This window comes from Flavobacterium sp. WC2430, from assembly GCF_040822075.1.
GTDB lineage: Bacteria > Bacteroidota > Bacteroidia > Flavobacteriales > Flavobacteriaceae > Flavobacterium.
Map to the genome: position 1 here is coordinate 1,095,758 of NZ_CP162007.1, position 115,343 is coordinate 1,211,100.

At 34.3% G+C, this 115,343-nt stretch carries 98 protein-coding genes and 2 tRNA genes (2 of these 100 running past the window's edge); 53 read left to right on the plus strand and 47 right to left on the minus strand.

The features are described 5' to 3' along the window. A protein-coding gene (locus tag AB3G36_RS04735) for an amidophosphoribosyltransferase (RefSeq protein ID WP_367756527.1) crosses the window boundary here: on the plus strand, positions 1-1,032 show its 3' portion. The gene continues 867 nt to the left of window position 1, outside the view; the window shows 1,032 of its 1,899 coding nt (coding positions 868-1,899); its start codon lies beyond the left edge, outside the window; it ends in the stop codon at positions 1,030-1,032. A gap of 380 nt (positions 1,033-1,412) precedes the next feature. Here the strand turns inward: AB3G36_RS04735 and AB3G36_RS04740 are convergent, their stop codons facing one another. Continuing rightward, positions 1,413-2,021, minus strand: a complete 609-nt coding sequence (locus tag AB3G36_RS04740; protein ID WP_367756529.1) for a superoxide dismutase — start codon at positions 2,019-2,021, stop codon at positions 1,413-1,415. A 189-nt stretch (positions 2,022-2,210) separates the two neighbouring features. Next, complete coding sequence (locus AB3G36_RS04745) at positions 2,211-2,894, minus strand: ComF family protein (protein WP_367756531.1); 684 nt, start codon at positions 2,892-2,894, stop codon at positions 2,211-2,213. Positions 2,895-2,991: 97 nt separating this feature from the next. On the opposite strand from AB3G36_RS04745, the gene AB3G36_RS04750 reads away from it, so the two are divergent. From AB3G36_RS04750 to AB3G36_RS04770, 5 genes are all read left to right on the plus strand, one after another. Beyond that, positions 2,992-4,533, plus strand: a complete 1,542-nt coding sequence (locus tag AB3G36_RS04750) for a glycine--tRNA ligase (RefSeq protein ID WP_367756533.1) — start codon at positions 2,992-2,994, stop codon at positions 4,531-4,533. Between the two features lie 363 nt (positions 4,534-4,896). Then, positions 4,897-5,712 carry a LytR/AlgR family response regulator transcription factor gene (locus AB3G36_RS04755; protein WP_367756535.1) on the plus strand — a complete coding sequence of 272 codons (816 nt, stop codon included), beginning with the start codon at positions 4,897-4,899 and terminating at the stop codon, positions 5,710-5,712. A 178-nt stretch (positions 5,713-5,890) separates the two neighbouring features. After that, positions 5,891-6,148 (plus strand): 3-oxoacyl-ACP reductase, encoded by a 258-nt coding sequence (locus AB3G36_RS04760; protein ID WP_367756537.1) that lies wholly within the window; start codon positions 5,891-5,893, stop codon positions 6,146-6,148. 107 nt (positions 6,149-6,255) lie between these two features. Further along, the gene (locus AB3G36_RS04765) at positions 6,256-8,301 is read left to right on the plus strand and encodes an ATP-binding protein (protein WP_367756539.1); all 2,046 of its coding nucleotides are present in this window, start codon (positions 6,256-6,258) and stop codon (positions 8,299-8,301) included. Positions 8,302-8,303: 2 nt separating this feature from the next. Continuing rightward, the gene (locus AB3G36_RS04770; RefSeq protein ID WP_367756541.1) at positions 8,304-8,996 is read left to right on the plus strand and encodes a response regulator; all 693 of its coding nucleotides are present in this window, start codon (positions 8,304-8,306) and stop codon (positions 8,994-8,996) included. 52 nt (positions 8,997-9,048) lie between these two features. On the opposite strand, the gene thiL is transcribed toward AB3G36_RS04770, so the two are convergent. After that, the gene (thiL, locus tag AB3G36_RS04775) at positions 9,049-10,095 is read right to left on the minus strand and encodes a thiamine-phosphate kinase (protein WP_367756543.1); all 1,047 of its coding nucleotides are present in this window, start codon (positions 10,093-10,095) and stop codon (positions 9,049-9,051) included. Between the two features lie 132 nt (positions 10,096-10,227). On the opposite strand from thiL, the gene AB3G36_RS04780 reads away from it, so the two are divergent. Further along, positions 10,228-11,160 (plus strand): 1-phosphofructokinase family hexose kinase, encoded by a 933-nt coding sequence (locus AB3G36_RS04780; protein WP_367756545.1) that lies wholly within the window; start codon positions 10,228-10,230, stop codon positions 11,158-11,160. 78 nt (positions 11,161-11,238) lie between these two features. Here the strand turns inward: AB3G36_RS04780 and lepA are convergent, their stop codons facing one another. Next, the gene (gene lepA / locus AB3G36_RS04785; protein ID WP_367756547.1) at positions 11,239-13,035 is read right to left on the minus strand and encodes a translation elongation factor 4; all 1,797 of its coding nucleotides are present in this window, start codon (positions 13,033-13,035) and stop codon (positions 11,239-11,241) included. A 268-nt stretch (positions 13,036-13,303) separates the two neighbouring features. Here lepA and dusB point away from each other — a divergent pair, with 268 nt between their 5' ends. Next, complete coding sequence (gene dusB, locus AB3G36_RS04790; RefSeq protein ID WP_367756549.1) at positions 13,304-14,296, plus strand: tRNA dihydrouridine synthase DusB; 993 nt, start codon at positions 13,304-13,306, stop codon at positions 14,294-14,296. Between the two features lie 94 nt (positions 14,297-14,390). Here dusB and AB3G36_RS04795 read toward each other — a convergent pair whose 3' ends face one another. After that, positions 14,391-15,590 carry an ABC transporter permease gene (locus AB3G36_RS04795; protein WP_367756551.1) on the minus strand — a complete coding sequence of 400 codons (1,200 nt, stop codon included), beginning with the start codon at positions 15,588-15,590 and terminating at the stop codon, positions 14,391-14,393. 3 nt (positions 15,591-15,593) lie between these two features. Further along, positions 15,594-15,986, minus strand: coding sequence for a 30S ribosome-binding factor RbfA (gene rbfA, locus AB3G36_RS04800; RefSeq protein WP_367756553.1), 393 nt, complete (start codon positions 15,984-15,986; stop codon positions 15,594-15,596). A gap of 708 nt (positions 15,987-16,694) precedes the next feature. Here rbfA and AB3G36_RS04805 point away from each other — a divergent pair. The 6 genes from AB3G36_RS04805 to AB3G36_RS04830 all read left to right on the plus strand — a co-directional run bounded on the left by AB3G36_RS04805 (position 16,695) and on the right by AB3G36_RS04830 (position 28,048). Further along, positions 16,695-18,269: a T9SS type A sorting domain-containing protein gene (locus tag AB3G36_RS04805; RefSeq protein ID WP_367756555.1), complete on the plus strand. Its 1,575-nt coding sequence runs from the start codon at positions 16,695-16,697 to the stop codon at positions 18,267-18,269. A gap of 71 nt (positions 18,270-18,340) precedes the next feature. Beyond that, positions 18,341-18,880 carry a hypothetical protein gene (locus AB3G36_RS04810; protein ID WP_367756557.1) on the plus strand — a complete coding sequence of 180 codons (540 nt, stop codon included), beginning with the start codon at positions 18,341-18,343 and terminating at the stop codon, positions 18,878-18,880. 371 nt (positions 18,881-19,251) lie between these two features. Beyond that, positions 19,252-22,413, plus strand: coding sequence for a UvrD-helicase domain-containing protein (locus tag AB3G36_RS04815; protein WP_367756559.1), 3,162 nt, complete (start codon positions 19,252-19,254; stop codon positions 22,411-22,413). 48 nt (positions 22,414-22,461) lie between these two features. Beyond that, positions 22,462-23,655, plus strand: coding sequence for a glycine C-acetyltransferase (kbl, locus tag AB3G36_RS04820; protein WP_367756561.1), 1,194 nt, complete (start codon positions 22,462-22,464; stop codon positions 23,653-23,655). Between the two features lie 133 nt (positions 23,656-23,788). After that, positions 23,789-25,222, plus strand: coding sequence for an OmpA family protein (locus AB3G36_RS04825; RefSeq protein ID WP_367756563.1), 1,434 nt, complete (start codon positions 23,789-23,791; stop codon positions 25,220-25,222). A gap of 63 nt (positions 25,223-25,285) precedes the next feature. Next, the gene (locus AB3G36_RS04830; RefSeq protein WP_367756565.1) at positions 25,286-28,048 is read left to right on the plus strand and encodes a PD-(D/E)XK nuclease family protein; all 2,763 of its coding nucleotides are present in this window, start codon (positions 25,286-25,288) and stop codon (positions 28,046-28,048) included. 33 nt (positions 28,049-28,081) lie between these two features. Here the strand turns inward: AB3G36_RS04830 and AB3G36_RS04835 are convergent, their stop codons facing one another. The 5 genes from AB3G36_RS04835 to aceB form a co-directional block, all read right to left on the minus strand. Further along, on the minus strand, positions 28,082-28,864 hold the full coding sequence (locus tag AB3G36_RS04835; protein ID WP_367756567.1) for an alpha/beta fold hydrolase: 783 nt from the start codon (positions 28,862-28,864) through the stop codon (positions 28,082-28,084). Between the two features lie 254 nt (positions 28,865-29,118). Beyond that, on the minus strand, positions 29,119-29,919 hold the full coding sequence (locus AB3G36_RS04840) for a TIGR00266 family protein (protein WP_367756569.1): 801 nt from the start codon (positions 29,917-29,919) through the stop codon (positions 29,119-29,121). Between the two features lie 389 nt (positions 29,920-30,308). Further along, complete coding sequence (locus AB3G36_RS04845) at positions 30,309-31,601, minus strand: aminopeptidase P family protein (RefSeq protein WP_367756571.1); 1,293 nt, start codon at positions 31,599-31,601, stop codon at positions 30,309-30,311. A 159-nt stretch (positions 31,602-31,760) separates the two neighbouring features. Next, the gene (gene aceA / locus AB3G36_RS04850; protein WP_367757888.1) at positions 31,761-33,047 is read right to left on the minus strand and encodes an isocitrate lyase; all 1,287 of its coding nucleotides are present in this window, start codon (positions 33,045-33,047) and stop codon (positions 31,761-31,763) included. A gap of 29 nt (positions 33,048-33,076) precedes the next feature. Further along, positions 33,077-34,678 (minus strand): malate synthase A, encoded by a 1,602-nt coding sequence (gene aceB, locus AB3G36_RS04855; RefSeq protein ID WP_367756573.1) that lies wholly within the window; start codon positions 34,676-34,678, stop codon positions 33,077-33,079. Between the two features lie 118 nt (positions 34,679-34,796). On the opposite strand from aceB, the gene AB3G36_RS04860 reads away from it, so the two are divergent. After that, positions 34,797-36,278: a helix-turn-helix domain-containing protein gene (locus AB3G36_RS04860; protein ID WP_367756575.1), complete on the plus strand. Its 1,482-nt coding sequence runs from the start codon at positions 34,797-34,799 to the stop codon at positions 36,276-36,278. 63 nt (positions 36,279-36,341) lie between these two features. Here AB3G36_RS04860 and AB3G36_RS04865 read toward each other — a convergent pair whose 3' ends face one another. Next, positions 36,342-37,703, minus strand: a complete 1,362-nt coding sequence (locus AB3G36_RS04865) for a hydroxymethylglutaryl-CoA synthase family protein (protein WP_367756577.1) — start codon at positions 37,701-37,703, stop codon at positions 36,342-36,344. A 370-nt stretch (positions 37,704-38,073) separates the two neighbouring features. Between AB3G36_RS04865 and AB3G36_RS04870 the strand changes: the two genes are divergently transcribed. The 4 genes from AB3G36_RS04870 to AB3G36_RS04885 all read left to right on the plus strand — a co-directional run bounded on the left by AB3G36_RS04870 (position 38,074) and on the right by AB3G36_RS04885 (position 42,644). Next, positions 38,074-38,739: a succinate dehydrogenase cytochrome b subunit gene (locus AB3G36_RS04870; RefSeq protein ID WP_367756579.1), complete on the plus strand. Its 666-nt coding sequence runs from the start codon at positions 38,074-38,076 to the stop codon at positions 38,737-38,739. Between the two features lie 12 nt (positions 38,740-38,751). Then, positions 38,752-40,752: a fumarate reductase/succinate dehydrogenase flavoprotein subunit gene (locus AB3G36_RS04875; RefSeq protein WP_367756581.1), complete on the plus strand. Its 2,001-nt coding sequence runs from the start codon at positions 38,752-38,754 to the stop codon at positions 40,750-40,752. Positions 40,753-40,844: 92 nt separating this feature from the next. Further along, the gene (locus tag AB3G36_RS04880) at positions 40,845-41,591 is read left to right on the plus strand and encodes a succinate dehydrogenase/fumarate reductase iron-sulfur subunit (protein ID WP_367756583.1); all 747 of its coding nucleotides are present in this window, start codon (positions 40,845-40,847) and stop codon (positions 41,589-41,591) included. Positions 41,592-41,876: 285 nt separating this feature from the next. Then, entirely contained in the window at positions 41,877-42,644 is a 768-nt protein-coding gene (locus tag AB3G36_RS04885) for an amidohydrolase (RefSeq protein ID WP_367756585.1), read from the plus strand. Here the strand turns inward: AB3G36_RS04885 and AB3G36_RS04890 are convergent. Then, a complete protein-coding gene (locus AB3G36_RS04890; protein ID WP_367756587.1) occupies positions 42,641-44,305 on the minus strand; it encodes an Ig-like domain-containing protein in 1,665 nt (554 codons plus the stop codon). The two genes, AB3G36_RS04885 and AB3G36_RS04890, sit on opposite strands and share 4 nt — an antisense overlap. Positions 44,306-44,537: 232 nt before the next feature. Here AB3G36_RS04890 and mce point away from each other — a divergent pair, with 232 nt between their 5' ends. Together mce and AB3G36_RS04900 are read left to right on the plus strand one after the other, a co-directional pair. Further along, positions 44,538-44,939: a methylmalonyl-CoA epimerase gene (mce, locus tag AB3G36_RS04895; protein WP_367756589.1), complete on the plus strand. Its 402-nt coding sequence runs from the start codon at positions 44,538-44,540 to the stop codon at positions 44,937-44,939. 125 nt (positions 44,940-45,064) lie between these two features. Next, positions 45,065-45,138, plus strand: a tRNA-Ile gene (locus tag AB3G36_RS04900). Positions 45,139-45,635: 497 nt separating this feature from the next. Here AB3G36_RS04900 and AB3G36_RS04905 read toward each other — a convergent pair. The 16 genes from AB3G36_RS04905 to aspS form a co-directional block, all read right to left on the minus strand. Then, positions 45,636-47,006: an NADH-quinone oxidoreductase subunit N gene (locus AB3G36_RS04905; protein ID WP_367756591.1), complete on the minus strand. Its 1,371-nt coding sequence runs from the start codon at positions 47,004-47,006 to the stop codon at positions 45,636-45,638. A 13-nt stretch (positions 47,007-47,019) separates the two neighbouring features. After that, complete coding sequence (locus AB3G36_RS04910) at positions 47,020-48,462, minus strand: NuoM family protein (protein WP_367756593.1); 1,443 nt, start codon at positions 48,460-48,462, stop codon at positions 47,020-47,022. A gap of 9 nt (positions 48,463-48,471) precedes the next feature. Continuing rightward, positions 48,472-50,355, minus strand: a complete 1,884-nt coding sequence (gene nuoL / locus AB3G36_RS04915) for an NADH-quinone oxidoreductase subunit L (RefSeq protein WP_367756595.1) — start codon at positions 50,353-50,355, stop codon at positions 48,472-48,474. A gap of 6 nt (positions 50,356-50,361) precedes the next feature. Next, positions 50,362-50,682 carry an NADH-quinone oxidoreductase subunit NuoK gene (nuoK, locus tag AB3G36_RS04920; RefSeq protein WP_007137055.1) on the minus strand — a complete coding sequence of 107 codons (321 nt, stop codon included), beginning with the start codon at positions 50,680-50,682 and terminating at the stop codon, positions 50,362-50,364. 1 nt (position 50,683) lies between these two features. Beyond that, positions 50,684-51,196 carry an NADH-quinone oxidoreductase subunit J gene (locus AB3G36_RS04925; RefSeq protein WP_367756597.1) on the minus strand — a complete coding sequence of 171 codons (513 nt, stop codon included), beginning with the start codon at positions 51,194-51,196 and terminating at the stop codon, positions 50,684-50,686. Further along, positions 51,196-51,741 (minus strand): NADH-quinone oxidoreductase subunit I, encoded by a 546-nt coding sequence (locus tag AB3G36_RS04930; protein WP_367756599.1) that lies wholly within the window; start codon positions 51,739-51,741, stop codon positions 51,196-51,198. The genes AB3G36_RS04925 and AB3G36_RS04930 overlap by 1 nt, the downstream gene beginning before the upstream one ends. A gap of 136 nt (positions 51,742-51,877) precedes the next feature. Next, positions 51,878-52,930: an NADH-quinone oxidoreductase subunit NuoH gene (nuoH, locus tag AB3G36_RS04935; protein ID WP_367757890.1), complete on the minus strand. Its 1,053-nt coding sequence runs from the start codon at positions 52,928-52,930 to the stop codon at positions 51,878-51,880. Between the two features lie 6 nt (positions 52,931-52,936). Beyond that, the gene (locus AB3G36_RS04940) at positions 52,937-53,986 is read right to left on the minus strand and encodes a 2Fe-2S iron-sulfur cluster-binding protein (RefSeq protein ID WP_367756601.1); all 1,050 of its coding nucleotides are present in this window, start codon (positions 53,984-53,986) and stop codon (positions 52,937-52,939) included. 86 nt (positions 53,987-54,072) lie between these two features. After that, positions 54,073-55,440 (minus strand): NADH-quinone oxidoreductase subunit NuoF, encoded by a 1,368-nt coding sequence (gene nuoF, locus AB3G36_RS04945; protein WP_367756603.1) that lies wholly within the window; start codon positions 55,438-55,440, stop codon positions 54,073-54,075. 1 nt (position 55,441) lies between these two features. After that, entirely contained in the window at positions 55,442-55,972 is a 531-nt protein-coding gene (gene nuoE / locus AB3G36_RS04950) for an NADH-quinone oxidoreductase subunit NuoE (protein WP_367756605.1), read from the minus strand. 3 nt (positions 55,973-55,975) lie between these two features. After that, complete coding sequence (locus AB3G36_RS04955; protein ID WP_367756607.1) at positions 55,976-57,214, minus strand: NADH-quinone oxidoreductase subunit D; 1,239 nt, start codon at positions 57,212-57,214, stop codon at positions 55,976-55,978. A 32-nt stretch (positions 57,215-57,246) separates the two neighbouring features. Further along, a complete protein-coding gene (locus tag AB3G36_RS04960; protein WP_367756609.1) occupies positions 57,247-57,768 on the minus strand; it encodes an NADH-quinone oxidoreductase subunit C in 522 nt (173 codons plus the stop codon). Between the two features lie 4 nt (positions 57,769-57,772). Next, complete coding sequence (locus AB3G36_RS04965) at positions 57,773-58,321, minus strand: NADH-quinone oxidoreductase subunit B (protein WP_367756611.1); 549 nt, start codon at positions 58,319-58,321, stop codon at positions 57,773-57,775. Between the two features lie 64 nt (positions 58,322-58,385). Continuing rightward, on the minus strand, positions 58,386-58,751 hold the full coding sequence (locus AB3G36_RS04970) for an NADH-quinone oxidoreductase subunit A (RefSeq protein WP_367756613.1): 366 nt from the start codon (positions 58,749-58,751) through the stop codon (positions 58,386-58,388). A gap of 219 nt (positions 58,752-58,970) precedes the next feature. Beyond that, on the minus strand, positions 58,971-59,165 hold the full coding sequence (locus AB3G36_RS04975) for a cold-shock protein (RefSeq protein ID WP_007137066.1): 195 nt from the start codon (positions 59,163-59,165) through the stop codon (positions 58,971-58,973). A gap of 131 nt (positions 59,166-59,296) precedes the next feature. Continuing rightward, positions 59,297-61,042, minus strand: a complete 1,746-nt coding sequence (gene aspS, locus AB3G36_RS04980) for an aspartate--tRNA ligase (protein ID WP_367756618.1) — start codon at positions 61,040-61,042, stop codon at positions 59,297-59,299. A 229-nt stretch (positions 61,043-61,271) separates the two neighbouring features. On the opposite strand from aspS, the gene AB3G36_RS04985 reads away from it, so the two are divergent. Then, positions 61,272-61,619 (plus strand): toxin-antitoxin system YwqK family antitoxin, encoded by a 348-nt coding sequence (locus AB3G36_RS04985; RefSeq protein ID WP_367756620.1) that lies wholly within the window; start codon positions 61,272-61,274, stop codon positions 61,617-61,619. 285 nt (positions 61,620-61,904) lie between these two features. Here the strand turns inward: AB3G36_RS04985 and AB3G36_RS04990 are convergent, their stop codons facing one another. Genes AB3G36_RS04990 through AB3G36_RS05010 form a run of 5 tightly spaced genes read right to left on the minus strand, consistent with a single transcriptional unit; the run spans position 61,905 to position 68,697 of the window. Further along, positions 61,905-65,078 (minus strand): efflux RND transporter permease subunit, encoded by a 3,174-nt coding sequence (locus AB3G36_RS04990; protein WP_367756622.1) that lies wholly within the window; start codon positions 65,076-65,078, stop codon positions 61,905-61,907. Positions 65,079-65,134: 56 nt separating this feature from the next. Beyond that, on the minus strand, positions 65,135-66,196 hold the full coding sequence (locus AB3G36_RS04995) for an efflux RND transporter periplasmic adaptor subunit (protein ID WP_367756624.1): 1,062 nt from the start codon (positions 66,194-66,196) through the stop codon (positions 65,135-65,137). 5 nt (positions 66,197-66,201) lie between these two features. After that, entirely contained in the window at positions 66,202-67,545 is a 1,344-nt protein-coding gene (locus tag AB3G36_RS05000) for a TolC family protein (protein WP_367756626.1), read from the minus strand. Then, positions 67,545-68,141: a TetR/AcrR family transcriptional regulator gene (locus AB3G36_RS05005; RefSeq protein WP_367756628.1), complete on the minus strand. Its 597-nt coding sequence runs from the start codon at positions 68,139-68,141 to the stop codon at positions 67,545-67,547. Before AB3G36_RS05005 ends, AB3G36_RS05000 begins: the two co-directional genes overlap by 1 nt. Positions 68,142-68,154: 13 nt before the next feature. Beyond that, on the minus strand, positions 68,155-68,697 hold the full coding sequence (locus tag AB3G36_RS05010; protein ID WP_367756630.1) for a YceI family protein: 543 nt from the start codon (positions 68,695-68,697) through the stop codon (positions 68,155-68,157). A 158-nt stretch (positions 68,698-68,855) separates the two neighbouring features. Between AB3G36_RS05010 and AB3G36_RS05015 the strand changes: the two genes are divergently transcribed. Beyond that, positions 68,856-69,830 (plus strand): polyprenyl synthetase family protein, encoded by a 975-nt coding sequence (locus AB3G36_RS05015; RefSeq protein WP_367756632.1) that lies wholly within the window; start codon positions 68,856-68,858, stop codon positions 69,828-69,830. 56 nt (positions 69,831-69,886) lie between these two features. After that, positions 69,887-70,240 carry a hypothetical protein gene (locus AB3G36_RS05020; protein ID WP_367756634.1) on the plus strand — a complete coding sequence of 118 codons (354 nt, stop codon included), beginning with the start codon at positions 69,887-69,889 and terminating at the stop codon, positions 70,238-70,240. A 6-nt stretch (positions 70,241-70,246) separates the two neighbouring features. Here AB3G36_RS05020 and AB3G36_RS05025 read toward each other — a convergent pair whose 3' ends face one another. Beyond that, positions 70,247-70,792, minus strand: a complete 546-nt coding sequence (locus AB3G36_RS05025) for a hypothetical protein (RefSeq protein WP_367756636.1) — start codon at positions 70,790-70,792, stop codon at positions 70,247-70,249. A 118-nt stretch (positions 70,793-70,910) separates the two neighbouring features. Here AB3G36_RS05025 and AB3G36_RS05030 point away from each other — a divergent pair, with 118 nt between their 5' ends. Further along, positions 70,911-73,685: a 2-oxoglutarate dehydrogenase E1 component gene (locus AB3G36_RS05030; RefSeq protein WP_367756638.1), complete on the plus strand. Its 2,775-nt coding sequence runs from the start codon at positions 70,911-70,913 to the stop codon at positions 73,683-73,685. A gap of 182 nt (positions 73,686-73,867) precedes the next feature. Further along, entirely contained in the window at positions 73,868-75,088 is a 1,221-nt protein-coding gene (odhB, locus tag AB3G36_RS05035; protein WP_367756640.1) for a 2-oxoglutarate dehydrogenase complex dihydrolipoyllysine-residue succinyltransferase, read from the plus strand. A 59-nt stretch (positions 75,089-75,147) separates the two neighbouring features. On the opposite strand, the gene AB3G36_RS05040 is transcribed toward odhB, so the two are convergent. Then, positions 75,148-75,585 (minus strand): retropepsin-like aspartic protease, encoded by a 438-nt coding sequence (locus AB3G36_RS05040; protein ID WP_367756642.1) that lies wholly within the window; start codon positions 75,583-75,585, stop codon positions 75,148-75,150. 94 nt (positions 75,586-75,679) lie between these two features. Here AB3G36_RS05040 and AB3G36_RS05045 point away from each other — a divergent pair, with 94 nt between their 5' ends. The 5 genes from AB3G36_RS05045 (at position 75,680) to AB3G36_RS05065 (ending at position 80,485) form a co-directional block, all read left to right on the plus strand. After that, positions 75,680-76,447, plus strand: coding sequence for a TatD family hydrolase (locus tag AB3G36_RS05045; protein ID WP_367756644.1), 768 nt, complete (start codon positions 75,680-75,682; stop codon positions 76,445-76,447). Between the two features lie 60 nt (positions 76,448-76,507). Continuing rightward, on the plus strand, positions 76,508-77,635 hold the full coding sequence (locus tag AB3G36_RS05050; protein WP_367756646.1) for a 1-acyl-sn-glycerol-3-phosphate acyltransferase: 1,128 nt from the start codon (positions 76,508-76,510) through the stop codon (positions 77,633-77,635). After that, complete coding sequence (locus AB3G36_RS05055) at positions 77,635-78,663, plus strand: asparaginase (protein ID WP_367756648.1); 1,029 nt, start codon at positions 77,635-77,637, stop codon at positions 78,661-78,663. Before AB3G36_RS05050 ends, AB3G36_RS05055 begins: the two co-directional genes overlap by 1 nt. Positions 78,664-78,723: 60 nt before the next feature. Next, positions 78,724-78,810: transfer RNA gene (locus AB3G36_RS05060), tRNA-Ser, on the plus strand. Between the two features lie 967 nt (positions 78,811-79,777). Next, positions 79,778-80,485, plus strand: coding sequence for a porin family protein (locus AB3G36_RS05065; protein WP_367756650.1), 708 nt, complete (start codon positions 79,778-79,780; stop codon positions 80,483-80,485). On the opposite strand, the gene AB3G36_RS05070 is transcribed toward AB3G36_RS05065, so the two are convergent. Beyond that, entirely contained in the window at positions 80,480-81,085 is a 606-nt protein-coding gene (locus tag AB3G36_RS05070; protein ID WP_367756652.1) for a hypothetical protein, read from the minus strand. The two genes, AB3G36_RS05065 and AB3G36_RS05070, sit on opposite strands and share 6 nt — an antisense overlap. A gap of 206 nt (positions 81,086-81,291) precedes the next feature. Here AB3G36_RS05070 and AB3G36_RS05075 point away from each other — a divergent pair, with 206 nt between their 5' ends. The 10 genes from AB3G36_RS05075 (at position 81,292) to AB3G36_RS05120 (ending at position 95,385) form a co-directional block, all read left to right on the plus strand. After that, complete coding sequence (locus AB3G36_RS05075) at positions 81,292-83,736, plus strand: bifunctional UDP-N-acetylmuramoyl-tripeptide:D-alanyl-D-alanine ligase/alanine racemase (protein ID WP_367756654.1); 2,445 nt, start codon at positions 81,292-81,294, stop codon at positions 83,734-83,736. A gap of 90 nt (positions 83,737-83,826) precedes the next feature. Continuing rightward, entirely contained in the window at positions 83,827-84,249 is a 423-nt protein-coding gene (gene mscL, locus AB3G36_RS05080; RefSeq protein WP_367756656.1) for a large conductance mechanosensitive channel protein MscL, read from the plus strand. A gap of 221 nt (positions 84,250-84,470) precedes the next feature. Next, complete coding sequence (locus AB3G36_RS05085) at positions 84,471-85,460, plus strand: aspartate-semialdehyde dehydrogenase (RefSeq protein ID WP_367756658.1); 990 nt, start codon at positions 84,471-84,473, stop codon at positions 85,458-85,460. A 101-nt stretch (positions 85,461-85,561) separates the two neighbouring features. Then, positions 85,562-85,912: a hypothetical protein gene (locus AB3G36_RS05090; protein WP_367756660.1), complete on the plus strand. Its 351-nt coding sequence runs from the start codon at positions 85,562-85,564 to the stop codon at positions 85,910-85,912. 220 nt (positions 85,913-86,132) lie between these two features. Beyond that, complete coding sequence (locus AB3G36_RS05095) at positions 86,133-88,340, plus strand: TonB-dependent receptor (protein ID WP_367756662.1); 2,208 nt, start codon at positions 86,133-86,135, stop codon at positions 88,338-88,340. A gap of 198 nt (positions 88,341-88,538) precedes the next feature. Further along, the gene (locus AB3G36_RS05100; protein ID WP_367757892.1) at positions 88,539-90,008 is read left to right on the plus strand and encodes a deoxyribodipyrimidine photo-lyase/cryptochrome family protein; all 1,470 of its coding nucleotides are present in this window, start codon (positions 88,539-88,541) and stop codon (positions 90,006-90,008) included. A gap of 36 nt (positions 90,009-90,044) precedes the next feature. After that, positions 90,045-90,182 carry a DUF2256 domain-containing protein gene (locus tag AB3G36_RS05105; RefSeq protein WP_367756664.1) on the plus strand — a complete coding sequence of 46 codons (138 nt, stop codon included), beginning with the start codon at positions 90,045-90,047 and terminating at the stop codon, positions 90,180-90,182. Between the two features lies 1 nt (position 90,183). Further along, positions 90,184-91,719 (plus strand): cryptochrome/photolyase family protein, encoded by a 1,536-nt coding sequence (locus AB3G36_RS05110; RefSeq protein WP_367756666.1) that lies wholly within the window; start codon positions 90,184-90,186, stop codon positions 91,717-91,719. Further along, positions 91,719-93,008 carry a DASH family cryptochrome gene (locus tag AB3G36_RS05115; protein ID WP_367756668.1) on the plus strand — a complete coding sequence of 430 codons (1,290 nt, stop codon included), beginning with the start codon at positions 91,719-91,721 and terminating at the stop codon, positions 93,006-93,008. The genes AB3G36_RS05110 and AB3G36_RS05115 overlap by 1 nt, the downstream gene beginning before the upstream one ends. A gap of 292 nt (positions 93,009-93,300) precedes the next feature. Continuing rightward, positions 93,301-95,385 carry a prolyl oligopeptidase family protein gene (locus tag AB3G36_RS05120; RefSeq protein WP_367757894.1) on the plus strand — a complete coding sequence of 695 codons (2,085 nt, stop codon included), beginning with the start codon at positions 93,301-93,303 and terminating at the stop codon, positions 95,383-95,385. 25 nt (positions 95,386-95,410) lie between these two features. Here AB3G36_RS05120 and AB3G36_RS05125 read toward each other — a convergent pair whose 3' ends face one another. Further along, entirely contained in the window at positions 95,411-95,602 is a 192-nt protein-coding gene (locus AB3G36_RS05125; RefSeq protein WP_367756670.1) for a hypothetical protein, read from the minus strand. 348 nt (positions 95,603-95,950) lie between these two features. Between AB3G36_RS05125 and AB3G36_RS05130 the strand changes: the two genes are divergently transcribed. Then, positions 95,951-97,417, plus strand: coding sequence for a glycoside hydrolase family 130 protein (locus tag AB3G36_RS05130; protein WP_367756672.1), 1,467 nt, complete (start codon positions 95,951-95,953; stop codon positions 97,415-97,417). A gap of 73 nt (positions 97,418-97,490) precedes the next feature. Here AB3G36_RS05130 and AB3G36_RS05135 read toward each other — a convergent pair whose 3' ends face one another. Both AB3G36_RS05135 and AB3G36_RS05140 read right to left on the minus strand, forming a co-directional pair. Beyond that, on the minus strand, positions 97,491-99,092 hold the full coding sequence (locus AB3G36_RS05135) for a murein L,D-transpeptidase (protein WP_367756674.1): 1,602 nt from the start codon (positions 99,090-99,092) through the stop codon (positions 97,491-97,493). Positions 99,093-99,177: 85 nt separating this feature from the next. Continuing rightward, positions 99,178-100,788 (minus strand): murein L,D-transpeptidase, encoded by a 1,611-nt coding sequence (locus tag AB3G36_RS05140; protein ID WP_367756676.1) that lies wholly within the window; start codon positions 100,786-100,788, stop codon positions 99,178-99,180. A 193-nt stretch (positions 100,789-100,981) separates the two neighbouring features. Between AB3G36_RS05140 and AB3G36_RS05145 the strand changes: the two genes are divergently transcribed. Then, a complete protein-coding gene (locus AB3G36_RS05145) occupies positions 100,982-101,296 on the plus strand; it encodes an HPF/RaiA family ribosome-associated protein (protein ID WP_367756678.1) in 315 nt (104 codons plus the stop codon). Between the two features lie 99 nt (positions 101,297-101,395). Here the strand turns inward: AB3G36_RS05145 and AB3G36_RS05150 are convergent, their stop codons facing one another. After that, on the minus strand, positions 101,396-102,967 hold the full coding sequence (locus tag AB3G36_RS05150) for a murein L,D-transpeptidase (RefSeq protein WP_367756679.1): 1,572 nt from the start codon (positions 102,965-102,967) through the stop codon (positions 101,396-101,398). A 197-nt stretch (positions 102,968-103,164) separates the two neighbouring features. Here AB3G36_RS05150 and AB3G36_RS05155 point away from each other — a divergent pair, with 197 nt between their 5' ends. The 8 genes from AB3G36_RS05155 (at position 103,165) to AB3G36_RS05190 (ending at position 109,375) form a co-directional block, all read left to right on the plus strand. Next, positions 103,165-103,683, plus strand: coding sequence for a nuclear transport factor 2 family protein (locus tag AB3G36_RS05155; protein ID WP_367756681.1), 519 nt, complete (start codon positions 103,165-103,167; stop codon positions 103,681-103,683). A 215-nt stretch (positions 103,684-103,898) separates the two neighbouring features. Further along, positions 103,899-105,263 carry an ammonium transporter gene (locus tag AB3G36_RS05160; RefSeq protein WP_367756683.1) on the plus strand — a complete coding sequence of 455 codons (1,365 nt, stop codon included), beginning with the start codon at positions 103,899-103,901 and terminating at the stop codon, positions 105,261-105,263. A gap of 271 nt (positions 105,264-105,534) precedes the next feature. Further along, entirely contained in the window at positions 105,535-106,212 is a 678-nt protein-coding gene (gene trmB, locus AB3G36_RS05165) for a tRNA (guanosine(46)-N7)-methyltransferase TrmB (RefSeq protein ID WP_367756686.1), read from the plus strand. 55 nt (positions 106,213-106,267) lie between these two features. Beyond that, positions 106,268-106,906, plus strand: a complete 639-nt coding sequence (locus tag AB3G36_RS05170; protein ID WP_367756687.1) for a LysE family transporter — start codon at positions 106,268-106,270, stop codon at positions 106,904-106,906. A gap of 42 nt (positions 106,907-106,948) precedes the next feature. Further along, positions 106,949-107,275 carry an MGMT family protein gene (locus AB3G36_RS05175; RefSeq protein ID WP_367756689.1) on the plus strand — a complete coding sequence of 109 codons (327 nt, stop codon included), beginning with the start codon at positions 106,949-106,951 and terminating at the stop codon, positions 107,273-107,275. 194 nt (positions 107,276-107,469) lie between these two features. Continuing rightward, on the plus strand, positions 107,470-108,597 hold the full coding sequence (locus AB3G36_RS05180; protein ID WP_367756691.1) for a P-loop NTPase: 1,128 nt from the start codon (positions 107,470-107,472) through the stop codon (positions 108,595-108,597). Between the two features lie 53 nt (positions 108,598-108,650). Then, positions 108,651-108,890, plus strand: coding sequence for a NifU family protein (locus tag AB3G36_RS05185; protein WP_007137123.1), 240 nt, complete (start codon positions 108,651-108,653; stop codon positions 108,888-108,890). 167 nt (positions 108,891-109,057) lie between these two features. Next, positions 109,058-109,375: a ferredoxin gene (locus AB3G36_RS05190; RefSeq protein WP_367756694.1), complete on the plus strand. Its 318-nt coding sequence runs from the start codon at positions 109,058-109,060 to the stop codon at positions 109,373-109,375. A gap of 29 nt (positions 109,376-109,404) precedes the next feature. Here the strand turns inward: AB3G36_RS05190 and AB3G36_RS05195 are convergent, their stop codons facing one another. The 6 genes from AB3G36_RS05195 to AB3G36_RS05220 all read right to left on the minus strand — a co-directional run bounded on the left by AB3G36_RS05195 (position 109,405) and on the right by AB3G36_RS05220 (position 114,458). Continuing rightward, positions 109,405-110,139, minus strand: coding sequence for an SGNH/GDSL hydrolase family protein (locus AB3G36_RS05195; protein ID WP_367756696.1), 735 nt, complete (start codon positions 110,137-110,139; stop codon positions 109,405-109,407). Positions 110,140-110,209: 70 nt separating this feature from the next. Next, positions 110,210-110,992, minus strand: coding sequence for a DUF3050 domain-containing protein (locus AB3G36_RS05200; protein ID WP_367756698.1), 783 nt, complete (start codon positions 110,990-110,992; stop codon positions 110,210-110,212). Positions 110,993-111,083: 91 nt separating this feature from the next. Beyond that, positions 111,084-112,262 (minus strand): acyl-CoA dehydrogenase family protein, encoded by a 1,179-nt coding sequence (locus AB3G36_RS05205; RefSeq protein WP_367756700.1) that lies wholly within the window; start codon positions 112,260-112,262, stop codon positions 111,084-111,086. Between the two features lie 277 nt (positions 112,263-112,539). Next, complete coding sequence (locus AB3G36_RS05210; RefSeq protein ID WP_367757896.1) at positions 112,540-113,202, minus strand: tRNA1(Val) (adenine(37)-N6)-methyltransferase; 663 nt, start codon at positions 113,200-113,202, stop codon at positions 112,540-112,542. Between the two features lie 159 nt (positions 113,203-113,361). Next, the gene (rimM, locus tag AB3G36_RS05215) at positions 113,362-113,886 is read right to left on the minus strand and encodes a ribosome maturation factor RimM (RefSeq protein WP_367756702.1); all 525 of its coding nucleotides are present in this window, start codon (positions 113,884-113,886) and stop codon (positions 113,362-113,364) included. Positions 113,887-113,900: 14 nt separating this feature from the next. Beyond that, positions 113,901-114,458, minus strand: coding sequence for a 30S ribosomal protein S16 (locus AB3G36_RS05220; RefSeq protein ID WP_367756704.1), 558 nt, complete (start codon positions 114,456-114,458; stop codon positions 113,901-113,903). 199 nt (positions 114,459-114,657) lie between these two features. Here AB3G36_RS05220 and AB3G36_RS05225 point away from each other — a divergent pair, with 199 nt between their 5' ends. After that, positions 114,658-115,137 carry a DUF6252 family protein gene (locus AB3G36_RS05225; protein WP_367756706.1) on the plus strand — a complete coding sequence of 160 codons (480 nt, stop codon included), beginning with the start codon at positions 114,658-114,660 and terminating at the stop codon, positions 115,135-115,137. A 155-nt stretch (positions 115,138-115,292) separates the two neighbouring features. Next, a protein-coding gene (locus AB3G36_RS05230) for an RNA recognition motif domain-containing protein (protein WP_367756708.1) crosses the window boundary here: on the plus strand, positions 115,293-115,343 show its start. Its footprint extends 309 nt past the window's final position; only the first 51 of its 360 coding nucleotides appear in the window; its start codon is at positions 115,293-115,295; its stop codon lies beyond the right edge, outside the window.

Consider the following 115,343-nt stretch of genomic DNA (forward strand, 5'->3'; position numbering starts at 1 on the left):
CAAGAAATTGAGCCTGGAAATGCATTAATAATCAAGAAAAACGGTACTGTTACAATGGAAGAAATTCTAGTTCCAACAGTAAAAAAAGCATGCTCATTTGAAAGAATTTATTTTTCTAGAGGAAGTGATGCCGAAATATATCAAGAAAGAAAAAACTTAGGGAGATTGATATTGCCTGCTGTTCTTGAAGCTATTGATGAAGATACTGACAACACAGTTTTCTCCTATATTCCAAATACGGCCGAGACTTCGTTCTATGGTTTAGTGGAAGCGGCTCAGGATTTCTTGAATCAACGTAAGAATAATTTTATTTTAGAAAATAGAAATATACTAACTAAAGAGACTTTACAAGAGCTTCTTAAAGTAAAAATCCGCACAGAAAAAGTAGCTATTAAGGATGCAAAACTTAGAACTTTTATCACTGAAGATAGTAGTCGTGATGATTTAGTGGCACATGTATATGATGTTACTTATGGTGTTATTAAGCCAACTGATAATTTAGTTATTATTGATGACAGTATTGTAAGGGGAACTACATTGAAAATGAGTATCATAAAAATGATGGATCGTTTAAATCCAAAGAGGATTGTTGTAGTTTCATCGGCACCTCAGATTCGTTTTCCTGATTGTTATGGAATTGACATGGCTAAATTAGAAGGATTAGTTGCCTTTAAAGCAACTTTGGAGTTATTGAAAGAAAGAAACTTATATCATATTGTTGATGAAGTATATGCTAAATGTAAAGCGCAAGAAAACTTTGTAGACACTGAGGTTGTGAATTATGTAACTGAGATTTATGCACCTTTTCAGCCACAAGAAGTTTCAGATAAAATTTCAGAGATGTTAAGCTCTCCTGAAATCAAAGCTGAAGTTAAAATTATTTTTCAAACAGTTGAAGATTTACATATAGCATGTCCTAAAAATTTAGGGGATTGGTATTTTACAGGGGATTATCCAACTCCTGGAGGGAATAGAGTAGTAAATAGGGCATTTATGAATTTTTACGAAGGAAAAGATGCAAGAGCATATTAAGAATTGTTAAAACAGGTAATTTATCGGTTTTATGAGTTGTTTGTCTTAAATATTTGGATTGATGAAGCAACTAGTATAAATTTGAATCACCATAACATTAGTAGGTTAAGTTTATGGTAGATTTGGGGCAAAAAAGGTGGAAGGAATTCCACCTTTTTTATTGGATTAAAGTTTCTGAAAAAGAAAAATAGAAAAAAGAAGAAAGAGAATCGGACATATAATAAAGACGAGTAAGCTAATTAGTTTGTTCGTCTTTTTTATTGGAATAAAGTTCTTCAAAAACGAGAAAAAAGTGGGTTTAGAGCAAAAAAAATAGACAAACAACTTTCTAGTCATTTGTCTATTCTCGATATTTTTTATTTTATGTTCTTGTGAAAAAACTATTTTTCAGAAGCATATCTTCTTGAAACTTCAGTCCAATTGATAACATTGAAGAAAGCTTCAATATAATCAGGTCTTCTGTTTTGGTAATGCAAATAATAAGCATGTTCCCAGACATCCATTCCTAAAATTGGTGTTCCTCCACAACCAATTCCAGGCATTAAAGGATTGTCTTGATTAGGAGTTCCGCAAACATCAAGTTTTCCACCTTTATGAACACATAACCAAGCCCATCCTGAACCAAATTGTGTTGCGCCTACTTTGCTGAATTTAGCTTTAAATTCCTCAAAAGATCCAAAAGCAGCTTCAATTGCAGCAAGTAAATCTCCTGTTGGAAGTCCACCGCCATTTGGTGACATTACAGTCCAGAACAAGTTATGATTATAAAATCCTCCACCGTTATTACGTACAGCAGCGTTTTTCATATCAAGATTAATTAGAATGTTATCGATTGTTTTGCCTTCCATATCTGTACCTGCTATAGCAGCATTTAGGTTGGTAGTATAAGCGTTATGATGCTTTGAATGGTGGATTTCCATAGTACGTGCATCAATATTAGGTTCTAATGCATCGTATGCATAAGGTAACTGAGGTAATTCAAAAGCCATGATATATTTGTTTAATGATTTATAAAATTTATTCAAATTTAAACATTTAACTTTGGAATTGGAAATTCTATTTAGTTATAATTTCATTAAAAAAATCTATTACCAAGAAGATATGTGTTTTTTTTGTGTTTATTTTTCCTAAGAAAACGGATATTATTTAAATACATTAGTTGGGTATTTGATTCGATTTTAAGATTGTGCCATTGCTATGCAAATAATACTGATTTTTGCACCAGGAATTTTCAGTAATGCACGTGAACATGCTTCAAGTGTTGCTCCAGTTGTTATAACATCATCTATTAGTATAAAATGCTTGTTATGATATTTTTCTATAGTTGATAGATCAAATACAGATTCAATTCCTTCTGTTCGACCTAAAAGATTTTTCTTGGATTGCGTTTTGGAATAGACTTTTCGAATTAAAATGGAGTCATTATACGCTATATTTATTTCGTTAGATAGTGCTAGCCCAAAAGTGGTGACTTGATTATAGCCTCTTTCACGAAGCTTTTTTTTATGTAACGGAACTGGAATAATTATATCTGCAGTTTGTAGGATAGTTATCTTTTTTAAATCATCGGCATACCAATTCCCTAATACAGTACCTATTTCTTCTTGTCCCTTATATTTTAATTTATGAATTACTTCTTGTACGATTCCTTTTTTATGAAAATAGAGATGAGCTGACGCATATTCAATCGGAATTCTACCATAGAATTTTTTAAAAGCTTCGTTTTCGGGGTTCAAATGATGGTTTGTTAAAGGGATATGATGTCTACAAAGGGTACAAATTGTATTTTCATTGGCAACTAATAAAGAATCACAACCAGCACACGCCTTAGGAAAGAATAGGTTTATAATGTTTTTGAACATACAAATAGTAATTTATTTATAAAAATATGAAAATCAATGCTTCAATCTTCATCAATTTTCTTTTTTTTAAGTTGACTTTTTATATTTTTGCATTACTATGGCAAAACAAGAAGATATATTTAAGAATGTAATTTCGCATGCAAAAGAATACGGATTTATTTTTCCGTCTAGCGAAATATACGATGGTTTAAGTGCAGTTTATGATTATGCACAAAACGGAGTGGAATTAAAAAAGAACATACGTGAATATTGGTGGAAATCAATGGTTCAGATGAATGATAATATTGTGGGATTAGATGCGTCAATATTAATGCATCCAACGACATGGAAAGCATCAGGACACGTGGACGCTTTTAATGACCCATTAATTGATAATAAAGATTCAAAAAGAAGATATAGAGCTGATGTTTTAATTGAAGATTATGCTGAAAAGCTGAATGTAAAAGCAATTAAAGAAATCGAAAAAGCAAAAGTACGTTTTGGTGATGCATTCAATGAAGAAGAATTTGTAAGTACAAATCCGAGAGTTGTTGAATACAAAACTAAAGAGAGAGAAATTCTGGAACGATTGGGACGCTCTTTAGGAAATGAAGACTTAGAGGATGTAAAAGCTTTAATCGAAGAATTAGAAATTGCATGTCCAGAATCAGGTTCTCGCAATTGGACCGAAGTGCGTCAGTTTAATTTGATGTTTGGTACTAAATTAGGCGCATCAGCAGATACTGCTATGGACTTGTATTTACGTCCAGAAACGGCTCAAGGTATTTTTGTGAATTTCTTGAATGTTCAAAAATCAGGTAGAATGAAAGTTCCTTTTGGAATTGCACAAACTGGAAAGGCATTTAGAAATGAAATTGTTGCTAGACAATTTATTTTCCGCATGCGTGAATTTGAACAAATGGAAATGCAATTCTTTGTGCGCCCTGGAGACGAAATGCAGCATTATGAGTTTTGGAAAGATGCGCGTTTAAAATGGCATTTGTCTTTAGGTTTAGGAAAAGAAAATTATCGTTTTCATGATCATGAAAAATTAGCTCATTATGCAAATGCAGCGGCTGATATCGAATTTAATTTCCCTTTTGGTTTCAAAGAATTAGAAGGAATTCATTCGCGTACCGACTTTGATTTAAAAGCACACGAAAAATTCTCTGGTAGAAAATTACAGTATTTTGATGCTGAATTAAATAAAAACTATGTCCCTTATGTGGTGGAAACCTCGGTGGGATTGGATAGAATGTTTTTGGCTGTTTTTGCAACCTCATTAAAAGAAGAGGTTTTAGAAGATGGGTCAACTAGAACAGTCTTAAAATTACCATCTGTTTTAGCGCCAACAAAAGCAGCGGTTTTGCCATTAGTTAAAAAAGATGGTTTGCCAGAAATTGCGCATAAAATCATTGATGATTTGAAATGGGATTTCCAAGTAGCTTATGATGAAAAAGATGCAGTAGGTCGTCGTTATAGAAGACAAGATGCATTAGGTACGCCATTTTGTATTACAGTAGACCATCAGACCATCGAAGACCAAACGGTAACGATTCGTCATAGAGATACAATGAAACAAGATCGTGTTAAAATATCGGATCTGAAAGAAATCATTGAAAATGAAGTTGCAATGAAAAACTGGTTAATGAAGATCTAATAACACTTATTATAGTGCATAAAAAAAGCTTTCCAATAGGAAAGCTTTTTTTATGCACTATAAATAAAAAGCGAAAAAAAAGACATTGTTCGTTTTCTTTCAGTCCCACTGAATATGCGCTTAATCGGATTTATTTGCAGTTCATCAAAATGTATTAACATTTATTTAAAATATGTTAACATTAGAGAGTTAAAATGCTGTAAACATGTATTTTTAAAATGTTAAATAACAATTTCTGAAGTAAAAATCGGTGATTTTATTTAAAATAGTTTCCCAAAACTACTATAATAAAGCTATTGTTTTTGATGTATTCTCTAGTTTAGAGTGTGTATTAATATACCTATAATTTAGGAAAAGCTATAGATGAACTATTCGTACATTATTATTGACGACAATCAAGAAAGTGTTTTGAAAACAAAAGCCATGGCTGATAGTTTTTCGGAGCTTGCTTTTGTAGCTACGGCCCATAACTATGAAGATGGTTTGAATCTTATATTAGAAAATACGCCAGACTTAGTTTTTCTAGAAATTGACCCAACTAATAAAAAAAGTAATTTATCCTTATCGCTTATTAATGAGTTGCATAGGTATTTAAAAGTGGTTCCCAAAATTATTGTTACCACTTCTAAAAAAGACTTAGCTTATGAAGCGATACAATATGAGGTAACGGATTACCTTTTAAAACCTTTAGCACGTATTGATTTTGTAAAATTTATTTTAAAATTAAACAAATCAAATACTGAAGCTGAAGTTCAAATTTTGAAGCCAACAGTTTCTACTGAAGAGCGACCAACCGTTTTTGTCCAGCATGAATCGACTAGTAAGGAAGAACCTCTCGTATTGTGTATTAAGTCTTATGGTGATTACAGGTATATTGATGCTAGAGATATTTGTTATTTACAAGCGGATAATAACTCTACTGATATACACTTAAATAACGGAGAGATGGTCACCGCTTTCAAAACATTAAAACATTTTGAAGGCGTATTAACCTATCCTTTTACAAGAATCCATAACAGTTATATTGTTAACAGTCACTTCATTTCAAGAATCCATACGGGTAATTCATTGTGTTATATTAAAAACACGACTACAAAACTTCCGTTTTCTAAAACATATAAGGTGAATATAGACCTTATTATCTCTGAAATTTCTAACGGGAATTACCTTGAAATTTAAAAAATAGTCATTCACCCTAATTTGACTATCATTCACTATCAGACGATAGCATTCTACCATTGAGACTCTTTTTTGTAAGAAAAAATGGGATGTCCTGTGTATTTTTACATCGTGATACTGCTGATATGCAGGTCATTAAACAAGTAAAATAAATTTAAAAACATAAAATCCCCAAATTATGAAAAAATCAATCTTAACAATCGCTTTATTCTCTTTAGTAATGGTATTAACATCATTTACTACACCAGAAACAAATAATGTAGATATTATTGGCGGAGCAGCAGCAGGAGGAAATGTGAAAGTGGACATCATTGGTGGTGCAGCAGCAGGAGGAAATGTGAAAGTGGACATCATTGGTGGTGCAGCAGCAGGAGGAAATGTGAAAGTGGACATCATTGGTGGTGCAGCAGCAGGAGGAAATGTAAAAGTAGACTAAAAATCAAAATAAGTTTAAATTATATTGTAGGCTATCAATTATTTGATAGCCTTTTTTTATGTCAATAGTTTTATTTTACTATTTTTGGTAAAACTCATTAGCGGCAATTGAAAATTAAATACTACATACTTTCTTTCATTTTGTTTGTTTTTTTGGGTTGTTCCAAAAAGAAAACAGAAAATATCATTGTAACTTCATCAGAAGATAGTCTTTCTACTTATTTTTCCTTAGCCAACGATTTTAGTTTGGCCAAAGAGAAAAGACTATTGTATACTCAAAAAGCATATAACATCGTTGTCAATCAGGAGGAAGATTCTCTTAATAGATTGAATTTGTTTAGAGTAGCCAATCGTTATTATAACATAAATAAATGGGGTGAGTTTAATAAAACGGTTCATTTTGTATTAAAGAAATCGGAAAATGCTAAGGATACTTTAAATATAATAAAGGCCTATACTTATTTGGGTGATTATTATGAGTCACAAGCTATTCTCGATAGTTCATTTCAGTTTTATTATAAAGCGGAAAAAATGTATGAGAAACAAGGAGATAACTTTAATCTGGGTAGAATATTAATTAACAAAGCCACTCTGCAATATAAGGCAGGTGATTTTTTAGGTTCCGAAAAATCCGTTTTCAATGTATTGCGTGTAATTAAAGGTGAAAAGAAAATAAATAATGTTTTATATGATGCTTACAACCTTTTAGGGATAAATTACGGAGAGCTAGGTGAATATGAAAATGCTCTTACCTATCATAATAAAGCTTTAGCAATTAGCGATGATGAAATTATACCCGTAGTTTTTCAGTCAAAAGCGACTACTTATAATAATATTGGATTTCTGTATCTCAATTCTGGAAAATACTTACTTGCTAAAGAATATTTTCAAAAAGGATTAAAACAACCCAATCTAAAGTTACAGAAGCCATACGTATACACTATGTTATTAGATAATTTAGCCTATTCTAAATTTAAAATGGGAGAAAATGATGGGCTTCCAGATTTATTTTATCAGTCATTAAAGATAAGAGACAGTCTTCAATTAACAGCTGGGATATTTATCAATAAAATTCACTTAGCTGAATTTTTTGCTTCTAAAAATGATAAAATAAAAGCGTTGCAATATTCCAAAGAAGCTTTGTCACTTGCTCAAAGTACTAATATCTCAAGAGATATTTTAGTCGCTCTTAAGCAAATAGCTTTGATTGAACCTGAAAAGGCTTCACTTTATACTAAAGAATATATCCATGTCAACGAAAATTTACAAAAAGCAGAACGCAGTATGGGAGATAAATTTTCTCGTATTGAATATGAAACAGACAAGATAAAGGATGAAAACAGTAGCTTAGCAGATCAAAACAGGAATTTAGTATATGTTTTTAGTTTCTTTACTATTTTAGGATTGTTTTTATACATCATCAAAGCGCAAAAAACCAAGAATAGAGAATTGTTGTACAAACAACAGCAACAAAAAGCAAATGAGGATATTTATAACTTAATGATCTCGCAGCAAAATACGATTGAGACCAACAGGGTAAAAGAGAAAAAACGCGTGGCTCAAGAATTACATGATGGGGTTTTAGGGAGAATGTTTGGGGTGCGAATGAATTTAGATGGACTAAATAGGTTTAATGATGATACGGCTATTGAACAAAGAATTAGTTATTTATCGGAATTAAAAAATATTGAACAGGATATTCGTGAAATTTCTCACGACTTAAATAGAGAAAAATCGGAATTAATTAATAACTTCGTAGCAATTGTTGATAATTTATTTGAAAAACAACGTAATACTTTTAAGCCCAGATTGATTTCTAATATTGATAGAAACATTAAATGGGAATTATTAGTAAATGCTGTAAAAATCAATTTATATAGAATCATTCAGGAATCACTTCAAAATATTAATAAATATGCCAACGCTGAAAATATTAATATTGAGCTGAGAAAACAAGGCGATAATTTAGTATTAACGGTAACAGATGATGGCATTGGATTTAATGCCAGAGTTAAAAAAAAGGGAATTGGAATGCAAAATATGTTATCTCGAACTAAAGAATGTAATGGGATATTTAATGTAAAATCCAAAAAAGGAGAAGGCGCAATTATTACTGTTATAGTTCCATTAGAACAAATACAAATACCATCATAGAAATGACAATCGAATCTACTTTAATGCTAAAAGTAAAAAAAAACATATTAATAGTTGACGATCATCCGTTCATTATACAGGGATATAAAAATGCTATAACTAGGTATGATGCTGATAATTATGAGTTTTTTATAACAGAGGCAAAAGATTGTGAGTCAGCTTATCATGTTATTACTAATCCTGAATCGGCTATTTTTGATATCGCTTTTTTAGATATCAGTATGCCTTCGTATGAAGAACAAAATCTTTATTCGGGTGAGGATTTGGCAAAATTGATTTTAGAGAACATGCCAAATTGTAAAATAATTTTGTTGACTATGTTTACTGAGTTTTTAAAAATTAAAACAATCATAAGTAATATAAATCCAAATGGGTTAGTAATTAAAAATGATTTAACCTTTGATGAACTTTTATTTGCTTTTGATAAAGTGATCAAAAATGAATTTTATTACAGTAAATCTGTTTTAGAGATGTTAGAATCGCATGAAAATGACATCGAAATAGATTTGTTTGATAAGCAAATTCTTTTTCATTTGTCAAAGGGAACTAAAGCAAAAGACATTCCTCAATACATTCCAATTTCGTTAAACGCAATTGAAGCGCGAAAATTAAATCTCAAGGAATTATTAAAAGTAACTGATGGAAGTGATATCGAATTGGTTCGGGAAGCTAGAAAAATCGGTTTGTTATTTTAATATTGGAAATTACATAAAAAAAAGCGACACCTAATGATGTCGCTTTTTTTATTTATTCTTTTATAGCATCCCAACCTCTTGCCTTTAGAGGAATTCGAGTATTTGCTCTTGTCACTAAATGGATTCCTTCACTTTCTTGAACCATGTGTCCAATAATAGAGAAATTTGGATTTGCTTTTATTTTATCAAAATCTTCCATCGCAATAGTGAAAAGCAATTCATAATCCTCACCACCATTTATAGCAACAGTGGTGCTGTCAATATTGAATTCTTCACAAACACTGATGAACTGTGGATCAAGAGGAAGTTTATCTTCATATAAATTACAACCCACTTTAGATTGTTTACATAAATGCATAATTTCTGATGATAACCCATCAGAGATATCAATCATTGAAGTAGGTTTTATTTCTAAAGCATGTAATAAAGTTCTAATGTCTTTACGGGCTTCCGGTTTTAATTGACGCTCAATTATATAAGTATAAGAATCTAGATCTGGTTGTGAATTAGGATTTACTTGAAAAACTTGTTTCTCTCTCTCTAAAACTTGTAGTCCCATGTACGCAGCTCCAATATCACCAGACACAACTAGTAAATCGCTTTGTTTTGCTCCATTTCTATAAACAATTTCATCTTCATTGGCTTCGCCAATAGCAGTTATGCTTATAATTAATCCTTTTTGAGAAGAGGTTGTGTCGCCGCCTATTACATCTACTTTGTATTCATTGGCTGCATGAGTAATCCCTTCAAATAATTCTTCTAATGCTTCTAGTGGAAAACGATTTGAAACGGCAACAGAAACCGTGATTTGAGTTGCTTTTGCATTCATTGCACAGATATCTGATATATTTACTACAACTGCTTTGTACCCTAAGTGTTTCAAAGGCATGTAAGCCAAATCAAAATGTACGCCTTCTATTAATAAATCGGTAGAAACCACAACTTTTTTATCCTTGAAATCAAGAACAGCGGCATCATCACCAATTCCTTTTAGAGTGGAAGGTTGGATTATTTCGAAGTTTTTTGTCAAATGGTCTATCAATCCAAATTCTCCTAATTGAGCTATACTAGTACGTTGCGGGTTTTTATCTTCAATCATTATCTTTATTTTAAAGAAGCAAAGGTACAAAGTTGTAACCCTTTAATGAGATAAAGTAGAAGAGATTTTAGAATTGACTTTATGAATATAATTTTTTTTCGCATCTTTAAGAATAATTAAAAAAAGTTTACAATGAAATCATTTGATATAATTACACTAACAGTAAACCCCGCTTTGGATAAAAGTGCTCATTTTTCGGGATTAGTTCCTGAACAAAAAATAAGATGTGAAGCACCCCTTTATGATGCAGGTGGAGGGGGAATAAACGTTTCTAAAGCGATATCTCGTTTAGAAGGAAGCTCTTTAGCGGTAATGGCTTCTGGCGGTCCGTCAGGCGAAATTATTAAAGAAATTCTAAATAAAGAGTCAATTTCGTTTCGAGCTATTGAAACTAAAAATTGGACAAGAGAAAGTTTTGTTGCTGTTGATGATAATACCAATTCGCAATACCGTTTTAATTTTCCTGGAACTGCAGTTACGGAAACTGAAAAAAATGAAATTATCCAAGTTGTAGAAGGACTTGAATTTAAATTTCTCGTTTTAAGTGGAAGTTTAAGGGAGGGGTTACCTATTGACTTTTACCAAAAAATGGCTGAAATCGCAAAAAAATCAAATTCAAAACTCATTGTTGATACTGCTGGCGAAGCTTTAGAAAAAGTATTAGAAACTGGCGCTTATTTAATTAAACCGAATGTAGGAGAATTAGCAAAATTGATAGGAGTGGAGCGTCTCGAAATGGAGGAAGTAAACGAAGCTGCCAAAAAAATCATTGCCAAAGGTGGTGCGGAAATTGTGGTAGTTTCTCTTGGTCCTCAGGGTGCAGTTTTAGTCACTAAAGATGTGTATGAATATGTTCCCGCTCCTAATGTTGCTAAGAAAAGTACTGTTGGTGCTGGAGACAGTATGGTAGGAGGAATGGTTTGGGCATTGTCTCAAAATAAAAGCTTGAAAGAAGTAATTCGTTGGGGAGTAGCTTGCGGTTCAGCAGCAACAATGAACGAAGGAACACAGCTGTTTAAATTAGAAGATGCGAAACGATTGTTCGTATGGTTGCAGGATAAATAATGCTCTATAAAAAACCCTGATAATTTTTACATCATCAGGGTTCATTTATAATTTAAAATTCAGAATTTAAAATAATTTTTAATCATTCAATTTCAATACAGCCATAAACGCTTCTTGCGGAATCTCAACATTTCCTACCAATCTCATACGTTTTTTACCTTTCTTTTGTTTTTCAAGTAACTTACGTTTACGAGAAATATCTCCACCATAACATTTGGCAGTTACATCTTTACGCAAAGCTTTAATGGTTTCACGCGAAATTACTTTTACTCCAATAGCCGCTTGAACAGGAATGTCAAACTGTTGACGCGGAATCAATTCTTTCAATTTTTCACACATCTTTTTACCAATAGAATAAGCATTATCAACGTGCATCAAGGAAGATAAAGCATCCACAATTGTAGCATTCAATAAAATATCTACTTTAACCAAGTTGGAAGTTCGCATCCCAATAGGCGTGTAGTCAAATGATGCGTATCCTTTAGAAACTGTTTTCAATCGGTCATAAAAATCAAATACAATCTCTGCTAATGGCATATCAAATGTCAACTCTACTCTTTCTGTAGTCAAATACGTTTGATTGGTAATCAATCCGCGTTTTTCAATACACAAACTCATTACGTTACCTACATAATCCGCTTTAGTAATGATTGTAGCTTTGATAAAAGGCTCTTCAACATGGTCCAAGCGAGAAGGCTCAGGCAAGTCGGAAGGATTGTTTACAATAAGTACAGTTGTTGGATCTTTCTTAGTAAACGCATGGTACGAAACATTGGGAACAGTAGTGATTACTGTCATGTTAAACTCACGTTCTAGACGTTCCTGGATAATTTCCATGTGCAACATTCCTAAGAATCCACAACGGAAACCAAAACCTAATGCTGCTGAACTTTCCGGTAAAAATACGAGTGAAGCATCATTCAACTGAAGTTTCTCCATTGAGTTTCTCAACTCCTCATAATCCTCAGTGTCTACAGGATAAATTCCAGCAAAAACCATTGGTTTTACATCCTCAAAACCTGTAATTATATTTGTTGTTGGATTTTTCGCATCCGTCAATGTATCTCCTACTTTTACTTCTTTGGCTTCTTTAATTCCAGAAATTAAATACCCAACATCACCAGCTGAAATCACTTGTTTTGGAACCTGGTTTAATTTTAAAGTACCAATTTCATCTGCAAAATATTCATTGCCAGTAGCCATGAATTTAATTTTTTGACCTTTCTTTATTTGTCCATTTTTCACACGGAAAATAACTTCAATACCTCTAAAAGGATTGTAATGAGAGTCGAAAATCAATGCCTGTAATGGTTCGTCAACATTTCCTGATGGAGGTGGAATTTTCTCGATAATGGCAGCCAAAATATTTTCGACACCAAAACCTGTTTTTCCCGAAGCATGAATAATATCTTCCAATTTACATCCAAGTAAATCAATAATATCGTCACTTACCTCTTCTGGGTTCGCACTCGGTAAATCCACTTTATTTAAAACTGGAATAATTTCCAAGTCATTCTCTAAAGCCAAATACAAATTTGAAATCGTTTGTGCTTGAATACTTTGTGCAGCATCAACAATCAAAAGCGCACCTTCACAAGCAGCGATTGATCTCGAAACTTCATAAGAAAAATCGACGTGTCCCGGAGTATCAATCAAGTTCAAGATGTATTCTTGTCCTTTGTAGGTATACTCCATTTGTATGGCGTGACTTTTTATGGTAATCCCGCGTTCGCGTTCCAAGTCCATGTTGTCAAGCAATTGTGCTTTTTCTTGACGAGCGGTTACTGTTTGTGTAGCACCAAGTAAACGGTCAGCAAGTGTACTTTTCCCGTGATCAATATGTGCAATAATGCAAAAATTCCTTATATGTTTCATCTTCTATTTATGTCAATTTTTTAGGGCGTGACCACAAGGGTCGGGTTATTCGTTTCAATCTTTTCCTTTAAAAAAAAGGAAAAGGATTTTCACTGCTACCCCTCACGCAAAAGCGTCGAACAACGACAATTAATCTGCAAATATACGCTAAAATCAATAGCTTCAAAGCCTAGAATTAGTAAACTAATAGGTTAAGTTAGAAGTCTTTTCGATAACTACTTTCTGCGATTCATCTAAATGTTGTAATTTTGCACAAAATTAAACGAAGATGATTAAGATTGGCAACATAGAATTACCAGATTTCCCTTTACTTCTCGCTCCTATGGAGGACGTGAGTGACCCACCTTATCGTAGGTTGTGTAAAATGCATGGTGCCGATTTGATGTACTCTGAGTTTATTTCTTCTGAAGGTTTAATTCGTGACGCAATCAAAAGCCGAATGAAATTAGACATCTTCGACTACGAACGCCCCGTTGGAATCCAGATTTTTGGAGGTGATGAGGAAGCGATGGCTTTGTCTTCTAAAATTGTTTCAACTGTAAATCCAGATCTAATTGATATCAATTATGGTTGTCCAGTTAAGAAAGTGGTTTGTAAAGGTGCAGGTGCCGGAGTCTTAAAAGATGTGGATTTGATGATACGCTTGACGAAAGCCGTTATTGACAGTACTCATTTACCAGTAACGGTAAAAACGCGTTTGGGTTGGGATGACAATTCGATTAATATAGATGAGGTGGCAGAGCGTTTGCAAGATATTGGTGTTGCTGCTTTGAGTATTCACGCTAGAACTCGTGCCCAAATGTATAAAGGCCATTCGGACTGGTCGCACATCGCCCGAGTAAAAAACAACCCTAGAATCACCATGCCTATTTTTGGTAACGGAGATATCGACAGTCCAGAAAAAGCATTGCAATATAAAAATGAATACGGTATCGACGGAATCATGATTGGTCGTGCCGCGATTGGGTATCCTTGGATTTTCAACGAAATCAAACATTACTTCAAAACAGGGGAGCATTTAGCTAAACCTACAGTTGCTGATAGAGTAGAAGCCGTGCGCAATCACTTAACCTGGGCAATGGAATGGAAAGGAGAGCGATTGGGAATTGTTGAAACCCGTCCTCATTATACTAATTACTTTAAAGGAATTCACTCTTTTAAACCCTTCAAACAACAATTAGTTACACAAGATAATCCTGCCGAATTGTTTGCTATTTTAAATAACATAGAGCAAGCATATGCTGGTTATGAAGTGGTGTAGAAATTTTTGATAAAATAGTTAAACACGAATTCCACTAATTTACACAAATTGATTTGTATAAATTAGTGGAATTTTTCTATTTACATCTGAAATCTTAATCCAATAACTTTTTACTTACTCGGCTACTAGCAATCAATGAAGCAATAAAGCCAAGCGTAACTATTGTCCCCATCACAATTAACACATTTTCAAGAGAGAAAATGACAGGATAAGCCAGTGTAGGAGTAATCATAACGAGTTGGAAGTGTTGTTGCAGTAAAACGATAATTATTCCTAAAACTAATCCGATTATTCCGCCAAAAACGCTCAATAAAGTACCTTGAAGTAAAAATATTTTTCTCAAATCTTTTATTTCAGTTCCTAAATTAAAAAGGGTTTTCAAATTTCCTTTTTTGTCTAGAATCATCATAATCAATGCACCAATGAGGTTGAAAAGAGCTACCACTATTACTAAAGTAAATATTAAATATACTGCGATATTCTCAGTGTTCAACATTTTATATAAGGATTCATTGAGTTGTGCTCGATTCTTTACAGTTATTTTATTGTTGAAAATAGATTGTAGTTTGTCTATAATCGCATTTTCATCGGCTCCAGTTTTTTCTTTAATTTCTATGCCAGAAATCTGATTGTTTTTGTATTCCAATAATTCTTGGGCTAGACCTAAATCAGAAAAAACATATTTAGAATCTAGATCTTCGCTGATAGCGTAAATGCCAATAGGGAAAACTTCACTTTTGTTAAAAGCTTGTTCCGCATTTTCAATTGTTCCTTTTCCAGGTTTTGGAACTAGAACTTCTAGGGTTTTGTTATAATCAAGCAAGCCCATCGAAAATTTTTGAGCAATGCCATAACCTACCACTACTTGATTTGTATTAGGCTCAATCCATTGCCCATTGTAAAGTGTTTTTTTGATGTCGTTGACTTTACTAAAGTTTTGGTCGACGCCTTTCAAATAGGTTACTTCTTGCTTGTCATCAAAAACAAACAAAACGCGCTCTTCTATTATTTTAGAATAAGAAACAACGCCTTCTATTTTTTTGATTTGGTTTTCTTGTTCTGGAGTAACAAAAAATGATTTCCCTAAAGTGCTACTTATTTTTAAATCGGGATCAATATCATTGGTAAACGAAAGGCTAAAAACTTTCAGCCCACTAAAAACGGACAAAACCACAAACAAAGCCATTGCGCCAACAATAATTCCCATGCTGGCAATTCGATTGATGATATTGATAGCATTATTTTTACTATTGCTAAGAATGTAGCGTTTGGCTATGTAAAGGGGAAAATTCAAATTTTATTGGAATCTGCGTTTGTCCAAAAGATCTCTATTTTCTATAGGATTATCTCTATTGGCTAACGCATTGTCAATTTTTTCAATGTAGTCTAAAGAGTCGTCAATAAAGAAAACCAAATTGGGAACTTTTCTTAATTGCAAACGCACTCGTTGCGATAAATCATGTTTTATGTTTTTAGCATTGGACTTAACCGCCTCTAAGATTTCTTTGGCTTTGTCCTGAGGGAAAACGCTTAAATGCACTGTAGCTACTGATAAATCTGTAGTTACCGTAACCTTGGATACCGAAATGATTAAATTAGCTACTCCGTTTTTTCTCACTTCACCTTGGAGAATATCAACCAAATCTTTTTGGATAACCCCACCTATTTTTTTCTGTCTATTTGTTTCCATGCTGCAAAAATACTACTTTTAAGTTTTATCCCGAAGTTTCGGGACAAATTTTAAAAGTAACCTAAAAATAGTTGTGTTTGTAGGAGCTATTTCCTGCTGTTCTTTGCAATCTTTTATAAAGCTGAAAGCATTCAAAAGGCTTCCAGCTTTATAAAAGGATTTCCACTTCTATCAGGGCCTAGGGGATTTGGGAAGAAAATAAATTTAGGTTTTTGAATGAAAATTTACGAGTTTCAAAAGCACTATTAATCGTTAAACTTGAATAATTCGATTGTATTTATTTTCAAGGCTTTTGACATTATTCACAAGGTAGAAAGAGTTGCATTTGCTCTGCCAGCTTCTAATCTAGACCTATTACTTTTCTCAAAATTGCGTTTGCCAACTTGTATTTGTTTTGATTTTTCCAAATTTTAATTATCATTTACGACAAGTCAAAATTTGTTTTGTATCTGCTCATCGTAAATTTATTTGCCCAAATGAGGAAAACCGTAAAGTAATCGATTTTTTCTATGGTAGATTTGTGAGAGGATTAGAGTTATTAGATACCTTTGAGAAACGTTACCTGAAAAAAGACTTGAAAACCTTTGATTTATTCAAGAAATGTAAGGAACGGTTAGTATTCTAACATTCGATAACGGTAAATTGTAGCGGGGAAAATTAGCCGAACAGATGCCCAAAAAGATAGTAGGCAGTCCAAAAATCAATGAAATGAAAAAAATTATCTTTTTATGTTTTAGTGTAATATTCACTAATTTTACTTGGTCACAAATAACAGTAAACGCACCATCGAGTGTCGAAGTAGGTTTGAATAATCAATTTAGTTTTACTTTTATGCCTAAATCATCCGATTATCCTGCTGGTAGTAGCTCATATAAATTAACCTCTTGGTTTATTAATGACGGAAGTTCTAATATGAATAATTCTGGATATGGCTCGTATAGTAATAACTCACAATCTTTAAACACTTACAGTATTGGCCAATCACAAAGTATAAATTTCCCAATTCGATGGGAAGATAATTCAAATTCTTTGACCTCCAACATTTCTATTGTTGCAAATGTTAGTTATTATGCAGTTGATGCTTTAGGCAATACTTATCCTACTGGAAGTAGAATTCATCCTTTGACCTACACCGTAAATATTAATCGAATTTTTGCACCAACAATTTCTTCTCCGACGATTTTGGGTTGCTGTTCAAACAATGTTTCTATACAAGCTTCAAATTATGGAACTGCCAATAAATTTGTTTGGTTAATTTCAGGGGCTACTATAATTTCAGGTCAAGGTTCTCCGACAATTACAGTTAGCCCAGATCCATTACAAGCTCTTGTTACAGTAGATTGTGTTGTTTCGAGAAGTAATGGAAGTATTATGTATCAAAAATCAAAATCCAATACAATCCCAAAAACAAATAGAACAGCCTCATTTACTCCAAATTATAGTACCACTCCACCCTATGATTATATATGCAAAGGAAGTGGTGGGTTGCAAATGATTATTCCTACTCAATGCGGAATTTCAAGCATTAATTGGGTGGCTCCAAATTGTACTATCTCTGGTCAAAATACATTAACACCAACTATAACCCCTACTAGTGCGATTGCAACAGGGAGTTCAATAAATATTTATGCCGAAGTTTCTTTTATTGGTGGTTGTATAGCAACAACTCCTTCAATTTTATTTAAAATTTTAGACAGCACAACTGCTCCAACTCCTCAGGGTTATTTTACTGTAACATCTTCAAATGGTGGTTCAATATGTACTGCGGAAATATTCGATTTGTCATTTGTAAGCACAAATGGCTTTAACAATGGAATAACTACTGTTTCTCCTGAATTTCTTTGGGGCCCAGGGGATGAATTGCATTATAGAAATGGCAGACCTACAACGGTTACTGTATCTAATAAAAATCTGTGTACTGGTTTGTCAAGCAGTAAAACGTTTACTGTTTATCCTCCTGCTCCTTGTACTCCTAGTGCCAAATTATCCTCAAAAGGCAAGTCAGTAACAAGTGTTAAAGTTGAATCTACTGAGATTTTGGCTGCTACCTTACTTATAACCCCGAACCCAACAAACGGCAATATCAATGCTATGCTGCCTGATAACTATTCGGGTAATTATCAAATATTTGATATAAATGGGATTTTAGTGCAAGAAGCAAAATTTGACAATCAAACTGAATTACAAATTGAACTTTCACAAAAATTAAAATCAGGTATTTACGTTCTCAAAGTGATTACAGATACTAACATTTTTACAGGGAAAATCATTTTAAACAAATAAAATAACTTCAATTGCATTGTCTACAGGCAATGCAATTGTTTTTTTTTACAATAACTTAAATCAACAAAAAAATGAAAATCAATAAAATTTTATTCATCGCAACTTTATTAGTTGCAGTTGCTTCAAATGCTCAAATAAACAAAGGAAACTGGATGATGGGGGGTACTGCAGGATTGTCAAGCTCTAAATCAACAATTGGTGGAAGTACTACTGAATCTTCAACTTCTTTAGGAATTGCACCAAATATTGGATATTTTTTCATTGATAAACTAGCTATCGGCGCGGCTGGCCAATTCAGTTATATTTTTCCGAAAGGAGGTGACCACTCCATAAGTTCAAATAATATATCCCCATTTATTAGATATTACTTTTTAGGAAAAGAAAAGCAAATAAATATTTTTTCGGAAGTACGTTATGAAATTGTAAGATTACATCGTAGCAATTTTAAATCAGATACATTTTTAATTAAAGCGGGGACTGTTTTCTTTGTGAATAGTAGTGTTGGTATTGAAGTTGCATTAAATTATTCAACTCAAAAACTTAATCCAAACATTGAAAATCGATCCATATATTTAAATGTTGGTTTTCAAATACATTTAGAGAAAGAATGAAATAATTAAAAACGTAAAACATAAATTTTTATTATTTGGAATAAGCTATGCAATAAAAAGATAAAATTATCATCCTAATAAATAACCACAAAAGCATTTGGCAACAGCTACGTGTTATTTATGCGCGCAGCACCAACAATAAAAACTGGGTTAAACGAAACCGATTACAAATCAGTAAAAATGATTAAAAGTTTAAGTTTTTTTGTTTTTTAAATTTGGTCTGACATTTCAATATTATAAAAAACCTTTGGCTAAGGCTAAGTCCAAAGGTTTTTTTGTTGAATTTATTGGCTTACATGATTAAGATTATAAAACAATAGAAAGTTATAAATCTTTGTATTACATTTAATGATGATTAAACAAAAATCAATATGCAAAGACCTTCATTCTCCATATACGACGCATCGGCAGGTTCCGGAAAAACCTACGCACTTGTCAAAGAATATTTAAAAATAATTCTTGTTGCCAAAAAAAATGATGCCTATCGCAACATTCTCGCCATTACGTTTACCAACAAAGCGGTACACGAAATGAAAAGCCGAATCGTAGGCAGTCTTTCTGAATTTGCCAAAGAAGAACCAAGCAATAAAGCGCAAGATTTAATGCAGGATTTGGCAATTGATACGGAATTATCTATCATTGAAATCAAAACCAAATCACAGCAAATCATCAAGCATATTATTCACAATTATGCCGCTTTTGATATTTCTACGATTGATAAATTTACGCACAAAGTGATTCGCGCTTTTGCACATGATTTGAATTTACCTATGACGTTTGAAGTTACTTTGGATACCGAAAATCTGCTTGTAGAAGCTGTTGATGCCATCATCGCCCAAGCCGGAGAAGATGAAACATTAACTAAATTGCTCATCGATTTCACGATGGAAAAAACCGATGATGACAAATCTTGGGATATTTCTCGTGAAATTCTCGAAACCGGTCGGTTGGTTTTAAACGAAAATAATAGAAACGAAATCACGCATTTTCAAGATAAATCCATCACTGAATTTGTCGAAATAAAAAACAAACTGTCTGAAGCGTGCAAAGATTTAGAAAAGCAAACTATTGTTTTTGCTGAAGAAGCATTGACCTTAATTGATAAAAACGGGATTGACACCAAATCCTTTTCTAGAGGCACTTTTCCAAATCACATTAATAGTATTCAGCAAGGGAAATTCAATCCTAAGAATAAAATGTTTCATGAGTTTGATGATATTGCAATCAATAAAACGGCAAAAGATCGTGCTTTAATAGAAAATCTAATTCCAGAGTTAATCCAGATTCTAGCAACGATTTATACAAATTTCGAAAAAAGAGATTTTTACAAAGCCTTTCTTAAAAATATCACGCCACTTTCTTTATTGAACACGGTGAGTAATGAATTAGCCAAGATTCAGGAAGAACAAAATGTACTTTCCATCTCGGAATTTAATGCAATTATCCATCGGGAAATTCAAAACCAACCTGCTCCTTTTATATATGAACGATTGGGAGAACGCTACCGTCATTTTTTCATTGATGAATTTCAGGATACTTCCGAAATGCAATGGCAGAACCTGATTCCACTGATTGATAATGCACTTTCAGGTCAGGATGATTTTGGTGTAAAAGGAACTTTGATGATTGTGGGAGATCCAAAACAATCCATTTACAGATGGCGTGGCGGAAAAGCGGAACAATTTATTGAATTGAGTAAAGACCAAAATCCGTTCAATAATCCCGATAAAAGACTCGAACATTTAGATAAAAATTATCGGTCTTATTCGCAGATAATCAAATTCAACAATGATTTTTTCAAATTGTTATCCAATGAATTCGAGCATTTGGATTATAAAGATTTGTATGAAAATCATAGCCATCAAAAAACGAATGATAAAACTGGTGGCTATGTAAATATTTCTTTTATTCCAAAAGTAGAAACTTCGGAAGATGATGAAGAAACTTTGGATAAAACGGATTTGTATGTTTTGGCAACCTTAAATACGATTCAAAAAACGTTAAAACAAGGCTTTCAATACAAAGACATTGTGATTCTGACTCGAAAACGAAGTCAAGGAATTGCGATTGCGAATTATTTGACAGAGCAAAACATTCCGCTTTTGTCATCAGAAACCTTGATGATTCAAAACGCAACTGAAGTACGCTTGATCATTCACCTATTAAAATACTTAAAAAATAACGCTGACTTAGAGGCAAAAGCGTATTTTCTGCATTACATCGCAGAGCACGTTCAAGATAAATTAGCGGTTCATGATTTCATCGCCCAAGGTATGGAACAAAAAAACGAAGTGGATTTTGAGAATTGGCTCACGAGTTTTGATATCTCGCTTTCGTTTCAAAACATTCGAAAAAAATCATTGTATGAGGCTGTAGAAATTGTGATTTCAAAATTTTTGTCGCCAGAGCTCGCCAAAGGCGGTGGAGCGTATGTGCAGTATTTTCTTGATATCGTTTTAGAACGTGATGTTCGTAATCAAGCAGGAATTGCTGATTTCTTGAATTTCTGGGATAAGAACGCTGAGAAGTTTAGTATTCCGTCACCAGAAGGGAATAACGCGGTACGTATTATGACCATTCATAAATCAAAAGGACTGGAATTTCCAGTAGTGATTATGCCTTTTGCAGAGGAAGATTACAGTAGGAAACCAAAAGATAAATTATGGTTAGAAGCTGCCGAGATGGATTTTGGTTTACCTAAAGTTTTAATTGACAATAGTGCGGCTGTAGAGGGTTTTGGTGAAGAGGCAAAAATGGTTTACGACCAAAAGAAGCAAGAAGAATTACTGGATAATATTAATGTTCTGTACGTGGCTTTAACGCGTGCAGAGGAGCAGTTGTATATTATTTCGAATATGAATTTATCGAGTAAAGGCGAGGTGAAGACGAATAATATGTCGACTTTCTTTATCAATTATTTAGATAGCAAAGATTGTTTTGAACCAGAGAAATTCGAATATGAATTTGGAAGTCCGTTAAAACTGTCATCCGCTTCAAAACATGTAGATGCTTCTAAAAAGATTGAAGTCGTAGCAGAAACCTTAAATCCTAAGAATATAAAAATTGCCCAACGAGAAGCATTAATGTGGGGGACGCATCAACAAGAGTCCATTGAGTATGGAAATGTCGTACACGAAATTTTATCATTTGTGAAAACTAAAGGAGATGTCGTTTTGGCTGTCGAGAAAGCGATTGAAAACGGATTGATCAATTTTGGACAAAAAGAGTTGGTCTACCAAACCATCCAGGATATTGTTAATCATAAGGAATTGGAATTCTTTTTTGCTGAAGGGAATATCATTTTGAATGAACAAACTATTATTCAAAAAGAAGGAAGTACGATAAAACCGGACCGTATGGTAGTGAATAATAACAATGAAGTCTATTTATTAGATTATAAAACGGGGGGGCATAATGCAAAATATCAAAAGCAATTAGAAAATTATCAATATGCAATTGAGTTAATGGGTTATAAAGTCGTAAAAAAATCATTGATTTACATCGGAAAAGAAATCGATGTAGTAAATTTGTAGCTTAAAAATGAATTATTCGCAAAATCCAAACTTATAAAAAGATAAAAAATGTACGGAAAGATAAAAGAACATCTTCAAAACGAATTACAAACAATAGAAGATAACGGGATATTTAAAAAAGAAAGAATCATTACTTCTCCACAAGGAGCAGAAATTACGATTTCTACAGGTGAAACAGTTTTAAATTTTTGTGCCAATAATTATTTAGGCTTGTCATCTCATCCAGAAGTGATACAAGCTGCGAAAGATGCTATGGATACACATGGTTTCGGAATGTCATCTGTACGTTTTATTTGTGGGACACAAGATATTCACAAAACATTAGAAAGAAAAATCTCGGAATTTTACGGTACAGAAGATACGATTTTGTATGCGGCTGCTTTTGATGCTAATGGTGGAGTTTTTGAACCTTTATTAGGAGAAGGAGATGCAATAATCTCAGATAGTTTGAATCATGCTTCTATTATTGATGGAGTTCGTTTGTGTAAAGCATCGCGCTACCGTTATGAAAACAGTAACATGGAAGACCTAGAACAACAATTAATCAAAGCAAATGAAGCGGGAAGTCGTTTTAAGATAATTGTAACTGATGGAGTTTTCTCAATGGATGGAGTTGTAGCGCCATTAGATAAAATTTGTGACCTCGCTGATAAATATGATGCAATGGTAATGGTTGACGAATGTCATGCAGCAGGATTTATTGGAGCAACTGGTAAAGGTACGCTTGAAGCAAAAGGAGTAATGGGAAGGGTAGATATTATAACAGGAACTCTTGGAAAAGCTTTAGGTGGAGCCATGGGAGGTTATACTACAGCTAAAAAAGAAATAATCGAATTGTTGCGTCAACGTTCAAGACCGTATTTATTCTCTAATTCATTAGCTCCAGCAATTGTAGGGGCGTCAATTAAAGTTTTTGAGCTTTTAGAAAAAGACACTACTTTAAGAGATCAATTAGAATGGAATACGAATTACTTTAAAGCCGGAATGAAAAAAGCCGGATTTGACATTGTAGAAGGTGATTCGGCTATTGTACCAGTTATGTTATATGATGCTAAGTTGTCACAGGCAATGGCGGACGAATTATTGAAAAAAGGAATTTATGTAATTGGATTTTTTTTCCCTGTAGTTCCTAAGGATAAAGCAAGAATTCGTGTTCAGCTATCTGCAGCACATACAAAGGAACATTTAGATAAGGCGATTTCAGCTTTCATTGAGGTTGGACGTTTATTAGATGTTGTATAATTATTATTGAAAGTTATGAAATTGCCACTTTTTGTGATTTTAAAGGGTTTTTTTTAACATTTAGTTTTGTAATTAATAAATATCGCATTACTTTTGTTTGTAATTAACTAAATTGTAATTAAATAAATTAAGTATGAAACATCTTAACAAAATTTTAGTTGCTGCAATGATGGTGATGGGGTTAAGCTCTCACGCACAAGACAGTAACAACCCGTGGGCTATCTCTTTTGGAGTTAATGCCGTAGACACTAGAACAAGTGCTGGTGGTGGAAATGGATGGTTGGATCAACATTTTTCTCAGCCATTTGCTGTTAAAGATAATTGGAATGTTCTTCCTTCTGTATCTTACATTGGTATATCTAAATACCTAGGAGATAATTTCTCTTTTGGTGTTCAAGGATCTGTGAATAAAATTGAAAAATATGTAAAATTTGACCCTACTGCAACAGGTCATGATTCTCGTGGAATGGTTGTTTCTAATCCTGGAGATTTAATGTATTATGGTATTGACGCAACGGTTAAATATAGCTTCATGAGCTTAATTAACTCTAAAGTTATCGATCCTTCGTTACACGTTGGTGGAGGTTATACTTTCTTTGGAGATAGTAGTTATGGTACTGTAAATCCAGGTGCTGGATTAACTTTATGGTTTACTGAAAACATAGGTTTGTCATTTGAAACAAGCTATAAAAAATCATTTGGTGATAGAGAAGATGCTTCAGGTACTCCTGATGCTCCATCTCACTTCCAACATACCGCGGGTCTTACTTTCAAATTTGGAGGAAAAGATACTGATGGAGATGGAATTTACGATAAAGATGATGCTTGTCCAGAAGTTGCTGGTTTAAAACAATTCAATGGTTGTCCTGATACTGATGGAGACGGAATTATTGACGGAAATGATGCTTGTCCAGATGTATTTGGTTTAGCTGCATTAAACGGATGTCCTGACACTGACGGAGATGGTATCGCTGATAAAGATGATGCTTGTCCAGATGTATTTGGTTTAGCTGCTTTAAAAGGATGTCCAGATGCTGATGGTGATGGAATTACTGATAAAGATGATAAATGTCCTACTGTTGCAGGTCCAAAAGAAAACGCAGGTTGTCCTTGGCCAGATACTGATGGAGATGGAGTATTAGACAAAGATGATAAATGTCCTACTGTAAAAGGAACTGTTGCTAACAAAGGTTGTCCTGAAGTTTCTGCAGAAGTTATGAAACAATTAAACGAATATGGTAAAACAATTTTGTTTGATTCTGGAAAATCTACTTTCAAGAAACAATCTTATACAGTTTTACAATCTATTACTGATATCTTAAAAGAATACCCAAACTCAAACTTTATGATTGAAGGGCATACTGATAGTGATGGTAGTAATGCATTAAACCAAACTTTATCTGAAAACAGAGCTGCAGCGGTTAAAAATTACTTAATCGAAAACGGTATTGCTACTGATAGATTAAAATCTACTGGTTTTGGTGAAACTAAACCAATTGATACTAACAAAACTGCTAAAGGAAAAGCTAACAACAGAAGAGTTGAAGTTTCTTTAATCAAAGAATAATTTTTTCTAAAATAATTATAGAAAACGCCTCGATTTATCGGGGCGTTTTTTTATTTTTATGAAATGATAAATACTTCTTTTTTAGATAAAATTGCACATGTTTTAATTCAAGATTATTCCGATAAATTATCGAATACAATAGTAGTCTTACCTAATAAAAGAGCCAAGATATTCTTAATCGAAGCCTTAAAAAAACAAGTAAGCTCTAATGTACTTTCTCCAGAGATTATTAGTATTGAGGATTTTATTCAAGATATTGCGGCTATTCGTACGGTAGATCCTATTGAATTATTGTTTGAATTCTATGAAGTTTATTTGTCAGTTACCGAAAATTCAAGCCAACAGTCCTTTGAGTTATTTGCAAATTGGGCCAAAATGCTTTTGCAAGACTTCAATGAAATTGACCGTTATTTATTAGATCCTACTCATGTTTTGTCTTACCTAAAAGACATTGAGGATATCAAAAAATGGGGAATAGAGGTAGAGAACAAAACCCAACTACTAGAGAACTACATTGACTTCTGGAAATTACTGCCCAATTACTACCAATCATTATATGCTCATTTGCTAAAAAAAGGGATAGGCTATCAAGGTTTAATTTACCGTCAAGCAGTAGAAAATCTTATTCATTTTTCGAAAACAATCACCGATAAGCATTACGTTTTTGCAGGCTTTAATGCCTTAAATGCTTCTGAAGAAAAAATTATTCAACACCTTATTGCTGCTGATCAAGCCAAAATATATTGGGACGCAGATCAAACCTTTCTAAATGATCCGTATCACGATGCAGGGCTATTTTTAAGACGATTTAAAGCGAACTGGAAACATTATAAATTTAATCCTTTTGAATGGATTGTAAATGATTTTTCGCAAACCAAAAACATTCACGTTATTGGTACTCCCAAAACCATTGGTCAAGCCAAAATTACTGGGAGTATAATTGAAAAAATTATCAACGAGAACCCTTCAGCTTCACTTGATAAAGTAGCAGTTATTCTTGGTGAAGAAAATGTGTTAGTTCCCCTTTTGTATTCACTACCCTCAACCGTTGGTGCTTTGAATATTACCATGGGGTATTCGAGTAAAAACAATCCAGCTCAAATTTTGATTGCAAAGCTTTTCAAGATGCACACCAATGCCCTGTCTCGTAATGCTAAAAATTATGTGTTGTATTACAAAGATGTCTTGGATATTTTGACACATCCATTAGTGGAACCCTATGCCAAAACATCAGGATTGGTTACTATCATCAATCAAAATAACTATACATTTATTACCCATCAAAAGGTGATGGAATTAAATCCTGAACCTACGGATTTGTTTCTACTATTATTTAAAAAATGGGAGCAAGGGTCAATTGCAGTTTTAGATACTATTTCCAGTTTATTACTGACCATTAAGAACAACTTGAGTAATGATAATGAAGAAGAAAAAATTACAAAAGCCTTTGTTTTTGCTATTTTTAAGGTCATCAATAAATTGATCAATTATTATTCTCAACACGAACATATTGACAAGATAGACACTTTACATGCTATTTACAAACAAGTAATTGATTTGGCGGAGGTTTCATTTGAAGGAGAACCACTCAATGGTTTACAAATCATGGGTGTCCTTGAAAGTCGGGTTTTGGATTTTGATACCGTAATTGTTACTTCTATGAATGAAGGGAAATTTCCAGCGGGAAAATCACAAAATTCTTTTATTCCGTATGATGTGAAACGTGAATTAGGATTGCCTACTTTCAAAGAAAAAGATGCGATCTATACCTATCACTTTTATCATTTACTGCAACGTGCAAAAAACATCTATTTGCTGTATAACACCGAAAGTGAAGGACTGGATGCAGGTGAAAAAAGCCGTTTTATTACACAGCTAGAAGTGGAGAAGCAACGCAATCATAATCTTACGCACGAAATATACAATGCTGTGCTACCTGAAACGGCTTATACGCCAATGAAGATTCAAAAATCGGAAGCAGTGATGACGCGATTAAAGGAAATTGCCACTGTTGGTTTTTCACCTTCGGCATTGACAAGCTATATCAGGAATCCGATTCAGTTTTATTTTCAGAAGATTTTGCGCATTCGCGAAGTCGAAGAAGTTGAAGAAAATATTGCGTTGAATACGTTAGGAACTATTATTCACGAAACCTTAAAAGTGTTGTATGAGCCTTTTATTGGTAAATTCATAGCCGAACATGATATTCAAAATTGCTTTAAGCAAATAGATGCTGAAGTACTCAAACAATTCAAGGCCATATACAAAGAAGGAGATATTAAAAAAGGGCGAAATCTACTCGCTTTTGAAGTAGCTAAACGAAATGTTTCTAATTTCTTAAAAGTAGAGTTAGAAAGTATCAAAGCAGGTGATGCGATCAAAATCATTGCCTTAGAACAAACTTTTGAACGGACGTTAACGCACCCAAGCTTGCCTTTTTCTGTATTGATAAAAGGGAATGTCGATAGAATCGAAGAGCGTAACGGCACTATCCGAATTATCGATTATAAAACGGGTAAAGTAGAGAAGTCGAGTGTGACTTTGAAAACGTGGAAAGGACTAACTGAAGAAATTAAAAACGATAAGATCATTCAGGTTTTGGCCTATGCTTTCATGTATGAAAAACTAGCGGATTCAAAACCTATTGAAGCTGGGATAATTTCGTTTAAGAATTTAAAATCAGGATTTTTACCTTTTAATTTTAAAGAGGAAAAAGACAGTGAATATGTGATAAACGATATTATTATGGCTAATTATTTAGAACAAATTGTGTTGCTTTTAAAGGAAATTTTGGATGTAGATGTTGCCTTTGAAGAGAAAGTTTAGTTTTTTGAACCACAAAGGGCACAACGTTTTTGGTTAAATTTTCTTAAAAAATTGTAATAAAACGCCTGTCAGTTCTTCTTGGTTTTCAATATGTGACATGTGTCCGTCAGGAAAAGTAATTAATTCTACATTGGTATTTTCAACTTGAACTTTGGTTTCTTCGTAGTCTAAAACAGGATCTTTTTCGCCTAAAATCAACATTTTTGGATAAGGAGTAAGATGCAGTAAAACTTCGCGGTCAGCTCTTATTTTCATTCCTTCCAGTGATGCCACAATAGCTTGTAAAGGTGTTTTTAAAGCTTCTTTTTTTACATTTTCAATTTCATCCAGCAATCTTTCACGATTGTTTTCACTAAATAAATTGGCAATAGCCAAACGAACAAAATTGATATAACTTTGTTTTACCGCTTTGATGGCACGGTCTCGATTTAATTTTCGTTCCTCACTATCTGCTTTTGCAGTAGAATTTAATAGAACTAGGCCTTTAACGGTGTCAGGATATAATTCGGCGAAAGCCAAAGCAACATAACCACCCATAGAATGTCCAACAAATATTGCTTTTCGGATGCGTAATTCAGCCAAGACCGCATGAACAGCATCAGCATTATCTTCCATACTATGCACATAACCCAAACATTCTGTTTCGCCATGACCTAATAAGTCAATAGTAATCACCCGATTTTTTTTTGAAAAAACAGGAATGTAATTGTTCCACATTTTTTGATTTTCTAAGAAACCATGTAGGAAAACTATTGCGGTTCCTTTTCCAGTATCCGAGTAGGCAATACTTGTATTTTTGAATTGTATGTGATTCACTTTTTACTTTCGTTTTTGAGCAGCTACAAAATTAGTAATTTAATTATGTTTAAATCCTATAAGTTTTCAGGATAGTAGGGGGAAGATGGTTTTTTAAACGATATAAAGTATAGAAGTTCATGTAAGTTTTTAGTTTCTAATTCTAACAACTGTCGTTATTTTGTCATTTCGACGGAGGAGAAATCACATAATAGGAGAAACTAGTGAGATGCCTCCTACGTCTGTATGACATGTTTGAGGAATAGTGTTAGTTTTTAAAATCGATTATCACCATCTAATAGATTTCCTAAACCGCCTAGTAAGCTTCCTTCGTCACGGCTGTTTCCACCTGCTTTGGGTGCGGAGGCTATGATTCTATCGGCCAGTCGGCTGAAGGGTAATGATTGTACGTAAACAGTTCCAGGACCACGTAGTGTGGCATAAAATAATCCTTCACCTCCAAAAACGGAATTCTTGATGCCGCCAATGAACTCGATATCGTAATCTACGTCTTTGGTGAATCCTACAATACAACCGGTGTCAACTTTAAGTACTTCGCCTGCTTTTAATTCTTTTTTGGCTAGCGTTCCTCCTGAATGTACAAATGCCATTCCGTCTCCTTCTATTTTTTGCATGATGAAACCTTCCCCACCAAAAAGGCCGCGACCTAATTTTTTAGAAAATTCGATGCCAATGGAAACGCCTTTTGCAGCGCATAAAAACGAACTTTTTTGGCAGATGAATTTTCCTTGAAATTCTGTTAGATCAATTGGGAGGATTTTACCTGGATATGGTGATGCAAAAGAGACTTTTCCTTTTCCGTGATGCTGATTGATAAAGGCTGTCATGAACATGCTTTCGCCTGTTAAGACTCTTTTTCCTGCACTTAAGAGCTTGTCAAAAATCCCTGATTGTTGTTTTGATCCGTCGCCAAAAATGGTTTGCATCTGGATGTTATTGTCCATCATCATGAAACTGCCGGCCTCGGCAATTACAATTTCTTGTGGATCCAGTTCGATTTCTACATACTGCATTTCTTCGCCGAAAATCTGGTAATCTATTTCGTGTGCTGTCATAATTTTGATTGTATTGATTTTTAAAAGATGATTTATGTGTTTGAACCATTAAGGAATTAAGGTTCATTGTATTTTATTCTTTTTATAAGACGTAAATGGAGTGATAAAGTTACATTTTTTGGTGATTTTAGAATTCTTGTTTTGGAAAATTTAACGTTGTTTTAATGCGCAAGGGATGGCAGCGGATAGCCCACAGTCCCGTTTTTTAGGGACGAGGACTAGAAGCGTACAGCCCGACCCTGCCGGAGTTTACGGAGGCGGGATGCGCCCAAGAAAAAATGTTTAATCGTTTATTTGTTTAATGGTTGTTTGTTTATTTGGGTTTTGAATATAAAAAAACGGCTCACATTGCTGTGAACCGTCTTTTTTTTTCTCTTGATTCTATTTTCTTACGAATGCATCAAACTTTCTATTTCGTCTGCCTCGATAGGAATGTTGCGCATTAAATTGAACGGCTCTCCTTTTTCTTGAATGACAACATCGTCCTCAAGACGGATTCCAAAACCTTCGGCTGGGATATAAATTCCAGGCTCTACCGTGAAAACCATATTGGCTTGCATAGGTTCAGTTAAGATTCCGTAATCATGCGTGTCTAGTCCCATGTGGTGGGAAGTTCCGTGCATGAAATATTTTTTATAGGCAGGCCATTCTGGGTTTTCATTTTGCACATCGGCTTTATCGATTAAACCCAAACCTAATAATTCTGAAGTCATTAATTTACCCACTTCAACATGGTATTGTTTCCACATTGTTCCTGGAACAAGCATTTTTGTCGCTTCGTTTTTAACGTTTAATACGGCATTATAAACTGCTTTTTGTCGGTCAGAGAATTTCCCTGATACGGGAATCGTACGTGTCATATCACTAGAATAATTAGCATATTCGGCTCCTACGTCTAGTAATATTAAATCACCCGCTTTACATTGTTGGTTGTTTTCGATATAATGTAACACATTTGCATTATTCCCTGAACCAATGATTGGCGTGTACGCAAAACCTTTGGAACGATTGTAGAGGAATTCATGAATAAATTCGGCTTCAATTTCGTATTCCATTACATTTGGTTTCACAAAAGAAAGGATGCGTCTAAATCCTTTTTCGGTGATGTCACATGCTTTTTGAATAAGGTCTAGTTCTTCACTTTCTTTCACTGAACGGATGCGTTGCAGGATAGGATTGCTTTTAGCAACAGCATGTGCAGGATACTTTTCTTTCCACCATTTTACAAAACGGGCCTCACGAGTTTCAGTTTCTACTGTCGCTCTATAGTGTTCGTTTGTATTGATATAAATCGTATCAGAATGTGTCATTAATTCGAATAAAACTTTCTCGAATTCTTGCAACCAGTACACATTTTTGATTCCAGAAACAGATAACGCGCGTTCTTTGGTAAGTTTCTCCCCTTCCCAAACGGCGATATGTTCGTTCGTCTCTTTTAAGAATAATATTTCTCTTTGATGCTCATAAGGAGCATCTGGAAAAAGTAATAAGATGCTTTCTTCTTGGTCAACGCCACTTAAATAAAAAATATCACGGTGTTGCGCAAATGGCATGGTGCTATCGGCACTTATAGGATAGATGTCATTTGAGTTGAAAACAGCAACACTTTTAGGCTTCATTTGAGCCATGAATTTGGCGCGATTTTTTATAAATAAGTCACGGTCAATTTGATGGTATTTCATAACGATCTTGTTTTTTACTTTTATTTATTCAAAAATACTAAGTTTAAATTGTTTCTAGTTATGAATTCGATAATTTTAAGTAAAAAACAACAAAAAACGCATTGGCTTAAAAAGAGTCTTTTAAACCAATGCGTTTTGCAATTGAATTAGTAAGTTGTTTTATTTAAACTGTGCCGTTTCTGTTGAGTCTTTCATCGCTGTTGTTGAAGATCTTCCAGTGGTAACGGTATTTTGTACGGCATCAAAATAGGATGTCCCTACAAAGCCTTGGTGCTTAACCGCTTTGAAGCCGTGTTTTTGTAACGCAAATTCACGTTCTTGCAATTCAGAATATCCTGCCATTCCTCTTTCTTTATAGGCTTTTGACAATTCAAACATGCTTGTGTTTAAAGCATGAAATCCTGCCAAAGTGATGAATTGAAATTTGTATCCCATTGCGGCAAGGTCTTCTCTAAAGGTTTCCATCTCTGCAACCGATAGTTTTGCAGCCCAGTTGAATGAAGGCGAACAGTTGTATGCTAACATTTTGCCTGGGAATTCTTTGTGAATGGCATCGGCAAATTGTTTTGCATAAGCTAAATCTGGGTTGCTCGTTTCCATCCAAATCAAATCAGCATATGGCGCATAACTTAACCCTCTATCAATTCCTTGTTGTACACCACAGTTTACATGGAAAAAACCTTCGGATGTTTTTTCACCTGTAATAAATTTAGCGTCTCTTGGGTCAATGTCGCTTGTTAATAGATTTGCCGCATCCGCATCAGTACGTGCTACAATTAATGTTGGTGTTCCCATAACATCCGTTGCTAAACGTGCAGCAATCAATTTGTTAATGGCCTCTTGGGTTGGAACTAATACTTTTCCGCCTAGATGACCGCATTTTTTAGCAGAACTTAGTTGATCTTCAAAGTGAACTCCTGCAGCTCCCGATTCAATCATGGATTTCATTAATTCGAATGCATTTAGGTTTCCACCAAAACCTGCTTCGGCATCAGCTACAATCGGTACTAAATAATCTTTTTTATTTTCTTCTCCGTTTACAACCTGTATTTGATCGGCACGTAATAATGCATTGTTGATTCTTTTTACTACTAACGGAACGCTATTAGCGGGATATAAAGATTGGTCAGGGTACATTTCACCGGCAACATTAGCATCAGCAGCCACTTGCCATCCGCTCAAATAAATAGCTTCTAATCCAGCTTCTACTTCTTGAATGGCTTGATTTCCAGTTAAGGCACCTAATCCAGCTACAAAATCTTGAGCGTTTAGTTTTTTCCATAATTTCTCAGCACCCATTCTAGCAATACTGTGTTCTATTTTATAAGAACCTTGCAAGTTGATTACTTCTTCAGCTGTGTATGGGCGCTCAATACCTTTCCACCTTGGGTTAGTGATCCAATCCGTAACTAATGCTTGAATTCTTTCTTCTCTAGTTTTCATAATTTCTTTTTTTTTGGTATTTTTTGGTTTGTTTATAAGTATTTGTAGCCCGGAATAGTTAGGAAGTCAATAAAATTGGGATTTACAACGAGCACATCTAACAATTGTTCGGCTAGTTTATATTCTCCATTTTCGTGGCTGTCTTCTCCGACTAGTTTTTTAATTTTTTCATATTCTTCCATAGCTAAACGATGGTAATAATTGTTGGTCAGTTTTTTGTTATTGTCCAAAGTGACTCCGTTTTGTAGCCACTGCCATAGTTGTGATCTTGAAATCTCGGCTGTTGCTGCATCTTCCATCAAATGATGAATAGCGGCGGCACCTTGACCATGGAGCCAAGAAGCGATGTACAGAATAGAAACATTGATGTTTTTTCGAATGCCTTCTTCTGTAACGGTTCCTTTTGGCACTTCTAATAAATCACTCTCTGTAATGTGTAAATCGGTTCTTTTTACGTGAATCTGATTTTTTGTTGGCATTTCTCTGTCGAATACTTCCATGGCAAGCGGAATCAAATCTGGATGTGCTACCCATGTGCCATCATGCCCGTTTTTAACTTCTCTTTCTTTGTCGGCAATTACTTTATTGAAAGCAGTTGTGTTTGCTTCTGGATTGTTTTTTATCGGAATCTGCGCGGCCATTCCGCCTATTGCATGAATGTTTCTTTTGTGACAACGCTGAATTACCAGTTGCGAATACGCGCTCATAAACGGTGAGGTCATAGTTACTTGGTCTCTATTTGGAACAATATAAGCGGGGTTATTTCTTAGTTTTTTGATGTATGAAAAGATGTAATCCCAACGTCCGCAATTCAATCCTACGATATGTTCTTTTAATTCGAATATGATTTCGTCAAGCTGAAAACTCGCTGTTATCGTTTCTACCAAGACCGTCACTTTGATCGTTCCTCTTTGCATACCTAGATAATCCTCGGTAAAATCAATTACTTCATTCCACCAGCGTGCTTCAAGATAATGTTCCAGTTTTGGAATGTAATAATAAGGTGCTGAACCGTCTTTTAGCAATTGTTTGAAATTGTGAAAAGCATATAATCCAAAGTCAACGAGTGAGCCCGATGTTTCTTGATCTTCAATCAAAATGTGTTTTTCTTGCAAATGCAAACCTCTTGGGCGGACCAGTAAAACGGCAGTCGTATCATTCAGTTGGTATTTTTTATTTTTTGAAACATCTTCAAGAACGATGGTTTTGTTTACAGCATCTATTAGATTTTGTTGTCCTTGCATTAGATTGCTCCAAGTAGGCGAGGTGCTGTCTTCAAAATCGGCCATAAATGTTTTTGCACCGCTATTCAAAGCGTTAATAACCATTTTTCTATCGACTGGACCAGTAATTTCGACTCTACGGTCTAATAAATCGTCTGGAGTGGGTGCGGCTAGCCATTCATTTTCACGAATGTTTTTTGTTTCCAATGGAAAAGTTGGCAAGGCGCCTGCATCAAATAATAGTTGTTGTTTTTTGCGATCTTCTAATAATGCAATTCTTCGATTGTTGAATTGATGATGCAAATTAGTTAGATACTCCATCGCATCTTCAGTTAATACATCTGGGAATTGTTGATTGGCATTAGCCTTAATTCGCAATGTTTTTTCAATTGTGTGGGTTGATTGTTTCATGGTTAATATGTTTTACATGACAATGTTACGAAAAGTTTTTTACAAAACAAGCGAACGTACGCTAAAAATGCAAAAAACTTTTTTTTGCTGTTTTTATTTTTTAGCGTATATTTGAAATATGAACATGGAAAAGGATTACATCAAGTTAATTTTTGGGTTGAAACTCAAGCAAGCACGCACGAATAAGAATTTGTCTCTATTTGGTTTAGCCAAAATCACCGAGCTCTCTAAATCGTATTTGAATGAAATAGAGAAGGGAAAAAAATATCCCAAGACCGATAAGATTATTCTACTAGCCGAAAAGCTAGAGGTTTCTTACGATCATATGGTGTCTTTGAAATTGGATAATAATTTGGCTCCTATTGGTGAGATTTTGAAATCGGGAATTTTAAAAGAGATACCACTTGACATCTTCGGAATCCAAGAAAATGATTTGATTGATATTATTGCAAATGCTCCAGCCAAAGTCAATGCGTTTATAAGTACGATTATTGAGATTGCGCAACACTACAATTTAAGTAGGGAAAGTTTTTTCTTGGCCGCCTTGAGATCTTATCAAGAAGCGCACAATAATTATTTTGAAGATTTAGAACAAAAGGTTTTGGATTTTTCCAAAGCGTTTCACATTGATATGAACAATAAAATTTCGTTAGATGAATTAACGGCAATTTTGAAAGAAGAATACGGCTATACGATTCAGGAACTTGTTTTTTCGGAGCAAGAAGAGTTAGGGGATTTGCGTTCGATTTATGTCCCTAAAAGTAAAACTTTATTGCTGTCACTAGAAATTGATGAACAGCAAAAAGCGTTTATTTTGGCAAAAGAAATTGCCTATAATTATTTAGAAATTCAAGATCGTTTGTATACGTTTAGTTGGATAAAGTTTGATAATTTTGATCAGGTTTTGAATAATTTTTATGCCTCTTATTTTGCAGGCGCATTGTTGATTCCAAGAAAAAAACTTATAGGGGAGCTCAATATTTTTCTGTCTAAGAGCAATCCAACATCACAAGAAATGATTGATTTGATGGGGCAATTTAATGTGTCGCCAGAATCTTTTTATCAAAGGTTAACAAACATTCTACCGAAGGATTTTCAGTTAAAAAACTTATTTTTCCTGCGTCTTTCTCATAAAATAGGAGCGGATACCTATCAGATAAAAAAAGAATTGCATATTACCAATCAGCAAGAGCCTCATGCTAATGAAATGAATGAGCATTATTGCCGAAGATGGATTTCTGTAAAAACAATTGAAGCGGCTATTGCCGAAAAAAAGAGTCATTATTTTGGCGCTCAAATATCCCGTTATGACAATAGTAGTAATGAGTATTTGGTTTTTTCATCAGCTACCGATGATCCGTTTAAGAAAGATTGTTTGAGAAGTATATCGGTTGGGATTTTAATAAGTCCTGCGATGAAAAAGAAATTCAAGTTTATCGATAATGAAAGTATTAAAAGGCAAATTGTTGGTGTTACTTGTGAAACTTGTGCGGTTAAAAACTGCGAAGAACGCGCGTCACCCCCCATTCAATTAGAGCAAAAAAAGCGGAATGAAAATACCGACTTAATTGTTCAGCAGTATATGGCTAAATTTAGTTAGTCAAAATATTTTAATAAAAAAACCTCGATTGTAAACTAGTTGCAATCGAGGTTTTCCGTTGTACTAATCTACCCATTTGTAATAACGAGCACCAAGAAGATTTGGAATTTCTTTTTCTATTCGGTCTAAAACCCATTCATTTTTTGGTTCTTGAATACTAGCGCTTTGTTCTTTTTTGTGCAGTTTTTCATACGTGTCAAAGTCTATTTCGTGACTCTGTGCTAACGTTTCAAAAAGCTTGCAATTTGTAATAGCGGCTTTCCATTCTGGTTGAATTGTTCCTTCAAAAACTTTCGATTTTGAGCCACTTCCATACGCAAGAAAACCAAATTTAGAATTCGTTATTTCTTTATTGGTATCGTGAAAATAAGCTAAAGTAGAAAGTAATCCCATAAAAATAGATCCTGTGTATAAGTTTCCTATTAATGACGAAGCCCGTTCAGCAGGTAGTAGTTTTTGGTTTACAAAATTCTTATATTCCTCGGATTTACTGGTTTCTTTTAGTTTGTTTTGGTACTCTTGAGCGTCTTCGTTTCCAGTGATCGTTTTGTTTTTAGCGTCTAAGGTGTAAATTTCAGATAACATGCGGCGTCCTTGAAAAGCATACGGCAAATGCATGATAATACTTTCCCATGAATTGTAAATGGTCTCCTCCGTTTGTTTTAATTTTTTGAAAGAAAAATAAGCGTCACGAGTCCGATCCATATAACATTGATTCGAATATTGTCCATCAAAAACAGGTTGTTCTTTGTGAATTTCTATTTCGGATTCTAGGTTATCAAACCAAGGTTCATTGGAGTTATTTCTGGTAATAGCTTCTTTAGAAATGGTTCTGTAGGGTTTAAAAAAGTCAAAAACGCCTTTGGTACTTGTTGCCCAGTTATTCTCAAAAGAAATAATTCTTGGATTCGACGCGATCAAAATCGCAACTGCTCCGGCACCCTGTGTGTATTCTCCAGTAGAATTCAAATCGTATTTAGCCAAATCAGTAGTGACAACAATGGCTTTCTTTGTTGGATTTAATTTTACAAAATCAATGCAGTTGTGCATCGCGTCTACGCCACCAATACAGGCAAAAGTAAAGTCAACTACATCACATTGAGATAAAGTATTTTCTCCAAATTTTTGTTCCATCAATGCTATCAAGAAAGAACTGATGGGTTTTGAGCTATCAATACTGCTTTCGGTACCTATATATATACGGGCAATTTCATTCAAGTTGATGTTGTTGTCTTGAATTAATTTAGTTAAGGCATTAGCTCCAAAAACTACAGTATCTTGATGAACATCTGCTAAAGTCATTTTCAATAATCCGAGGCCTTTTTCTAGTTTTTCGGGTTCAATATTTCGGGCTTTCGCCAAAGTGGTAATGGGTAAATGTATTTTGGCAACATCAAAAGATATGCTATCAATTCCTACTTTCATTTTGATTTTTTTTAACTTGTAAAGTTAAAATCACGCAGGCAGAATGCAATTTTTTAAACGCACAAAATCCCTCTTTTTTGTGTTTTTATTAATTTAAAAGGAAATGGCAGTTATAATTATAAGATTAGTAATTCTTGCTCTTTTTGTGATGCTAATAGTATACATTTTACAAAAACATATTTATGAGTTTTTTGTCATTTGTTTAACTAACTTGCCGTTGTATAAAGGGTTAGCGCCTATTTTTTAGGAATTCAATAGTTTTTTGGCTAAAACACTTTAAAATCATTATAAATAACAACGAAAAGGTTGTAGTTCAAGTCTATTTGCTTTATTTTTGTCCTATTTTTCAAAACAAACTTATTCAAAACTTATGGCACAATCTGCATTATTGAAGTCGTCAATAGCTAAAAAAGTGGCTATGGCGCTTTCAGGACTTTTTCTGATGTTGTTTCTAGCACAGCACTTCTTTATCAATATGACTTCGGTGTTTAGTCCCGACGTATTCAATTCTATATCTCATTTCATGGGGAATAATCCTCTTGTTCAATTTGTAATTCAACCCATCTTAATTGTAGGTGTTGTTTTTCATTTTATTATGGGATTTGTTTTAGATTTTAAAAACAGAAGCGCAAGACCAATCGCTTATGCAAAAAACAACGGAGCTGCAAATTCTACTTGGGCATCAAGAAATATGATTATTTCTGGTTCAGTAATTTTAGCGTTTTTGGGATTGCATTTTTATGATTTCTGGGTTCCAGAAATGGTTTATAAATATGTAGCTTTTAATCCACTAGATGACACTAGATATTTTCATGAATTAGCGGAGAAGTTTGAAAGCCCAGTTCGTACAGCATTATACTGTATTTCATTTGTACTCTTGTCTTTACACTTACAACATGGTTTCAGTTCTTCTTTTCAGTCGATAGGACAAAACAACAAATACACAAAAGGAATGAAAAATTTCGGATTAGGTTTCGCAATTGTTATTCCTTTAGGATTTGTATTTGTAGCATTATTTCATCATTTCAATCATTAATATTAAATTATAATGGCATTAGACTCAAAAATTCCAAATGGTCCAATTTCGGATAAATGGACAGATTATAAAGATCATATTAATTTAGTGAACCCTGCTAACAAGCGTAACTTAGACGTAATCGTTGTTGGAACAGGATTAGCTGGAGGTTCAGCTGCTGCAACATTAGCAGAATTAGGATATAACGTAAAAGCTTTTTGTTTTCAAGATTCACCTCGTCGTGCGCACTCTATTGCAGCACAAGGAGGAATCAACGCGGCAAAAAACTATAAAGGAGACGGAGATTCTGTTTTTAGATTGTTTTATGACACTGTAAAAGGAGGAGATTACCGCGCTCGTGAGGCAAACGTGCACCGTTTGGCTGAAGTTTCTACTAATATTATTGACCAGTGTGTAGCTCAAGGAGTTCCATTGGCACGTGAATATGGTGGATTGCTTGACAACCGTTCTTTTGGTGGAGCCTTAGTTTCTCGTACATTTTATGCACAAGGACAAACAGGACAACAATTATTATTAGGTGCTTATTCAGCAATGAACCGTCAAATCGGTCGTGGAAAAATAAAAATGCACAACCGTCACGAAATGCTAGATATAGTAATCGTAAACGGTAAAGCAAGAGGAATTATCGCTCGTAACTTGATTACAGGTGAAATCGAAAGACATTCTGCTCACGCAGTTGTCATTGCTTCTGGAGGATACGGAAACGTATTTTTCTTGTCAACAAATGCAATGGGATCTAATGCTACTGCGGCTTGGAAAATCCATAAAAAAGGAGCGTACTTCGCAAATCCTTGTTACACACAAATTCACCCAACATGTATTCCAGTTTCTGGAGACCACCAATCAAAATTAACGTTGATGTCGGAGTCTTTGCGTAATGATGGACGTATCTGGGTTCCTGCAAAAATCGAAGATGCTAAAGCTATTCGTGAAGGAAAGAAAAAAGCCAAAGATTTAACGGAGGCAGAAAGAGATTATTACTTAGAAAGAAGATATCCAGCATTTGGTAACTTAGTTCCTAGAGATGTTGCTTCTCGTGCAGCTAAAGAAAGATGTGACGCCGGTTTTGGAGTAAACAAAACAGGTGAAGCGGTTTATTTAGATTTTGCAGCAGCAATTCAACGTTACGGAAAAGAGCAAACCTATGTAAAAGGACTTGATTCTAATGATAATGCGCTTGTAACTAAATTAGGTACTGAAGTTGTAAAAAGTAAATACGGGAATTTATTCCAAATGTATTATAAAATTGTAGATGAAGATCCTTATACTTCACCGATGATGATTTACCCAGCGGTACACTACACAATGGGTGGAACATGGGTTGATTATAACTTGATGACTACAATTCCAGGTTGTTTCTCTATTGGAGAATCTAACTTCTCAGATCACGGAGCGAACCGTTTAGGAGCTTCTGCTTTGATGCAAGGTTTAGCTGATGGATATTTTGTATTGCCTTACACAATTGGTGATTACTTATCTCCAGATATTAAAATGGGACCGATCTCTACTGATTCTCCAGAATTTGAAGCTGCAGAAAAAGGTGTGAAAGACCAAATTGTGAAATTCATGAACAACAACGGAACACATTCTGTTGACTATTTCCACAGGAAATTAGGAAAAATTATGTGGGACAAAGTTGGTATGGCTCGTAATGCTGCGGGTCTTAATGAAGCAATTACTGAAATTGCTGCTTTACGTGAAGAGTTTTACAAAGATGTTAAAGTGCCAGGAACGGATAAAGGTTTCAACCAAGAACTAGAAAAAGCGACTCGTGTTGCCGATTTCCTTGAACTAGGTGAATTATTCGCAAAAGATGCATTACACCGTAACGAATCTTGTGGAGGTCACTTTAGAGAAGAGTATCAAACGGAAGATGGTGAAGCAAAACGTGATGACGAAAACTTCGCATACGTTGCTGCTTGGGAGTACAAAGGAAAACCAAGTGATGCTGTATTACATAAAGAAGATTTGGTATTTGATGCCGTTAAACTAGTTCAAAGAAATTACAAATAGCAATTAGTCGAAAGACAAAAGTCTTACAGTCAAATGACTCCATGTCAAGCGACTTTCGACTTTCGACTTTATGACTTTCAAACTAAAATAGTATGAAACTTACATTAAAAATATGGCGTCAAAAAAACGCCCAAGATAAAGGAGCAATGGTTGATTATCAAATCGACGGAATTGAGCCAGATATGTCTTTCCTTGAAATGCTAGACGTTTTCAATGAAGATTTAATGAGTAAAGGGGGTGAGCCAGTTGCATTTGATCACGATTGTCGCGAAGGAATTTGCGGAATGTGTTCTTTGTACATCAATGGTGAAGCTCACGGACCAGATAGAGGAGTAACCACTTGTCAATTGCACATGCGTATGTTCAAGGACGGTGATACTATTACAATCGAGCCTTTCCGTGCAGCTGCTTTCCCAGTAGTAAAAGATTTAGTAGTTGACCGTAGTTCATTCGATAGAATCCAACATGCAGGAGGATTTATATCAGTGAATACTTCAGGAAATACAATCGACGCCAATACCATTCCAATCAACAAAGACGATGCTGATAAAGCATTTGATGCTGCAGCTTGTATTGGTTGTGGAGCTTGTGTTGCGACTTGTAAAAACTCATCAGCAATGTTATTCGTAGCAGCTAAGGTTTCTCAATATGCTTTATTACCACAAGGTAAAATTGAAGCGGTTGATCGTGTATTAAACATGGTACACCAAATGGATGCTGAAGGGTTTGGTAACTGTACAAACACTGGAGCATGTGAGGTTGAATGTCCTAAAGGAATTTCTTTAGAGAACATCGCTCGTATGAACAGAGAATACATGTCTGCAAGCATGAAAGGATAATTTAGGTCTAAAGTCAAATGTCGTAAAGTAAAAAGCTTTGAGGCAACTCTATAAAAAACGCATTCATTTATTTGGATGCGTTTTTTGTTTTTGGGGTGTCCTCCGCAAAAGCTCTGGTCGGGCTATGCGTTGCAATCTTTTATTCCATTGCATTTCATAAAAGGATTTCCACTGCTATCCCTCACCCGAAAGAATTCATGTTTTAAATACATTTTGTTTTTCAAAATTCAGAATATACATACGTCAAAACAAATTACTTTTTTACCTTTATAAAAACGAACAACAATGAAAGTAGCAGTAATACAGTCGGCCATAGTTTGGGAAAACCCAGAAGCAAACAGAAATTATTTTGAAGAAAAAATCAATGCAATAGAGGAAAGTGTCAATCTCATTGTACTTCCTGAAATGTTTACAACCGGTTTTACGATGGAACCGGCCCAAGTGGCGGAGCCCATGAACGGCAAAACAGTGTTGTGGATGCAAGTTTTGGCGAAAGCCAAAAACTGCGCCATAACGGGAAGTGTGGTGATGGAAGAAAACTCGAACTTTTACAACCGCATGTTATTTGTGTTTCCTTCAGGTGAAATACAGCACTATGATAAAAGACATTTATTTACACTCGCAGGGGAAGATAAAGTCTACTCTAGAGGCGCTCAAAAATTGATTGTAGACTACCTAGGTTGGAAAATTTGTCCTTTGGTGTGTTATGACTTGCGCTTTCCTGTTTTCTCTCGTAATCTAGAGGATTACGATATATTGATTTATGTGGCAAGCTGGCCTAAAACTAGGATTAAAGCTTGGGATACGTTACTTGCAGCACGCGCGATTGAAAATATGAGTTATGCTATTGGTGTCAATAGAATAGGGAAAGATAATAATGGGTATGAATATGTAGGTCACTCACAAATGTTAGATTTCTTAGGAGAATCCTTGATTGAACCAATGGAACAAGAAGGTGTTTTTATAACGATACTTGATAAATCTAAATTAATAGAAGTTCGTAAAAAGCTTAATTTTTTAGGTGATAAAGATAATTTTGAAATTATAAATTAAAAACTAGATTTTTTCTTGGGATCTATTTTCTTTTTTGGCTCAGGCGTATAAGGAAGGCTTACATCAAAAACTTGGTCTACATCCCAGTTGGCACGTACATCAATTTCTTTAGAAAAATAAATAACCTCTTCGGCATATCTTTTTTCTAAATAATTACCAGCGTCGTATTGTTTGTTTTTGTTGTCGTCATAAATAATACGGAGCGTAAATAATGCGGGATCAAGTAAATTGAAGTCCACTACATTGTTTTTCTCGGTGTATTCGGAGGCTATAATATCTCCTTTTGCATTGGTGAGTTCGACTATGACTGGAAAATGTTTTACATTTTGTAATTGCACGCGAAGATTGCCATATTCGGCAGTATTTTTTGTGGTTAGATTATAGGTTAAGCTATCATTGGTTTTTTCATAAAAATCAGTTAACGCTCCCGGTAAAAGTGAAATGGTGTATTTTTCAGCAGGAGATTTTTTAAAATCAAAATATAGTTTTTGATTAAAATCATCATATTCGGTTGTGAAGTCTATTGCTGTAGAATCTTTGGTAATCAGCTTTATTTTTGAATTGTCAAATTTAATAAGCGGTATTGAGCTTTCTAAAGTGAATCGGTCTCTAAAGTTTAATATCCCATTCTGCAAGGTAGATATGCTTAAAGAATCCTTTTTCTGATCTTTAACTTTTAACATGAAATTTTCTTGGTATTTTCCTCTGGAAACAGATAAAGCCAAAGAGTCTGCTTTTATAGGTTTATACCATATTTGTAAAGAATCTTTTTTTGGCATTTGTGTAATGATGTTTGGAATCACTTCAGAACCTTTTTTAAGCGTGATTTGAGGTTTTGAGTTCTTTAAGTTTTGTTTGCCATCATAACCGAGTAATAATCGATTACCAGAAGCTTGACTAGGTTTTAAAGCTTTGTAATCTAGTGTTTCTTTGAAGAGCTCCAACTCAAAAATGGAGTCGTTTGGGATAGTAATATATTGTTTTCTAAATCCTATTTTATCTTCTTTAGGGTTGAATTTATTGTTACTATTTTTATCTTTTAGAGCTACTAATAGATATTTTCCTGCTTTTAAGTTTTCTAATCGAAACGTTTTTAAGCTATCTAAAGTATTAGTAACATATCTTGGAGTGTCTTTATATACAACTGAATCTTTAAAAGTATCATTTACTTCATACAACATGACAGACACAAAAGACTCTACTTCTTTATCGTAAGCATCTTTTATTTTGCCACCTATAGCTAGCGAATCAATAAAATCACCTGTAGAGAAGACATATTTAAATTGATTGTAAGGGTTACCTTCGTTGTTGTCAGCAATACTTTGACCAAAATTAAAACTGTAGGTGGTATTGGGTTGTAAGGTATCTTTTATTTTTATGGTTAGAAACTTACTAGCAGTTGTAGGTAATATTAGAGGCTCCTGTTTCATAGGAGGTGAAATAATTAATTGCTTGTTTAGGTTTTTTAATTTTATGTTTTCGTCAAAAACTAATTTGATTTCATCGCCTTTAAAATTTGTGCTGAAGTTTTTTGGGAAGCTCATTTTTAAAACGGGAGCAATAGTGTCTTTAAGACCGCCTGTTATAGTTCCTCTTTTAGCACAATTGGCTAGTGATAATGCTAAAAGTATAAATATAATGAGTGTGCTATTTTTCAACATATAGAATTTGAATTTGATAATACAAAATAACAATTATATTTACGGTAATTGAAATTTTTATAGATTTATTATGATTGCCTAATTTGAATTGAAATAGAACGCTTTCATATGCTATAATGAAATAAGTTGTAGTTGTATTTTTGGGTAAAATTTTTTTGAGATTTTAATTAGTAAATTTGGAGTATTGTACAACAGGTTATACAAGATAAAGTTATTTAATAAAATTAGAGGAATGAGAAAAATTGAACATATTGGAATTGCAGTTAAAGATTTGGATGTATCTAATGCTTTATTCGAAAAATTATTTGGAGCTCCAGCTTATAAATCAGAAGAAGTGGCTAGTGAAGGTGTGATGACTTCTTTTTTTCAAAATGGCCCTAATAAAATCGAACTTCTTGCAGCTACAAACCCAGATAGCCCTATTGCTAAATTTATTGAAAAAAAGGGGGAAGGGATTCATCATATTGCTTTTGATGTAGAAGATATCGAACAGGAAATTGCCCGATTAAAAAAAGAAGGTTTTATAGTGTTGAATGAGGTTCCTAAAAATGGAGCCGATAATAAAATAGTAGCCTTTTTGCATCCAAAAAGTACAAATGGGGTGTTAATTGAGTTATGTCAAGAAATAAAATAATTTTAGAATTCTAATAATCAGTAGTTTTGAATTTTTATTGTTTTATAATTGCAATTATCTAGAAAACTAAGTAAAAAATATTTGGAGTAAAGAAAAAATAGTAGTAATATTGCAAACTCTAAACCGGTCCTATAGCTCAGCTGGTTAGAGCACCTGACTCATAATCAGGTGGTCCCTGGTTCGAGCCCAGGTGGGACCACATTAACCCTTCAAAATTATTATTTTGAAGGGTTTTTTAATATACGCAAAAACCAGACTAGTTAAAAAATCGTATCTTTATATGTTAAAGGAGATTGTATGTTATTTAAGGTTAAATAGATTTTTTTTTGTCAGCTAATTTACTATTTTTGAAGCCAATGAAGATTGTGTCAAACAAATTTTATATTTTATTCATTTTCCTATTTTGGATTATGGACCTTACTGCTGGCAATGGTGCTGGTTCAGGTCCACCGTCTCCGACTGGAAAAAAACCACCACCTCCACCAGGGCTTCCAATAGACGATAATATTATAGTTTTATTTATTTTAGCGCTATTATTTGGGATATATATTATTTATACAAATACAATAAAAACAAGGACTTCAGCATAGTTGGAGTTGTTTTTTTCTTTAGGAAATATTTCTTTTTTATTATTTCATACAAAAAGCCCCGTCAAAATATTTTGACGGGGCTTTTTGTATGAAATTAATTATGTTGTTATGCTAGTAAATCTAGTACTAATGAGGGAAATAAACCTAAAGCAATATTCAAAACAATTGCAATTACCGCAACAGCATATATTACAACTGGCGTTCCTGTTCTTGTTTCATTAGCTTCTTTCGTATACATTGCAAGAATTAATTTAAAGTAGTATCCTACGCTTATAATCGAATTTACTACAGCAACTATTACTAAAGCAATATAACCAGCTTGAATCGTTTGATTAAATAAAACCATTTTTGCAAAGAAACCAGCAAAAATTGGAATACCAGCCATAGACAATAAAGAGGCAGTTAGAATTGCGGCCAATAAGGGATTAGTTTTTCCTAATCCGTGGAAATTGGTGATGTCTTCATTTTCGGTATTTTTACACACGTATAGAATTACGCTGAAAGCAGCAATTCCTGCAAGTGCGTAAGCCGAAGTATAATACAATAAACTTCCTGCGGCATTGGTCACACTTAGTAAAGTCATCAACATGAATCCTGCGTGTGAAATACCAGAGTAAGCCAACATACGTTTCACGTTTACTTGGCGCAATGCCATAATATTTCCCAGCGTCATGGAAGCCATAGATATGATCACGACAACTATTTGGAAAGAAGCAGACAGATCTGCATTCATAACATTCAGTAATTTAAACAATGTAGCGATGGCTACTACTTTTGCCAAAGTGCTCATTAAAGCAGTCGTTAAAGCTGGGGAACCTTCGTAAACATCTGGCGCCCAAAAATGAAATGGTACGGCCGCTATTTTGAAAAACATTCCGATTGTCACTAGAACGATTCCGATTGGAAACCAAACAGGTAGTTCTGCAGACCTTGATAGTTCGCTTATTTCTGTAACATCAAATGTTCCCATGGCCCCGTAAATCAAACAGATGCCGAACAGTATAATCCCAGAAGCGAAAGATCCCATAAGGAAATATTTCAATCCCGCTTCATTACTTTTTACACTCAATCGGTTGCTTGCCGCCAAAATATATAGCGCGATAGACAAGACTTCGATTCCCAAGAAGAACATCGCTAAGTTTCCAAAAGAAACCATAGCTACCGTTCCAGCCAATAGAAACACTTTTATGGCAATGAAATCTGATATTTTAGTTTGATGGTTTTCATAAAATTTATGACTCAGTGCCACCAGGAAAATCGTTAGTATGATAAACAAACCAGAGAATGCAGTGGAAAACTTATTTACAATAATCATGTTATTGTAATAGGCTTCAGGCGAATTAAATTCAGATATGTTCAGACCAAGAACGGCCAATAATCCAATAATTGTTATGGGAACGATGGCTTTCCTTAATTCGAAAATTTCAAATAAAAGGCATAAAACACCTAATCCTATTATAGCTATTAATGTATTCATTTTTTTTATTTGACTAGTTAATTCTATTAATTTGAGTTAAAATATTTTCCAAACTTGGAGTGATCAAGTCGGTAATTGGTTTTGGATACATTCCAAAGAAGAATAATACACCAACGATAAGAACCAAAGCCAAACCTTCTTTGAACGTTACATCAAGAAATACTTTTTTATTGGTTTCCCCCAACATTACATGTTGGTACATTTTCAGCATATAATAAGCACCCAAGATAATTGTTGTTCCACCTAGAAAGGCAAACCAAACATTGATTTGGGAAAGGCTATATAATACGGTAAACTCTCCAACGAAGTTAAAAGTGGTAGGCAATGCTACCGATGCCAAAACTAAAAGCAAGAACATCGAGGCGAATTTTGGCGATTGTGTGCGAATTCCGCCCATTTCGGCAATAGTTCTGGTTTCGTATCTTCTGAAAATGATTTCAGAAATAAAGAACAACCCAACCACAACAAATCCGTGTGCAATCATTTGCAAAACCGCACCGCGTAATCCGTCAATAGTCAATGTATAAGTACCTGCGGCGATTAGTCCAACGTGTGCCAGTGAAGAGTAAGCCAATAATTTTTTTAGGTCTTTTTGTCTCAGTGCTACAATTGAACCGTAAATTACTCCTGCAACTCCAAGGCTGATGAAGATATACATGTATTCTTTTGCCGCTAGCGGAGCAATTGGCAATTGCCAACGTATCACACTATACAATCCCATTTTTAACATGATACCAGATAGTAACATCGTACCTGCAGCGGGTGCTTTTTGGTACACATTCGCTTGCCAAGTATGGAAAGGAATAATTGGAATTTTAATAGCATACGCTAAAAAGAACGCCAAAAAGATCCATAATTGTTCTGTTGCTGATAACTTTAATTTGTATAAATCCTCTATCAAGAAACTTCCTGCTTTTTGATATAAATAAATAAAAGCTACAAGCATAAATAAGGAACCTGCTAAAGTGTAGATAAAGAATTTTACTACTGCTTTTTTACGCTCTTCAGTATCGCCATTACCCCAAATTAATGCGATAAAATAGATTGGAATTAAAGATAATTCCCAGAAGATATAATATAATAGGCCATCTGCTGCAAGGAAAGTTCCTACCATTGCAAATGACATAAATAAGATAAGAGCATAAAATGCTTTCGCGTTTTTATAATCAGTACCAAATGAAGTGTAAATAATGATCGGTGTCAATGCTGTTGTCAATAAAAGCATGGCAATTGCTAATCCATCTGCCTTTAAAGCAAAAGAAACATTGGGTTGATTTATCCATTGGCATAAAAAGCTTATGTTTTCACCTAAATTATAATGGTTTAACAATACAATCGAACAGCCTAATGCTGCTATTCCAAAGAACAAAGCCACTTTTGAAGCTAGTTTATCACCAGCGATATAAGTTGCAAATGCGCCAACTAAAAGTATAATTAATATTAGAGATACATTCATAGTATAAAATTATTGAGCTAAAAATAAATAGGTTATGATGGCACAAATGCCTAATACAAAAACAAAAAGGTAACGTCCGATACTTCCGTTTTGTATTTTTTTACCTTGAAAACCTAATTCGTTGGTTACTTTTCCTAGACCGAAAACTAAAGACGATAATGAAGTTTCTACGTTATCTCTAAAGAATTTTGACAGACCGTTTATTGATTTTACAAATATAGAATCATAAATTTCATCAACATAGTATTTATTATAAAGTACTTTGGCAAATCCAGTAATTTTTGAATCTTCCTCAGGAACGATATTTTGTTTGATATATTTTGCATAAGCTATTCCAATACCTACTAGACCACCAATCACAGCAATTAACATCAAAGTGTATTCTGTTGTTCCAAAATGGTGTTCTTCAGTAGCTACTTTTGTAAATAATGGAGCCAAGTATTCGTTCAACCAGCTATTTGTAGGTAAACTAATTAATCCGCCTATAGTTGCTAAAATTGCTAGAACAATTAATGGGAATGTGATTAAAGAAGGACTTTCATGTAAATGACTTTTTTGTTCAGCTGTACCTCTAAAATCATTAAAGAAAGTAAGGTATAGTAAACGGAACATATAGAAAGCTGTCATTAGTGACGCTAATGAAGCGATGAACCACAGTATTTTGTTGTGCTCAAACGCAACCATTAAGATTTCATCTTTCGAGAAAAAACCTGAAAAAGGTGGGATTCCTGAGATGGCTAATGACGAGATTAAGAAAGTAAAGAATGTGATTCCCATTACTTTTTTCAATCCACCCATTTTTCTCATGTCTTGTTCGCCATGTAACGCATGTATTACTGAACCTGATCCAAGGAACAAACAAGCTTTAAAGAAAGCGTGGGTGATTACGTGGAAAACGGCTACTTCATAAGCACCTAGTCCTAATGCTAAGAACATTAATCCTAATTGTGAAACAGTAGAGTAGGCTAGTACTTTTTTAATATCCGTTTGAACCAATGCAATTGTTGCTGCTACTAGTGAGGTAACTGCTCCTACAATGGCAATAATATTTTGAACATCTGGAGCCAAATCAAATAAGTAATTCAGTCTTGTAATCATGAAGATTCCTGCAGTTACCATCGTCGCCGCGTGTATTAATGCCGAAACCGGTGTAGGTCCTGCCATCGCATCTGGTAACCAAGTGTACAAAGGTATTTGTGCCGATTTTCCACAAGCTCCAATGAATAAAGCAAAGGCTGCTATGGAAATCCAAGTGATGTTTAAGTTGGTTGTTCCCGTGATAGCTGTTTTTAACGTAGCATAATCAAGTGTAGAGAACATCGAACCAATAATGAATATCCCGATTAGTAAACCAAGATCTCCTATTCTATTCATGATAAATGCTTTTTTAGCAGCATCGTTGAAGTCTTGGTTTTTATGCCAAAATCCAATAAGTAAGTATGAACATAATCCTACTCCTTCCCAACCAATGAATAAGACTAATAAGTTGCTACCTATTACAAGCGTTATCATAAAAAATATAAACAGGTTCAAGTAAGCAAAGAACTTGTGCATATTCTCATCATCATGCATATAGCTGATGGAGTATAAGTGAATCAACGAACCAATTCCGGTTACAAAAATCAACCATAAGATAGATAATTGGTCTAAAAGAAAACCAAAATCTACTTTGAAATTACTGATCTGAATCCAATCAAACAATTGAATTTGGATCGCTTGATGCGTTTGGCTTATCTGCATGAAAAAGTAAACCGAAGTAGCAAATGAGGTTGCGACAGTCAATGTCCCAAGTATTCCAGATGCCGACTTACCAATGCTTTTTCCGAAGAAAACATTAAATAAAAATCCTATAAAAGGAGCTAGTAATAAGAGTAAAGTTAAACTTGTATCCATTGAAATTTATCCTTTTAAGTTTTTTAAATTATTGATGTCAATTGAACCTAAATTTCTAAATATCGAAACTAGTATTGCTAATCCTACAGCAACCTCGGCAGCGGCCACAGCCATAGAGAAAAACACGAAAATTTGTCCTTGTGCATCTTGATGGTAAGTAGAAAAAGCAACAAACAAAAGATTGACAGCATTAAGCATAATTTCGATTGACATAAATACGATGATGGCATTACGTCTATATAACACTCCGAAAACTCCAATACTAAAAAGTATCACAGAAAGGAAGATATAGTTTTCGATGCCTATTTCATTTAAAATATTGTTCATGTTATTTCTCTGTTTTTTCTTTTTTAGACAATAGAACCGTTCCAATCATTGCTACTAAAAGCAAGATAGAGGCAAATTCGAATGGAACCATGTACTCATTCAATAGTACTTTTCCTAAAACTTTTATTGATTGGTAATCTTCACCAGTAAAATCGTATTCACCAGTAATTGGTTTCGAGTTGATGAAAACAGCAAGTAGAACCAAGCAAATCAAACAAAAGGAAACAATAGCTCCTAAACGAGTGATTCTAGGTTTATGAACTTCATTTTCTTTATTCAAGTTCATTAACATGATCGTGAATAGAAACAAAATCATAATTGCTCCCGAGTATACTATGATATGAACTACTGCTAGAAACTGTGAGTTCAATAATAAATAATGTCCTGCAATCGAGAAAAAACAAACAACAAGATATAGCGCACTGTGAATTGGGTTTCTGCTAAAGATTGTCAAAAATGCAGTTGACAATGTGATGGCAGCTAAAACACAAAATATAATAAGTATAGTTGACATTAGTTGGCGTTTTTAAGTTGTGCATTTTTCATTGCGATATCTAATGGCATAACCAATTTATCTTTTCCAAAAATAAAATCTTCTCTTTCATAACTGGAAGGAACCAATACTTTTGAAGTAGTCAGGTAAATAGCGTCTTTTGGACAAGCTTCCTCACACAAACCACAAAAAATACAACGCAACATATTGATTTCATAAATCGAAGCATATTTTTCTTCACGGTACAAATGTTTTTCTTCCGGCTTACGTTCTTCGGCTTTCATGGTAATTGCTTCCGCAGGGCATGATAAAGCGCATAATCCACAAGCAGTGCAGTTTTCTCTTCCTTGCTCATCGCGTTTCAACATGTGTTGACCACGGTAAACGGGACTCATTTCACGTACTTGTTCTGGATATTGAATCGTAACTTTTCTTGTAAATAAATGCTTGATTGTAATCATCAAACCCTTGACAATTGCAACAATGTACATTCTTTCCAAAAAACTCATCTCTTTATTAGAGACTTGCTTTTTTCTTCCCGATAAGGATATGGCTTCTATTGACATTTTTTATTTTTTATTTAAAGCTTCTTCCTGCTATTCGTTTCAATCTTTTATCCTGAACTTGTTTCAGGATCCTGAAACAAGTTCAGGATAAAAGGATTTCCACTGCTATCAGGGCTAGGCGTTTTTTTGATGCTATTTAAAATCCTAAATAAATGGCGATTTGATCTCTCAAAATCATAATTCCAGTGATGATAATATTGATGATTGATAACGGAATTAATACTCTCCAACCTAAATGCATCAATTGATCGTATCTAAATCTTGGAATAGTCCATCTTACCCACATGTAAAAGAAGATGAAGAAACATATTTTTCCAAATAAAACTCCAATTCCTATTACGTTAGCAATATTCACTCCCCAGTGTTCTACTGCCCAAGCCATTCCTGGATAGTTGTAAGCTCCAAAGAACAAAACAGCTATAATGGTAGAAGAAATAAACATATTTGCATATTCAGCAAATAGGTAGAATCCCATTTTCATAGAGGAATATTCCGTATGGTATCCACCAATCAATTCACTTTCGCATTCCGCTAAGTCAAATGGTGTTCTATTTGTTTCAGCAAAAGCACAAATTAAGAATATGAAAAATGATAATGGTTGGTAAAACACATTCCAGTGCATTCCGGGTTGTTGCGCAGCGATTTCTCTCAAACTCAATGTTCCTGTCATCATCAACAAAGCAATAATAGACAATCCCATAGCAACTTCATAAGAAATCATTTGTGAGGCAGCACGAACCGCTCCCATCAAAGAGAATTTATTATTAGATGCCCATCCACCAATCATGATTCCGTAAACTCCCACTGACATTACACCAAATACATATAATAAGGCTACATCAATATCAGTCGCTTGTAAAATAATGTCTCTACCAAAAAGGTGAAACTTATCTCCCCAAGGAATTACTGCACTGGTCATCAAAGCCGTACTCATGGCAATTGCTGGTCCTACGAAGAATAAAAATCTATTTTTTGTGTCAGGTTCAAATTCTTCTTTCGAGAATAATTTTAAACCATCAGCTAACGGTTGAAGAATTCCACCTTTACCAGCTCTATTTGGTCCAATTCTATCTTGAAGCCAAGCTGCTACTTTACGTTCAGCAAGCGTAGAATACATCGCCATTATCATTGTAATTGCAAAAACAACTAAGATGATGACACTTTTTTCTATAATTATAGTACTATCGATCATAGGTTAAAGATTTCCGTGATTAAATTTTTCTTGATCTTCTTTATCCAATGGGATAGCAGGCATGCTTATCTTTTTACGATCTTGTTCTCTACCTTTTAGAATTCCTTCTTCTGTAGCGATATGTACCGTGTCTAATTTTTGTGTGTAATTGTTTTGATTGATAACCGAATCTTTATCAAATTCTCTTGGTCCTTCAATAACCCAGTCCGCTGGATCTTTGTGGTCAAAACGACATTCATTACAAATGAATTCTTCTACTTCATGGTACACATCTTTACGACCTGTAACTCTTTGAATTTCGTCACCAAACATCCAAACCGTAGTTTTTCCACAACATCCTGGAGTAGTACACTCTCTATGGGCATCGTAGGGTTTGTTGAACCAAACTCTTGATTTGAATCGGAAGGTTTTATCAGTTAATGCACCTACTGGACATACATCAATCATATTTCCAGAGAATTCATTGTCAATTGCTTTGGAGATACAAGTAGAAATATTCGAATGATCTCCTCTGTCCATAACTCCATGTACACGATTGTCTGTCAATTGATCAGCAACCATTACACAACGATAACAAAGAATACAACGATTCATGTGTAATTGAATATTTGGACCGATATTTTCTGGTTCGAATGTTCTTTTTTCTTCTATGAAACGGCTTTTTGATTTTCCGTGTTCAAAACTTAAATCTTGTAAATCGCATTCTCCCGCTTGGTCACAAACTGGACAATCTAAAGGGTGATTAATCAATAAAAATTCAGTTACAGATTGTCTCGCTTCTCTTACTCTATCCGAAGATTTGCTGTTTACTTCCATACCATCCATGCATCCTGTTACACAAGAAGCCATCAATTTTGGCATAGGTCTTGGATCTGCTTCACTACCTTTAGCTACTTCCACTAAACAACAACGGCATTTTCCACCGCTTCCTTTTAGTTTAGAATAATAGCACATCGCTGGGGGAACAGATTCACCACCAATCATACGTGCTGCTTGCAGGATAGTTGTTCCTGGTTCTACTTCTATGCTTTGACCGTCTATTGTTACTTTCATTTCTTACTTTTGTTTTTTTAGTTTAAAGTTTAAAGTTTCAGGTTGTTACACTTGAAACTAAAAAAAACTTGAAACTTGAAACTATTTTAAACTGTTTGTTTTGTTACTAAGTGCTTTACTTGAGCAAATGGTTCTTCTACAAAGTGATTTCTATTTTTTATTTTTTCTGGGAAACGAACATGGTATTCAAATTCATCTCTAAAATGACGAATAGCTGCTGCTACTGGCCATGAAGCAGCATCTCCAAGTGGGCAAATCGTGTTTCCTTCAATTTTACTTTGAATACTCCAAAGCAAATCAATATCCTCTTCACGACCTTGTCCGTTTTCAATACGCCACAATACTTTTTCTAACCAGCCTGTTCCTTCACGACAAGGGGAACATTGTCCACAGCTTTCATGGTGGTAAAAACGAGCAAAGTTCCAAGTGTTACGTACAACACAAGAAGTGTCATTGTAAACGATAAATCCTCCAGAACCTAGCATCGATCCTGTTGCAAATCCACCATCACTTAAAGACTCATACGTCATCAAACGATCATCACCATTTGCTGTTTTATAAATCAAATCAGCTGGTAAAATGGGTACAGATGAACCTCCAGGTACTAAAGCTTTCAAAGGTCTGTCAGAACTCATTCCTCCAAGATATTCGTCAGAATTCATAAATTCATAAACAGATAAGCCCAATTCAATTTCATAAACACCAGGGTTTTTTACATGTCCTGAAGCAGAAATTAATTTGGTTCCCGTAGATCTTCCAATTCCTATTTGTGCATATTCATCACCAGAATTGTTTACAATCCATGGCACCGAAGCAATTGTTTCTACATTATTTACTACAGTAGGATTTGCCCACAATCCAGAAACTGCTGGAAATGGTGGCTTGATACGAGGATTTCCTCTTTTTCCTTCTAATGATTCAATTAATGCAGTCTCTTCACCACAGATGTAAGCACCAGCACCACAGTGAACGTAAAGTTCTAAGTCGTAACCTGTACCTAATATATTTTTTCCTAACCAACCGGCTGCTTTCGCCTCGGCAATGGCTCTTTCTAATATTTTATAAACCCACATGTATTCTCCACGAATGTAGATATACGATAGGTTTGCACCCAATGCAAAACTAGAAGTAATCATTCCTTCGATCAATAAATGAGGAATAAATTCCATCAAATAACGGTCTTTGAAAGTCCCTGGTTCTGATTCATCAGCATTACAAACTAAATGTCTTGGTTTTCCTGATTTTTTATCAATAAAACTCCATTTCATTCCAGCAGGAAATCCAGCACCACCACGACCACGAAGTCCTGATTTTTTTACTTCTTCAACAACTTCGTCAGGAGTCATTGCTTTCATTGCTTTCTCTACAGATGCGTAGCCACCTTCTTTACGATAGACTTCGTAAGTTTTGATTCCGGGAACGTTTATTTTATCTAATAATATTTTTTTTGACATCTTATTTATCGTGTAATATTATTTTATTATCTCTACAATCAGCGATTAACTGATCAATTTTGTCTTCGGTAAGGTTTTCTTTGTAAAAATCACCCAATTGCATCATTGGTGCATATCCACAAGCACCTAGACATTCAACTCCTTTTACTTCAAATAGACCGTCAGCAGTGGTTTCACCTATTTTAACACCCAATTTTTCACAAGTATAGTCCATCAAATCTTCAGTTCCTTTTAAACAACAAGGAGAAGTTTGACAAAATTCAAACATATATTTTCCAATAGGTTTTTGATTGTACATGGAGTAGAACGAAACTACTTCATAGACTTCAATTGGTAGAATTTGAATAATTTCAGCGACTTTGTCCATTAATTCTGTGCTAAGCCAATTTTCATGAGCATCTTGCACTTCGTGTAGAACGGGTAATAAAGCTGATTTTCGTTTGTCTGCGGGATAATGACTAATTAATTCATTGATGCGATTCATCAACTCGTCAGTCATATTTATTTCTTGTTTGTAAGGGGTACATTTCATAATTTATGCGTCTAATTCTCCTGCGATTACATTTAAACTTGATAAAATAACAATCGCATCTGATAGTAATGAACCTTTTATCATATCTGGATAGGCTTGGTAATAAATAAAACAAGGTCTTCTAAAATGCAATCTATAAGGAGTACGACTTCCGTCTGTTACTAAATAAAAACCTAGTTCCCCATTTCCACCTTCAACAGGATGATATATTTCTGCCACTGGAATTGGAACTTCTCCCATTACAATTTTGAAATGGTAGATTAATGACTCCATATTAGTGTATACATCTTCTTTTGGAGGAAGATAATAGTCCGGAACATCTGCATGAAAATCATTTCCTTCTGGCATTTTTGCTAATGCTTGACGAATGATGCTCAAACTTTCCCAAACTTCGGCATTACGAACGCAAAAACGATCGTAAGTATCTCCTGATTTTCCAACAGGAATTACAAAGTCAAAATCTTCATAAGAGCTATATGGTTGTGCAACACGTACATCATAATCGACACCTGCAGCACGTAAGTTAGGTCCTGTGAAGCCATAAGCCATAGCTTGTTCAGCAGAAATTGCACCTACATTAACTGTTCTATCAATAAAAATCCTGTTTCTTTCGAATAGGTTTTCAAATTCTTTCCAAGCTGCAGGAAATTCTTCTAAAAACACGTCTAGTTTTCTGAAAGCTTCTGGTGACCAGTCTCTTTCGAAACCACCAATTCTTCCCATGTTAGTGGTCAAACGAGCACCACAAATTTCTTCGTAGATCTCGTATACTTTTTCCCTGAATTGGAACACATAAAGGAAACCAGTATAGGCTCCAGTGTCCACTCCCAAGATAGAGTTGCAAATAATGTGATCTGTAATTCTGGCTAACTCCATTACAATAACTCTCAAATATTGAGCACGTTTGGGAACTTCAATATCCAACAGTTTTTCCAAAGTCATCCACCATCCCATATTGTTAATAGGAGAGGAGCAATAGTTCATTCGGTCAGTAAGTGGTGTAATTTGATAAAAAGGACGGTTTTCAGCGATTTTTTCAAAAGCTCTATGAATATAACCAATAGTTGGTTCGGCTTCTAAAATTCGCTCCCCATCCATCAACAAAATGTTTTGAAAAATTCCGTGCGTAGCGGGGTGAGTAGGACCTAAATTTAGAATTGAAAGCTCGCTTCCATCTTCGTTTAGCTTCTCTTTTATTATTTTAGCATATCGATGCTCTGGTGGTAATAATAGTTCTGACATTTATAGAATGTGAAAAATTATATATTCTGTTTTTAGCAATTGTCTATTGTTCTACCGAAAAAACGGTCGTCTTTATCGGTTCTTCCGCCGTCTTCCATTGGGAACTCTTTTCGCATTGGAAAAGAAATCATCTCATCCATATTTAAAATACGTTTCAATTGAGGGTGACCAACAAAGTTAACTCCATAAAAATCATACGTTTCTCTTTCCATCCAATTGGAGCTTAAGAAAATATTTGATATTGTTTTTATTTCTGGTTTTTCACCATTAATAAAGGCCTTAATTTTTATGCGTTTGTTTTCGTACCAATTGTGCATATGATATACAATTGCAAATTGTCTGTCTACTTCGTTATCTGGATAATGAATACCACATAAATCAGTTAAAAAGTGAAAACGCAATATAGGGTCATTTTTCAAAAAAAGGATCACTGCCGTTATTTTGTCGGAAGCTACTTCTAATGAAAACACATCTCTTTCTTGATTAAAATTGAAGACCGTAGCACCAAATGTCTCTGTCAATTTATCCTGAATTTCTATTGTTTCTAAAGCCATTTTGTTATTTGATATTATAAGAAGCCAATAATTCTTGGTATTCTGGAGAACTTCTTCTTCTTACAGATTCTGTTCTAACTAATTCTTGTAATTTCATTACTCCATCTACTATTTGTTCTGGTCTTGGTGGACATCCAGGAACATATACATCTACAGGGATTACTTTGTCTATACCTTGTAATACAGAATACGTATCAAAAATTCCTCCTGAAGAAGCACAAGCACCAACAGCAATTACCCAGCGAGGTTCTGCCATTTGCTCGTATACCTGACGTAAAATTGGAGCCATTTTTTTAGAAATAGTTCCCATTACCATTAACATATCCGCTTGACGGGGAGAAAAACTAACGCGCTCAGATCCAAATCGTGCTAAGTCATAATGTGATGCCATAGTAGCCATAAATTCAATTCCACAACATGAAGTTGCAAAAGGCAATGGCCAAAGTGAATTGGCGCGAGCCATTCCTACTACATCATTCAGTTTTGTAGCGAAGAATCCTTCTCCTACAACACCTTCTGGCGGGGCAACCATTTTTATATTCGAATCGCTCATTTTTTATTTTTTTGAATTATATATTAGAAATATAGAATTGAAATTCAATATTTAAAATTATTCTTTATTCCCAAACTAACGCTTTCTTTTTGATGATATAGAAAAATCCAACCAACAGTAAAAGCATGAAAATTACCATTTTCACCATTCCTTCCATTCCTAGTTCTTTGAAGTTAATTGCCCATGGATATAGGAAAATTACTTCCACATCAAATAGAACAAATAATATAGCAACTAGAAAATATTTAACAGAGAAAGGAATACGTGCATTACCAACGGATTCGACGCCACATTCAAAGTTTTTGTCTTTGATTTCTGACTTTCTTTTTGGTCCTAATTTGCCAGAAACGATAATGGTTCCTACTACAAATCCTACAGCTAATAAAAACTGTATTAAAATGGGAATATAATTTAGTTGATCAGATTGCATAATTATTATTTTTAGGGACTAAAATAAGTGACAAAGATAGGTTTCAAGGAATTAAAACACAAGTTAATGAATGAAATTAGTTTATTTGAAAATGTGTTTTTTAATTAATTTTTAATGATTATAAATAGTAGTGTATTTCGGCTTGAGTATAATCAAAAAAAAACGCTTCGAAATAAATCGAAACGTTTTAAACATTCGTAGGCAAAAAATAATTTTTGCTTAGATAACTGCTACTTTCGCAGCAACTTTTCCTTTTCTTCCTTCTTCTTCTTCATAGCTAACTCTGTCACCTTCGCGTAATTCTTCCGCGTTGATTCCTGAAGCGTGAACAAAAATGTCTTTTCCTGTTTCTTCGTCTGTAATGAATCCGTAACCTTTTGACTCATTGAAAAATTTAACTGTACCTGTACGCATTGTAATAGTAATAATAATTTATAATGAGGCAAATATAATATATAATATAATACGAATACTATCAATGTCATTTTTTTTATTAAAATAATTGATATTCAACGTTTTCCAACAAATAGTACCGACTAAATACCTTAGCTTAATTTGATGTGTAGTTCTTTTAATTGTGTTTCGTCAATAGGAGACGGCGCATCAATCATCACATCTCTACCTGAATTGTTTTTAGGGAAAGCAATGAAGTCACGTATTGTTTCTTGACCTCCTAAGATAGCAACTAATCGATCTAATCCAAAAGCTAATCCTCCGTGTGGCGGGGCTCCAAACTGGAATGCGTCCATTAGGAATCCAAATTGTGCTTTGGCTTCATCCTCAGTAAATCCTAAATATTTAAACATTAATTGTTGTGTTCCTTTATCATGGATACGTATAGAACCTCCTCCAATTTCATTTCCATTCAAAACCATGTCATATGCATTGGCACGAACTTTTCCAGGATTGGTTTCTAATAAGTGCATGTCTTCCGGTTTTGGTGAAGTAAAGGGGTGATGCATAGCATGATAACGTCCTGATTCTTCATCAAATTCCAATAATGGGAAATCAACAACCCATAATGGTGCAAATTCTGCAGGATTTCTTAGACCTAATCGCGTAGCTAGTTCCATACGCAAGGTACTTAGTTGCGCTCTTGTTTTGTCAGCAGGACCAGATAGTACAAAGATCATATCTCCAGCTTGCGCTCCTGTAGTTTTTGCCCAATTGGATAAATCAGCTTGGTCATAAAATTTATCTACAGATGATTTATAAGTCCCATCTTCGTTACATTTCACATAAACCATTCCTGAAGAACCAACTTGTGGACGCTTTACCCATTCGATTAATGCGTCAATTTCTTTTCTGGTGTAGTTTCCAGCTCCTGGAACGGCAATTCCAACAACTAATTCAGCAGCATTGAAAACCGGGAATTCCTTGCTTTTAGCTACTTCGTTTAATTCTCCAAACTCCATTCCAAAACGGATATCTGGTTTGTCATTCCCGTAGGTTTTCATGGCATGTTCATACGTCATACGAGGAAATTTGTCTACTTCAATTCCTTTTATTTCTTTTAGTAAATGACGGGTAAGTCCTTCAAAAACATTTAAAATGTCTTCTTGTTCTACAAATGCCATTTCGCAATCGATTTGTGTGAATTCTGGCTGTCTGTCCGCACGTAAATCTTCATCACGGAAACATTTCACGATTTGGAAATATTTGTCCATTCCACCTACCATCAATAATTGTTTGAAGGTTTGTGGGGATTGAGGTAAAGCATAGAATTGTCCTTCATTCATTCGAGAAGGTACAACAAAATCTCTAGCTCCCTCTGGTGTTGATTTAATTAGGTATGGAGTTTCTACTTCACAAAAATCCAAGTCAGAAAGATATTTTCGAACTTCCATGGCTACTTTATGACGAAAAAGCAAACTGTTTTTTACAGGATTTCTTCTTATATCAAGGTATCGGTATTTCATTCGAATGTCTTCACCACCATCTGTTTCATCTTCAATAGTGAAAGGTGGTGTTAAGGCGGCGTTCAAAATGTTTAGTTCAGTAACTAAAATTTCAATTTCTCCTGTAGCAATGTTTTTGTTTTTGGCTTCACGTTCGATAACCGTTCCTTTAACTTGAATTACAAATTCACGTCCAAGAGTTTTTGCTAGTTCAAATACGCTTTTTTCGGTACGACCTTCGTCAAAAATTAATTGTGTAATTCCATAACGGTCTCTTAAATCAACCCAATTCATAAATCCTTTATCACGAGATTTTTGAACCCAACCAGCTAAAGTTACTTCAGTATTTATATGTGAGGCATTTAATTCGCCACAATTATGACTTCTATACATTATTACAATTTTATATTATTTCAACAGTAGGCCATTTGACCCAGCTGCAAATTTAGGACTAATTATGAACAATGAATTGAGAAATTAGATTTTTTAGTAATTCTAAGTTAATATATTTTCAATTTCCAATGTTAAGCTTTCGTCCAATGTTACTAAATTGTTATCAAATAGTTTTTTAATTGTAAATACATCGTTATATTTGTGGAGATAACAATTAAAACCTTATACGATGAAAAAATATATAATGATTGCAGCCGTGTTAATTTCAGGTATGATATTCGCACAAAATAAAGAACCAAAATTAGAAGCTGTTGGAAATATGGTGAAAGTTACTTATCACCATGAAAATGGACAAGTACAACAAGAAGGATTTTATAAAAACGGAAAATTGCAAGGACAATGGGTTTCTTTTGATGCCAATGGGAATAAATTAGCCGTAGCTGAATATGATAAAGGACAAAAAGTAGGTAAATGGTTTTACTGGAATGATTCCGTTCTAAGTGAAGTTGATTATTCGGATAATAGAGTTGCTTCTGTTAAAAACTGGAAAAAAGATAATTTAGTTAACGTAGATTAATTAAAAAATATAATTCAATAAAAAGGCTTTCATGTTTATGAAAGCCTTTTTTTATGCCCGAACAATGCAGCAATCGATTTTGAAGTTTAGAAAATAGTATTAGACATAATTTCGACTTAGTAGTTAGTAATTGTAGAACTCAGATGAATGTACAATTATCATTAAATTGCGGTTTTGTATGTGTTTTAAATGTATCAGACTTTTTTGCTTTCTAGGATTTTAGTATAAAAAAAACCTGTCCAAATTAATGAACAGGTTTTTAGAATTATAAATTAAATTAAGGTATTACAGTGTATGTTTTGGATTAAATCCATCTTCACTCAATTCTTTATGCTCATAGTCAGCAACCATTTCTGCTTCGTAATCTATTTTTTCTCCTTTACTAAACTTAGCAATTATTTTTTCCATGATTTCATAAATCACAGGAACTACGATTAGCGTAAGAAAAAGAGAACTGATAAGTCCACCAATGATTACCCAAGCTAAACCATTTTTCCATCCTGCACCTGCACCAGAAGCTAATGCAATTGGGAACATTCCGAAAACCATTGCAATGGTCGTCATCAAAATGGGACGAAGTCGTGCATGATTGGCCTGAATTAATGCTGTTCTTATTGTTTCACCAGCAGCTCTTCGCTGGTTGGTATAATCGACAAGCATGATCGCATTTTTACAAACTAATCCAATTAACATAATGATACCAAGAATGGTAAATATATTCAATGTATTGTTAGTCAATGCTAGGGCTAGTAGAGCTCCAATAAACGATAAGGGAATTGCAAACAATACAACAAATGGATGTGCAAAGCTATCATATAAACCAACCATAATAAGATAAACCAGTATAATAGCTGCTAATAAAGCAATACCTAATGTTCCAAAACCTTCACTTTGGTTCTCTTGATCACCACCCCAAATGTAATTTACACCTACAGGTTTTTCTAATTTATCTAGTTTTACTTGCCATTCAGCTACAATAGTACCAGCAGGAACTCCTACATTTTGTCCTTGAACGGTAACAGATGCTGTTTTATCTCTACGTTCTAATTGACTAGGACCAGAACCTTCACTAATAGTTGCAAATTGTGATAGTTTAATTTGTTGACCCGCATTATTGATAAAAATTAGGTTACTAACATCTGTAATACTTTTTCGATCAAAAGCATTGTATTTAATATTGATATCGTATTCATATTCTCCTGCTCTAAATTTACCATCAGTATTACCGCTATATGCAGTTTGCATTGTCATACCAACGGTTTGAAGAGTTAGTCCTAATGCGCTCATTTTATCGCGATCTACTTGAACATTGATTTCAGGATTTCCATCCTCAACAGTCAATTTGATCTCTGTTGTACCAGGAATAGTGCGCAATTCAGCTTCTGCTAATTTAGCAAACTTCATGGCACTTTCTACTGAAGGTCCCGTAACAATTAATCCAAGTGTTGCATTTTCAGCTGTTCCTAAAATACCAACTGGAACGGTTTTTACTTTTGCTCCAACTAATACTTTTTCCAATTTGCGTTTGATTTTAGCGGCATAAACTGATGCTCCATCTGTACGCTCTTTTTGGTCAATCATTTTTACATCAATCTCCGATTTATAAGCAGTGGCCTGTGAAGCACCCATTCCCTCACTTGTTTGTCCAACTGTTGTAATTTGGCTATAAACATATTGTTCTTTTTTCAAAAATGATTCTGCTTTTTGGGTCATGAAATTAGTTTGTTCTAATGACGCATCTTTAGGCATTTCAATTTGAACTAAAAACTCACCACTATCTGATGCTGCAAAAAACTCACCACCAATAAATCCTGCAGGAATTAGCGCAATAGAACTAAAAAATATTAATAGAACAATTGCTAATGTAGTTTTGTAATGATCCAAACACCAAGTTAGTAAACCTGAAATCCAGTTGATAAAACGTGTTAAATAGCTTTCGAAACCAAGAATAATTCTTCCAAACAAGTTTTTACCTTCAATATGCTCTAATTTTCCAAAACGAGAAGACAACCAAGGGATAATGGTAAAGGAAGCCAAAAGGGAAAGCAATGTTGAGATAATCACGGTCACACAAAATTGTGTAATGATATTAGAAACCAGACCAGAACTCATTGCAATTGGTAAAAACACCACCACAATTACTAAAGTAATCGAAGTTACTGTTCCACCAATTTCAGCTGTACCGTCATAGGAAGCTCGAATTCTGTTTTTACCCATTTCCATGTGACGGTAAATGTTTTCTAACACCACAATTGCATCATCAACTAATATACCAACAACGAGTGATAGTCCTAATAAACTCATTAAGTTTAACGTATATCCTAAAAGGTAAATTCCTATAAAGGTTGCAATTAATGAAGCAGGTATTGAAACCATTACAATTAATGAGTTACGAATACTGTGCAGGAAAAACAACATTACAAAGGCTACCAAGATAACCGCAATTAATAAATCATGAAGTACAGAATCTGCTGCTTCTAAAGTATATATTGTACTGTCTTTAGCTATTTCTAGTTTTACATCATTCGTTTTATAATCTTTTTCTAATTGGTTGATACTCTTAACCAATTCTTCACTTACTGCAACTGCATTGGCATCAGATTGTTTTATTACTTGTAAAATAATTGCACTTTTTTGGTCTACACGAGATATTTTTTCAGCAATTTTCTGTGCATCTTGAACATCAGCGATGTCTTTTAATCTAATTTGAATTCCACCATTTGAAGAAACCACAAGATTTCTTAATTCTTCAACACTTTTATATTTTCCAGCAAGACGAATTAATATTTTTTGTTCCCGTGTTTGTATGTTTCCTGTTGGGAAATCCAGGTTGGAAGTTAAAATAGTTTGCTGTACTTGGGGAATGGAAAGACCATAACCTTGCATTTTAACGGCATCCAAATTCACTTGAATTTCACGTTCTTGACCACCCACAATATTTACTTGTGCTACACCAGTAACACGAGATAATACAGGAGCTATTTTTTTATCAATCAAATCATAAAAAGCGGCTTCATCCATTTTTCCATTAGCACCAATAGTCATAATTGGTAAATCACTTAATGAGAATTTAGAAAGCGATGGTGCTTTAGCATCATCTGGTAAATCACTTATTATGGCATTTATTTTACGCTGTGCGTCGTTCATCGAAATATCGACATCGGCATTTGAATTCAAAGAGATCGATACAATTGACAAACTTTCGTATGATTTAGAATCAATTTTTTTAATATTTTCTAAAGAAGCAATTGCATCTTCAATTTTTTTAGTTACTGTGTTTTCTACCTCACTTGGAGAAGCTCCAGGATATATTGTTGAAACAGTAATTACGTTTTGTTCGAATTTAGGAATCAATTCGTAGCCCAATTGGCTATAGCTAAAGAGTCCACCTAGGATTAGAATCGTAAATAATACGATTACTAACGAGGGACGTTTTATAGATATTTCTGCTAATTTCATATTTTTTAGTTGTAAGTCGTGAAATGGATTTTAAAATTTAAAATTCATTTTTTAAATTATTTTATGATCTCCACTTTATTGCCGTCTTGTAGATTGATTTGTCCAGTTACAATAACATTTTCACCGTCTGACAACCCATTTATGATTTCTACTTTGTCTCCTAAAATTCTTCCAGCAGTAACGGTTTTTAGTTTGGCGATTCCATTTTCAGCTACAAAAACTTGATTGCTACTCACACTTCCTACAAAAGCATTTCTAGGAACGGTCATCATAGATTGTTTTTGTTGTTTTGAAGCAAATTCAGCAGTTCCATACATACCAGCTTTTAAATCATTGTTGGAATTATTTGCTATTTCTATTTCTACTGGAAAACTTAAACTTGAATCTGCTTTTGGTGCGATAAAAGTTATTTTACCAGAAAAGGTAACGTCAGGGTAAACACTAGCTGTAACGTTTACTGCATTTCCTAGCTTTAAACTAGCAACTTGGCTTTCGTTTACGGATACTTTTAGTTTTAATTTAGATACATTTACAATTTCAAACATTTGAGTTGCAGCTCCTAATACTGAACCTGGTTCAATGTATTTTTTGTTTACAATTCCATTTATAGTTGACTTGATGTTTGTGTCTCCAATATTTACTTTGGCTTGCTGTAATCTTGACTTAGAAGTTACTAAACTTAGTTTTGCTTGATCCAATTGTTGTTTGGTAACACCACCAGTTTTATAAGCATTTTCAAAACGATTGTAATCCGTTACTGCATTTTGGTATGCTGCCTCAGCAGTTTGTAAATCAGCATTTATTGATTCGCTTCGTACAATAGCTAATGTTTGACCTATTCTAACGCTTGAACCTTCATCCACAAGTACTCTAACAACTCTTCCTGGTTTTTCGGCAGAGAAGTTTAATTCTTGAAATGGTTCAAAACTACCATTTACAGAAAAATCCAAAGAAATTTCTTCTGTTTTTACAGGGTTTATTTTTACGGTAACACTAGCGTTTTTTTCTGCAACAATAGCAGTTTTTGCTTCGTTCTCTTTTTTATTACTTGTTAGAGTATATGCTATAAGTCCTAAAGCAGCTATAATTACTATTCCGATTAGTATGTTTTTTTTCATTTTTATTAGTTATTTATAAGTGTTTTTAGTTCTCCTTTTGATTTGATTAATTGTATTTCTGCTAGTTTGTAATCTAATATTGCAGCTGTATAGTTATTTTGTGCTTCAGTAAATGCGTTTTCTGCGTCCAGTAGATCTGTTAAAGAAGCTAAACCTTGAACATAATTGTTTTTAGTATTACTTAAAACTTCTTTTGCCAATTGCGCATTTGCTTTTTGATTTTGAATAGTTATCATACTGTTGTCTATTTGTGTTTTGGCATTAGCATAATCCAGATCAAGAGACAATTTTGTATCCTTTAAATCTTCTTGTAAAGATCGAAGTTCCACATCTGCTTTTCTTATTTTTGATCGGGTTTCAAAACCTGAAAAAATTGGTACTTTTAAATTCAATCCCACGGAAGAGAAATCAGACCAATATACACCGTCAGTAGGTTTTCCTCCCCAAGGCATTTTTGGTCCTTGTCCGATGTAGTTATATCCCGCTGTAAGAGATAGTGTTGGGTAGAGACCTGCTATTACTGACTTTTTTTGAAATTCTAGTAATTGCTCTTGCTTTTTCATTAACAAAAACTCAGTTCGAGTCTCTGTGTTTGGAGTTTCAGTAAATGATTGGGGACTTACTTCAAATGCAGCTTGGGGAATTTCAATTTTAGTCTCAATTGGCATTCCCATATAAAATTTTAAGGCATTTTCTTGAATTTGTACGGCATTCAAAACTTGTTGACGTTGTGTATTTATGTTTGAAATTTTCACCAATATCCTGTCTAAATCAATTTTCTTAGCGAGTCCGTTATCAAATTGTCCTTTAATAATATTCTTTACTTTAGTTGTATTTATAAAAGTGCTGTCAAGCACATTTAAATTTTGTCTTTGTACATATACTTGATAATAGTTATTAGCTACGCGTTCAATAACTTGTTCTTCTGTTAATTGTTCATTAATTTGGTAGAATTCTCGAGTTGATTTGGCAGCTTTTAATCCAGTAAATACGGACTGATCAAATAAATTTTGTGTCAAGGAAAGTCCAGCTGTTGAGCTCCATTTTTGTCCAAAATTTGCTTTTATTGTTTGTCCAGGTGTACCTCCAAAAGATCCTGCATCTAAAAATGTAGTTTGAAGAATTGGATTGTAAGTAAGCCCTCCATTAGCGGATATTTGTGGTAAAGCTCTAGCGCGTACTTCTTGAATTTGGTATTCGCTATTTTCAACTTTTAATTTCGCTTTTTTTGCATCTGCTTTGTTTTCTAATGCATAAGTTATTGCATCTTTTAGCGTTAGCGATTTAATTTCTTGCGATTTTGCTGTAATGGCAAAAGTTAAGAATGTTAATATGATTATTTTTCTCATTATATTTCTGGGTTAAGTAAGTGTTTTTCTAGTTCAATAAGTCCTTCTTGAGTAGCCATGGCTCTGGTGTGGTATTCTAATATTTCAAGCTCTATTTTTTGACCTTCTTTTTCTGAGCTAATGCTTCCTTTGATACTAAAAATGAGGTTGTAATAAAATTTTGTATAGTTTTCAGTATCAATATTTTTTCGATATAAACCTTGTTTAATTCCGTCCTCTATGTTTTTTCTAAAAACGGCATTGCACTCATTTATTTCTCTATCTATTACTTTTTCATATATTTCTGGATAATGTTTTTTCAATTGATAGACAGGCGAGGTGTCGGATGACTTAAACATTTCTTTAAACATTTTTCTAATTTCAAAGTTTTCTTCAATTGCGTTGTAATTATTCGTAATTATTTGATCGATAATCTGATGTACTTCTTTATGAATGGCATTTGTGCTTTCTTCAATCAGTAATTCTTTATTACAAAAATACTTGTAGATTGTTTTTTTTGAAATACACATTTCTCCAGCAATATCATCCATTGTGATGCTCTTAAAACCTAGTTTTAAAAACATTTCACTTGCTTTTTTTATTATTTTCTCTTTCATGTTCATTTACTTTTTACACTGAAAACTCTAAATTGGCAATCAGCTTTATATCTTGCCCCATCGCTATACCTCCATTGTGATTGTAAGAGTTCGAGCTTAATTTAAAATCTTTTCGTTGTATTTGACCAACCACTTCAAAAACAGCTTTTTCGATACCGTTATAAGTTTTTATGCCTATAAATTCAGCATCTAGTTCAACTATTTTTGTTATATTATTGATTGTTAATTCTCCTTTTAGAAAATTAATATTGTTGTTTATTTTTTGAAAAGATGTAGATCTAAAATGGATGTATGGGAACTCATTGATATCTAGAAAATCATTTAGTTGTAAATGAGTATCCATTTGCTCCAGTTTTGTATCCTTGTTGTTTACATCTAAACAAAATTCAATAGATGCATCTTCAATTGCATTTTCATGAATGTCGATGTGTCCTTTGAACTTATTAATTGATCCGGCTATATATGCAATTATTGAATGTCTTGCTTTTATTAAAACGTCAGATTGATTTGAATCAATAGTCCATTTTGTTGCTGATAGTGGTAGAGTAGTATTCATAACTTTAAATCCTAGTTTTGATTTCGAGGGCAAATGTAATATGGAAACTTTGAATACCGAAATAGTTTCCATTGTTTTTCCATTTTTTTAACGTTTCATTAACAAAAGGAGTTTGCATTCAATTGTGAATGCAGTAAATTAGCCAAAAATTACTTTTTATGCATGCCATTTTTCAGTACCAAGATTTTTTTATAAATTTCCTACAAAAACAGTCAATAACTAAAGAGCCAAAGAATCTTTACGATCCTATTACCTATATTTTAGGCCTAGGAGGAAAAAGAATGCGACCGGTATTAACGCTAATGGCAACAGAAGTTTTTAATGCCAATTATGAAAAAGCCCTTCCTGCAGCGATGGCTGTTGAAGTTTTTCATAATTTCTCCTTAGTTCATGATGATATTATGGACGATGCTCCTTTACGACGTGGTAAAGTAACAGTACATGAAAAATGGGATATTAATACTGGTATTTTATCCGGTGATGCAATGCTTATTTTAGCCTATCAATATTTTGAGCAATACGAACCTTTAGTTTTTAGAGACTTAGCGAAGTTGTTCAGCAAAACAGCACTTGAAGTTTGTGAAGGGCAACAATGGGATGTGGATTTTGAAACACGTACTGATGTTACTATTCCGGAATACCTCAAAATGATTGAGTATAAAACGGCTGTTCTTGTTGCTGCTGCAATGAAAATGGGCGCTATAGTTGCTCAAACCTCAGATGAAAATGCAAACTTAATCTATGAATTTGGATTAAATTTGGGACTGGCTTTTCAGTTGCAAGATGATTATCTAGATGCTTTTGGAGATCCGGAGACTTTTGGAAAACAAGTGGGTGGAGATATTATCGAAAATAAAAAAACGTATTTGTACTTGAAAGCAATTTCTTTTTCTTCTAAAGAGGATCGCGATAAATTGATGGCTTTGTTTTCAACTCAACCAGATGAGTATGTAGAAAAAGTCAATCATGCAAAAGATATTTTTAATAAATCTGGTGCATCAAAAGCAACTCAAGATGCTATTCAAGAATATACTTTTAAGGCTTTTGATACATTAGAAAAAATGAATATCACTGCCGATAAAAAAGCAATCTTAAAGAGCTTTGGTGAAAACTTAATGGATAGGAAGGTCTAGTGCGTAACTAGTATTGTTGAAAGAATTCAATGAATCGCAAATACAAATCACTTTAGATGTTTATAGCTCCACAAAATACCGATTTATTGTTATCTGAGGCCGAAGGGGAATCATTGTATCTTAAGTTAATTGAACAAATTAATAAGGATTTTAATTTGGCAAATGAAGGAATTGATTTCCCAATGAGTATCTCACCTAATGAATTGAAAATTCAAATGCATGAAAAAATCTATAGATTAATTCAGTATAAATTTGCCGAATATCTGAATCTTCTTTATATTATTGATGTGTCTGAAGAAGAGATAAAAAGATTAGATGGTTCAGATCTAGTTGCGCTTGCGGAACAGGTTTCTTTTTTAGTTTTAAAAAGAGAATGGCAAAAAGTGTGGTTTAGAAATAAGTTTAGTTAGTTCATTTTAAAAATAAACTCTTACAAAAGGCATGAAGGCGTCACTATAAACACTTTTTGTGTTGTCTTGTAATACATTGTAACGTGCACCAATAGTGACATTTCCGGCTCGATAACCGGCTCCTAAAAACAAACCAGTATTCCAATAATCTTGAGAATTACTATTAGAACCGTCTAAATTTACATTGACACGTAATTCTTCTAATTCTACTGAGAGTTGAATTTGATTGATAGGATTGAATAAGGCTATAATACTGCCGCCGTACAAATGGGAGGCGTAATAATCTCGCTGTTTTATATAAGTATATTGTGCGCCCAATCCCAAAGCTACATATTCATTAAAATTGTAAATCGCACTAGGTGCTATTGAAATGTCTGTGTAGCCAGATCCAAAACCTAAACCTAGGCCACCGCCAAACTGTACATGATTCCAAAAATCGCTTCTTGATTTACGAGTAGAAGGTTGTTGTTGAGCAATTAAATTATTGCAAACAAATAAGATAATGGTAAGTGAAATTGATTTTGAAACCCTCATAAAGGCACTTTTTTTCATAAGTATCTAGTTTTTTAACATTTTAATACATAAAATGTATTTAAAAGTAAATGTAAATTTAGTTGATTATTGTACTTTTGCCAAACTATTTTAACAAAAAGTATATTCAATAAATATTATGGATAGGTTTTCATTTTTAAACGCAGCACATACAGAATTTTTTGCACAATTATACGATCAGTACTTAGAGAATCCAGATAGCGTTGAGCCAAGTTGGAGAAGTTTTTTTCAAGGTTTTGACTTTGGAATGGAAACTTATAACGGTGAAAATCCAGTTCAGCATATAATCAGTGAAACCTCAGGCAACGTTGACTATTCTCAAATTTCTGAAAAACTTCAAAAAGAGTTTAATGTTTTGAAATTAGTTGAAGGATATCGTTCTCGTGGACATTTGTTCACCAAAACTAATCCAGTAAGAGACAGAAGAACATTTGAGCCAACACTTGAGATTACTAATTTTGGTCTTTCAACTGCAGATTTAAATACTGTTTTTGATGCAGCAAAAGTAATAGGTATAGCTCCTTGTACATTAACAGATATAATAAAACATTTAGATAACATTTACTGTCAACACATTGGTGTGGAGTATATGTATATTAGAAAACCAGAGATTATTCAATGGATTCAAGATAAACTAACTGTAAACGACAATCAGCCTAATTTCTCTGCAGACGAAAAGAAATCAATTTTAAATAAATTGAATCAGGCCGTTTCTTTTGAAAATTTCTTACATACTAAATATGTAGGACAAAAACGATTTTCACTAGAAGGGGGTGAGTCTATTATTCCTGCACTTGACGCTTTAATCGAAAGAGCAGCCGAAAAAGGAGTGGAGCAGTTTGTAATGGGAATGGCACACCGTGGCCGTTTGAATGTTTTAGCAAATATATTTGGGAAGTCTACTCAAGATATCTTCGGAGAATTTGACGGGAAAGATTATGATCAAGAATATTTTGATGGGGATGTTAAGTACCACTTAGGACTCACTGCTGATAAGATCACGAGCACAGGTAAAAAAATCAATATCAATTTGGCTCCAAATCCTTCTCACCTTGAAACAGTAGGTGCGGTAATTGAAGGAATTACAAGAGCAAAACAAGATAAATATTTTCCAAATGATTTTTCTAAAGTATTACCAATCGCCGTTCACGGTGATGCTGCGATTGCAGGACAAGGGATACTTTACGAAATTGTGCAAATGGCACAGTTAGATGGATACAAAACAGGTGGGACCATACATATTGTAATTAACAATCAAGTAGGGTTTACTACAAATTATTTAGATGCTCGTTCGTCAACTTATTGTACGGATGTGGCCAAAGTAACATTGTCACCAGTATTACACGTAAATGCAGATGATCCTGAAGCGGTAGTTCATGCTATTGATTTTGCTTTGGATTTCAGAATGCAATTTGGTCGTGATGTATTTATTGATTTATTAGGATATAGAAAATACGGTCATAATGAAGGTGATGAACCTCGTTTTACACAACCCGTATTGTATAAAATTATAGCGAAGCATAAAAACCCAAGGGATCTTTACGCAGAGAAATTATTAGCAGATGGTGTTATTGATTCTAATTTTGTAAAAGGACTAGAAGTTGAATACAAATCTAGAATGGAAGAGAATTTGGAAGCATCTCGTAAAAAAGATTTGACCATTATAACTCCATTTATGAGAAATGAATGGTTAGGTTTTGAGCAAGTTACCGATAAACAAATGTTGCAAAATGTTGAAACTTCTTATTCAAAAGAAGGTTTGACTCAAGTAGCCAATGCGGTTTGTAATTTACCTTCGGATAAAAAATTCATCAGCAAAATCCAAAAACTAATCAACGACAGAAAAACGATGTTTTTCGAAACGAATAAATTAGATTGGGGAATGGCGGAACATTTAGCTTATGGCTCGTTATTACAAGAAGGATATGATGTACGTATTTCTGGGCAAGACGTAGAAAGAGGAACTTTTTCTCACCGTCATGCCGTAGTAAAAGTGGAAGATTCTGAAGAAGAGGTAACATTAATCAATAGCTTAGAAGGTAAAAAAGGAAATTTTAATATCTTTAATTCTCTTTTATCTGAATACGGAGTACTGGGATTTGATTATGGTTATGCTTTAGCAAATCCTAATACGTTGACTATTTGGGAAGCTCAATTTGGAGATTTCAGCAATGGAGCTCAAATCATGATTGACCAATACATCTCTTGTGGAGAAGATAAATGGAATAATCAAAACGGTATCGTGTTGTTATTGCCACATGGATATGAAGGGCAAGGAGCTGAACATTCATCAGGAAGAATGGAGCGTTACTTACAGCTTTGTGCAAGACAAAATATGTTTGTGGCCGACTGTACCACTCCAGCGAATTTCTTTCACTTGCTAAGAAGACAAATGAAAACAAAATTCCGTAAACCATTAATTGTGTTTACACCTAAGAGTTTATTGCGTGACCCAAGATGTATATCTACCATTGAAGAGTTAGAAAACGGAAGTTTCCAGGAAACGATAGATGATACTGCAGTAAATAAAGCAGATGTGAAAACATTGGTTTTTTGTACAGGAAAATTCTACTATGATATTACAGCCGAAAGAGAAAATAACGGTCGTAAAGATGTTGCAGTAGTTAGAATCGAACAATTATTCCCGTTACCAGTAGAACAATTAAAAGCGATTATTGCATTATATCCTAATGCTGATGATTATGTTTGGGCACAAGAAGAACCAAAAAACATGGGAGCTTACAGCTTTATGTTGATGAACTTCAACTTGGTAAAATGGAGATTAGCTTCGTTAAAAGCATATTCAGCATCAGCATCAGGAAGTTACACAAGAGCAAAACGTCGTCAGGCCGATGCGATAAAAATGGTTTTTGATAAAAATTTATTCAATTAGAAGCTATTTCCTGCTGTACGCTGTATCTTTCTTGTCCAGAACTTGTTTCTGGATCCTGAACTAAATTCAGGACAAGAAAGGATGCCGCTACCATCAGGGCTAAAAAATAAAACAAACAATAAACAGTAGTTGTTTCAATAACAACTCAAACAATAAAATTCATAATTTAAAAATTATACAAGATGATTTTAGAAATGAAAGTCCCATCACCAGGGGAATCTATAAAAGAAGTTGAAATTGCAACTTGGTTAGTAAAAGACGGAGATTATGTAGAGAAAGACCAAGCAATCGCTGAGGTTGATTCTGACAAAGCAACTCTTGAATTACCTGCAGAAGCTAGTGGAATTATCACATTAAAAGCAGAAGAAGGTGATGCAGTAGCAGTAGGGGCAGTAGTTTGTTTAATTGATACTGCGGCAGCAAAACCATCTGGTTCAGCTCCTGCACCAGCAGCAGCAGCTCCAGTTGCCGAAGCACCAAAAGCAGCTCCAGCTCCAGTAGCAGCAGCTCCAGCAGCGACATATGCTTCAGGAACGCCTTCTCCAGCAGCAAGAAAAATATTAGACGAAAAAAATATAGCTCCAACAACTGTAACAGGAACTGGTAAAGACGGAAGAATAACTAAAGATGATGCTGTAAATGCAGTACCATCAATGGGAACTCCTACAGGAGGAAGCCGTGGAAGTGAGCGCACTAAATTATCAATGTTGCGTCGTAAAGTAGCGGAGCGTTTAGTTGCTGCCAAAAATGAAACGGCTATGTTAACTACTTTCAACGAAGTAAACATGACGCCAATCAACTTGATCCGTAATCAATATAAAGACGAATTCAAAGCAAAACATGCTGGTGTAGGTCTTGGATATATGTCTTTCTTTACAAAGGCAGTAACAAGAGCGTTAAAATTATATCCAGATGTGAACTCTATGATGGATGGTGATTATAAAATTGCTTACGATTTCTGTGATATTTCTATCGCAGTATCTGGACCAAAAGGATTAATGGTTCCTGTTGTTCGTAATGCGGAGAATTTAACGTTCCGTGGTGTTGAAGCGGATATCAAAAGATTAGCAATTAGAGCACGTGATGGACAAATCACTGTTGATGATATGACTGGTGGTACATTTACTATTACTAATGGTGGTGTATTTGGGTCTATGTTGTCTACACCTATTATCAATCCTCCTCAATCTGGAATTCTTGGAATGCACAACATTATCGAGCGTCCTATTGCAGTAAATGGGAAAGTAGAAATTCACCCAATGATGTATGTAGCACTTTCATATGACCACAGAATTATTGATGGTCGTGAGTCTGTTGGTTTCTTAGTTGCTGTGAAAGAAGCTTTAGAAAACCCAATGGAATTATTGTTAGACAACAATCCTAAAAGAGCTTTTGAACTATAATTTACTAGTTTGAAATTTTAAAAAAAAACTGCCTCAATTATTGAGGCAGTTTTTTTTAATTATAGTAAATACAAACAATGGTTGTAATAATCTACAATTGCTTTTCCTTTCATCAATACATCGGCGCCAATGATACCATGTACTGGTTTTGATTTATGCTGAATCAATGCTTCATTGACATGAGACAAATCAAAAATCACCAAATTGAATTCAACATCTTTCCAGAAGCCCAATTGGAGCGTATTATTCGAAGCCATCTGTGTTTGCATTCCTGTAGCTCCTGCTCCTGAAGCCAATGTTTTTGAGTCCTCAGCTTCGACTTGAAATAAGGTTACACTTTCAAATCCAATGCAACTATTGGAAGCTCCCGTATCCAAAATAAAATTTCCTTTAACACCATTAATTCTTGCCTTTAATAAAAGATGTTGTGTTTTAGTAATTTTAAATTTAATTTTTTTATATTTTTCCTTTTTTAAGACTTCGTGGAGGTTTTTCATAGTTTGAAACTGATATTCAAAAGTAATCTAAATTACCAAGAATCTAAAAAAACAACAATTCAAAATAGTAACTTTGCCTTTTTAAATTAATAGAATGATACTAACGGATACGCATACCCATTTATATTCAGAAGAATTTAATCAAGATCGAGAGGAAATGATACAAAGAGCTATTGAAGCTGGAGTTTCTCGTTTTTTTATTCCTGCCATAGATTCTAGTTGTACAAATGCAATGTATGATTTAGAAAAGAAACATCCTTCAACTGTTTTTTTGATGATGGGATTGCATCCTACCTATGTAAAAGATAATTATCTGGAAGAATTGCAACACGTAGAAGAAGAATTAGCCAAAAGGAAGTTTTATGCTATAGGAGAAATTGGAATTGATTTGTTTTGGGATAAAACCCATTTAAAGGAGCAGCAAGACGCTTTTAGTAAACAAATTCAATTGGCCAAAAAATACAGGTTACCCATTGTGATTCACTGCCGAGATGCTTTTGATGAAGTTTTTGAAGTTTTAGAACAAGAAAAAGGAGATGATTTGTTTGGAATTTTTCATTGTTTTACGGGAACGCAAGAACAAGCTTTACAAGCTATTTCGTATAATATGAAACTAGGAATTGGTGGGGTTGCGACTTTTAAAAATGGGAAAATTGATCAGTTTTTGAAACAAATTGATTTAAAAAATATTGTGTTAGAAACAGATTCTCCTTATTTAGCCCCTATTCCTTATAGAGGAAAACGAAATGAAAGTAGTTATTTGTTAAATGTAGCTGATAAATTATCTCAGATATATGAATCTCCGATAGAAGTTATTGCTGCGATAACAACTGAAAATTCTAAAGCAATTTTCGGTATTTAAAGCTAAATTCACTATAAATTGATATTTTTTTTGTTCATTTGCCCACTTAAAATTACCAAAATGCAAAAATTTGACGCTATTCGGCCATTTTATGATTCCGAAATTAATGATGCCATTCTAGATGTAGTGAATCATCCTATGATGAAAGCTATGATGAATTTCACTTTCCCTGATTCAGAAGATGAAGTTTGGAAAGAACAGCTTAGAAAAACACATTCTATTCGTGATTTTCAATGTAATTTTATTTATCATACGATACAAAAAGTATTAGAAAAAAGTTCTGATGGATTGACAACTTCTGGTTTTGAAAAATTAGACAAAGGAGAGTCTTATTTGTTTATTTCTAATCATAGAGATATCCTTTTGGATACGACCTTACTGAATGTTGCATTGTTTGAACATGGATTAGTAATGACAGCTTCGGCAATTGGAGATAATCTTGTTAAGAAAGATTTCTTGAATACGTTAGCAAAACTGAATCGTAATTTTTTGGTTCAAAGAGGTTTGACACCAAGAGAAATGTTGCTAAGTTCAAAAACACTTTCGGAGTATATTGGACACTTGTTACAACATGAAAACCGTTCTGTTTGGATTGCGCAAAGAGAAGGTAGGACAAAAGATGGTAATGACGAGACAAATCCTGGTGTTTTAAAAATGCTTGGAATGGGTTCTGATGAGTCAAATTTAATGGATTATTTTAAAAAAATAAAAATTGTTCCTGTTTCTATTTCTTACGAATATGATCCAACGGATGTTTTAAAAATTCCGCAGTTAATGGCTGAGGCCAATAATGAAGTTTATATTAAGGAAAAAAACGAGGATTTCATGACATTACTAAGTGGTGTAATGGGACCAAAGAAAAGAATTCATATTCATATTGGGGATGTTTTAGATACTGAACTGGACGCAATTAAAAATGAATTTGAAAATTCAAATAAGCAAATACAAGCTTTAGCACAAGTAATTGATGATTCAATCTTGAAGAATTATAAGTTATGGCCTACAAACTATATTGCTTATGATATTTTGAATAAAACAAATCAACATACTCAGTTGTATACTGAAAACGAAAAATCACTGTTTGAACGTAGATTAGAGATGAGGATAGATGCCGAAAACCCGGTGGCTTTGCAAGGGATTTTGAATATGTATGCTAATCCAGTTGTTAATCAATTAAAACACATTTAATGAATACGAAGGCTAGGATTTTATTGATATATACTGGTGGTACAATCGGGATGAGCAAAGATTTTGAAACTGGAGCGCTTAAGGCGTTTAATTTCAGTAAATTATTGAAAAACATACCCGAATTGAAACAATTAGATTGTGCAATTGAAACCTATTCATTTGAAGACCCTATTGATTCATCAAATATGAATCCGGAACAGTGGTGTTATATTGGTTCTGTTATTGAAGAAAATTATGACTCTTTTGATGGTTTTGTAGTGTTGCATGGTTCAGACACGATGTCTTATTCAGCATCTGCATTGAGTTTTATGCTAGAGAATTTGTCTAAGCCAGTCATTTTTACAGGTTCTCAGTTGCCTATTGGTGATTTGCGTACAGATGCCAAAGAAAATTTAATTACCGCAATTCAAATTGCTTCTTTATTAGAAAATGGCAAGCCAATTATTAAAGAAGTTTGTTTGTATTTTGAATATAAATTATACCGAGGAAACCGTACGACTAAAATTAATGCGGAACATTTTAGAGCCTTTACATCTCCTAATTATCCTGAATTAGTGGAATCAGGAGTACATTTAAAATTATATCCTGAATTGTTTCTTTCAGAAATCAGCGACAAGCCTTTGCAGCTTCATAAAAAAATGGATAATAATGTGGCTATTGTCAAAATGTTCCCAGGAATGAGTGAAACAGTTTTGTCAGGTATTTTATCAATAAAAGATTTAAAAGGAATTATTTTAGAGACCTATGGTTCAGGAAATGCTCCTACCGAAGATTGGTTTTTAAACCTAATGCGTAAAGCAATTTTAGACGGGATACATATTGTTAATGTTACTCAATGTTCGGGCGGAAGCGTGAATATGGGACAATATGAAACAAGTACCGTTTTAAAAGAAATTGGAGTCATTTCTGGAAAAGATATTACCACTGAGGCTGCCATTACAAAACTAATGTATCTACTAGGACATGATATTGCGCCAAAAGCTTTTAAAACAGTTTTTGAAACCTCTTTGAGAGGAGAAATTGCATAATAAATTGATTTTGCTTTTCTAACTCATTTTTTTTCATGTTATTTGCATCCTCAAATAAAAAGAGAGGTGTCCGAGTGGTTGAAGGAGCTAGCCTGGAAAGCTAGTATGTGGGTAACTGCATCGTGGGTTCGAATCCCATCCTCTCTGCAAAATGATTATTGCTCCCTAAAAAGGGAGCATTTTTTGTTTTATAGCTTTTATTGTCTTTTTGCTCGTCTATTTTAAAGGCAAAAAGGAGTTTGGCATGTAGAAACGATTGTTTCTTTGTGAAATACTCTCCTTATGATACTACCTAATTAATGACTTCCTCTCCACAATAAAAATAGGCTTTCTTTTTGGAATTTTTTTGGCTTTAATTTTTAACCTTTCCAAAACGGACTAATGATATATTTATCTAATAAACAATTGCTTAAAGACAATCTTTAGTTTTGATTTTTGTGTTGCGTATTTCTAAATGTGGAATGTTTGTTTTTTCTTTAAAAGCTTTGTCTCTTTAATTTAATTTTTTTTAAAGTTTTAGTGATTATTTTGAGTCAATTAGGAGTTCAAGATTTCTTTTGTTGGGATTGTAGTATGTCTTGTAGTTGTATAAAATTAAAATATAAGAAAAAACGTATTTAAAATAAAAATAAATGTATTTAATCGATTTAATTTGTTGTTTAAACGGATTATTTCGTAGATTTAACTAACAAAAAAATTGGATACTAACGAATAATAATTTACTAATGAAAATGGAAAATAAAAAAAACGAGATGTTTTTATACATAGGAAGCTTTTTTGTTATGGCAGCTAGTCTTTCCATAGGAGTATTGATTTTGATGGTTTTTTAATTTATATCGGTATCAGGGTATGCGGTTTTTTGAATTAAAAAAATGGCTCCTACAAGATATTACGAATTGATAAATTAAAAGAATCGTACGGAGTTTTATAACTCAACGCAAATACCCCACTAAATATATTTAGTGGGGTATTTGCATTTATATAAATGACAGTTTTTTTTAAAAACATTAGGTAGCATAAAGCTGTCAAAATCCTATATTTGTACTGCTATAAAGAATAGCAATAGTTGAGAATGTATTTAATTATGATTATGTCATCAAACAAAAATAAGACTATGCGATTTTTTTTAAGTTGTTTCCTTTTAATTCCCTTTTTTAATGCTTTTTCGCAAGAAGAAAGTGTGTCGTTAAAGGAAAAAGCACCAATAAAGATTGATTCTTTATATAGAGAAGATCAGTTTTATTTTGGGTTTACATACAATACTTTACAACAAAAGCCTGCTGGGTTATCTCAAAAAAAATTCTCAACAGGACTTTCTTTGGGGTTTCTTAGAGATATGCCAATAAATAAAGACAGAACCGTTGCAATTGCATCTGGATTGGGTTTCTCATACAATAATTACAATCAAAATTTAGCGATTACAGGCACGAATCAATTGCCAGTTTATGCAATAATTGATTCTAAAGCAACGTATAGCAAAAATAAATTTACCCAGCTATTAGTTGACTTACCTGTTGAGTTTCGATGGAGAACCTCTACCTATGAGAGTCATAAGTTTTGGAGAATTTATGGAGGAGTTAAGTTTAGTTATTTAATTTATGATAAATCTGTTTTTAGTGATGGAGATGGAAAAACAACCATTACAGGAAATAAAGATTTCAATAAATTTTTATATGGATTGTATGTGTCTTCGGGCTACAATACAATAAATGTTTATGCTTATTATGGTTTAAACTCAATTTTCAAAAAAACGGCTCAAATTAATGGGGAGCAACTAGGTATTAAATCACTTAATATTGGAGTTATTTTTTACATTCTATAGCCATAAGTACATTAGCAATACTTGAGGAAGTGCACCTATTAAAAAGCCAATAATTAATTCTTTAACGGTATGTGCGTTCATTTCTAATCGGGATGAAGCTATAAAACCGTTCATCAGAATTAAAAATAGTATCGAAAAAATATTTTGTGTTTGAAAGTGTAAATTTAAACCCAATACAAAAAATGTCAAAGCACTTATTCCAATCATATGCAGGCTTACTTTCATTTTAGCAAATAAAAGAAGCAACGCTATTAGAGTACTTAATAAAGCCCCCAAAAAGAAAAAATGCAATTCTGGATAACGTTCGATTGTGATGTTGGTGCGAACCAAAAAAATGATTAAAAAACATTGAAGTACTAATGGAATTTTACGTTCAGAGAGAAGCGGCGCCATTGCCGAACTGATTTTCCCTGTTGAGCGCAACCCCCAGAAGAACAAAATCGGAAGGAACACGGTGATTATTATAACTTGTAGTAAAACTAAATATTTTTCTTTATTTAAAAAGTAAGAATTATTTGAAAAAAGATAGAACAAGGTGGCGTAAACAGGAATAAAAATAGGGTGCAAGATATAAGAAAATAGGGGAAGGATTTTTTTCAAGACTTCTATATTTGGTTAGCGTAGCAAAGATAAGAAATCTAGTAAAATAGGAAATCAAATCTACTCTAGAATTGATAATGATTTTAATTTAAAAGGAATTTGAATTAAATTGTTGTAAAGTGAATGCTAGCATTATAAAAAGAAGTCTTATTTTTGAGAGAGATTAACCAATCCGTAAAAACATACGTTTAAAACGTTAGCTATAAATGAGTATATTAATAAAAAACATAATACCAATTCTTGAAGCCAAATGGTTTGGCACTGATTCGGATGCTGCAGTGGATACGGTTTCTATTGATAGTCGATCCTTGCAAAATAGTTCGCATACTTTGTTTTTTGCGTTAGTTGGGCCTAATAATGATGCACATTTGTATATTAAAGAATTGATTGCTATTGGTGTTCATAATTTTGTTGTGAATTATATTCCTGAGGGTTGTGAGAGTAAAGCTAATTTTTTGGTTGTCAAAAATACTTTGGATGCTTTGCAACAATTTGCGTCTTATTACCGCAATTTATTTCATTTTCCAGTTATTGGTTTAACAGGCAGTAATGGAAAAACAATTGTAAAAGAATGGCTCAATTTTTTATTAAGTCCCGATTTTAATATTATTCGGAGTCCTAAAAGTTATAACTCACAGGTGGGTGTGCCTTTGTCTGTAATTGCTATTAATGAAAAACATAATTTAGGGGTTTTTGAAGCAGGGATTTCCACTGTGAATGAAATGGGAAAACTGGAAAAGGTAATTCGACCTACAATTGGAATTTTGACAAATATTGGCTCTTCGCATGATGAAGGGTTTCAAAATTTAGAGGAAAAAATAAAGGAAAAACTAACACTCTTTAAAAGGGCTGAAGTTGTTATTTATCAAAAGAATAGTTTAGTTGACAACTATATTCTACCAACATCAAAAAAGTTCAATTGGAGTTTTGAAAATGAAGATGTAGATGTTTTTGTATTTAAAAAAGAAATAAAAAGCGAAAGCATAATATTGTATTATAAGTACAAAGGGAATCAGTTTACATTAGAGATTCCTTTTCTAGATAGCGCATCCATTGAGAATGCTGTGTCCTGTTTAATGACCCTGTTATATTTCAATTATGACAACGAAACAATTCAGGCAAGAATGTTATTACTTTATCCTGTAGAAATGCGGTTGAAAGTAAAAAACGGAATCAATAATTGTAGTATTATTGATGACAGTTACAGCTCGGATTTTCAATCTTTAAAAATAGCATTGGATTTCTTGGAGAGTCAAAAACAATTCCAAAAGAAAACGATAATTCTATCGGATATTTTTCAAAGCGGGTTGGCAAATGAGGAGTTATATTCCCGAGTTGCCACCTTAATTGTTTCCAATAATATCAATCGAATTATTGGAATTGGAGAAACTATATCAGCATTTAAAGATAAATTTGCCAATTGCATTACGTATAAAAATACAGCCGAATTTATTGCTGATTTTGAAAATCTTGAATTTGTAAACGAAACTATTTTGATCAAAGGAGCACGTTCTTTTCAATTTGAAGAAATCGTTCAATTATTAGAAGAGAAAACGCATGAAACAGTTTTAGAAATTAACCTAAATGCCATTAGTTACAATCTCAATTTCTTCAAGTCAAAGCTGAATCCCAAGGTGAGAATTATGGTCATGGTAAAAGCATTTGGTTATGGTAATGGCGGACTTGAAATTGCTAAATTACTCGAGCATCATAAAGTAGATTATCTGGGTGTGGCTTTCGCCGATGAAGGAATATCGTTGAAAAATGGGGGGATTCATTTGCCTATAATGGTTTTGAATCCAGAGAACACTAGTTTTTCGGCCATTATACAACATCAACTAGAACCAGAAATTTATTGTTTAAAAGGGCTTTATGCTTTCTTGAAGATTGCAACCCAAAAAAAACTAAAGCATTTTCCTATTCACATTAAACTAGATACAGGGATGCATCGTTTGGGTTTTGAAGAAGACACAATTGATGAGCTCATTGCAACGTTGAAAGGACATGATACGGTCTATGTGAAAAGCATTTTATCTCATTTGGCTACTAGCGACGATTTGAAACATCGTGAATTTGCTTTGGCGCAGATTGCACTGTTTGAAAAATTATCTTCTAAAATTTGTACTGAATTAGAAATAAATCCCATCCGACATATTTTGAATACCTCAGGAATTAGTAATTACCCCGATTCTCAATTTAACATGGTTCGTTTAGGAATTGGGCTTTATGGTGTTTCTAATGATCCATCCGAACAAAAGTACTTAGAAAATGTAGGTACCTTAAAATCGGTTATATCACAAATTAGAACTATTTCTGCTGGTGAAAGTGTAGGATATGGACGAAAATTCATGGCTAGTAAAACAACCAAGGTAGCCACAATTCCCATAGGTTATGCCGATGGAATTTCTAGAGCTTGGGGAAACGGACTCGGTTTTGTTACTATAAAAGACGAGAAGGCAATTATTTTGGGTAGCATTTGTATGGATATGTTAATGGTTGATGTTACAGAAATTGATTGTACAGAAGGTGATTTGGTAATTATTTTTGGAGAAAACCCAACGGTATCTTATATTGCAAAAAAATTACAGACAATCCCTTATGAAATTCTAACGAGTATTTCACAACGGGTAAAACGTGTTTTTTATCGTTAATTTATTATAATTATCGATAATTTATTAAGGAATGTTAAATTTTTATTAATTTAGAAGTTCAAAAATATTTTTAACCTAAAGAAAACAATTATGGGATTTTTCAGTGATTTTAAAGCCTCTTTAATGAAAGGTGATGTGTTAAGTTTAGCAACTGCTGTAGTTATTGGTGGTGCATTTGGTAAAATTGTAGGTTCTGCAGTTGATGATGTTATTATGCCTATTGTGGGTTTAATAACTGGTGGAATTGATTTTACTACAAAATTCATAACATTAGATGGTAACAGTTATGTTGACTTAGCTGCAGCAAAAACGGCAGGTGCTGCTGTAATTACGTATGGTAACTTAGTTCAAGCTGTAATCAACTTTGTTATAATTGCCTTGTTTGTTTTTATCGTCTTAAGAGCTGCTGAAAAAATGAAAAAGAAAGAAGAAGTTGTAGTTGCTGCTGCCACTCCAGCGGGACCAACTCAAGAAGAATTGCTTACTCAAATTAGAGATTTATTGAAAAAATAATGCCGCTATACTATATATTCTAACTTAACCGCTTCTTAATTGAGGCGGTTTTTCTTTTTATTAAGTGTGAAAAGGGTTTGATTTTTTGGGTGTAAATCAGCGTTTAATTACAAATTGTTTAATTTGTAACATTTTGTTATTTTTTGTGAATACTCTTGTTTCGAGTTGAATATTACTTACTTTTGTACTTCAAAATTAATATTCAATAATAAAAATATAAGATGAGAATAGCAGTTGTAGGCGCTACTGGAATGGTGGGCGAAGTAATGTTAAAAGTTTTGGCAGAAAGAAATTTCCCAGTTACAGAATTAATTCCTGTTGCTTCTGAAAGATCAGTTGGAAAAGAAATTGAATACAAAGGAAAAAAATACAAAGTAGTGGGCATGCAAACTGCCGTAGACATGAAAGCTGATATTGCTTTATTCTCTGCAGGTGGCGATACATCATTAGAGTGGGCTCCAAAATTTGCTGCGGCCGGAACAACAGTTATTGATAATTCATCTGCTTGGAGAATGGATCCTTCTAAGAAATTAATTGTTCCTGAAATCAATGCTGCTTCTCTAACTAAAGACGACAAAATTATTGCTAACCCGAACTGTTCAACTATTCAAATGGTTTTAGTTTTGGCGCCACTACATAGAAAATACAACATTAAGCGTGTAATCGTTTCTACTTATCAGTCTATAACTGGAACTGGAGTTAAAGCAGTACAACAATTAGAAAATGAATATGCAGGCGTGCAAGGGGAGATGGCTTACAAATATCCTATTCATAGAAATGCGATTCCTCAATGTGATTCTTTTGAAGAAAACGGATATACAAAAGAGGAGATGAAATTGGTTCGTGAGACTCAAAAAATCCTTGATGACAAAACAATTGCAGTCACTGCAACTGCTGTTCGTGTGCCTATCGTGGGTGGTCACAGTGAAGCGGTAAATGTGGAATTCTCTAATGATTTTGTGGTTTCGGATATTCAAAACATTTTGTACCATACTGATGGAGTAGTAGTTCAAGATAACAATGATACATACACGTACCCAATGCCCATGTACGCACAGGGTAAAGATGAAGTTTTTGTAGGTAGAATTCGTCGTGACGAAAGCCAAGCAAATACACTAAATATGTGGATTGTTGCTGACAATTTACGTAAAGGTGCAGCTACTAATACAATTCAAATTGCGGAATACCTTATTGCAGCTAAATTGGTATAATTAGCAATACACAACTATCTTAAACCATCTACGTTAATAATTCTTTATGTTTTGTTAATTTAGATGGTTTTCTTTTTGATGTTTTCCTACATTTGTAGTGTATGAAAAAGAAACAGCTCCTACTCAGTCTTTCTTTGGCGTTGATTATAGTGTTTTCGATACTATTTCAATCGTTACATACCTATGAACACTTTGTAAAGCAATTTTCGCAAACAGAATGCCACCACAAATACAATGTTACCCATACCGAAATAACCCACCAACATCATAATTTAGATGATTGTAAAGTATGTCATTTTACATTCGGTTCCTATGTTTCTCCGCTACAGTTTTATTACGCACTACACTCTAATTACCAGTCGCTTCCTTATTTTTTTGAAAATGGCGAGACTGTTATCTCCTTTTCAGGAAGCTTATACTCCCATCGTGGTCCCCCAACTTTAATTGTTTAAACTGCTCTGTTATTTAAACTAAAAGATAATTTTAAATCATAAAGCTCTAAATTGAGTGATTCAATTCGTGATAAACGATTTCAATCCTTAGTTTTTAGACTATTCGGGTTTTTATGAATTGCCTTTGTTTAAATCGCATTATAATTTCAAATACAATTAAAAACAATCTCACGCATGGAGTGCTGTTACTTTGGCACCCATGAGAATACAATCATTTTCAATGAAAAAAATTATAATTACGCTATTGTTAGGGTTTTCGGCACTACTACATGCCCAAAATTCCGTTTCAGGAACTGTACTTAATTTGGCAAATCAGCCTATAAAAGGAGTTTCTGTTTCTGCTCCAGAATTGCATAAAGGAACCACAACAGATGCAAATGGAAAATACAGTTTAACAAACCTTCCTAATGGGGATTTAAAACTGGACTTTACCTTCGTCGGTTTCACTACTCAAAATAAAACCATTCAAAAAGTACAAAAAGAGAATACACTAGATGTCATCTTAGAAGAAAGTATTTTTCAAATGGATGAGGTAATTGTTTCTACCGCTTTCAATAAAATTCAATCCCAAAACGTAATGAAAGTGGAGCACGAGACAATCAAATCATTGCAGCAAAAAGGGACAGCTACTTTGATAGAAGGGTTGGCCACTATTCCCGGAGTTTCTCAAGTTTCAACGGGAACATCTATCGGGAAACCGGTGATTCGTGGTTTGAGTGGCAATCGTGTTTTAGTCTATTCTCAAGGAGTCCGTATGGAAAATCAACAGTTTGGAGACGAGCATGGTTTAGGATTAAATGACGCGGGAGTAGAAAGTGTTGAGGTTATCAAAGGACCAGCCTCTTTGTTGTATGGTTCCGATGCGCTGGGTGGGGTTTTGTATTTCAATCCTGAAAAATTTGCTGATGCCAATACAATTAAAGCTAATTTTAGTCAAAAACTATTTTCAAAAACGCTAGGGAGTAACTCTTCTTTAGGAGTAAAAACATCTACTGAAAACTGGAAATTCCTAGCTCGAGGTAGTTACAATACCCATTCGGATTACCGTATTTCTGGAGGAGATCGTGTAACCAATACGAGATACAATGAAACCGATTTCAAAACAGGAATTGGATATAGTAATGCAACGTTTTCTAGTGTGTTGCGTTATAACTTCAATAAACTGGATTTGGGAATTCCTGAAGATGGAATAGCATCTCAATCTTCGAGCAAAAAGACGGGTTTTCCTAGACAAGGAGTTTTTAATAATTTACTGAGTTTAAACTCTATTTTCTACTTCAAAAATTCAAAACTGGATGTCGATTTAGGATACATCGCAAATGATCGTTCAGAGTTTGTAGATAGTAATGTGGCCGGTTTACATATGAAACTGAAAACCTTTAATTACGATGCTAAATATCATTTGCCAAAAATAGGCAAACTGGAATCGATTGTAGGGATTCAAGGAATGCATCAAACGAATACGAATTTAGGAGACGAATATTTAATTCCTGATGCAATTACTAATGATTTTGGTGTTTTTGGAACGGTGAATTACGAATGGAAAACTAATGTATTACAGGCAGGTTTGCGTTTTGACAACAGACAAGTAACTACTGATGAGCATGGAAATCAAGGTGAGGAAGGTTATTTTAAACCAATTGATAGATCGTTTGATAGTTTTAATGCCTCGGTAGGTTACAAAACAAATCTTGCCAATGATTTGACTTTTAGATTGAATTTGGCTTCTGGATTTAGAGCGCCAAATTTAGCCGAGCTTACTTCTAATGGAGTGCATGAGGGAACCAATCGATACGAAATAGGAAATGGAGATTTAAAAACGGAGCAAAACATACAAACGGATTTGAACTTGGAATATAAAACCGATCATTTTGAGTTTTTTGTTAATGGGTTTTACAACCATATCAATAACTATATTTATACGTCGCCTGCAGGAACAGTGTTAGATAATAATGATGTTTTCAATTATATTCAAAACAATGCTAAATTGTATGGAGGCGAAATTGGTATGCATTTTCATCCACATCCGTTAGATTGGTTGCATTATGAAACCAGTTTTGAAACCGTTACAGGCAAGAAGCAAAATGGAGATTATTTGCCTTTAATTCCTGCGAATAATTGGAATAATACTTTTAAAGGCGAATTTAAAATCAAGGATTGGCTTGAAGATGGATTTGCAACTTTTAATGTGAGTACCACCTTAAACCAAAACAATGTTAGTGGATTTGAAACTGAATCTAACGGATATACATTAATAAATCTTGGTTTAGGCGGAACAGTAAAATTAGGCGGAACAGTTTTTGATGTTAATTTAAATGGAAACAATCTTTTTGACAAAAGATATATCGCTCACCTTTCACGTCTTAAAAATGACGGAATTCCAAACATAGGAAGGAACATTGTACTTGGAGTAAATTTTAATATTTAATTGAAATAGAAACATAATAAGTTTTTGTTCAATTTTATTTTAGAAGGCACAAAATCAAAATATAAATTGATTTTGTGCCTTTGGTATTTATAAATTAAAAATCAATCTTTTTTAAATTTAAGTTTTTGTATATTTGTTTAGCAATTAAAATAAAAGATTAAACAAAAAATAAAAACCCTGAAAAACCCTGCCATAAATATAGTTTGGTTCAAGCGTGACTTGCGTTTTATAGACAACGAAGCATTGTTTAGTGCGCACAATTCAGGGTTGCCGTTATTGTTGCTTTATTGCTTTGAGCCCACAGTAATGAATTATCCGGATTCAGATGTTCGTCACTGGCGCTTTATTTATGAATCTATTCAAGATTTACAAACTAAGCTGAACGCTATAAATGCTACATTCTATTATTTTCACAATGAAGTTCAAACGGTTTTTTCAGAATTGGCATCTAAGTATGAGATAAAAACGGTTTTTTCACATCAGGAAATTGGCAACAAAATCACTTTTGATAGGGATTTAGCCATGCAAGATTTTTTCCAAAAAAATAATATCAGTTGGAACGAGTCACAAATGCACGGGGTTATTCGAAAATTAAAATCAAGACAACACTGGGATAAACGCTGGGAGAATGTCATGCGTGCTGAACCCAAAATTCTCCATGAGACGCATTTGAATTTAATTAAATTGGATGAAGATACCATACAAAATTTAAATCTGAAAAAACTTCCTGAAACGATTACAACCAGAGATAAAAATTTTCAACAAGGAGGAGAATATTGGGCTTGGCGTTACCTCGATAGTTTTGTAAAAGAGCGATATGTCAATTACAGTAAACATATTTCTAAACCGGCCTTGAGCAGAAAAGGATGCAGCCGCTTATCACCTTATTTGACTTATGGAAATATTAGTATGCGAATGATTTATCAGTATACCAATCAGCATTATGAAAACTCCAAGAATAAACGCGCCATTCTTAATTTTGTTTCCAGATTGCATTGGCACTGTCATTTTATGCAAAAATTTGAGGATGAATGTCGAATGGAATTTGAAAATGTAAATAGCGCTTATGATGTTTTAATCAAGCCAAAAAATGAAGTGTATATCAAAGCGTGGCAAGAAGGAAAAACAGGAGTACCCATTGTTGATGCTTGCATGCGCTGTTTAGTGGCGACGGGCTATATCAACTTTAGAATGAGAGCCATGATTGTTTCGTTTTTTACTTTTAATCTATGGCAGGATTGGCGGGAATTACATTTTTTAGCAAGACAATTTTTAGATTACGAACCGGGAATTCATTATCCTCAAATCCAAATGCAGTCCGGAACTACAGGGATAAATACCATCCGAATTTATAATCCAATTAAAAACTCCGAAGATCATGACCCTGAAGGCGTTTTTATCAAACAATGGTTGCCGGAACTAGCCGAAATCCCTGCCAATTTAATTCATGAACCATGGAAGTTAAATGCAATCGAACAACAATTCTATAATTGTGAAATAGGAAATGATTATCCCTATCCTATTGTAAATATTGAAGAAACCAGAAAATATGCCAGTGACATCGTTTGGAGCTTTCGAAAAAAAGACGAAGTCAAAGAAGAAGGGAAACGCATTTTGAAAAAACATGTTTCTAATCCGAATCGAAAAGTAAAAAAGAAAAAGACCTAAGAAGCCAATACAAAAGAAACTGTCTAAATTTTGATAATGAAAACTGTTAAAAAGCAACATTTACCCACAAAGATTTGTCTGGTTTGTCAAAGACCTTTTTCGTGGCGCAAAAAATGGGAAAAAGTGTGGGACGATGTAAAATATTGTAGTGATAAATGCAGAATGAATAAGTAAAATGAAAAAAACAATACGATTAATTATTGGTGATCAATTGAATAGCAACCATTCTTGGTTCAAAACGGTAGATGATTCTGTTACTTACGTATTGATGGAAATACGTACTGAAACGGATTATGCCACCCATCATGTCCAAAAAATTATAGGATTTTTTGCAGCAATGCAAGCGTTTGCAAAAGAGTTAAAGACTAAAAAACACAATGTAATTTACATTCATTTAAACGATGCGAATAACTTACATTCGTTCGAAAAAAACATTGAATTTTTAATTGGCGAAAATAATTTTACTCATTTCGAATACCAACTTCCTGATGAATATAGAGTAGATGTAAATTTAAAGAAATTGTGTGAAGCAATATCGATTACAAGTTCTGTTGTCGATTCGGAACATTTTTTTACAACAAGAGAGGAGCTTGGGATTTTTTTCGAAGGCAAGAAAATATTTCTGATGGAAAGTTTTTATCGTGCCATGCGAAAAAAACATCATGTTCTAATGGAAGGCGATAATCCAATAAACGGACAATGGAATTTTGATTCTGAAAACCGAAAGAAACTACCAAAAAATCACAAACCAATTGCTCCGCTAGTTTTTAACAATGATGTTTCGGCTATAGCCAATGAAATTGCCCAAACCAATATCGAAACCATCGGAAATATAGATTCCAAGAATTTTATTTGGCCTATCAATAGAGCGCAATCACTAGAACTTTTGGATTTTTTTGTGGAAGAATGTTTACCACTTTTCGGGAGTTATCAAGATGCCATGATGCCAAATGAATGGTCATTATATCATGCTCGAATTTCTTTTTCGATGAATATCAAAATGATTTCTCCCCAAGAAGTGATTGAAAAAGCCACTTCGGAATGGAGAAAAAGACCTATCGAAATAGAATACAATCAACTGGAAGGATTTGTGCGACAAATTATTGGTTGGCGGGAATATATGCGCGGTATCTATTGGCTTAAAATGCCTGAATATGCCAATTTGAATTTTTTCGACAATCAAGGAAAACTCCCTAATTGGTATTGGACAGGCAATACAAAAATGAATTGCCTGAAGGACGCCATTAACCAAACATTAAATTATGGCTATGCACATCACATTCAAAGATTGATGATAACGGGCAATTTTGCCCTTTTGGCGGGGGTGCATCCTGATGAGGTTGGCGCGTGGTATCTAGGTGTTTATATGGATGCTATTGAATGGGTTGAAATTACCAATACACTAGGCATGAGCCAGTATGCTGATGGTGGGATTGTAGGCACAAAACCCTACGTTAGTTCCGCTAGTTATATCGATAAAATGAGTCATTATTGTGGTTCTTGTTATTATAAAAAAGCACTGAAAACGGGAGATAAATCCTGTCCATTTAACAGTTTGTATTGGAATTTTCATGATAAAAACGAAGAGAAATTAAGCAAAAATCCCCGTATTGGGATGATGTATAATGTTTGGAAAAAAATGCAACCCGAAGCCAAGGTTTCTCTATTGGAACAAGCAGATTACTATTTAAAAAACATAAATAATTTATAATGAAAACGGCTATTGTTTGGTTTAAAACCGATTTACGATTATTTGATAATGAGGCTCTTGTAAAAGCCATCGCTCAAAGTGAACAAATCGTGCCCATTTATTGTTTTGATGATTCCCATTATGAAACCACAACATATGGTTTTAAAAAAACGGGGAGTTATCGGGCGCAGTTTTTATTGGAATCCTTACGGGATTTAGATGCCAGTTTGCGCAAAATAGGTTCTGGACTACTTATTTTAAAAGGAAAACCAGAGATTGAAATCCCAAAGGTTGTTGCTCAATTCAAAGTTCATAAGGTATTTGCCAAACGCGAAGTGGCATTTGTAGAAAAGCAAACCGAAAAAAAAGTACAGGAAGCATTGTTCAAATTGCGTTGTGAACTGGAAACTTTCAGCACCAGTACGCTCTATCATGCCGAAGATTTACCCTTTTCGATAAAAGATATTCCGGATGTGTTTACCGTTTTTAGAAAAAAAACAGAGCAAGATGCGGCTGTAAGATCCATTTTTAAAAAGCCATTAACAATAGCGTCTCCAAGGATTCCTGAACTGGTTTTGCCAACTTTAAAAGAGTTAGGATTATCATTTTCTAAAATAGATTCGCGGGCAGCAATTCAATTTAAAGGTGGGGAAACGGAAGCGATGAACCGGTTGAACCATTATTTTTTTGAAACAAAAAATCTTTCCATTTATAAAGAAACCAGAAATGGGATGGTAGGCGCAGATTATTCGTCAAAATTTTCGGCTTGGCTGGCTTTGGGTTCTATTTCTCCAAGAGCCATTTATCATCAAATAAAAAAATACGAAAATGAAAATGGTGTCAATGATTCTACCTATTGGTTGGTTTTTGAGTTGTTGTGGCGCGATTTTTTCAGATTTATGTTCAAGAAATACCAAACAAAATTTTTCTTGTATTCAGGAATAAAAACAGATAAAGTCAATTCAAAAGCAATGAATGTAAAGTTGCTTTCACAATGGATAAATGGGACGACCAATGCTGACTTTATTGATGCCAATATGCTCGAATTGAAACAAACAGGTTTTATGAGCAATAGAGGACGACAAAATGTAGCCAGTTATTTTTGTAACGAACTCAATTTGGACTGGCGCATGGGTGCTGCCTACTTTGAATCGCAATTGATAGATTATGATGTTTGCAGTAACTGGGGAAACTGGGCCTATTTGGCAGGAGTAGGTAATGATCCAAGGAAGCACCGGTATTTCAATATTGAAAAGCAAGCTAAGGATTATGACAAGGATAGGACTTTTAGAGATTTGTGGTTGCAGTAGTTGTTTATCATATAAGTCATATAAGTTTAGTCACCATATAAATGCTTTCTATTTTTAACAAGCTTTTATATGGTTTTTTTGATGTACTCTTCTCGAATTACTTTTCACCCAAACAAAAAAACTTCTATGACTTCTATGTTTAAAAAAACGCAATGCTAGATTCCTTTTCGTAACAAAAACACACATTTATAGACTAATGTTTTTTAAAATGTTTCTCATCCAAGGAACACGAACTATTTTCCTATTTTTGTTTTAACCAATTCTTTTTTTAATGAAAAAACTAATTTTGATCATGGCGGTATTACCCACAATAGCAACTTTTGGACAAAATAACAATCCAATCCAATATCCAAAAACTCCAAAGGGAACGGTAGTAGATCAGTATTTTGATACAGTTGTCAATGATCCGTATCGTTGGCTAGAAGACGACCGCTCTGCTGAAACCGCAGCTTGGGTAAAAGCACAAAACGAAGTCACTTACGGCTACCTAAACCGAATTCCTTTTCGAGAAGCACTAAAAAACCGAATGGAAAAACTATGGAATTATGAAAAAATAGGTGCGCCATCCATAGAAGGGAAATTCACCTATTATTCTAAAAATAACGGACTACAAAATCAGTCGGTGGTGTATCGCAAAGATGCTTTAGGTGTTGAAGAAGTTTTCTTAGATCCCAATACCTTTTCTAAAGATGGAACAACTTCTCTAGGCGGAATGGATTTTTCCAAGGACGGTTCTAAAGTAGCCTATGCAATATCTGAAGGCGGTAGTGACTGGCGAAAAGTAATTATCATGGATGCTTTGTCCAAAAAAGTAATTGAAGATACCCTTGTCGATGTCAAATTTAGTGGCATTTCATGGCTTGGAAACAAAGGGTTTTATTACTCTAGTTACGAAAAACCAAAAGGAAGCGAACTCTCGGCCAAAACGGACCAACATAAACTCTATTTTCATCAACTGGGAACCGCTCAAAAAGAGGATAAAGTTATCTTTGGTGCCGACCAAAAGCGAAGATATGTAGGCGGTTATGTGACCGAAGACGACAGTTTCCTGGTCATCACAGCGGCCAATTCGACTTATGGAAACGAATTGTACGTCAAAGATTTAAGAAAGGCTAATAGTCCTATTGTGACGCTTGTTGATAATTTCAATAGTGATAATACCATTCTTGACAATCAAAGAAGTAAACTCTTTATCGTTACCGATTGGAAAGCACCCAATAAACGCGTGGTAACGGTAGATATAAAAAATCCAACACAAGAAAACTGGAACGATTTTATCCCCGAGACTCAGGATGTTTTATTTCCATCAACAGGAGGCGGATACATTTTTGCAAATTATATGAAAGATGCCGTATCAGTAGTGCAGCAGTACGATTATAATGGCAAAAAGATGCGTGAAATCCAGTTGCCGGGACTGGGAACAGCAGGAGGTTTTGGCGGAAAGATAAACGACAAAACACTCTATTATTCATTTACAAACTACACAACGCCAGGAACCATTTTCTCATTTGAACCCAAATCAGGAAAATCAGCGGTGTATGCCAAGCCAAAAGTAGATTTCAACAGCGACGATTACGAGTCAAAACAAGTATTTTATTCGTCGAAAGATGGAACCCAAATCCCCATGATTATCACTTACAAAAAAGGATTAAAACAAAACGGACAAAACCCAACCATGCTTTACGGTTACGGAGGATTCAATGTGAGTTTAACGCCTAGTTTTAGTATTGCCAATGCCGTTTGGATGGAAAACGGAGGTGTTTTTGCTGTTCCTAACTTGCGTGGAGGAGGAGAATACGGTAAAAAATGGCACGATGCCGGAACCAAAATGCAAAAACAAAACGTCTTTGATGACTTCATCGCTGCAGCCGAATATCTAATTGCTCAAAAATATACTTCCTCAGACTTTCTTGCCGTTCGCGGTGGGTCAAATGGAGGTTTGCTAGTAGGAGCCACCATGACCCAGCGTCCTGATTTGATGAAAGTCGCTTTGCCGGCCGTGGGCGTTATGGACATGTTGCGCTACCATACCTTTACGGCAGGAGCGGGCTGGGCGTACGATTACGGAACCGCGCAGGACAGCAAAGAAATGTTCGAATACATCAAAGGGTACTCACCAGTGCACAACGTAAAAGCAGACACACACTATCCCGCGACGATGGTCACTACGGGCGATCATGATGACCGAGTGGTGCCAGCACACAGCTTTAAGTTTGCTGCTGAGTTGCAAGAAAAACAAGCGGGAAGCAACCCAACCTTAATTCGCATTGATGTCAAAGCGGGTCACGGCGCAGGAAAATCGGTGGCGGCAACCATTCAGGAAAACGTCGATATCCAAGCCTTTACCTTATACAACATGGGCATCACCCAATTGTAAAAAGAAGACAACTAGGATTTGTATTTCATTTATTTTTAGGAGCTTTTTCCTGCTGTCCGCTGTATTCCCGATAAATAAAAACTACGGCTTGAAAAAACCCTTGTTTTTCTAAATCGAGAGATGCCGCTCCCATCAGGGCTAGGGACAAAGAGGAATCAACAACTTTATTTTCATAAAACGCTATTCGAAAGAGTAGCGTTTTTTTGTTACTAGTCATCAAGCTCTCTTTGTCATCTCGACGCAAGAGAGATCACATAAAGAAAATAGAAAAGGATAATAAGATTGATTCTTTCCTTGAAATGGCGAGAAACGGAGTCGCTTTACGTTTTGACAAAAATAACTCTCACAAACTACAACTATCAAATCCCTCCTCGTTATTTAATTACCTGAACTACAATAGATAAAAATCCCTAAATAGAGCTTATTTTAAACTTTTTTAGTATCTTTAATGTCCTGATAATGAAAGTGTATTGGCTACAATAAGGCGAATAACGCACCGTATTTAAAAAGACTTTTTACTACAATATTTAAAAGCCTCACTTATTTTTATTTTAAAAATGAAGCTATGAGAGTTGCTGTGACCCGAAAAAATGTAAAATTCACCCCAGATTCCAGTAGAGTGGTGGCTCGCTATTTTATGAATGGCGAGCAGCGAACCCGCGATATGGTAAGTCATATCATGGTGTTAGACGAAAAACAAGTCATTCATACACTGGAACATACACTGCGTGAGTTTGCTAGACGACACCGTAATATTTCACGTATATTCTTCAAGCATTGTGAAAACATTCGTGGCATCATTGAAGAAATGCAAATCAACTATGACGGCATTTCTGAGGAACGAAAAATGCTCATTGGTTCGTACTGCACTATGGAATACGCCATCGAATCGGCTGCTTTTTTCAATCCTTCCATGATGGAGGATTTCGATCAGTCTTTTCTGGGAAAACAGGAAAGGCGGGTTATTATTTCTTTTAGGGCCACAGGAGAAGGCCATATTTCTTCGGTCGTTTTTAGAAGAGGAATTCTCGATAAAAACAACGACCTCCAAATGATGAAGATAGGTGCTAATATCGATAAGGCCGAGATTGTACACAAATCCTTGTTTGACAAAAATAGATTTGTCAAGAAATTAGCCGAGATGAATACGCCCGATAAATACACGGCCATGATATTGCAAGACATGCCTGAGAAATTTGGATATGAAATCATAAAAAACGCCATCAATAAGGTACTAGATGATCCATCTATAAGCCAAGATCAGCGCAGCGCATTGGAAGAAATCATCTGGTTGGCAGATTCTTTTTATGACATACAATTCAAGCACGACTCTGATATCACGGAACGGGTTATATTCCCCATTTCAGACTCCGAAAGCCGTGGAATTGAAGATGCGCGTTTTGTACGATTCTTTGACGATGGAACATCACACAAGATTTTTGGAACGTATACAGCCTACAATGGCCACGTGATTATGCCAAAACTCATTTCAACCGAAGACTTTTATTCCTTTCATATCATGCCTTTGTATGGAGAAGGGGCAAAAAATAAAAATCTGGCGATGTTCCCTAGAAAAATAAAAGGCAAGTACGCCATGCTTTCTAGAATCGATGGGGTCAATAATTACCTCATGTACTCAGACAGACCTACGGAATGGAATAATCCTATGCTCATCCAGCAACCCCGATATCCGTGGGAATTCACACAAATAGGAAACTGTGGTTCTCCCATCTGGACCGCCGAAGGTTGGCTAATAATCACTCACGGAGTAGGCGCCATGAGACGCTATTGTCTGGGCGCTTCCTTGTTTGATCTTGACGATCCTTCAAAGGAAATTGGCCGACTGGCCGAGCCCTTGCTTGCCCCACTAGAAGACGAGCGAGAAGGTTATGTGCCAAATGTGGTTTATTCCTGCGGTTCCATTATCCATAACAACAACCTCATATTGCCTTATGCCGTATCTGATTATTCCTCCACTTATGGAGTGGTTGACATGGTAGAATTACTCGATGCCCTAAAAAAGAGTAAATAATAAAACCAAGAAACCCCTTTTTTGTTTGGAACTATTTATTGCCTTCCATCACAAGCCTTCACAAAAACAAAAATCAATCCGTAAACAACAATTCAGCAAGTTTTTCATCATGAGCATAGATGTCGTCATAAAAATGCACCAGCCCTTCCTGATCCACCCAAGCGGTGAAATAGCCTATGTAAACAGGGATTTTGGTCTTGAGGTTGTATGTTTTTTCGACCCCTCGATTCATGGCTTCGTCAATTTTTTCTATAGGCCAGTTGGTATCTCCTTCGAGTACCATAATCGCCAAATCACGAGGTCGCGCCACACGAATGCATCCGTGACTAAAAGCCCTTGTGTCTTGTTCAAACAAACTTTTGGACGGCGTATCGTGCATATAAATAATATGTGAATTAGGGAATACAAACTTCACCTTCCCCAAGGCGTTTTGCTCTCCGGGTCGCTGCCTTACGCGGTTGCCAACCCATTCCATATCGTTTTTAGCGAGATAGTTGGAATTCTTGGCAATAGCGGGTAAAATCTCTTTTCTTAAAATACTGGGAGGCACGTTCCAATACGGACTAAAAATAATTTGACTCATCTGTCCACTAAAAACCGCGGTTTTATTCATGGACTTTCCCACCACTACTTTGGAGAGCAATGCAATCTTGCCGTCCTTGAAAAAAGTAAGGGTAAAAGCAGGAATATTCACGATAATGTAGCGGTTGTTTTGAGTTAAGCTAGGGGAAATCCATCGGCAGCGCTCCATATTAATCATAATGGTTTTAATGCGTTCACTCACGGTAACATTCATTTCTTTGATGTGTTTGGGCAGTAGGACAGAGTCAGTGGTAAAAGCATTGCGTTCTTTGTATTTCAAAATACCAGTTAGGAGCTCATTGTCAAACACGTTTTTTTGAGAATCTGTTTTTAAATCCCCACTTATAAAAAGCCGTTTCCTAATTTGGAGCACCACAGCCGAGGTGTCGCCTAGTTGCAATGATTTCATTTTTTTGGGAATTTCAATGGGATTCCATCCTCCTTTTTTTTCAATGTTTCGGTAGTTTTGGAGCGCTTCTTTTAATAAATAATATTGCCCTAAAACCCCTTTGTTTGGTTTATTGATCAGTGCAGGATCTTGTAATAATGAATCCAAGCGGTTCACATAGGATTGTTTTTTTCGAGGCAAGTACCAACCCAGTTCCGTACTTTTCTGGATGTCCAATCCTTTGAATACATTGTCAGCATAAAAAAAATATAGTGTGGACAGTAAGAGCTCTACCTCTAAGTTTGATTTGTTCATTTTCTCTTCATCCTGAAAAATGTCGCGCAACTCTTGTTGATACGGAACCTTGATGCGCACCCCTTCTTGATCCAAGTTGTTGATTTTGTTATACAATAAATCAGCAAACTCGTTGATGCCCTTGCTGTCGTACCATAAATAGTGAAACTGGTGTTTACTATAGAGTTCCATCACCTCTGGCTTGAGGAAATTGAATTTGGAATATTTTTTAAAAAAAGGAGCAATCAGCGTACTATCAAATGGGGTAAGTGGAAAAGCAGGGATTCTTTGGTATTTGACAGCTAGGTTTAGTAACAACACTTTTTTAGTGGTGGCCTTTGACTCATTGGTCATACCCAACAAAAAAAAGAACCCAGCAAAAAAAAGGAATGAAATAGGGAAGCGTTTCATGTTGTTACTATTTGATAATCAGCTATAAAGATACAAAAAAGGGAGATGAATATAAGGTTCTGATTCCTTATTAACAGTAGGTGTTTTAGTCTAAATTAGTGTCAAATAGCAGTTCGGCTAGTTGATTGTCTTTGAAATAAATGTCAAAATAAAAATTAATTTCTCCACCCTCGTTTACCCAAGCAGTAAAATAGCCAATATGAATGGGAATTGGTTTTTTTAGTACACATATTATTTCTACTCCGCCATTCATGGCTTCATTTATTTTATCTAAAGGCCAATCTGGATTGTTTTCTAAAATCAAGTACGCTAATTCTTTGGCTTTTTGCATATTAATGCAACCGTGACTGAATCGAGGAAAATCATAATTAAAATTGAGTTTGTAAGGAGTGTCATGTAGATAGATGCTATAGGTATTAGGAAAAACAAACTTGACGACTCCCAATGCATTGTCAGGTCCTGGTCTTTGTCTGAGACTTTTTTTGTTCCATTCAAAATGGTGCCTGGTCATATAAGTTGAATCTTTTTCCATAGCAGGTTTTATCTCGTTGTCGAGAATGCTTTGGGGAACATTCCAATAGGGACTAAAAACCACACGGCTGATACTAGAACTGAAAAGTACCGTTTCCATTAGGTTGAAGCCCACGAAGACTTTAGAAACTAAAATATTTTGACCGTTTTTTTTATAGATTAAAGTAAACGACGGAATGTTTATAATAATAAATTCGTCCGCTTTTGCTAATTTGGGAGGAATCCATCGACAGCGTTCCATATTAACCATAATGGTTTTAATGTAGTGTTCGATGGGGAGGTTCATGCGGTTGAGGTGTTGGGAACCTATGGGATAATCGGGTTTGTAACCATTTCTTTTTTTGAAATTCAACATGCCCGACATCAGTTCGGCATCATAGATATTGCTTTTAGAATCGGTATTCAAATCACCCATAACGAGCAGTCGGTGCCTGATTTGTCCAATGGTTTTTGAACTATCGCCTGGCTGGTATTCTTTGACTCCAGATTCGGTTTCAATGGGTGTCCATTCGCCATTTTTTTCAATTTGTCGGTACTGCTTCAAGGCATCTCGCAGTTTGTAATATTGCCCAAAAAGTTGTTTTTCATTTTTATCTAACAATTGCGGACGGGTTAATAACGAATCCAGTAGCGTTTTATAGGAAACATTTTTTTGGGGTAAAAACCAGCCCGTTTCATGAATTTTTTGGCTGTCGATACCATGAAATACTTTTTTAGCATAATAGATATATAGTGTGGACAGTAGCAGTTCTTTTTCGGTCTTTGTAATTTCAATTGCTAATTCAGTATTAAAAATAGAATGAATTTTATCTTTGTAAGCCAAGTTGAACTTCAATCCCTCATTTTCAAGTTGGTTGACTTTCGAATATAATACATTCGCAAACTCAATAAGCTGCTTATCATAATACCAAATGGATTTGTAGTTTCGGTTTTTGTACAAAAGAATCACATCTGATCGGTATTTTTTTAAATTGGAATAGGTATTAAAAAAACGGTTGAGAGTAATCAAGTCAATAGTAACGAGGGAATTGTTGGTAGTAATTTCCTTAGAGTTAGAAATGCAATACAAAGCTTTGTCCGTGACATTTTTTGTAGTATCACGGTGAATTGCGGCATCAGCATAGTCCGATAATAAAACGATAAGTAACCAAAAAAAAGGTCTCATGGCAAAAACGTTTCTTAAAGTTAAGAAAAGTATTGGGAATTTGAAAGTGTATTAGGATGGAATTAACGGTAGGATTGTTTTTTGGTTTTTTATTCGAAAATCTAGCTTTCTTTTCATAATGTTTTATTAATTGCTTCGTTTTTTGAGGGAATTAACCTTAGTTTTGAAAGACAATCTTAAAATATTTAATACTATGAAAATACAGATTAACACAGACAAAAATGTAGAAGGACACGATAGACAAGAAGCTTATTTTTCTACTGAATTAGCAAAATCACTATCTCGTTTTGAAGATAAAATTACACGTATAGAAGTTCATTTTACGGATGAAAATGGGGAAAAAGTGGGAACTCATGATAAAAAATGTCTTATAGAAGCACGTCCTGCAGGAATGCAACCTTTAGTAGTTTCTGATTATGCGGATGTTACTGAAAAAGCGTTTCATGGTGCTTTAGACAAGATGAAGAAGATCCTAACTACTGCTTTTGAAAAACAAAAGGCACACTAAAAAAAATTTAAGGGTTAAAATATAAATTCAAAAAAAATGACACTTCCTTTTCAGTAAAGGAGTGTCTTTTTTTTTTTTGGACCTTAAAAAGGAACGGTTTTATTTTACAAACAATAAAGATGCTAAGGCTTCGTCTCTTTTATAAACATCGTCATAAAAGTGAACCGTATTGTCCTCATCTACCCAAGCGGTAAAATAACCAATGTAAACAGGGATTTTATTTTTTAGTGTGTACCAAGATTCTACTCCGCTGTTCATTGCCTCTTCAATTTTTGCAGCATCCCATTTGGTATTGTTTCTAAGAATCGTTTCGGCTAGTAAATTAGGATTTTGTATGCGAATGCATCCATGACTAAAGGCTCTGTCCTCTCGGTTAAACAAACTTTTTGATGGGGTGTCATGCAAATAGATGTCATTAGAATTAGGGAATAAAAACTTGATGAGTCCCAATGAGTTTTTTGGACCTGGTTTTTGACGGACACTATTGTTGTGCCATTCCATATTGTGTTCTGCAAGGTAGTTTTCGTTTTTCTCAATCCCAGGAAGGATTTCTTTATCAAGAATACTTTTGGGAACATTCCAGTAAGGACTAAAGACGATGTATTTCATAGGCGCACTAAAAATGACCGTTTTATTCAGTGCTTTCCCTACAACAGCCTTTAATCGTAGCGCCGGTTTTCCATCTATAAAATAACTCAATTGGTAGGAAGGGATATTGATAGCAATAAATTCTTTGGCTTTAAAGATGTCATTCGAAATCCATCGGCAGCGTTCCATATTAATAGTAAGGGTTTTTATGCGTTCCGTTACAGGAATATTCAATTCTTTAATGTGTTTTTGTAAAATAATGGTGCTGGCAAAACTGCCCATTCTTTTTTTATATTTCAAGACGCCTTTAGATAATTCTTTATCGTAAATAGCGCTTTTGGAATCCGTATTAATATCGCCAGAAATAAATAGACGCTGCCTTATTTGGGCGATGACTTTGGCGCTGTCGCCTACTTTATAAGAAGTAACAGTAGAATCTATTGAAATCGTTTTCCAGCCTCCCTTTTTTTCCATTTCGCGGTATTTTTTTAATACCTTTTTTAATAGAAAATATTGGGCAATTAGCCCTTTTTCATTCTTGTTGATTAATCCAGGATTGGTTAATAGGGAATCTAAATAATTGACATACGATTGTTTTTTTCGAGGTAGATGCCATTCCATTTCTGTAGATTTTGTGGCGTCGAGTCCATGGTAAACAGTGTTGGTGTAATAGAAATACAAGGCGGAGTTTAATAACTCGGTTTCTATATTTGGCTTTTTCGAGTTCGTGGGATTGGCGTAAATTAAATCTACTTCGTCTTTATATGGAACTGAATTTTCAATTCCTTCCTCTTCGAGAGTGTTGATTTTATTATTCAACAGATTACCAAATTCATTGACGCCACTTTTGTCATACCAAATATAATGGTACTGGTGTTTGCGATATAGTTGTAGTACTTCGGCTTGGTAGTCTTTCAGTTTAGGGTGTTTCTCAAAAAAAGTTTGTACTAATGTGCTGTCAAAAGGAGAGGCAAGGTCATCCGTAATAATAGCAATGGATTTGTATTCTTTTTTCTTGCAGGATAGGATTGTAAGGAAAAGAATAGAAGCCATAAGGGCAAATGAAAAGAATAACTTTCTCATACTTGGGGACTTTCTTGATAATAGGATGCTGTAAAAATAAGTAAAATTGTATTCATTTGAAGTTGCTATTAGCGCATTAAGGACTAATATCCAAAAAATATATAATAATGGTCAATTATGTCAGTTTTGATTAATAGCTATTATTTTTTCCACAGTTAAATTAGATATTCCTATTTTTGATAAAAATCAAATTTGTTATGAAAAATACAATGGTACTATTTTTAAGTTTTTTATTGTTTGCCTCTTTTACAACAAACAGTCCAAGTCAAAATAAAGAGAAAGACAAAATTAATTGGATGCTGAATTCATGGCACAAAGCTGCTGCTGATGCAAAATATGACTCTTATTTTAGTATGATGACTGCTGACGCCATTTTTATTGGCACAGATGCTACCGAGAATTGGAATAAAGCTGATTTTAAAGTGTGGGCAAAACCTTTTTTTGATTCAAGGAAGACGTGGAATTTTACAATGTTGGAACGTCATATTTATTTTGATGAAACGGGTAAAACAGCTTGGTTTGATGAATTACTGAATACACAAATGAGAATTTGCCGCGGTTCAGGTGTTTTAGTCAAAATAGGAACGGAATGGAAAATAAAACAGTATGTTTTGTCTATGACTATTCCAAATGATGATGTTGATGCTGTAATTAAAATAAAAGCACCTATTGAAGATGGATTAATTAAAAAGATATTGGAAAAAGGAAGTAAATAGACTCTTTTAAATTGGATGTGAATTTAATTTAAACATAATTCTCAAAAAAGGGCTCAAATTACGGTCGTAAAATCAAGTACTCGTATTGAACGGTACTATAAATTATTAATTTGACTTAAATCAATTCTTGCTCCCCTCTTTAGCTCTGTTTTTTTAATAAAATTCAATTTTTTTTTACCTTTGCCCCCTATTTTGAAAGGGTAAATTAAATTAAAATGAAAATTGAGAAACGCTGGGTTATTTCGTTTATAATTATAAGTATTGTTTGTATTTCTGGAGTTTTATGGCCAGCAGTAACCGAAAAGAATCCTGTTCTATTGCAATTTGGAACTATGGATCAAATTGTTCCAGCTGATGTTGCTTGGATGTTAACGTCCTGTTGTTTGGTTTTAATCATGACTCCTGGATTGTCTTTTTTTTATGGAGGAATGGTAGGAAAGAAGAATGTAATATCGACCATGTTGCAAAGTTTTATTTGTTTGGGAGTTGTTACGTTGTTATGGGTTGTTGTGGGATTTAGCTTGGCTTTTGGTGAACCTATGGGAATACATATAGGTACCGGTTTTTATAGTTTTGTAGGTAACCCTACCACTTTTACCTTTATGGATTATGTGGGTGTTTTACCACATAAAAAGATTGCTACTACGGTCCCTTTTATGTTGTATGCTTTGTTTCAAATGAAGTTTGCAGTAATTGCACCTGCAATTATTACAGGTTCGTTTGCGGAGCGGGTTCGTTTTATCTCGTATCTACTTTTCATATGTTTGTTTACGCTGTTTATTTATGCTCCATTGTGTCATGCGGTTTGGTATCCTACCGGAATTTTGGGTTCCTTTTTTGGGGTAAAAGATTTTGCGGGAGGAACGGTTGTACATATGAGCGCAGGGTTTGCTGCACTAGCAGGAGTAATTGTTTTAGGTAAAAGAAACAATAGCAATCATGTACCTACCAATATTCCTTTTGTATTATTAGGAACGGGAATGCTGTGGTTTGGTTGGATTGGTTTTAATGCAGGTTCTTCCTTAGAAGCCAATGGAGTTGCAGCAATGGCTTTTGCAACGACTACTACAGCCTCTGCAGCAGCCATGCTAACTTGGATTTTCTTTGATCGAATTAATGGTAGAAAAGTTTCGGCATTGGGTGCTTGTATTGGTGCGGTCGTTGGTTTGGTTTCCATTACGCCAGCAGCTGGTTATGTATCAGTTCCAGAGAGTATGTTTTTTGGATTTATTGCAGCGATAGTTTCTAATTTTGTGGTGCATGCTAAATTTCTAAATAGAATTGATGATACCTTAGATGTATTTGCTTGTCATGGTGTTGGGGGAATTATGGGAATGATTCTTACTGCTATTTTTGCTCATGGTGAAGAGGCTAGTTTACTTCATGGCGGTTGGGGTGTTTTTGGGCATCACATGGTGGCTTTAGTACTGGTGTCAATTTTTACTTTTTTTGGTGCGTATATTTTATTCAAAATTACCAATAGAATTATTCCTATGCGTGTTTCTGAGGAATCAGAAATTATTGGTTTGGATTTATCGCAACATGACGAAACCTTGTTTCCAATTGAATGCACTGAATAATAGGGTTTAGTTTTCTAAACCAACTTCTCGATACAGTATAGGTTTTTTGTCGTATTTACCTATTTTAAGTCAAATTGTGACTTTGATTGTAATTGTAGTTTGCAACTGTCATTATTTATTTTTTTACTTAGATTGTTATATAAGCAGTTTAAATAAGTACAAAAGGTATCGAGAAGTTTTTTTGTAATTGAAGTTAACGAGGTAAATAATCGGTTTCGAATTACTTCGGTCTTATATATTTCCTTAATTTTGCGCAAATATTCAAAAAATCGTGGGAAGCAAAAATAAGTTAAAGAGATTCAAGGAAAACGAAACATTTACAAATGTTTTTCAACCAACAAGGGAAGAGGTAGTAGGAGATTTGTTTCCTTTAAAGGGGAACTGGAATACTGAATTCTTTAAGAATGACAATCCTTTAGTGCTGGAATTAGGTTGTGGTAAAGGAGAATATTCCGTTGGACTAGCAGAAAAATATCCAAATAAAAATTTCGTTGGAATTGATATTAAAGGAGCTCGTTTTTGGCGTGGTGCTAAAACGGCTGTAGAAACTGGGTTGCATAATGTGGCGTTCATTCGTACACAAATAGAACTAATCAATCATATTTTTGCCGAAAATGAAGTAGATGAAATTTGGATTACTTTTCCAGATCCACAAATAAAATACAAGAGAACAAAACACCGTATGACGAATTCGGAGTTTTTGCAATTGTATAAAAAAATACTTAAAAAAGACGGTGTTGTCAACTTGAAAACGGATAGTGAATTTATGCATGGATACACACTCGGTTTGCTACATGGAGAAGGGCACGAAGTATTGTATGCCAATCATAATGTTTATGTAAATGAGGGAAGTCCAGAGGAAGTTACTGCTTTTCAGACCTTTTACGAAAAACAATATTTGGAAGTTAACAAAGCAATTACGTATATTCGATTTAAAATTAAAGAATAATAATACGTTTTTTGCCGGAATAGGTAACCCATTTTGAATGTTTGACAACCAATAAATGAATTTTATTTTACCCTTATTTTTAGGATTTATTACAGCAGTTATAGGGATTATTCCGCCGGGATTAATCAATATGACGGCTGCCAAAGTGAATCTAAAAGAGGGGAGAAGAAATGCCTATTGGTTTGTTCTTGGGGCTATAATTATCATTTTTTTTCAAGCCTATCTAGCGATTCTATTTGCTACTATTATAAATATACGTCCAGATATTGTCATTTTGTTCCGAGAAATTGGGTTTGGTATATTTGGTGCTTTGACGGTTTATTTTTTATGGATAGCCAAAAAACCAAAAATCAAGAAAGCTAAAATTGACAAGAAAAGTAAAAAGAAACGTTTCTTTTTAGGGATGTTATTATCTGCTTTGAACTTTTTTCCCATTCCTTATTACGTTTTCATCAGTATTACATTGGCATCTTACGGTCTTTTTACCTTTGATACGCTTACTATTTTTACCTTTGTCAGTGGTGTAGTTTTGGGTTCTGCTTTTGTTTTTTACTGTTATATTCGTTTCTTTCAAAACATTGAAAATAAGGCGGATTATCTGTTAAAAAATATGAACACGATCATTGGTAGTATTACTGGTGTTATTTCTATCATTACCTTGTTTAATATTATAAGATTTTATTTAGAAAAATAAAGAAACAACCTAAAAGTACCTTTCTTATTACCCCATAAAGTCATGTCAAACGATAATTTTTTTGAACGTGTTTATGCTGTTGCTAGACTTATTCCTTATGGGAGAGTAACCTCTTATGGTGCTATCGCAAAAGCATTGGGCACAGCTCGTTCAGCAAGAATGGTGGGATGGGCCATGAATGCGTCGCACAATATGGAGGATGTACCTGCGCATAGAGTGGTGAATAGAAAAGGATTGCTTACCGGGAAATTCCATTTTGACGGAACGAATCTAATGCAGCAGTTGTTAGAAAGCGAAGGGATTCAAGTAATCGAAAATCAAATCATCGAGTTCGAAAAACATTTTTGGGAGCCCGAGGTCCTAAGATAGTTAGGATTGTTTCATTTTTCTTTCGAGAAATGGTGTTTTTTAAATCCATAACTACAGTTAATCTGCGCATCAATAAATGCAATACAAAAACCTTTAGAATAAGAACTTAATCCGTTATCTTTGTAATCTGAAATCAGTTTAAATAAAGATAATATTCGGGTGCTAAAACGCCTTTGGAAAACAATAAACTAAAAATGAAATTAGACAGGAAAGATATTCTGAAAGCTTTAGAAACAATTACTATAGCTGGAGAAGGAAAAAACATGGTGGAAAGTGGAGCAATAGCAAATGTAATCACTTTTGGCGATGAGGTAGTAGTGGATTTAGTTTTACATACACCTGCAATGCACATAAAAAAACGTGCTGAAGACGACATCAAAAAAGCAATTCTTGAATTGGTATCTGCTGAAGCAAAAATAAAAATCAACAGTAAAGTAGAGGTTCCAGACAAACCTGAGATAAAAGGAAAAATGATTCCTGGAATAAAAAATATTATTGGAGTAGCTTCTGGTAAAGGGGGAGTAGGAAAATCTACTGTTACGGCAAATTTGGCTGTTTCTTTGGCCAAAATGGGGTTCTCAGTTGGTATCCTTGATGCTGATATTTACGGACCGTCTATGCCAATCATGTTTGATGTAGAAAACGAAAAACCAATTTCGGTTACTATTGACGGGAAATCAAAAATGAAACCAGTAGAAAGTTACGAAGTAAAAATACTTTCTATAGGATTTTTTACGGCACCAAGTCAAGCAGTAATCTGGAGAGGTCCTATGGCTTCAAAAGCATTAAACCAAATGATCTTTGATGCTGATTGGGGAGAATTGGATTTCATGTTAATCGATTTACCTCCAGGAACAGGAGATGTACACCTTTCTATAGTGCAATCATTGCCTATTACAGGAGTGGTGATCGTAAGTACACCGCAAGCTGTAGCTTTGGCTGATGCTAAAAAAGGAGTTTCCATGTTCATGTCTGAAGCAATAAATGTTCCAGTATTGGGTATTGTGGAGAACATGGCGTATTTCACACCTGAAGAACTTCCTGAAAATAAATACTATATCTTTGGTAAAGAAGGAGCTAAAAACCTTGCTGCCGATTTAGAAGTGCCTTTCCTTGGAGAAGTGCCTATCGTACAATCGATTCGCGAAGCGGGTGATTACGGTCGTCCTGCTGCCATGCAAACAGGATCGTTAATTGAGTCTGTTTTTCAAGAAATAACACGTAATGTAGTTCAAGAAGTAGTGAGTAGAAATGAAAATTTACCAGCTACTGAAGCAGTTAAAATTACGACTATGGCAGGTTGTTCTGCAGTAAAAAAATAAAAAATTAGACTATTTGAAATGATTTCTAATCTTTCAATCTTTAAATAAAGAAAATGACAACAGAAGAATTAACAATAGAAGTTCAAAAAGCACTCGAAGAAATTAGACCTTTTTTGAATTCAGATGGTGGCGACATAACATTGATTTCCATAGAGGAAGACAAACATGTCAAAGTTAGACTGGAAGGAGCTTGCACTAGCTGTAGTGTAAACCAAATGACGCTTAGAGCAGGAGTGGAGACGACCATCAAGAAGTTTGCGCCCCAAATTGAAACTGTTGTCAATATCCTATAATTTTTTTGGGCATGTCCCTTTTCATAAAAAAGGCTAATCCACTTTGCAGTGATAGGCCTTTTTTATGAAAACGGTCGGGCTATACGCGCTACTTTGGTAGCTCGCTTCTATCCCTCATGCAAACCCTATAACACACAACTAACTAACTTATAACTCATAATTTGTTTATGGATGTATTAATAAAAATCAAAGATAGAGAAGGAGTAGTGCATGATCTGCAAGCTCCTACTGATATGGCCATGAATATCATGGAACTGTGTAAAGCATACGAACTTCCAGTAGAAGGAACTTGTGGCGGAATGGCCATGTGTGCCTCATGTCAATGTTATGTTCTTAATGACGTTGCCTTGCCAGAAATGGGAGATGATGAAGAAGCGATGTTATCTGAAGCGTTCTATGTAAAACCAAACAGCCGTTTGGGTTGTCAAATCCCAATCACTGAAAGTCTTGAAGGTTTAGAACTGGAGTTGGCTCCAGAAAGTTAATATAAAGTCCCGATAGCATCGGGACTTTTTTATTTTTTAATGGCAGTAATTGCTTTAGGTAAAATACGTTCTACAAATTTAGAATAAGCGAGCTGAGATGGATGTAGTCCGTCTTGTGCTACAAGATTGGGATCGGTTAATCCTTCTCGAGTGATGTCAGTAATGTTAATGAACTCAATCCCATTGTCGATGCAATACTTTTTTGCAAAAGCATTGTAGGCGTCGATTTCAGTTGAAATCCGACCTTGATTGCCTGTTTGTTGACCAAACGGAGTGTAAGCATAATCCGGTATAGACACCACGATCACCTTTGCTTTATCACCTTTTGCGTAAGCAATAGCTTTAGTAACTAATTCGGGAAACTCCTTTTCATACAAAGCAAAAGGCCTGTTTTGATATTGATTGTTTACGCCAATTAATAGTGTAACTAAATCATACGTTGAAGGAGGATTCTGGGAATCAATTGTCGAAAGTAAATTGGAAGTGGTCCAGCCCGTTTGTGCGATAATCGTTAATGGGTAGGAATTAGTTGGATTTGTATTGCTCAAGTTTTTCTTGAGTTGTTCTGGAAATCGACAACTTTCACATACGCTTTGCCCTATCGTGTAACTGTCGCCAAGGGCTAAATAGCTATAGGATTTCCCTTCTGTTTGTGAGGAAGGGGTTGCTATTGGTGTTGTTTCTGTGATAACAGCTTCGGTGCTGCAACTTGCTGCGAAAAGAAGGGGTAGAAACAGAACTAGTATTAGAATTTTGTTTTTCATTAGTTTGAAAATTGGGATTAAATCAATTCTAATACTAGTTACGTTGTTCTGCTTTTATTGGTTTTAAATTTTAAGCCATTTCTACTTTCATCTTAATTGTTTCTTCTATGGCATCCCATAGACCGATTCTCTTTTCTAAAGCTAGTATTGATACTTCTTCTACATCGGCCCATTTTTGAGCATCGTCACCACAAAGTTCGGTAATCATTTTCATCGCCATTGGACCGTGCTCATCGGCATCTAATTCGATATGTCTTTCAAAATAATAAATCAATTTGCTTAGATCAGTGTCTGGGAAATTAGTTTGAAAGTTTTTTAATATTACGGTAAACATATTCGGAATCAAATCTTCTCTTCCAAAAGTAAAAGCGGCAGCAATTTCATGTGGTTTTCCTTCTTCAATAACACGAAATGTAAAGTCGAGAAATGCTTTTATATTAGGATGTAAGTTGCTTGTTTTTATCGCGACAAAAATGTTTTGTAAGGAATTTAACTCAGTTAAAAAATTGTCAATTTCCATTGTATTGGCGCCACAATCTTTCATGGCTTCTATGTACATTTCGTAATGACTTTGTCTGCGACCATCTAACGTCAAATCAGATTCTTCGGCAAGTACAATTTCATTAATTAAATATCTTGTTTCAGGATTTGGTGTGGCAAACCAAGGCGTAGTAGTGCAGGTTAACTTGGATTGTAATGCTTTTAATAAGGACATAAAATCCCAAACAGCAAAGACATGGTTTTCTAAGAAACAATGTAATTCAGTAATTGTTTTTACTTTCTCGTATAACGGGTGTTGTAATAATATTTTTTTTTGAGGAGTAATTGTGTCCTCGATATGCTGAATATTCATAAAATTTATTTTGGGTGTAAATATAAAAAAGCTTCTTGTTTCCAAGAAGCTTTTGCTATCAATTTTATAAATACTTTAATAGTTTTTCACATTATTTAAATGCTGGAATTCCAGTAATATCCATTCCTGTTATCAATAAATGAATGTCATGTGTTCCTTCGTAAGTAATTACTGATTCTAAGTTCATCATGTGTCGCATGATGGAATATTCTCCAGTAATTCCCATTCCGCCAAGAATTTGTCTCGCTTCACGAGCTATGTGAATAGCCATGTCTACATTGTTTCTTTTAGCCATTGAGATTTGAGCTGTAGTTGCTCTTCCTTCATTTCTTAAAACACCCAATCTCCAAGTCAATAATTGCGCTTTTGTGATTTCAGTAATCATCTCGGCCAATTTTTTTTGTTGCAATTGAGTTCCAGCAATAGGTTTGTCAAATTGTATTCTTTCTTTGGCATAACGCAAAGCCGTATCATAACAATCCATTGCAGCACCAATAGCGCCCCAGGCAATACCATAGCGAGCAGAGTCTAAACAACCAAGTGGGGCTCCCAATCCAGATTTGTTGGGTAATAAATTAGCTTTAGGAACTTTTACATTATCAAATATTAATTCACCAGTAGCTGATGCACGTAGTGACCATTTGTTATGTGTTTCAGGAGTAGTAAATCCTTCCATTCCGCGTTCAACTATTAATCCATGTATTCTTCCTTCTTCACTTTTTGCCCAAACAATAGCAATGTCTGCAAAAGGGGCATTAGAAATCCACATTTTGGCACCATTTAATAAATAATGGTCTCCCATATCTTTAAAGTTGGTGATCATGCTTCCGGGGTCAGATCCATAATTAGGTTCTGTCAATCCAAAACAACCAATGAATTCACCAGTCGCTAATTTAGGAAGGTATTTCATTCTTTGTTCTTCGTTTCCGTATTTCCAAATAGGGTACATAACTAAAGAGGATTGAACTGATGAAGTAGAGCGTACTCCTGAATCACCTCGTTCTATTTCTTGCATGATTAATCCGTATGATATTTGGTCTAAACCTGCACCACCATATTCCACAGGGATGTAAGGGCCAAAACCACCAATTTCACCTAAACCTTTTACGATTTGTTTCGGAAATTCCGCTCTTTGCGCATATTCTTCAATAATAGGAGAAACTTCTTTTTTTACCCATGCACGTGCAGAATCACGGACTAGTTTATGTTCTTCTGTCAATAAATCGTCTAATAAGTAATAATCTGGCGCTTGAAATAAATCTGGTTTCATAGGTAGCTTTTATTTGTTTAGTAATTAAATAGCGTTTATGTACCTTTTGTAATTCTTTTTTAGAATGGATCAAATGGTAATTTTAAAAAACAAATTTACGCAAAGAAATATAACAAAACCATTATAAATTGTTATATTTTTATATTTGAATAAAAAAACAATCCTATATAACATTTTATAGTATTGGAATGGTAAGAATTTGAAAAAACAACAAGTTAAAAGCATTTTCTGAATAAGAAAAACTAACTTTTGTAATGGAGAAAAACGAGGTTTTGAATTACATCTTCAAATAAAACTCCTTTGTTAATTCAATGTATTCAGGTGTATATACATGTCTGGCTGTTTCAATGATTAATTCGTCGATAGGAAAATCAGAAATTTCGTTTCGTGTAAAAGCCATCAAACTGCGTTTAACTTCTGTAGTAGGTGTTCCTTTGACACGGGTGATTTTCATAGGATACAATTCGCTTTCTTTGGCTAAAGCCAAAAAATTCGCTTCTTCTTTAAAAGGAATGATGATAGATAAAATTCCGTTTTCAGAAAGTAATAAGTCGGCTGCTTCTATTAAATCTTCAAAAGGCATCGCATCTTGAAAGCGTGCTTTATCTCTTTGGTCAGTTTCGGTTTTATAATCTTCACTATAAAAGGGAGGGTTGGAAACGATTAAATCATATTCGTCTTCCGGTTCTTCTATGAATTCATCTAAGCCAGCATGAAAACAGAATAAGCGATCGCTCCAAGGGGAGTTTTCAAAATTATCAACCGATTGTTCATAGGCTTCTTCGTCAATTTCCAAAGCGTCAATCTGTTCTGCTTGACTTCTTTGTGCCAGCATTAAGGCAATTACACCTGTTCCTGTTCCAATGTCTAAAATGCTAAAGGGATTGTTTTCAATTGAAGTCCAGGCGCCCAGTAAAACTCCATCGGTGCCAATTTTCATGGCGCAACGGTCTTGTTCAAGAGAGAATTGTTTAAAGGAAAATTTAGTCAAACCATTGATTTTTTAATAATTAAACCATTAAGATATTAAGGCTCATTAAGTTTTTTTCTTAATTTTCTTAATCTCGTAATGGTTCAAAAAATAATTATGGAAAATATTTTAAAGGTACATTTCGATCAAACCTTCAGGAAGGTCCATGATGACTTTTTTATTCTCACGATCAATTTTTACAAGAAAATGATCAATCATAGGAATGAGAATTTCTACATCACCTTTGAGAACTTCAAATAAAGGTTGAGCAGTAGTATCGTTTATGGATTGGATGTCTCCAACATAACCTAAGCGTTTGTCTTCCACTTCAAAACCAATTACTTCATGGAAATAGAATTTATTACCGGTAAGTTTTGGCAACATTTTCAAAGGAAGGTATAGGTCATTTCCTAATAAGGCTTCCGCTTCTTCTTCTGTATTTACATCTTCAAAACGAATTCTAAGAAAATCGTTTTTGTGTAGTGAGCTATTTTCAATAAAAAAAGGAACCAAGTGTTTGTTGCATTCAACAAACACTGATTCCAAGTTTTCGTATAACTCAGGCTCATCCGTGTCTAAATAGGCAAGAACTTCCCCTTTGAAACTAAATTTTTTAGCGATTTTACCTAAGTAGAAACAATCTTCTTTACGCATCGTCGCTTATAAAATTATGCTTGAGTTTCTTCGTTGTTTTCTTCAGCAGCAGGAGCTTCTTCTTCATTTGAAGCTTCAACTTCTTCAGCAACTGGATTTGCTGCAGCAATTGCGTCAGCTTCTGCTTGTGCAGCTGCAGCTAAACGTTTTGCATTTACATCTTGTTCTGCTTTGAAAGCTTTTGCTTTAACATCAGCTTGTGCTTTAGTTAAACCATCTTTCTTAGCATCAACAGTTCCGTTTTTTGCTTCTAACCAAGTAGCTAATTTTGCATCAGCTTGTTCTTGAGTTAAGGCACCTTTACGAATACCACCATCAAGGTGATGTTTCAATAAAGCTCCTTTGTAAGAAAGAATTGCTTTAGCAGTATCAGTTGGTTGTGCACCATTGTGCAACCATTTCACTGCGCTATCAAGGTTTAAGTCGATAGTTGCTGGGTTTGTGTTTGGATTGTAAGTACCGATTTTCTCTAAGTATTTACCATCTCTTTTTGAGCGAGCATCTGCTGCTACAACCCAGTAAAAAGGTTTTCCTTTTTTACCGTGTCTTTGTAATCTAATTTTTACTGACATAATCTTGTATGATTAAATTTTGAGGTACTCGACCTCTGTTAATTAAGGGTGCAAAGATATTAAATTTATTTGAAATAACTAATAGGTTGTTATTATTATGAAAGAGAATGCTTTAGGTCTTTTTTAATGGTTTTTTTGGTTCCTAATTCTGTTTTTTAATGTATAATGTTATACTTTTGTTTGTTTAAAGACGCATTTTATGAAAAAACATTTTCTGTTTATTATCGTGCTATTTTCCGTTATATCTTGTCAAGAAGATATAAGGTTTAATAATCCTTCTTTTCAAGGAGTAAAAGACAACGTTTTTTGGCGTGCTATCCAAACGAAAGCATCGTTAGGCGCTAATGGGTCTTTGATTATTGAAGCTTACTCTGGAAATGAAGTTGTTACTTTTAAAACAACATCTAAGTTGCCTCAAACTTACCTTTTAGGAACTAGTTCTTCTAAAACGGCTACTTATGTCTTAACAGATAGTAATGGGTCTATTACGTTTGCCACTGGTTCTGGAATTGGTGACGGTCAAATTAAGATTACCGAATATGATGCTGTAAGTAATACCGTTTCGGGGACTTTTAAATTCAATGCGGAAAATATATACAATAATCCGTTGGCTGGACCAGTTTTAAATTTCCAACAAGGAGTTTTTTATAAGATACCTATAACTACAACAGTCCAGTAGGAGTAGTGGGAGGTTAATTTTAACATACACTTTAGGGTTTAGTTTTAGTAGTTTGTTTTTTTTTTAAATCAAAATAAAAACATAAATAAGCTAATTTATAGTTGTTTAGAAAAAAATTAGACTACATTTGTTGCAATTATTATAAATAAGTACATATGAATATTTTTGTTGGAAGCCTTCCATTCAGTATTGAGGAAGCAGATTTA

Excerpts from the sequence above, each read along its gene's own strand:
- AB3G36_RS05040 (WP_367756642.1), bottom strand. The coding sequence starts at position 75,585 with ATGAAAAACCTCCACGAAGTCTTAAAAAAGGAAAAATATAAAAAAATT.
- nuoL (WP_367756595.1), bottom strand. The coding sequence starts at position 50,355 with ATGGATACAAGTTTAACTTTACTCTTATTACTAGCTCCTTTTATAGGA.
- AB3G36_RS04755 (WP_367756535.1), top strand. The coding sequence starts at position 4,897 with ATGAACTATTCGTACATTATTATTGACGACAATCAAGAAAGTGTTTTG.
- AB3G36_RS05090 (WP_367756660.1), top strand. The coding sequence starts at position 85,562 with ATGAAAAAGAAACAGCTCCTACTCAGTCTTTCTTTGGCGTTGATTATA.
- AB3G36_RS05065 (WP_367756650.1), top strand. The coding sequence starts at position 79,778 with ATGCGATTTTTTTTAAGTTGTTTCCTTTTAATTCCCTTTTTTAATGCT.
- AB3G36_RS05210 (WP_367757896.1), bottom strand. The coding sequence starts at position 113,202 with ATGAAAATTGGCACCGATGGAGTTTTACTGGGCGCCTGGACTTCAATT.
- AB3G36_RS04875 (WP_367756581.1), top strand. The coding sequence starts at position 38,752 with ATGGCATTAGACTCAAAAATTCCAAATGGTCCAATTTCGGATAAATGG.
- AB3G36_RS04770 (WP_367756541.1), top strand. The coding sequence starts at position 8,304 with ATGACAATCGAATCTACTTTAATGCTAAAAGTAAAAAAAAACATATTA.
- AB3G36_RS04815 (WP_367756559.1), top strand. The coding sequence starts at position 19,252 with ATGCAAAGACCTTCATTCTCCATATACGACGCATCGGCAGGTTCCGGA.
- kbl (WP_367756561.1), top strand. The coding sequence starts at position 22,462 with ATGTACGGAAAGATAAAAGAACATCTTCAAAACGAATTACAAACAATA.
- AB3G36_RS04925 (WP_367756597.1), bottom strand. The coding sequence starts at position 51,196 with ATGTCAACTATACTTATTATATTTTGTGTTTTAGCTGCCATCACATTG.
- AB3G36_RS05030 (WP_367756638.1), top strand. The coding sequence starts at position 70,911 with ATGGATAGGTTTTCATTTTTAAACGCAGCACATACAGAATTTTTTGCA.
- AB3G36_RS05010 (WP_367756630.1), bottom strand. The coding sequence starts at position 68,697 with ATGAATACTACTCTACCACTATCAGCAACAAAATGGACTATTGATTCA.
- nuoE (WP_367756605.1), bottom strand. The coding sequence starts at position 55,972 with ATGAAATGTACCCCTTACAAACAAGAAATAAATATGACTGACGAGTTG.
- AB3G36_RS04905 (WP_367756591.1), bottom strand. The coding sequence starts at position 47,006 with ATGAATACATTAATAGCTATAATAGGATTAGGTGTTTTATGCCTTTTA.
- aspS (WP_367756618.1), bottom strand. The coding sequence starts at position 61,042 with ATGTATAGAAGTCATAATTGTGGCGAATTAAATGCCTCACATATAAAT.
- AB3G36_RS05155 (WP_367756681.1), top strand. The coding sequence starts at position 103,165 with ATGAAAAATACAATGGTACTATTTTTAAGTTTTTTATTGTTTGCCTCT.
- dusB (WP_367756549.1), top strand. The coding sequence starts at position 13,304 with ATGATTAAGATTGGCAACATAGAATTACCAGATTTCCCTTTACTTCTC.
- AB3G36_RS05110 (WP_367756666.1), top strand. The coding sequence starts at position 90,184 with ATGAAAAAAACAATACGATTAATTATTGGTGATCAATTGAATAGCAAC.
- AB3G36_RS05225 (WP_367756706.1), top strand. The coding sequence starts at position 114,658 with ATGAAAAAACATTTTCTGTTTATTATCGTGCTATTTTCCGTTATATCT.
- AB3G36_RS04760 (WP_367756537.1), top strand. The coding sequence starts at position 5,891 with ATGAAAAAATCAATCTTAACAATCGCTTTATTCTCTTTAGTAATGGTA.
- AB3G36_RS05185 (WP_007137123.1), top strand. The coding sequence starts at position 108,651 with ATGACAACAGAAGAATTAACAATAGAAGTTCAAAAAGCACTCGAAGAA.
- AB3G36_RS05120 (WP_367757894.1), top strand. The coding sequence starts at position 93,301 with ATGGCGGTATTACCCACAATAGCAACTTTTGGACAAAATAACAATCCA.
- AB3G36_RS04865 (WP_367756577.1), bottom strand. The coding sequence starts at position 37,703 with ATGAAAGTAGGAATTGATAGCATATCTTTTGATGTTGCCAAAATACAT.
- mce (WP_367756589.1), top strand. The coding sequence starts at position 44,538 with ATGAGAAAAATTGAACATATTGGAATTGCAGTTAAAGATTTGGATGTA.
- AB3G36_RS05180 (WP_367756691.1), top strand. The coding sequence starts at position 107,470 with ATGAAATTAGACAGGAAAGATATTCTGAAAGCTTTAGAAACAATTACT.
- AB3G36_RS05200 (WP_367756698.1), bottom strand. The coding sequence starts at position 110,992 with ATGAATATTCAGCATATCGAGGACACAATTACTCCTCAAAAAAAAATA.
- AB3G36_RS05135 (WP_367756674.1), bottom strand. The coding sequence starts at position 99,092 with ATGAAACGCTTCCCTATTTCATTCCTTTTTTTTGCTGGGTTCTTTTTT.
- rimM (WP_367756702.1), bottom strand. The coding sequence starts at position 113,886 with ATGCGTAAAGAAGATTGTTTCTACTTAGGTAAAATCGCTAAAAAATTT.
- AB3G36_RS04740 (WP_367756529.1), bottom strand. The coding sequence starts at position 2,021 with ATGGCTTTTGAATTACCTCAGTTACCTTATGCATACGATGCATTAGAA.
- AB3G36_RS04745 (WP_367756531.1), bottom strand. The coding sequence starts at position 2,894 with ATGTTCAAAAACATTATAAACCTATTCTTTCCTAAGGCGTGTGCTGGT.
- AB3G36_RS04780 (WP_367756545.1), top strand. The coding sequence starts at position 10,228 with ATGAAATCATTTGATATAATTACACTAACAGTAAACCCCGCTTTGGAT.
- AB3G36_RS05005 (WP_367756628.1), bottom strand. The coding sequence starts at position 68,141 with ATGAAAGAGAAAATAATAAAAAAAGCAAGTGAAATGTTTTTAAAACTA.
- AB3G36_RS04955 (WP_367756607.1), bottom strand. The coding sequence starts at position 57,214 with ATGTCAGAACTATTATTACCACCAGAGCATCGATATGCTAAAATAATA.
- thiL (WP_367756543.1), bottom strand. The coding sequence starts at position 10,095 with ATGATTGAAGATAAAAACCCGCAACGTACTAGTATAGCTCAATTAGGA.
- AB3G36_RS04845 (WP_367756571.1), bottom strand. The coding sequence starts at position 31,601 with ATGAAATACCATCAAATTGACCGTGACTTATTTATAAAAAATCGCGCC.
- lepA (WP_367756547.1), bottom strand. The coding sequence starts at position 13,035 with ATGAAACATATAAGGAATTTTTGCATTATTGCACATATTGATCACGGG.
- nuoF (WP_367756603.1), bottom strand. The coding sequence starts at position 55,440 with ATGTCAAAAAAAATATTATTAGATAAAATAAACGTTCCCGGAATCAAA.
- AB3G36_RS04880 (WP_367756583.1), top strand. The coding sequence starts at position 40,845 with ATGAAACTTACATTAAAAATATGGCGTCAAAAAAACGCCCAAGATAAA.
- AB3G36_RS04965 (WP_367756611.1), bottom strand. The coding sequence starts at position 58,321 with ATGAGCGATTCGAATATAAAAATGGTTGCCCCGCCAGAAGGTGTTGTA.
- AB3G36_RS04910 (WP_367756593.1), bottom strand. The coding sequence starts at position 48,462 with ATGAATGTATCTCTAATATTAATTATACTTTTAGTTGGCGCATTTGCA.
- AB3G36_RS04860 (WP_367756575.1), top strand. The coding sequence starts at position 34,797 with ATGAACATGGAAAAGGATTACATCAAGTTAATTTTTGGGTTGAAACTC.
- AB3G36_RS04930 (WP_367756599.1), bottom strand. The coding sequence starts at position 51,741 with ATGTCAATAGAAGCCATATCCTTATCGGGAAGAAAAAAGCAAGTCTCT.
- AB3G36_RS04810 (WP_367756557.1), top strand. The coding sequence starts at position 18,341 with ATGAAAATCAATAAAATTTTATTCATCGCAACTTTATTAGTTGCAGTT.
- AB3G36_RS05140 (WP_367756676.1), bottom strand. The coding sequence starts at position 100,788 with ATGAGACCTTTTTTTTGGTTACTTATCGTTTTATTATCGGACTATGCT.
- AB3G36_RS04970 (WP_367756613.1), bottom strand. The coding sequence starts at position 58,751 with ATGCAATCTGATCAACTAAATTATATTCCCATTTTAATACAGTTTTTA.
- aceB (WP_367756573.1), bottom strand. The coding sequence starts at position 34,678 with ATGAAACAATCAACCCACACAATTGAAAAAACATTGCGAATTAAGGCT.
- AB3G36_RS04825 (WP_367756563.1), top strand. The coding sequence starts at position 23,789 with ATGAAACATCTTAACAAAATTTTAGTTGCTGCAATGATGGTGATGGGG.
- AB3G36_RS05025 (WP_367756636.1), bottom strand. The coding sequence starts at position 70,792 with ATGAAAAAAAGTGCCTTTATGAGGGTTTCAAAATCAATTTCACTTACC.
- AB3G36_RS04960 (WP_367756609.1), bottom strand. The coding sequence starts at position 57,768 with ATGGCTTTAGAAACAATAGAAATTCAGGATAAATTGACAGAGACATTT.
- AB3G36_RS05115 (WP_367756668.1), top strand. The coding sequence starts at position 91,719 with ATGAAAACGGCTATTGTTTGGTTTAAAACCGATTTACGATTATTTGAT.
- AB3G36_RS05050 (WP_367756646.1), top strand. The coding sequence starts at position 76,508 with ATGCAAAAATTTGACGCTATTCGGCCATTTTATGATTCCGAAATTAAT.
- rbfA (WP_367756553.1), bottom strand. The coding sequence starts at position 15,986 with ATGGAAACAAATAGACAGAAAAAAATAGGTGGGGTTATCCAAAAAGAT.
- AB3G36_RS05170 (WP_367756687.1), top strand. The coding sequence starts at position 106,268 with ATGAATTTTATTTTACCCTTATTTTTAGGATTTATTACAGCAGTTATA.
- AB3G36_RS05175 (WP_367756689.1), top strand. The coding sequence starts at position 106,949 with ATGTCAAACGATAATTTTTTTGAACGTGTTTATGCTGTTGCTAGACTT.
- AB3G36_RS05195 (WP_367756696.1), bottom strand. The coding sequence starts at position 110,139 with ATGAAAAACAAAATTCTAATACTAGTTCTGTTTCTACCCCTTCTTTTC.
- AB3G36_RS04750 (WP_367756533.1), top strand. The coding sequence starts at position 2,992 with ATGGCAAAACAAGAAGATATATTTAAGAATGTAATTTCGCATGCAAAA.
- AB3G36_RS04975 (WP_007137066.1), bottom strand. The coding sequence starts at position 59,165 with ATGCGTACAGGTACAGTTAAATTTTTCAATGAGTCAAAAGGTTACGGA.
- mscL (WP_367756656.1), top strand. The coding sequence starts at position 83,827 with ATGGGATTTTTCAGTGATTTTAAAGCCTCTTTAATGAAAGGTGATGTG.
- AB3G36_RS05220 (WP_367756704.1), bottom strand. The coding sequence starts at position 114,458 with ATGTCAGTAAAAATTAGATTACAAAGACACGGTAAAAAAGGAAAACCT.
- AB3G36_RS04870 (WP_367756579.1), top strand. The coding sequence starts at position 38,074 with ATGGCACAATCTGCATTATTGAAGTCGTCAATAGCTAAAAAAGTGGCT.
- AB3G36_RS04940 (WP_367756601.1), bottom strand. The coding sequence starts at position 53,986 with ATGAAAGTAACAATAGACGGTCAAAGCATAGAAGTAGAACCAGGAACA.
- AB3G36_RS04995 (WP_367756624.1), bottom strand. The coding sequence starts at position 66,196 with ATGAAAAAAAACATACTAATCGGAATAGTAATTATAGCTGCTTTAGGA.
- AB3G36_RS05125 (WP_367756670.1), bottom strand. The coding sequence starts at position 95,602 with ATGACTAGTAACAAAAAAACGCTACTCTTTCGAATAGCGTTTTATGAA.
- AB3G36_RS05150 (WP_367756679.1), bottom strand. The coding sequence starts at position 102,967 with ATGAGAAAGTTATTCTTTTCATTTGCCCTTATGGCTTCTATTCTTTTC.
- AB3G36_RS05020 (WP_367756634.1), top strand. The coding sequence starts at position 69,887 with ATGTTTATAGCTCCACAAAATACCGATTTATTGTTATCTGAGGCCGAA.
- AB3G36_RS04890 (WP_367756587.1), bottom strand. The coding sequence starts at position 44,305 with ATGTTGAAAAATAGCACACTCATTATATTTATACTTTTAGCATTATCA.
- AB3G36_RS04805 (WP_367756555.1), top strand. The coding sequence starts at position 16,695 with ATGAAAAAAATTATCTTTTTATGTTTTAGTGTAATATTCACTAATTTT.
- AB3G36_RS05055 (WP_367756648.1), top strand. The coding sequence starts at position 77,635 with ATGAATACGAAGGCTAGGATTTTATTGATATATACTGGTGGTACAATC.
- AB3G36_RS04830 (WP_367756565.1), top strand. The coding sequence starts at position 25,286 with ATGATAAATACTTCTTTTTTAGATAAAATTGCACATGTTTTAATTCAA.
- AB3G36_RS04840 (WP_367756569.1), bottom strand. The coding sequence starts at position 29,919 with ATGACAGCACACGAAATAGATTACCAGATTTTCGGCGAAGAAATGCAG.
- AB3G36_RS04990 (WP_367756622.1), bottom strand. The coding sequence starts at position 65,078 with ATGAAATTAGCAGAAATATCTATAAAACGTCCCTCGTTAGTAATCGTA.
- AB3G36_RS05085 (WP_367756658.1), top strand. The coding sequence starts at position 84,471 with ATGAGAATAGCAGTTGTAGGCGCTACTGGAATGGTGGGCGAAGTAATG.
- AB3G36_RS05015 (WP_367756632.1), top strand. The coding sequence starts at position 68,856 with ATGCATGCCATTTTTCAGTACCAAGATTTTTTTATAAATTTCCTACAA.
- AB3G36_RS05045 (WP_367756644.1), top strand. The coding sequence starts at position 75,680 with ATGATACTAACGGATACGCATACCCATTTATATTCAGAAGAATTTAAT.
- AB3G36_RS05000 (WP_367756626.1), bottom strand. The coding sequence starts at position 67,545 with ATGAGAAAAATAATCATATTAACATTCTTAACTTTTGCCATTACAGCA.
- AB3G36_RS05205 (WP_367756700.1), bottom strand. The coding sequence starts at position 112,262 with ATGAAACCAGATTTATTTCAAGCGCCAGATTATTACTTATTAGACGAT.
- AB3G36_RS04985 (WP_367756620.1), top strand. The coding sequence starts at position 61,272 with ATGAAAAAATATATAATGATTGCAGCCGTGTTAATTTCAGGTATGATA.
- AB3G36_RS05105 (WP_367756664.1), top strand. The coding sequence starts at position 90,045 with ATGAAAACTGTTAAAAAGCAACATTTACCCACAAAGATTTGTCTGGTT.
- AB3G36_RS05075 (WP_367756654.1), top strand. The coding sequence starts at position 81,292 with ATGAGTATATTAATAAAAAACATAATACCAATTCTTGAAGCCAAATGG.
- AB3G36_RS05145 (WP_367756678.1), top strand. The coding sequence starts at position 100,982 with ATGAAAATACAGATTAACACAGACAAAAATGTAGAAGGACACGATAGA.
- AB3G36_RS05095 (WP_367756662.1), top strand. The coding sequence starts at position 86,133 with ATGAAAAAAATTATAATTACGCTATTGTTAGGGTTTTCGGCACTACTA.
- nuoK (WP_007137055.1), bottom strand. The coding sequence starts at position 50,682 with ATGAACAATATTTTAAATGAAATAGGCATCGAAAACTATATCTTCCTT.
- AB3G36_RS05130 (WP_367756672.1), top strand. The coding sequence starts at position 95,951 with ATGAGAGTTGCTGTGACCCGAAAAAATGTAAAATTCACCCCAGATTCC.
- AB3G36_RS04885 (WP_367756585.1), top strand. The coding sequence starts at position 41,877 with ATGAAAGTAGCAGTAATACAGTCGGCCATAGTTTGGGAAAACCCAGAA.
- AB3G36_RS05190 (WP_367756694.1), top strand. The coding sequence starts at position 109,058 with ATGGATGTATTAATAAAAATCAAAGATAGAGAAGGAGTAGTGCATGAT.
- AB3G36_RS05160 (WP_367756683.1), top strand. The coding sequence starts at position 103,899 with ATGAAAATTGAGAAACGCTGGGTTATTTCGTTTATAATTATAAGTATT.
- odhB (WP_367756640.1), top strand. The coding sequence starts at position 73,868 with ATGATTTTAGAAATGAAAGTCCCATCACCAGGGGAATCTATAAAAGAA.